The sequence below is a fragment of the Polyangiaceae bacterium genome, from assembly GCA_015075635.1.
Classification (GTDB): Bacteria; Myxococcota_A; Polyangia; order Polyangiales; family Polyangiaceae; genus JADJKB01.
The window spans coordinates 2,743,533-2,856,488 of sequence record JABTUA010000001.1 but is presented as its reverse complement, the minus strand read 5'-3'; the positions used below and the strand labels follow the sequence as shown (position 1 = coordinate 2,856,488).

Annotated in this window: 106 protein-coding genes, 2 tRNA genes and 3 pseudogenes (2 of these 111 running past the window's edge); 59 read left to right on the top strand and 52 right to left on the bottom strand. The window is 70.2% G+C overall.

Annotated features, from left to right (window positions below; all coding sequences use genetic code 11):
* The 3 genes in view from HS104_12910 to HS104_12900 are tightly spaced (each overlapping or abutting the next) and all read left to right on the top strand, a layout consistent with a single transcriptional unit that may run on beyond the window.
* A protein-coding gene (locus HS104_12910) for a glutamate-5-semialdehyde dehydrogenase (GenBank protein ID MBE7480867.1) crosses the window boundary here: on the top strand, positions 1 to 770 show its 3' portion. Its footprint begins 475 nt before the window's first position; only the last 770 of its 1,245 coding nucleotides appear in the window; its start codon lies off the left edge, out of view; it ends in the stop codon at positions 768 to 770.
* Positions 767 to 1,276: a ribosome silencing factor gene (gene rsfS, locus HS104_12905; protein ID MBE7480866.1), complete on the top strand. Its 510-nt coding sequence runs from the start codon at positions 767 to 769 to the stop codon at positions 1,274 to 1,276. The genes HS104_12910 and rsfS overlap by 4 nt, the downstream gene beginning before the upstream one ends.
* Positions 1,273 to 1,698 (top strand): 23S rRNA (pseudouridine(1915)-N(3))-methyltransferase RlmH, encoded by a 426-nt coding sequence (locus HS104_12900; protein ID MBE7480865.1) that lies wholly within the window; start codon positions 1,273 to 1,275, stop codon positions 1,696 to 1,698. Before rsfS ends, HS104_12900 begins: the two co-directional genes overlap by 4 nt.
* Before the next feature lie 5 nt (positions 1,699 to 1,703).
* Here HS104_12900 and HS104_12895 read toward each other — a convergent pair whose 3' ends face one another.
* Positions 1,704 to 2,015 carry a hypothetical protein gene (locus tag HS104_12895; GenBank protein MBE7480864.1) on the bottom strand — a complete coding sequence of 104 codons (312 nt, stop codon included), beginning with the start codon at positions 2,013 to 2,015 and terminating at the stop codon, positions 1,704 to 1,706.
* On the opposite strand from HS104_12895, the gene HS104_12890 reads away from it, so the two are divergent.
* On the top strand, positions 2,014 to 3,918 hold the full coding sequence (locus HS104_12890; protein MBE7480863.1) for an IgGFc-binding protein: 1,905 nt from the start codon (positions 2,014 to 2,016) through the stop codon (positions 3,916 to 3,918). The genes HS104_12895 and HS104_12890 overlap by 2 nt on opposite strands.
* A gap of 3 nt (positions 3,919 to 3,921) precedes the next feature.
* Here HS104_12890 and HS104_12885 read toward each other — a convergent pair.
* The 3 genes and pseudogenes from HS104_12885 to HS104_12875 form a co-directional block, all read right to left on the bottom strand.
* Positions 3,922 to 5,411 (bottom strand): annotated as a pseudogene (locus HS104_12885) (PQQ-dependent sugar dehydrogenase).
* 85 nt (positions 5,412 to 5,496) lie between these two features.
* Entirely contained in the window at positions 5,497 to 6,285 is a 789-nt protein-coding gene (gene tatC, locus HS104_12880; protein MBE7480862.1) for a twin-arginine translocase subunit TatC, read from the bottom strand.
* The gene (locus HS104_12875) at positions 6,282 to 6,752 is read right to left on the bottom strand and encodes a twin-arginine translocase TatA/TatE family subunit (protein ID MBE7480861.1); all 471 of its coding nucleotides are present in this window, start codon (positions 6,750 to 6,752) and stop codon (positions 6,282 to 6,284) included. The genes tatC and HS104_12875 overlap by 4 nt, the downstream gene beginning before the upstream one ends.
* A gap of 92 nt (positions 6,753 to 6,844) precedes the next feature.
* Between HS104_12875 and HS104_12870 the strand changes: the two genes are divergently transcribed.
* The 4 genes from HS104_12870 (at position 6,845) to HS104_12855 (ending at position 11,633) form a co-directional block, all read left to right on the top strand.
* Positions 6,845 to 8,134 carry an outer membrane protein transport protein gene (locus tag HS104_12870; GenBank protein MBE7480860.1) on the top strand — a complete coding sequence of 430 codons (1,290 nt, stop codon included), beginning with the start codon at positions 6,845 to 6,847 and terminating at the stop codon, positions 8,132 to 8,134.
* A 110-nt stretch (positions 8,135 to 8,244) separates the two neighbouring features.
* Positions 8,245 to 9,561 (top strand): outer membrane protein transport protein, encoded by a 1,317-nt coding sequence (locus tag HS104_12865; protein ID MBE7480859.1) that lies wholly within the window; start codon positions 8,245 to 8,247, stop codon positions 9,559 to 9,561.
* Positions 9,558 to 10,583 (top strand): hypothetical protein, encoded by a 1,026-nt coding sequence (locus tag HS104_12860; GenBank protein MBE7480858.1) that lies wholly within the window; start codon positions 9,558 to 9,560, stop codon positions 10,581 to 10,583. The genes HS104_12865 and HS104_12860 overlap by 4 nt, the downstream gene beginning before the upstream one ends.
* 33 nt (positions 10,584 to 10,616) lie before the next feature.
* On the top strand, positions 10,617 to 11,633 hold the full coding sequence (locus HS104_12855) for a PrsW family intramembrane metalloprotease (protein ID MBE7480857.1): 1,017 nt from the start codon (positions 10,617 to 10,619) through the stop codon (positions 11,631 to 11,633).
* Between the two features lie 17 nt (positions 11,634 to 11,650).
* Here the strand turns inward: HS104_12855 and HS104_12850 are convergent, their stop codons facing one another.
* The 9 genes from HS104_12850 to HS104_12810 all read right to left on the bottom strand — a co-directional run bounded on the left by HS104_12850 (position 11,651) and on the right by HS104_12810 (position 21,635).
* The gene (locus HS104_12850; protein ID MBE7480856.1) at positions 11,651 to 12,790 is read right to left on the bottom strand and encodes an acyl-CoA dehydrogenase family protein; all 1,140 of its coding nucleotides are present in this window, start codon (positions 12,788 to 12,790) and stop codon (positions 11,651 to 11,653) included.
* Between the two features lie 192 nt (positions 12,791 to 12,982).
* Positions 12,983 to 13,237, bottom strand: a complete 255-nt coding sequence (locus tag HS104_12845) for a hypothetical protein (protein ID MBE7480855.1) — start codon at positions 13,235 to 13,237, stop codon at positions 12,983 to 12,985.
* Positions 13,238 to 13,963, bottom strand: a complete 726-nt coding sequence (gene ccsA, locus HS104_12840; GenBank protein ID MBE7480854.1) for a cytochrome c biogenesis protein CcsA — start codon at positions 13,961 to 13,963, stop codon at positions 13,238 to 13,240.
* A gap of 308 nt (positions 13,964 to 14,271) precedes the next feature.
* Entirely contained in the window at positions 14,272 to 15,687 is a 1,416-nt protein-coding gene (locus HS104_12835; GenBank protein MBE7480853.1) for a TolC family protein, read from the bottom strand.
* A gap of 76 nt (positions 15,688 to 15,763) precedes the next feature.
* Positions 15,764 to 16,351 (bottom strand): tetratricopeptide repeat protein, encoded by a 588-nt coding sequence (locus HS104_12830; GenBank protein MBE7480852.1) that lies wholly within the window; start codon positions 16,349 to 16,351, stop codon positions 15,764 to 15,766.
* A gap of 46 nt (positions 16,352 to 16,397) precedes the next feature.
* On the bottom strand, positions 16,398 to 18,332 hold the full coding sequence (locus tag HS104_12825) for a DEAD/DEAH box helicase (protein ID MBE7480851.1): 1,935 nt from the start codon (positions 18,330 to 18,332) through the stop codon (positions 16,398 to 16,400).
* A gap of 92 nt (positions 18,333 to 18,424) precedes the next feature.
* A complete protein-coding gene (locus tag HS104_12820; protein ID MBE7480850.1) occupies positions 18,425 to 18,883 on the bottom strand; it encodes a hypothetical protein in 459 nt (152 codons plus the stop codon).
* Positions 18,880 to 19,881 (bottom strand): tetratricopeptide repeat protein, encoded by a 1,002-nt coding sequence (locus HS104_12815; protein MBE7480849.1) that lies wholly within the window; start codon positions 19,879 to 19,881, stop codon positions 18,880 to 18,882. Before HS104_12815 ends, HS104_12820 begins: the two co-directional genes overlap by 4 nt.
* Positions 19,882 to 19,931: 50 nt before the next feature.
* On the bottom strand, positions 19,932 to 21,635 hold the full coding sequence (locus HS104_12810; protein ID MBE7480848.1) for a L,D-transpeptidase family protein: 1,704 nt from the start codon (positions 21,633 to 21,635) through the stop codon (positions 19,932 to 19,934).
* Positions 21,636 to 21,785: 150 nt separating this feature from the next.
* On the opposite strand from HS104_12810, the gene HS104_12805 reads away from it, so the two are divergent.
* Positions 21,786 to 23,207 (top strand): hypothetical protein, encoded by a 1,422-nt coding sequence (locus tag HS104_12805; GenBank protein MBE7480847.1) that lies wholly within the window; start codon positions 21,786 to 21,788, stop codon positions 23,205 to 23,207.
* Positions 23,208 to 23,217: 10 nt separating this feature from the next.
* On the opposite strand, the gene HS104_12800 is transcribed toward HS104_12805, so the two are convergent.
* Positions 23,218 to 24,369, bottom strand: a complete 1,152-nt coding sequence (locus HS104_12800; GenBank protein ID MBE7480846.1) for a hypothetical protein — start codon at positions 24,367 to 24,369, stop codon at positions 23,218 to 23,220.
* A 53-nt stretch (positions 24,370 to 24,422) separates the two neighbouring features.
* Positions 24,423 to 24,821 carry an aspartate 1-decarboxylase gene (locus HS104_12795; GenBank protein MBE7480845.1) on the bottom strand — a complete coding sequence of 133 codons (399 nt, stop codon included), beginning with the start codon at positions 24,819 to 24,821 and terminating at the stop codon, positions 24,423 to 24,425.
* Positions 24,822 to 25,025: 204 nt separating this feature from the next.
* Between HS104_12795 and HS104_12790 the strand changes: the two genes are divergently transcribed.
* Positions 25,026 to 25,277, top strand: coding sequence for a hypothetical protein (locus tag HS104_12790; GenBank protein MBE7480844.1), 252 nt, complete (start codon positions 25,026 to 25,028; stop codon positions 25,275 to 25,277).
* Between the two features lie 187 nt (positions 25,278 to 25,464).
* Here the strand turns inward: HS104_12790 and HS104_12785 are convergent, their stop codons facing one another.
* The 10 genes from HS104_12785 to HS104_12740 form a co-directional block, all read right to left on the bottom strand.
* Positions 25,465 to 29,688, bottom strand: a complete 4,224-nt coding sequence (locus HS104_12785) for a hypothetical protein (protein ID MBE7480843.1) — start codon at positions 29,686 to 29,688, stop codon at positions 25,465 to 25,467.
* A gap of 143 nt (positions 29,689 to 29,831) precedes the next feature.
* Positions 29,832 to 30,881: a hypothetical protein gene (locus HS104_12780; protein MBE7480842.1), complete on the bottom strand. Its 1,050-nt coding sequence runs from the start codon at positions 30,879 to 30,881 to the stop codon at positions 29,832 to 29,834.
* A gap of 21 nt (positions 30,882 to 30,902) precedes the next feature.
* Positions 30,903 to 31,832 (bottom strand): sugar kinase, encoded by a 930-nt coding sequence (locus HS104_12775; protein ID MBE7480841.1) that lies wholly within the window; start codon positions 31,830 to 31,832, stop codon positions 30,903 to 30,905.
* Positions 31,829 to 32,692, bottom strand: coding sequence for an S-methyl-5'-thioadenosine phosphorylase (mtnP, locus tag HS104_12770; protein MBE7480840.1), 864 nt, complete (start codon positions 32,690 to 32,692; stop codon positions 31,829 to 31,831). Before mtnP ends, HS104_12775 begins: the two co-directional genes overlap by 4 nt.
* Before the next feature lie 244 nt (positions 32,693 to 32,936).
* Complete coding sequence (gene gmk / locus HS104_12765) at positions 32,937 to 33,575, bottom strand: guanylate kinase (GenBank protein ID MBE7480839.1); 639 nt, start codon at positions 33,573 to 33,575, stop codon at positions 32,937 to 32,939.
* Positions 33,565 to 34,437, bottom strand: coding sequence for a YicC family protein (locus HS104_12760; GenBank protein ID MBE7480838.1), 873 nt, complete (start codon positions 34,435 to 34,437; stop codon positions 33,565 to 33,567). The genes gmk and HS104_12760 overlap by 11 nt, the downstream gene beginning before the upstream one ends.
* The gene (locus HS104_12755) at positions 34,434 to 35,396 is read right to left on the bottom strand and encodes an SDR family oxidoreductase (protein MBE7480837.1); all 963 of its coding nucleotides are present in this window, start codon (positions 35,394 to 35,396) and stop codon (positions 34,434 to 34,436) included. Before HS104_12755 ends, HS104_12760 begins: the two co-directional genes overlap by 4 nt.
* 4 nt (positions 35,397 to 35,400) lie before the next feature.
* On the bottom strand, positions 35,401 to 35,910 hold the full coding sequence (locus HS104_12750) for a DUF507 family protein (GenBank protein MBE7480836.1): 510 nt from the start codon (positions 35,908 to 35,910) through the stop codon (positions 35,401 to 35,403).
* Positions 35,911 to 36,118: 208 nt separating this feature from the next.
* Positions 36,119 to 37,180, bottom strand: a complete 1,062-nt coding sequence (locus HS104_12745) for a TIGR04552 family protein (GenBank protein ID MBE7480835.1) — start codon at positions 37,178 to 37,180, stop codon at positions 36,119 to 36,121.
* A gap of 50 nt (positions 37,181 to 37,230) precedes the next feature.
* A complete protein-coding gene (locus tag HS104_12740) occupies positions 37,231 to 37,410 on the bottom strand; it encodes a hypothetical protein (GenBank protein MBE7480834.1) in 180 nt (59 codons plus the stop codon).
* Between the two features lie 273 nt (positions 37,411 to 37,683).
* Here HS104_12740 and HS104_12735 point away from each other — a divergent pair, with 273 nt between their 5' ends.
* From HS104_12735 to HS104_12720, 4 genes are all read left to right on the top strand, one after another.
* Positions 37,684 to 38,163, top strand: a complete 480-nt coding sequence (locus HS104_12735) for a hypothetical protein (GenBank protein MBE7480833.1) — start codon at positions 37,684 to 37,686, stop codon at positions 38,161 to 38,163.
* Complete coding sequence (locus HS104_12730; protein ID MBE7480832.1) at positions 38,160 to 38,924, top strand: SH3 domain-containing protein; 765 nt, start codon at positions 38,160 to 38,162, stop codon at positions 38,922 to 38,924. The genes HS104_12735 and HS104_12730 overlap by 4 nt, the downstream gene beginning before the upstream one ends.
* Positions 38,925 to 39,137: 213 nt before the next feature.
* Positions 39,138 to 39,365, top strand: a complete 228-nt coding sequence (locus tag HS104_12725; protein MBE7480831.1) for a DUF4266 domain-containing protein — start codon at positions 39,138 to 39,140, stop codon at positions 39,363 to 39,365.
* Complete coding sequence (locus HS104_12720; protein ID MBE7480830.1) at positions 39,365 to 40,618, top strand: DUF3570 domain-containing protein; 1,254 nt, start codon at positions 39,365 to 39,367, stop codon at positions 40,616 to 40,618. The genes HS104_12725 and HS104_12720 overlap by 1 nt, the downstream gene beginning before the upstream one ends.
* Before the next feature lie 121 nt (positions 40,619 to 40,739).
* Here HS104_12720 and HS104_12715 read toward each other — a convergent pair whose 3' ends face one another.
* The 6 genes from HS104_12715 to HS104_12690 form a co-directional block, all read right to left on the bottom strand.
* A complete protein-coding gene (locus HS104_12715; GenBank protein MBE7480829.1) occupies positions 40,740 to 41,132 on the bottom strand; it encodes a DUF559 domain-containing protein in 393 nt (130 codons plus the stop codon).
* Between the two features lie 423 nt (positions 41,133 to 41,555).
* Positions 41,556 to 42,917, bottom strand: coding sequence for a sigma 54-interacting transcriptional regulator (locus HS104_12710; protein MBE7480828.1), 1,362 nt, complete (start codon positions 42,915 to 42,917; stop codon positions 41,556 to 41,558).
* Positions 42,914 to 43,309: a hypothetical protein gene (locus HS104_12705; GenBank protein ID MBE7480827.1), complete on the bottom strand. Its 396-nt coding sequence runs from the start codon at positions 43,307 to 43,309 to the stop codon at positions 42,914 to 42,916. Before HS104_12705 ends, HS104_12710 begins: the two co-directional genes overlap by 4 nt.
* Positions 43,306 to 43,857, bottom strand: a complete 552-nt coding sequence (locus HS104_12700) for a cytochrome c (protein ID MBE7480826.1) — start codon at positions 43,855 to 43,857, stop codon at positions 43,306 to 43,308. The genes HS104_12705 and HS104_12700 overlap by 4 nt, the downstream gene beginning before the upstream one ends.
* Before the next feature lie 100 nt (positions 43,858 to 43,957).
* Positions 43,958 to 44,569 carry an OmpA family protein gene (locus HS104_12695; protein MBE7480825.1) on the bottom strand — a complete coding sequence of 204 codons (612 nt, stop codon included), beginning with the start codon at positions 44,567 to 44,569 and terminating at the stop codon, positions 43,958 to 43,960.
* Positions 44,570 to 44,790: 221 nt separating this feature from the next.
* Positions 44,791 to 45,939 carry a hypothetical protein gene (locus HS104_12690; GenBank protein MBE7480824.1) on the bottom strand — a complete coding sequence of 383 codons (1,149 nt, stop codon included), beginning with the start codon at positions 45,937 to 45,939 and terminating at the stop codon, positions 44,791 to 44,793.
* Positions 45,940 to 46,147: 208 nt separating this feature from the next.
* Here HS104_12690 and dnaE point away from each other — a divergent pair, with 208 nt between their 5' ends.
* The 23 genes and pseudogenes from dnaE (at position 46,148) to HS104_12575 (ending at position 62,633) form a co-directional block, all read left to right on the top strand.
* Positions 46,148 to 49,720, top strand: a complete 3,573-nt coding sequence (dnaE, locus tag HS104_12685; GenBank protein MBE7480823.1) for a DNA polymerase III subunit alpha — start codon at positions 46,148 to 46,150, stop codon at positions 49,718 to 49,720.
* Between the two features lie 155 nt (positions 49,721 to 49,875).
* The gene (locus tag HS104_12680) at positions 49,876 to 51,135 is read left to right on the top strand and encodes a DUF4388 domain-containing protein (GenBank protein ID MBE7480822.1); all 1,260 of its coding nucleotides are present in this window, start codon (positions 49,876 to 49,878) and stop codon (positions 51,133 to 51,135) included.
* Between the two features lie 73 nt (positions 51,136 to 51,208).
* Positions 51,209 to 51,868 (top strand): hypothetical protein, encoded by a 660-nt coding sequence (locus HS104_12675; protein MBE7480821.1) that lies wholly within the window; start codon positions 51,209 to 51,211, stop codon positions 51,866 to 51,868.
* Positions 51,869 to 51,966: 98 nt separating this feature from the next.
* Positions 51,967 to 52,191 (top strand): hypothetical protein, encoded by a 225-nt coding sequence (locus HS104_12670; protein ID MBE7480820.1) that lies wholly within the window; start codon positions 51,967 to 51,969, stop codon positions 52,189 to 52,191.
* 151 nt (positions 52,192 to 52,342) lie between these two features.
* On the top strand, positions 52,343 to 52,621 hold the full coding sequence (locus HS104_12665) for a hypothetical protein (protein ID MBE7480819.1): 279 nt from the start codon (positions 52,343 to 52,345) through the stop codon (positions 52,619 to 52,621).
* A 144-nt stretch (positions 52,622 to 52,765) separates the two neighbouring features.
* On the top strand, positions 52,766 to 53,386 hold the full coding sequence (locus HS104_12660; protein ID MBE7480818.1) for a hypothetical protein: 621 nt from the start codon (positions 52,766 to 52,768) through the stop codon (positions 53,384 to 53,386).
* A 56-nt stretch (positions 53,387 to 53,442) separates the two neighbouring features.
* Entirely contained in the window at positions 53,443 to 53,679 is a 237-nt protein-coding gene (locus tag HS104_12655) for a hypothetical protein (protein ID MBE7480817.1), read from the top strand.
* Positions 53,676 to 53,939, top strand: coding sequence for a hypothetical protein (locus HS104_12650; protein ID MBE7480816.1), 264 nt, complete (start codon positions 53,676 to 53,678; stop codon positions 53,937 to 53,939). Before HS104_12655 ends, HS104_12650 begins: the two co-directional genes overlap by 4 nt.
* The gene (locus HS104_12645) at positions 53,936 to 54,598 is read left to right on the top strand and encodes a hypothetical protein (protein ID MBE7480815.1); all 663 of its coding nucleotides are present in this window, start codon (positions 53,936 to 53,938) and stop codon (positions 54,596 to 54,598) included. Before HS104_12650 ends, HS104_12645 begins: the two co-directional genes overlap by 4 nt.
* 443 nt (positions 54,599 to 55,041) lie before the next feature.
* On the top strand, positions 55,042 to 55,581 hold the full coding sequence (locus HS104_12640) for a hypothetical protein (GenBank protein ID MBE7480814.1): 540 nt from the start codon (positions 55,042 to 55,044) through the stop codon (positions 55,579 to 55,581).
* Positions 55,582 to 55,815: 234 nt separating this feature from the next.
* Complete coding sequence (locus HS104_12635; GenBank protein MBE7480813.1) at positions 55,816 to 56,310, top strand: hypothetical protein; 495 nt, start codon at positions 55,816 to 55,818, stop codon at positions 56,308 to 56,310.
* On the top strand, positions 56,307 to 56,492 hold the full coding sequence (locus HS104_12630) for a hypothetical protein (protein ID MBE7480812.1): 186 nt from the start codon (positions 56,307 to 56,309) through the stop codon (positions 56,490 to 56,492). The genes HS104_12635 and HS104_12630 overlap by 4 nt, the downstream gene beginning before the upstream one ends.
* A complete protein-coding gene (locus tag HS104_12625) occupies positions 56,489 to 56,965 on the top strand; it encodes a hypothetical protein (protein MBE7480811.1) in 477 nt (158 codons plus the stop codon). The genes HS104_12630 and HS104_12625 overlap by 4 nt, the downstream gene beginning before the upstream one ends.
* Positions 56,962 to 57,207, top strand: a complete 246-nt coding sequence (locus tag HS104_12620; GenBank protein ID MBE7480810.1) for a hypothetical protein — start codon at positions 56,962 to 56,964, stop codon at positions 57,205 to 57,207. Before HS104_12625 ends, HS104_12620 begins: the two co-directional genes overlap by 4 nt.
* The gene (locus HS104_12615; GenBank protein MBE7480809.1) at positions 57,204 to 57,980 is read left to right on the top strand and encodes a hypothetical protein; all 777 of its coding nucleotides are present in this window, start codon (positions 57,204 to 57,206) and stop codon (positions 57,978 to 57,980) included. Before HS104_12620 ends, HS104_12615 begins: the two co-directional genes overlap by 4 nt.
* Entirely contained in the window at positions 57,977 to 58,411 is a 435-nt protein-coding gene (locus HS104_12610) for a hypothetical protein (protein MBE7480808.1), read from the top strand. Before HS104_12615 ends, HS104_12610 begins: the two co-directional genes overlap by 4 nt.
* Positions 58,408 to 58,794 carry a hypothetical protein gene (locus HS104_12605; GenBank protein MBE7480807.1) on the top strand — a complete coding sequence of 129 codons (387 nt, stop codon included), beginning with the start codon at positions 58,408 to 58,410 and terminating at the stop codon, positions 58,792 to 58,794. Before HS104_12610 ends, HS104_12605 begins: the two co-directional genes overlap by 4 nt.
* On the top strand, positions 58,791 to 59,330 hold the full coding sequence (locus HS104_12600; GenBank protein ID MBE7480806.1) for a hypothetical protein: 540 nt from the start codon (positions 58,791 to 58,793) through the stop codon (positions 59,328 to 59,330). Before HS104_12605 ends, HS104_12600 begins: the two co-directional genes overlap by 4 nt.
* Before the next feature lie 296 nt (positions 59,331 to 59,626).
* The gene (locus HS104_12595) at positions 59,627 to 60,019 is read left to right on the top strand and encodes a hypothetical protein (GenBank protein MBE7480805.1); all 393 of its coding nucleotides are present in this window, start codon (positions 59,627 to 59,629) and stop codon (positions 60,017 to 60,019) included.
* The gene (locus HS104_12590; protein MBE7480804.1) at positions 60,012 to 60,290 is read left to right on the top strand and encodes a hypothetical protein; all 279 of its coding nucleotides are present in this window, start codon (positions 60,012 to 60,014) and stop codon (positions 60,288 to 60,290) included. Before HS104_12595 ends, HS104_12590 begins: the two co-directional genes overlap by 8 nt.
* Entirely contained in the window at positions 60,283 to 60,807 is a 525-nt protein-coding gene (locus tag HS104_12585; protein ID MBE7480803.1) for a hypothetical protein, read from the top strand. Before HS104_12590 ends, HS104_12585 begins: the two co-directional genes overlap by 8 nt.
* Positions 60,808 to 60,817: 10 nt before the next feature.
* Positions 60,818 to 61,426 (top strand): hypothetical protein, encoded by a 609-nt coding sequence (locus HS104_12580; protein ID MBE7480802.1) that lies wholly within the window; start codon positions 60,818 to 60,820, stop codon positions 61,424 to 61,426.
* Positions 61,416 to 62,633, top strand: a pseudogene (locus HS104_12575) (tyrosine-type recombinase/integrase). The gene HS104_12580 and the pseudogene HS104_12575 overlap by 11 nt, the downstream one beginning before the upstream one ends.
* Positions 62,634 to 62,821: 188 nt before the next feature.
* Here HS104_12575 and HS104_12570 read toward each other — a convergent pair.
* Positions 62,822 to 62,896, bottom strand: a tRNA-Lys gene (locus HS104_12570).
* A gap of 126 nt (positions 62,897 to 63,022) precedes the next feature.
* Positions 63,023 to 65,434, bottom strand: coding sequence for a hypothetical protein (locus HS104_12565; GenBank protein MBE7480801.1), 2,412 nt, complete (start codon positions 65,432 to 65,434; stop codon positions 63,023 to 63,025).
* 241 nt (positions 65,435 to 65,675) lie between these two features.
* Between HS104_12565 and HS104_12560 the strand changes: the two genes are divergently transcribed.
* Complete coding sequence (locus HS104_12560) at positions 65,676 to 67,820, top strand: sulfatase (GenBank protein ID MBE7480800.1); 2,145 nt, start codon at positions 65,676 to 65,678, stop codon at positions 67,818 to 67,820.
* The gene (locus HS104_12555; GenBank protein ID MBE7480799.1) at positions 67,817 to 70,381 is read left to right on the top strand and encodes a sulfatase; all 2,565 of its coding nucleotides are present in this window, start codon (positions 67,817 to 67,819) and stop codon (positions 70,379 to 70,381) included. The genes HS104_12560 and HS104_12555 overlap by 4 nt, the downstream gene beginning before the upstream one ends.
* A gap of 165 nt (positions 70,382 to 70,546) precedes the next feature.
* Here HS104_12555 and HS104_12550 read toward each other — a convergent pair whose 3' ends face one another.
* From HS104_12550 to ccoN, 10 genes are all read right to left on the bottom strand, one after another.
* Entirely contained in the window at positions 70,547 to 71,956 is a 1,410-nt protein-coding gene (locus tag HS104_12550; GenBank protein ID MBE7480798.1) for a sigma-54-dependent Fis family transcriptional regulator, read from the bottom strand.
* A 129-nt stretch (positions 71,957 to 72,085) separates the two neighbouring features.
* Positions 72,086 to 72,448, bottom strand: coding sequence for a CBS domain-containing protein (locus HS104_12545; protein ID MBE7480797.1), 363 nt, complete (start codon positions 72,446 to 72,448; stop codon positions 72,086 to 72,088).
* A 68-nt stretch (positions 72,449 to 72,516) separates the two neighbouring features.
* Positions 72,517 to 72,660, bottom strand: a complete 144-nt coding sequence (gene ccoS, locus HS104_12540; protein ID MBE7480796.1) for a cbb3-type cytochrome oxidase assembly protein CcoS — start codon at positions 72,658 to 72,660, stop codon at positions 72,517 to 72,519.
* Entirely contained in the window at positions 72,657 to 75,110 is a 2,454-nt protein-coding gene (cadA, locus tag HS104_12535) for a cadmium-translocating P-type ATPase (GenBank protein ID MBE7480795.1), read from the bottom strand. Before cadA ends, ccoS begins: the two co-directional genes overlap by 4 nt.
* Positions 75,107 to 75,871, bottom strand: coding sequence for a sulfite exporter TauE/SafE family protein (locus HS104_12530; GenBank protein ID MBE7480794.1), 765 nt, complete (start codon positions 75,869 to 75,871; stop codon positions 75,107 to 75,109). Before HS104_12530 ends, cadA begins: the two co-directional genes overlap by 4 nt.
* The gene (locus HS104_12525; protein MBE7480793.1) at positions 75,868 to 76,377 is read right to left on the bottom strand and encodes a FixH family protein; all 510 of its coding nucleotides are present in this window, start codon (positions 76,375 to 76,377) and stop codon (positions 75,868 to 75,870) included. Before HS104_12525 ends, HS104_12530 begins: the two co-directional genes overlap by 4 nt.
* Positions 76,374 to 77,771, bottom strand: coding sequence for a cytochrome c oxidase accessory protein CcoG (gene ccoG / locus HS104_12520; protein ID MBE7480792.1), 1,398 nt, complete (start codon positions 77,769 to 77,771; stop codon positions 76,374 to 76,376). The genes HS104_12525 and ccoG overlap by 4 nt, the downstream gene beginning before the upstream one ends.
* Position 77,772: 1 nt before the next feature.
* On the bottom strand, positions 77,773 to 78,366 hold the full coding sequence (locus tag HS104_12515) for a c-type cytochrome (GenBank protein MBE7480791.1): 594 nt from the start codon (positions 78,364 to 78,366) through the stop codon (positions 77,773 to 77,775).
* Positions 78,366 to 78,566 carry a CcoQ/FixQ family Cbb3-type cytochrome c oxidase assembly chaperone gene (locus tag HS104_12510; protein MBE7480790.1) on the bottom strand — a complete coding sequence of 67 codons (201 nt, stop codon included), beginning with the start codon at positions 78,564 to 78,566 and terminating at the stop codon, positions 78,366 to 78,368. The genes HS104_12515 and HS104_12510 overlap by 1 nt, the downstream gene beginning before the upstream one ends.
* Entirely contained in the window at positions 78,563 to 80,773 is a 2,211-nt protein-coding gene (gene ccoN / locus HS104_12505; protein ID MBE7480789.1) for a cytochrome-c oxidase, cbb3-type subunit I, read from the bottom strand. The genes HS104_12510 and ccoN overlap by 4 nt, the downstream gene beginning before the upstream one ends.
* A gap of 187 nt (positions 80,774 to 80,960) precedes the next feature.
* Here ccoN and HS104_12500 point away from each other — a divergent pair, with 187 nt between their 5' ends.
* The 5 genes from HS104_12500 to HS104_12480 all read left to right on the top strand — a co-directional run bounded on the left by HS104_12500 (position 80,961) and on the right by HS104_12480 (position 87,901).
* A complete protein-coding gene (locus HS104_12500; GenBank protein MBE7480788.1) occupies positions 80,961 to 83,870 on the top strand; it encodes a cation-transporting P-type ATPase in 2,910 nt (969 codons plus the stop codon).
* Between the two features lie 125 nt (positions 83,871 to 83,995).
* The gene (locus HS104_12495; protein MBE7480787.1) at positions 83,996 to 84,661 is read left to right on the top strand and encodes a universal stress protein; all 666 of its coding nucleotides are present in this window, start codon (positions 83,996 to 83,998) and stop codon (positions 84,659 to 84,661) included.
* A 209-nt stretch (positions 84,662 to 84,870) separates the two neighbouring features.
* Positions 84,871 to 86,766 (top strand): GNAT family N-acetyltransferase, encoded by a 1,896-nt coding sequence (locus HS104_12490; protein MBE7480786.1) that lies wholly within the window; start codon positions 84,871 to 84,873, stop codon positions 86,764 to 86,766.
* A 58-nt stretch (positions 86,767 to 86,824) separates the two neighbouring features.
* Positions 86,825 to 87,274: a universal stress protein gene (locus HS104_12485; protein ID MBE7480785.1), complete on the top strand. Its 450-nt coding sequence runs from the start codon at positions 86,825 to 86,827 to the stop codon at positions 87,272 to 87,274.
* 9 nt (positions 87,275 to 87,283) lie between these two features.
* Positions 87,284 to 87,901, top strand: coding sequence for an AAA family ATPase (locus HS104_12480; protein MBE7480784.1), 618 nt, complete (start codon positions 87,284 to 87,286; stop codon positions 87,899 to 87,901).
* A 12-nt stretch (positions 87,902 to 87,913) separates the two neighbouring features.
* On the opposite strand, the gene HS104_12475 is transcribed toward HS104_12480, so the two are convergent.
* Positions 87,914 to 88,318, bottom strand: a complete 405-nt coding sequence (locus HS104_12475) for a hypothetical protein (GenBank protein ID MBE7480783.1) — start codon at positions 88,316 to 88,318, stop codon at positions 87,914 to 87,916.
* A gap of 201 nt (positions 88,319 to 88,519) precedes the next feature.
* Between HS104_12475 and HS104_12470 the strand changes: the two genes are divergently transcribed.
* From HS104_12470 to HS104_12460, 3 genes are read left to right on the top strand one after another with little or no spacing between them, the layout of a single operon-like run.
* Positions 88,520 to 88,993, top strand: coding sequence for an Hsp20/alpha crystallin family protein (locus HS104_12470; protein ID MBE7480782.1), 474 nt, complete (start codon positions 88,520 to 88,522; stop codon positions 88,991 to 88,993).
* Positions 88,990 to 89,388: a hypothetical protein gene (locus HS104_12465; GenBank protein MBE7480781.1), complete on the top strand. Its 399-nt coding sequence runs from the start codon at positions 88,990 to 88,992 to the stop codon at positions 89,386 to 89,388. The genes HS104_12470 and HS104_12465 overlap by 4 nt, the downstream gene beginning before the upstream one ends.
* Entirely contained in the window at positions 89,385 to 90,389 is a 1,005-nt protein-coding gene (locus HS104_12460) for a membrane dipeptidase (protein ID MBE7480780.1), read from the top strand. Before HS104_12465 ends, HS104_12460 begins: the two co-directional genes overlap by 4 nt.
* On the opposite strand, the gene HS104_12455 is transcribed toward HS104_12460, so the two are convergent.
* Positions 90,357 to 91,475, bottom strand: a complete 1,119-nt coding sequence (locus tag HS104_12455; GenBank protein ID MBE7480779.1) for a glycerate kinase — start codon at positions 91,473 to 91,475, stop codon at positions 90,357 to 90,359. The genes HS104_12460 and HS104_12455 overlap by 33 nt on opposite strands.
* 234 nt (positions 91,476 to 91,709) lie before the next feature.
* Between HS104_12455 and HS104_12450 the strand changes: the two genes are divergently transcribed.
* A complete protein-coding gene (locus HS104_12450; protein MBE7480778.1) occupies positions 91,710 to 92,906 on the top strand; it encodes a hypothetical protein in 1,197 nt (398 codons plus the stop codon).
* Positions 92,907 to 93,029: 123 nt separating this feature from the next.
* Here HS104_12450 and HS104_12445 read toward each other — a convergent pair whose 3' ends face one another.
* The 4 genes from HS104_12445 to HS104_12430 form a co-directional block, all read right to left on the bottom strand.
* On the bottom strand, positions 93,030 to 93,530 hold the full coding sequence (locus HS104_12445; protein ID MBE7480777.1) for an FxsA family protein: 501 nt from the start codon (positions 93,528 to 93,530) through the stop codon (positions 93,030 to 93,032).
* 140 nt (positions 93,531 to 93,670) lie between these two features.
* Entirely contained in the window at positions 93,671 to 94,576 is a 906-nt protein-coding gene (locus HS104_12440; protein MBE7480776.1) for an OmpA family protein, read from the bottom strand.
* Positions 94,577 to 94,783: 207 nt separating this feature from the next.
* On the bottom strand, positions 94,784 to 95,956 hold the full coding sequence (locus tag HS104_12435) for an AgmX/PglI C-terminal domain-containing protein (protein MBE7480775.1): 1,173 nt from the start codon (positions 95,954 to 95,956) through the stop codon (positions 94,784 to 94,786).
* Entirely contained in the window at positions 95,935 to 97,182 is a 1,248-nt protein-coding gene (locus tag HS104_12430; protein MBE7480774.1) for a VWA domain-containing protein, read from the bottom strand. Before HS104_12430 ends, HS104_12435 begins: the two co-directional genes overlap by 22 nt.
* A gap of 119 nt (positions 97,183 to 97,301) precedes the next feature.
* On the opposite strand from HS104_12430, the gene HS104_12425 reads away from it, so the two are divergent.
* Entirely contained in the window at positions 97,302 to 98,792 is a 1,491-nt protein-coding gene (locus HS104_12425; protein MBE7480773.1) for a hypothetical protein, read from the top strand.
* Here the strand turns inward: HS104_12425 and HS104_12420 are convergent.
* Positions 98,731 to 99,576, bottom strand: a complete 846-nt coding sequence (locus tag HS104_12420) for an EI24 domain-containing protein (protein ID MBE7480772.1) — start codon at positions 99,574 to 99,576, stop codon at positions 98,731 to 98,733. The two genes, HS104_12425 and HS104_12420, sit on opposite strands and share 62 nt — an antisense overlap.
* An 89-nt stretch (positions 99,577 to 99,665) precedes the next feature.
* Between HS104_12420 and HS104_12415 the strand changes: the two genes are divergently transcribed.
* From HS104_12415 to HS104_12390, 6 genes are all read left to right on the top strand, one after another.
* Entirely contained in the window at positions 99,666 to 101,606 is a 1,941-nt protein-coding gene (locus HS104_12415) for a serine/threonine protein kinase (protein MBE7480771.1), read from the top strand.
* 131 nt (positions 101,607 to 101,737) lie between these two features.
* Positions 101,738 to 103,639: a protein kinase gene (locus tag HS104_12410; protein ID MBE7480770.1), complete on the top strand. Its 1,902-nt coding sequence runs from the start codon at positions 101,738 to 101,740 to the stop codon at positions 103,637 to 103,639.
* Between the two features lie 64 nt (positions 103,640 to 103,703).
* On the top strand, positions 103,704 to 104,105 hold the full coding sequence (locus HS104_12405; GenBank protein MBE7480769.1) for a response regulator transcription factor: 402 nt from the start codon (positions 103,704 to 103,706) through the stop codon (positions 104,103 to 104,105).
* Positions 104,106 to 104,158: 53 nt separating this feature from the next.
* Complete coding sequence (locus HS104_12400) at positions 104,159 to 105,562, top strand: glutamine synthetase (GenBank protein MBE7480768.1); 1,404 nt, start codon at positions 104,159 to 104,161, stop codon at positions 105,560 to 105,562.
* Positions 105,562 to 106,698, top strand: coding sequence for an iron-containing alcohol dehydrogenase (locus HS104_12395; GenBank protein ID MBE7480767.1), 1,137 nt, complete (start codon positions 105,562 to 105,564; stop codon positions 106,696 to 106,698). Before HS104_12400 ends, HS104_12395 begins: the two co-directional genes overlap by 1 nt.
* Positions 106,699 to 106,786: 88 nt before the next feature.
* The gene (locus HS104_12390) at positions 106,787 to 107,113 is read left to right on the top strand and encodes a hypothetical protein (protein ID MBE7480766.1); all 327 of its coding nucleotides are present in this window, start codon (positions 106,787 to 106,789) and stop codon (positions 107,111 to 107,113) included.
* A gap of 3 nt (positions 107,114 to 107,116) precedes the next feature.
* On the opposite strand, the gene HS104_12385 is transcribed toward HS104_12390, so the two are convergent.
* The gene (locus HS104_12385; GenBank protein MBE7480765.1) at positions 107,117 to 107,383 is read right to left on the bottom strand and encodes a hypothetical protein; all 267 of its coding nucleotides are present in this window, start codon (positions 107,381 to 107,383) and stop codon (positions 107,117 to 107,119) included.
* 90 nt (positions 107,384 to 107,473) lie between these two features.
* Here HS104_12385 and HS104_12380 point away from each other — a divergent pair.
* The 4 genes and pseudogenes from HS104_12380 (at position 107,474) to HS104_12365 (ending at position 112,493) form a co-directional block, all read left to right on the top strand.
* A tRNA-Gly gene (locus HS104_12380) sits at positions 107,474 to 107,546 on the top strand.
* 23 nt (positions 107,547 to 107,569) lie between these two features.
* Entirely contained in the window at positions 107,570 to 109,483 is a 1,914-nt protein-coding gene (locus tag HS104_12375; GenBank protein ID MBE7480764.1) for an SUMF1/EgtB/PvdO family nonheme iron enzyme, read from the top strand.
* Between the two features lie 666 nt (positions 109,484 to 110,149).
* Positions 110,150 to 110,608 (top strand): annotated as a pseudogene (locus HS104_12370) (hypothetical protein).
* Positions 110,609 to 110,762: 154 nt separating this feature from the next.
* Positions 110,763 to 112,493 (top strand): OmpA family protein, encoded by a 1,731-nt coding sequence (locus HS104_12365; protein MBE7480763.1) that lies wholly within the window; start codon positions 110,763 to 110,765, stop codon positions 112,491 to 112,493.
* A 6-nt stretch (positions 112,494 to 112,499) separates the two neighbouring features.
* Here the strand turns inward: HS104_12365 and HS104_12360 are convergent, their stop codons facing one another.
* Positions 112,500 to 112,956: the end of a hypothetical protein gene (locus HS104_12360; protein MBE7480762.1), read on the bottom strand. The gene runs 779 nt beyond the window's last position; only the last 457 of its 1,236 coding nucleotides appear in the window; its start codon lies beyond the right edge, outside the window; it ends in the stop codon at positions 112,500 to 112,502.

Here is a 112,956-nt window from a genome sequence, read left to right as displayed (position 1 = left end):
TCATGCGCCGCGCCCTCCGGGAAAGAGACCTGCCGGAGGACGCCATCTGCCTGGTCCCCCCCGGCGACCGCGAGGAGATCAAGCAACTCGTCTCGCTGTCGGACCTCGTGGACCTGGCCATCCCGCGCGGCGGCGAGGGCTTGATCCGCTTCGTGGCCGACGTCGCCCGAGTGCCGGTGATCAAGCACTACAAGGGTGTGTGCCACCTGTTCCTGGACGAGAGCGCGGAGCTCGACATGGCGCTCGCCCTCACCGTGAACGGGAAGGTGCAGCGTCCCGGGGTGTGCAACGCGCTCGAGTGCCTGCTGGTGCACCAGCACGCGGCCGAGCGGCTGCTGCCACCCATCGCGGCCGCGCTCGTGCGCGAGGGCGTCGAGCTGCGCGGCTGCGAGCGTTCGCGCGCCCTCGTGCCGAGCCTGGGCCGGGCCACCGACGCCGACTGGGGAACGGAGTTTCTGGCGAAGATTTTGGCCATTCGCGTGGTCGACGACGTCGACGGCGCGCTCTTGCACGTGGAGCGCTACGGCTCGAACCACAGCGAGGCCATCTGCACCAACCGCCTCGACCACGCGGAGCGCTGGCTCGCCGAGGTGGACGCCAGCTGCGTGCTCGTGAACGCATCGACTCGATTCAACGACGGCGGCGAGCTGGGGCTCGGCGCCGAAATGGGGATCTCCACCTCGAAGCTGCACGCTTACGGGCCGATGGGCCTCGAGAGCCTGACCGCCGAGAAGTGGATTGTATTGGGTGAAGGACAGGTTCGCGCTTGAGCCAGAAGAAGACTCCGACCAAGAAGAAGCAGAGCCCGCACAAGAAGACGCGCGCGCGCACGCGTGCCCCGCTCCCCAAGCCCGAGCGCGGCAAGCCTGGGACGCGCTCCCACAAGGCGCCGCGCGTGCCCAGCGTTCCGCCGCCGTCACCTTCGGAGGGTGCGCGCAAGGTCGCGCTCTTGGCAGCGCAGGCTGGCCTCGACAAGAAGGCCGCGGGCATCGAAATCATCGACGTGACGGGCAAGGTGGACTACGCCGACTACCTGGTGCTGATGACCGGCCACAGCGACCGCCACGTCGCTGCCATCGCCGGCGGCGTGGACGAGATGCTGGGCAAGAACGGCTTCCCGGCCATCAGCATCGAAGGGTTGCCCGCCGCGCGCTGGGTCCTGATCGACTTCGTGGACGTGGTCGTGCACGTGTTCGAGGAGTCTGCCCGGACGCTCTACGACCTCGACGGGCTCTGGCTCGACGCGCGCCGCGTGCCCATGCCGGGCGACAGGTGAGGCTCGCCGTCATCGCCGTCGGCAAGCTCAAGGAGCCGGCCTTCCGCGCGCTCGCCGACGACTACCTGGGCCGCGTGCGCCGCTACGTGCGCGCCGACGAGATCGAGGTCAAGGACGCCGCCGCCCTCGGCCGAGCCGTGCCCGACGAAGCGCTCGTCGTCGCCCTGGAGGTCGGAGGCGAGCGCCTCACGAGCGAGGTCTTCGCCAAGAAGCTCGAGCAGTGGGGCAGCCGTGGCAAGGGCAGCGTGGCTTTCTTGATCGGCGGTGCCGACGGCATCCCGGCGGAGCTCTCCCGCGCGGCCGCGGTGCGCCTGAGCCTTTCCAGCATGACGCTGCCGCACCGACTGGCGCGCATCGTACTGCTGGAGCAGCTCTACCGCGGGCTCAGCATCCTGAGGGGGGAGCCGTACGCGCGGGAGTAGGCGGGCTACTTCGGCTGCGTGATGCAGATCCCGGACGTGCTCGTCCAGTTGGCGCAGGCGACCACGGCGTCGTCCTTGCTGGCGACGCTGGTGCCGCTGGGCTGCTCGACCTCCGGCGGCCCGGCGGGGCAGCCGCAGGCCGGCTGCGTGGCGCGCCAGGCGGCCTCGCAGACCTGGAGCGCGGCCAGGTGGCTCGACTCGACGCCGATGAGTGGAGCAACCCCGCGGACAGCGAGGCCGGCGTGAGCCGTGCCGCTGACGCCGAAGTGAGAAAAAGAACCACCCGTCGCCCAGCCCGCCGGACACCTGACGGGCATGGCACGACTGGCAATCGTTGGGATGACTCTGGCGGCGCTCGCGGGCGCGTGCTCGGCGGCCTCCGGGGGTGGGGGAGTCGGGGGCAGCGGGGCCGCGGGCGGTGGCGCGGGTGCTGGCGGCGGTGCCGCAGCGTCGGCGGGCTTCGGCGGCGGCTCCGGCGGTCTCGTGAACCTGGACGGAGGCCAGAGCGACGGCGGCGGCCAGGAGTGCCTGCCCTGTTCGGCGGACTACACCCAGGTCTTGAGCTGCGATGGCAGCGTCAAGGAGACCTGCCCCCAGAACCAGCTCTGCGGCATGGGTAAGTGCATGGACCCCTGCCAGGCCGCGACGGCGAACAAGACCAGCGTCGGCTGCGACTACTACGCCGTTACCATGAGCGCGATGGGTGGCGGCTTCGGCGGTTGCTTCGTGGCCTTCGTCGCCAACACCTGGCACGAGCCGGTGCACATCAAGGCGAGCTTCGGCGGCAGCGCCATCGACCTCGGCAAGCACGCGGCGCTGCCCAAGGGCACCGGACCGAGCATCAGCTACCAGCCCTACGACGTCGGGGCGGGGCTGCCGCCGGGCGAGGTCGCCATCCTGTTCTTGGCCAACGATCCGGTCGCGCACGGGACTTGGCAGGCGCCGGCGGCCTGTCCGATCCCGGCCGCCGTGGGCCTGGACGCGCACGTGCACTGGGGGCTCAACATCAGCACCGGCCGCGCGAAGGGCTTCCACCTCGAGACGGATCGGCCGGTCGTCGCCTACCAGATGCTGCCGTACAACGCGGCGTACTCCGCGACCACCGGCGCGTCGTTGCTCTTGCCGACCAGCGCCTGGGACAACAACTACGTCGCGGTGAACGCCTACGCGCAGGCGTTCTGGCAGGGCATGAGCATCCCTCCGTCCATGACCATCGTGGCCAAGGAGAACGACACCACGGTGACCATCCTGCCCAAGGCGGACATCAAGCAGGGCATGGACGTGCCGGCGATTCCCGCCAACACCGCCGGCAAGCTGCACCTGAACGCCGGCGAGACGCTGGAGATCATCCAGTCCGACGAGCTGACCGGGAGCCCCATCCAGTCCGACAAACCCATCGGGGTGTTCGCGGGGCACCTGGGACTGCGCCTGCCGACCGAGACCGACTACAGCGATCACTCCGAGCAGCAGATCCCGCCGGTGCGCGCCATGGGGCACGAATATGCCGTGGCGAGCTACCGCGATCGAGTGCCGGGCTTCGCGGAGAAGCGCAAGCACCGCTTCGTCGGCGCGGTGGACGGGACGGAGCTCAGCTTCGATCCGCCGATCCCCGGCGCGCCGCAGAAGCTCGGGCTCGGCACCGTCGCCGAGGTGGAGAGCGACACGCCGTTCGTGGTCAAGAGCCAGGACAAGGACCACCCGTTCCTGGTGTTCACCTACATGTCGAGCTCCGGGATGCTCTCGGATCAGGGCGCGCCGGCGGGCTACGGCGATCCGGACTTCCTGCGCCTGGTGGCCGGCCAGCAATACATGAACCGCTACGTGTTCTTCACCGACCCGACGTATCCCGAGACCAACCTGGTGGTGATTCGCCGGCGCGGCGCGAGCGGCTTCGCGAACGTGACCCTCGACTGTGCGGGTGTCATCGAAGGCTGGCAGGCGATCGGTTCGAGCGGCGACTACGAGTACACGCGCGTCGATCTGTCGCGCCACAAGTTCGAGGCGCAGGGCAGCTGCAACAACGGACGCCGGGAGATGACCTCGCCGGAGCCCTTCGGCCTCTACGTCTGGGGCTGGGGAACGCCGGAGACCCGCGCCGGGCAGTCGAACCCCTGCGATCTGACCCAGCCCGACAACACCTGCGACGTGAGCTACGCCTATCCGGCCGGGGAGAACGTCCGGCCGATCAACACCGTGGTCGTGATCCCGACCCCGAAGTGAAGCTCAGTTCGCGTCGATGCGCCGGACCTGGTTGCCGCTCAGCACGTAGAGCTCGCCGTTGTCGTCCTCGCCGAAGGACGACAGGCTCGACTGGGTGATGTTGAGCGCGACGTTGCCGGTGGCCGCGCCGTTCACCATGCGGAAGGCCCAGATGGTCCCCTGGCAATAGTCGCCGTACAGGTACCAGCCCTGGAGGCAGGGGATGGCGCTGCCGCGGTAGACGTAGCCACCGGTGACCGAGCAGCCCTGCGAGTGCGAGTACTCGCGGACGGGGAGCGTGAGGCCCGTCTGATTGCAGTTGGTCGCGTTGTAGCAGTGCGTGCCCTCCATGATGCTCCAGCCGTAGTTCTTCTTGCCGGTGCCCTTGGGCTCGAAGTCGATCTCCTCCCACTGGTTCTGACCGACGTCGCCGATGTAGAGATCCCCGAGCGTCCGGTCGAAGCTGAAGCGCCACGGATTGCGGAGGCCCCAGTCCCAGATCAGGCCCTGCTGGTTACCGGGCAGCGAGGCCGTGGGGTTGTCCGGGTTCAAGCGCAGGATCTTGCCGAGGTTCGTGCTCAGATCCTGGCCCGCTTTGAACGGATCGCCGCCGCCGCCGCCGTCGCCGATGCCGGCGTACAGGTAGCCGTCGGGACCGAACGCCAGCATGCCGCCGTTGTGGTTGCTGTTGGTGCTGTGGCCGATCTGCACGAGCTTCTGCACCTGCGCGGTGCCCGCCACGTCCGGGTTGCCGGTCGAGACCTTGTACTCCGCGATCACGATGTCGCCGACCGGGCTGGCGCTCTGGGTGTAGTAGAGGAAGAAGCGGCCGTTCGTGGCGTATTGCGGGTGAAAAGCCATGCCGAGCAGGCCGCGCTCGCCGCCGGACTGAACGCTCGAGGTGATGTCGAGGAACGGCGTGGTCACGTTGGTGCCGTTTTTGATGATGCGGATCTGTCCGGACTGCCGCACTACGAACAGACGGCTCTTGTCGCCGGGCGGCGAGGTGAGGAAGACCGCCGAGCCGCCGACGCTGGTCCCCACGTTGGTCAGCTTGAGCGCGGGCGGATTCGCGCCGCAGGTCGTGCCGCCGGTGCCGCCGGTGCCGCCGGTCGCGCCGCCCGTGCCGCCGGTTGCGCCGCCCGTGCCGCCGGTTGCGCCGCCCGTGCCACCGGTGCCCCCAGTTGCGCCGCCGGTGCCGCCGGTCGCGCCGCCTGCGCCGCCGGTCGCGCCACCGCTGCCAGCGGCCCCACCGCTCGCGCCGCCCGCGCCTGCGGTGCCGCCGCCGTCGCGCCCGCGCCCGCGGTGCCGCTGCTGCCACCGGTCGCGCCGCCCGCGCCGCCGCTCGCACCGCCGCTACCGCCGGCCGCGCTGCCGCCCGCGCCGCCGGTCGCGCCGCCGCTGCCGCCGCCACCGCCGGTGCCGCTCGAGCCACCGTCACCGTCGCTACCGCAGGCAACCGCGACCAAACACACCAGCACCGGAGTCAGAAAGACACGAAGCGACGCGCGCATGCAGAACCTCCCAAGGAAGGCCCGAGTATGACCCGGGCGGGCACATTCGCTCAATCCGCACCCGCCCGGACTGCCTCGGGCCCGCTCAACTCTCGGCTTTTTCGGCCCGATTGCGGCTGCGGTCGACGAGCCAGGCGATGCCGATGCTGAGCACGTAGAGCAGCACCAGGGGCACGGCCAGGAGGAACTGGCTGGTCACGTCGGGCGGGGTGATGATGGCCGCGATCACGAAGGCCAGCACGATGAAGTAGCGGAGGAACTTCAGCAGGTGCTTGTGGGTCACCACCCCCGCGATGCTCAGGAAGAAGATCAAGACCGGCAGCTCGAACACGGCGCCGAAAGCGATCAGCATGCGCGAGACGAACTCGATGTAGTCGCCGATCATCACCGTCGGCTTGACCTCGAAGCCCTCCGCGCCGACCGGTCCGCTGAAGCCGAGCAGGTACTGGAACGCCACCGGGAAGGCGACCTTCCAACCGAAGTAGCCGCCGCCGGCGAAGAGCAGACACGAGCTGACCACGAACGGGATCGCCAGCTTCTTCTCCCGCGAGTACAGGCCCGGCGCGACGAACGACCAGAGCTGGTAGAGGATGATCGGCAGCGACACGACCAGACCGCCGAGCAACGCGATCTTGATGTAGGCGACGAAGAGCGAGGCGGGGGCGGGGAAGTGGAGCGCGGCGTGGCCGCCGAGCTTGCCGGCGTTCCAGGCGTCGATGAACGGCTTGGTCAGCCAGCTGAGCAGCTGCTCGCGGTAGACCCAGCACACCACGCTGCCGATCAGGAACGCGAAGATCGCGCGCACCAGCCTCGAGCGGAGCTCCTCGAGGTGCTCCCAGAAGGTCATGGTGTGAGCCTCGGGATCCTCGCTCATTCGGGCTCGGGCTCCTCGGCCTCGGCGGAGGGTTCCGGTGCGGTGTGACTCGGCGCGTCGAGGGTGGCCGGCGGAGCGTCCGCTGCGGGTTCGTCCCAGAGGTCGTCGGCCAGCGCACCGCCGGCGTCCGGTCCCTCCGGCGGGTACTCCCGGGTGCGGTCGAGCTCCGCCGTGCGCGGGTAGGGGTCGTCGAGGGGCTCGGGCTCGGCTGCGGGGCTGCGCCCTCGGGCCAGCGCCGCCAAATCCCCCCGGATCAGGCTGCGCAGCTCCGAGATGCCGCCGTCGATGCCCTCCTGGCGCAGGATCTCGTCGATGCCCGTCTGGGCACGGACCTGGGTGGTCATGTGCCGGAGCTTGCGCGCCCACTCGCCCAGCGTGCGCAGCATGGAGGGCAGCTTCTGCGGGCCGACCACGAGCAGCGCGACGACCGCGATCAGGGCCACTTCGGACAGCGAGATGCCGAACACTCGCGCGAACGCTACTCCGTGACCCCGGGGCGGGCAACGGCGACAGCGGGGGTGACCGCGCTCGGGATTCCGCTCTATCGTGCCGCTTCGTGGTGCGAGCGGGCTTTGTCGTCTTCGGCTTCTGCCTCGGCGTGCTCTCGGCGGCCGGTTCCGCCCGGGCCTCGCCTGCGGAGCAGCTCGGCTTCGGTCCGCGCAGCCAGGCCATGGCCGGCGTCGGCACCGCCGTCGGGCGCGGCGTGGACACGACCTACGCGAACCCGGCGCTGCTCTCCAAGGAGCAGCGCAACGAGTTCACCTTCGGCTGGCAGAGCACGCGCTTCGATCTGTACGCCGATGGGCCCAACGCGCCTGGCGATCTGAACGAGGAGAGCTTGCACGGCACCACCATCGGCGTCGTCCTGCCCGTCCCGTTCGGCGGCTTCCTGGAAGATCGGGTCACGCTCGGCCTCGGTGTGTTCACGCCCAGCACGCTGATCGCGCGGGCGCGCCTGCTCTACCCGGAGCGCGCGCAGTTCCCGGTGCTCACCGATCGGGCTCAGACCTTGAACTTCGCGGCGGGCGGCGGGGTGGACATCGGCTACGGCATCCGGGGCGGCGCCGGCGCGCTGGCGCTCGCGGAGCTCGTCGGCACGGTGGTGGTGCGCACCGACTCCACCGGACGTGTCGGCACTGCCGTGGACGATCAACTGGTGGCGACCTACGCGCCGGTCGCCGGAGTGACCTGGGACTTCCTTCCGGACTTCACCGCCGGGCTGGTCTACCGCGGCACGCTGCGCGGCGATTTCGACGTGCTGGTGCAGGTCAACGACCTCGGCAGCCTCACCGTGCCGGACCTGAACATCACCGGCGTGGCGCAGTACGATCCGGCACAGCTGCAGCTCGAGGTCGGTCACCGAACCGGCCCCTGGACCCTCGCCGTCGCCGCGACCTACAAGCGCTGGGGCGCCTTCGACGGCTGGCAGCGCCCGACGGTGAGGTGCCCCGCCAGCCAGCCGGACTGCGCGGCGCTCACCCCCGAGCCGGTGGAGTTCCACGACACGGTGGTTCCGCGCATCGCCGCCGCCTACGCCTTCGAGCTCTCGCCGGACGCCAAGGCGGAGCTCCGCGCCGGCTACTTTTGGGAGCCGACGCCGGTGGGCGAGCAGACCGGCGCCGCGAACTACTTCGACAACGATCGCCACGCGGTCGGCGTCGGCTACGGCATCGAGCTGGCGGAGCCGCTCCCGCCCATCCGCTTGGACTTGGTCTATCAGCACCAGTTCCTGGCGCCGCGCACCCACGAGAAGAGCGCGGGTGTCCCGAGCGACAACCCCGGCTACCCGAAGGTGAAGACCGGCGGGCACGTCATGAGCACCGGCGTCGCGCTGGGGGTGAAGTTCTGATGACTTTCACCGCTCCGCCCGCCCACCCCCGCCGTAGTCCTCCCCGGGGGCAAGCCCCCGGGCCCCCAACGCCGACTCGCTGCGCTCGTCGCGGGCTCGCTCCGCTCGCCGTGGCCGTTCTCCTTGCGAGCGCGCAGGTCGCGGCGAGCCCCGCGGACACGTTCGGCCTCGGCTCGCGCTCGACCGCCATGGGCAGCGCCGTGTCGGCGGACGTGCGGGACTTCTCCGCGAACTACTACAACCCCTCGGGCCTGGCCCTCGCTCGCGGGCTCGACATCAGCGCCGGCTACTACTACGCGGACCATGCGCTCGAGATGAACGGCAAGGACAGCCAGGTCGATCCGGTGCGCGGCATCGTCGGCGGGCTGGTCGCGCCGGGCAGCTTCGGCTTTCTGCCGTTCGCGTTCGGGATCGCCACTTTCCTGCCGGACGATCGCTTGAGCCGCGCGCGCGCCAGCCGCCAGGAAGATCCGCGCTGGGTGATGTACGACAACCGCACGCAGCTGATCTTCATCTCGGCGAACCTGGCGATTCGGCCCTTCGACTGGCTCGCCATCGGCGGCGGCATGACCTGGCTCGCGGCGACCCGCGGCGCTTTCGGCATCAGCGGCACGGCCGTGCTGCCCGCCGGCAACAAGACCGAATACGACTCTCAGCTGCGCCACGAGGTGGACGCGGATCTGACCACGGAGCGTTATCCCGAGTTTGGCATCACCGTGCGCCCGCACGAGCGCCTGGACCTCGCCCTGGTCTACCGCCACCAAGCCACCATCGAGCTCGACGTGGACGCAGAGCTGACCGGCACCGTGGACGCTACGCTGATCAAGGTGCCCGCGCGCTACACGCTGGATTCGTACACGGTCAACGCCTACATCCCGCGCCAGCTGGTGCTCGGCGAGAGCTTCCGCCCGATCGACGAGCTGTCCTTGAACCTGGATCTGAAATGGGTGCAGTGGTCCGCGTTCAAGAGCCCGGTCAGCCGCTCCAGCACAACACTGGACGTGAACGTCCCGCCCGGGATCATCGAGCTCCCGCCGAACCCCAAGCCGACCAAGATCGAGGATCCGGCCTTCACGGATCGCATCGTGCCGGAGCTCGGCGTCGAGTACCGGCTCGCGGTCACCCCGGATCTGACCGTGCCGATCCGCGCTGGCTACATCTACGAGCGCTCGCCGGTGCCGGACCAGAGCGGTATCACCAACTACGTGGACACCGACCGGCACGTGCTGTCGTTCGGCACCGGGGTCGTCTTGCGCGAGCCCGGCGCGCTTCTGCCCGGCAACGTCCGCTTCGACGCGCACGCGCAGTGGTCGATCCTGCCGACCCGGATCACGCTCAAGGACAACCCTGCCGACTACGTCGGGGACTACCGCGCCCGCGGCAGCATCCTCAACGTGGGCGCCACCGTCTCGCTGGGGTTCGAATGACGCTCGAAAAGCCCACCATCCTGCTGTCCGTCCTGGTCTTGGGCTGCGGCACGCTCGCCACCGAGGCCGGCGACTCCGACGCCGAGCGCCCGAACGCGCTCGCCGGCCCGTTCCGACTGCTCGCAGCCGACGAGATCGACGGGCTCGACGCCCCGTACGTGCTGAAGAAGAAGTTCTCGGACTTCCGTCAGCCGACGGTCCTCGCCGACGATCCGGCGGTGGTGCTCGGAGCGACCACGCTGTACGCGCTGGCCACCGAGACCGGGAGCTCCGCCATCTACCGCTTCCTCGCGCCGGACGGACGCAGCTTCTCGGAGACGCCGGTGCCCGCCGCGCCGGTGCTCGTGGCCGACGCCACCTGGGAGGGCGCGAGCCTCGACGCACCGGAGGCGGCGCGCATCGGTGACGAGATCTGGCTCTACTACTCCGCCGAGGGCGGCATCGGCGCGGCTCGCTCGAGCGACGGCGTGAGCTTCACCAAGTTGGGCGCGGTGCTCAGCGCGGGCGGCGCGGCGTGGGAAGGCGGCCTCGCACCCCGCGCCCCCGGTTTCGTCGAGGTCGCAACCGGGGACTACCGGCTGTTCTACGAGGTGAACGGCCGCATCGGCGAGGCCCGCTCGAGCGACGGCCTCGTCTGGGAGCGCCTCGGCGACGCGCCGGTGCTCGAGCCCGCCGCCGACACGGTGGCTGACCCGCCCTTCGACGGCCTCGGGGTGGGCGATCCCGACGCGCTCACCGCGACGAGCGCCGAGGGCCGGCGCGTGACCCGGATCTACTACACGGGCAAGGGCAGCGACGGCTCGAGCGGCATCGGGCTCGCGGCGCGGTTCGAGAGCGAGGGACCGCTCACCCGGGCCCCGGCCCCGGCCTTCGCCAGCACCCGCCTGCCGTACGCCCCGGCCGTGTTGCCCCAGGGCTCGGTCACGCTCCTGTTCGTGACCCAGGGCGCGAGCCTGAACGACGAGTGGCCGGCCGTCGCCGCCGGGATCGCCCCGGCCACCCGGCGGATCCCCTTGGACTGACACCCGGCCCCGAAGATGCTCTAAGCTCGCGCCGTGATCATCGCGCTCTTCGTCGCCATCTTCCTGGTCTCGGTGTGCGTGTTCTTCTACGGCCTCGCCATCAAGGGCGTGGACCGCTACGAGCCCGAGCCGGTGTGGCTGCTGATCATGTGCTTCTTCTGGGGAGCGCTCGGAGCCACCTTCGGCTCGCTGATCTTCAACACCATCGGCGGGTCGGTGGTCTATTCGGCCATGGGCTCGTCGCAGGCCGCCTCGGGCATCACCGCGTCGTTCATCGCGCCGCCGGTCGAGGAGTCCTTCAAGGGGATCTTCCTCTTGGTGGTGTGGGCCGCCTCGGCGCTGTGGCTCAAGGAGCTCGACGGCGCGCTCGACGGAGCCATCTACGGCGGCGTGATCGGCCTCGGCTTCACGCTCACCGAGGACGTGCTCTACATCATGCGCGGCACCTCGCAGGGCGGCATGGCGGCCTTCACCGTGATCTTCTTCCTGCGCACCATCCTGGGCGGCCTCGGCCACGCCACCTTCACGGCGATGACCGGCGTGGGGGTCGGCATCGCGGCCGAGTCTCGCAACATGCTGGTGAAGGTCGTCGCGCCCATCGGTGGCTGGACGGCGGCCGTGGGCCTGCACTTCCTGCACAACTTCCTGGTCAGCTTCTTCGGCGGCGCCGGCGTGCTGTTGAAGCTCGCCGTCTTCTTCACCTTCGACATCCTGTTCTTCGTCCTGCTCTACATCCTGGCGTTCCGCGACCGCGCCATCGTTATCCGCAACCTGGTGGACGAAGTGGGCGTGATGCTCCACCCCAAGGAGTTCAAGACCAGCACCAGCGCGGCCCAGCTGGTGCCGCTCTGGAACGTCCTGACCTTGAAGGACAGTCCGCAGGGCTACGGGGCAGCTCGCAAGAAGCAGCTCGCCCTGTCCGAGCTCGCGTTCCTCAAGCACCGCCGCCGCCGCGGCGAGTCCGGCCAGGGCCTCGACCGCCGCGAGCACGAGCTCCGCGCGGAGATCCAGGCCGCCAACAATCGAGGCGTGTTCATCGGGAAGCGGTGACGGCGGCGTGACCTGAATCAGCGCGTGATCTGCCGGGCGATCACCAGGCGCTGCACCTGGCTCGTGCCCTCGTAGATCTGCAAGAGCTTGGCGTCGCGCATCAGCTTCTCGACGGGGTAGTCGCGGACGTAGCCGTTGCCGCCGAAGACCTGCACCGCGTCGGTGGCGGTCTGCATGGCGCGGTCGGCGCCGAAGACCTTGGCGAAGCTGGACACGATCGGGTCGCGCACGCCGTTGTCGAGGTTCCAGGCGGCCTTCTGGTAGAGCAGGCGGGTGGCCTCGATGCTGACGGCCATGTCGGCCAACATGGCCTGCACCATCTGGTGCTCGGCGATGGGCACCCCGAAGGTCTTCCGATCCTTGGCGTAGGTCACGCACTCGTCGAGGCAGCGCTGCATCAGGCCGGTGGCCAGGGCGGCGATGTCGGGGCGGGTCTGGTTGAAGGTCTCCATCGCCAGCTTGAAGCCGTCGCCCTCGGGGGCGAGCAGGTTCTGCTTGGGGACCTTGACGTCCTCGAGGTGGACGACGCAGGTGTTGCTGGCGCGCTGGCCGAGCTTGTCCTCGTGCTTGTCCACCTTCAGGCCGGGTGTGTCGCGATCGACGATGAAGGCGGCGATGCCCTTGTGGCGCTTCTCGGGGGAGCTGGTGGCGAAGATCACGAAGAAGCTGGCGAAGCCGGCGTTGGTGATCCATGCCTTCTGGCCGTTCAGCACGTAGTCGTCACCGTGCTGGGTGAACTTGGTGCGGATACCCGCGACGTCGCTGCCGGCCCCCGGCTCCGTGGTCGCGTAGGCGGCGAACACCGGCGCGTCCGTGAGCATGCCCAAGTACTTCTTCTTCTGGTCCTCGTTGCCGCCGAGCTTGATGGGCGTGAGCGCCAGGGAGTTCGCCAGCATGCTCGTGGTGATGCCGGTGCAGCCCCAGGCGAGCTGCTCGGTGACCAGCGTGTTCTCGAGCTCACCCATGCCGGCGCCGCCGTATTCGGTCGGCACGATCATGTTCACGAGCCCGAGCTCGTGGGCGGCCTCCATCACGTCGGTGGGGAAGCGGCTCTGGTGATCGCACTCGGCGGCGACGGGCGCGATGCGCTCGCGGGCGAAGCGCTTGGCGGTTTCGATCAGCGCCTTGTGCTCGTCGGATAGGCTGAAGTCGACCATGGCTGTCTCCTGCTCGCGCCTGCTCGGGGCTGCCGTCGGGCGGAGCGCCCGCGTCACTCCTTGGCGCGCTTCTTCATCTTCTCGTACTCCGCGCGCACCGCGCGGGCGCCGAGAACGTAGCCCAGGACGACGCCGAGGAGTATCACCCCGGGAATGTAGATCAGGTGGAAGACCGTCATCGGACTCGGAGGCTCAAGAGCCCTTGGCGGCGTCGTGGCGGTCGAGGGCCTTTTCCACGCTCTCGAGCCGGGCGGCCAGCTGCTGGCCACGGCGCCAGCCGATGAACAGGAAGCCCAGGAGCAGCGCCCACATCACCAAGTAGGCGGCGACCAGGAGCGTGCCGGCGCTGGCGGACTCCTTGGCGCCGCCCTCGACGGCCACGAACTCCGTCGAGCGGTCCTCCGGTCGCTGGGAGGTGGAAGGCTGTTGGTCTTTCGCTTGGTTCATTCAGGATCCTTCCGTGAGCCCGGCGGCGACGGCGCGCTCCTCGGCTCGGCCGACGCGTGCGCTCAGCACCAGCTGCCGCGCGCGCAGAATCAACAGCGCCGCGGCGAGCAGCGTCATCGCCAGAAAGCCCACACCCAGCGCCAGCTGCATGTCCGGGTGCTTGAGCCCGCCGCCACCCTGCGTGATCACCGTGGGGTGGTTGCCGCCCCATTTGCGCACCGAGTAGTGGATGATGGGCAGGTTCACGGTGCCGAGCACGCCGAGCGCGGCGGCGAACTTGCGCTCCGCCTCGCCGTCGCCGGCGAACGCGCGCAGCACCACCACCGCCACGTAGATCAGCACGGACAAGAGCGAGGTGGTGAGGCGAGGGTCCCAGACCCAGTACACGCCCCAGGCCTTCTTGGCCCAGAGCGGTCCGCTGGTCAGCACCATGAAGCCGAACACCACCGCGCACTCCGCGCCGGCCTGGGCCCAGGCGTTCCACTTGTCGCTGAGCGAGAGCAAGTAGGCGGCGCTCCCGACCAGGCAGACCACGCCGGACAGGTACATGGCGTAGGCGCTGGGCACGTGGAAGTAGAAGATCTTCTGCGCCAGGCCGCCGGCCTCGGGCTGCGCCAGCGGGGCCTTGAAGAACACGAAGCCGATCAGCCAGAAGAACACCGCCGCGGTGGCCGCCAGGAAGAACGGGAACAGGCCCAACGCGGGCTTCTTGGCGGGATCGGGCATCGGGCGGAATCTATACTGCCGAGGGGCGAAAAGGCGAGGGGTGAGGAGCGACTTCTGCGGATTTTTCCCGGGCAGTTCGCAGCTGGGGGTGTCCCTAGTTCGGTGTGCGACCGAGCGGCTCGATTCGCGCCGCTCGGCGGTCAGCCGAGCCCCGGAATCACTTGAACAGTCTGGTCATGATCAGATCTCGATCCGCCAATGAGGCGTGAGTGCGAAAACCGGCCGGGGCCGGCGCCGGCCGGTTCGACCGAACGGAAGCGTCGCGTGGCGTTTGCTGCCGCCAGCGGAGCGCGAATTGGGGACACCCGCTAGACGTCGCAGGTGGAGAGCGCGAGCAGCGCGGCGATCTGCGCTCGGATCAGCTCGAACTCCTTGACCGCCAGGTCCAGCTCCGCGCTGCGCAGGCGCCGGTCGGCGTCGATCAAGTCGAAGCTGTTGCCGTGTCCCGAGACGAAGGCGATCCGTGCCAGCCGCGCGCTCTCGGTGGCGAGCTGCCGGCTCTTGCCGGCCACGGCCAGGTTCTGCTTGGCCACCTCGACGGCGCGCTGGGCCTGCTGGCCCTCGACCCGCGCCAGGCGCTTGGACTGGGTGACCTGCTCCTCGGCGATCCGGCGCTGGGCCTGGTTCGCGGTGCGAGTGCCGTACCGCAGGCCGCCGTCGTAGAGCTGCCAGGTCAGAAGGCCCCCGATGGTCCAGGTGACGTGCTCCTGGTTCGCCGTCGCGCGATCGTTCGAGGTCCAGCCCAGGTTCGACACGAAGTCCACCGTGGGCACGAAGGAGTAGTCGGTGCTCTTGACGTTGCGCTCCGCCACTTCGAGGCGAGCGCGTGCCGCGCGCACGTCTGCGCGAGTGTCCGGATCGGAGACCGGCCGGCACACCGAGCGAGCGTCGCTGGCCAGGGCGTCCACGCGGATCGCGGGGACCACGCCGTAGGGGTCGCTCGAGCCGAGGGCGATGCCGAGGGCCTCCCGGGCTCGGAGCACGCCCTCGTCGGCTTGCACCACTTGCGAGCGGGTCAGCGTGACCTCCTGCTCCGCGCGCAGCACGTCCACGGCGCTGGCCGCGCCGAGCTTGGCGCGGCGCTGGTTCAGATCCAGGGTCGAGAGCGAGCCCTTGAGCGAGACGCGGCTGATCTCCGCGACGCGCTCCGCCGTGACCACGCTGACGATGGCGCTCGCGGTCTGCGCCAGCACCAGGCGCTGCCGGTCGCTGTGGCTCAGGCGGGCGGCGCCCTTGTTACGCTTGGCCGTACCGTGGTCGTACCAGGCTTGGGGCGCGAAGACCGGCACGCGCAAGGCCAGGCCCGCGTTCCAGGTCGTGTTCGGGTCGGGGATCGTGCCTCGGGTCAGCCCCGCGGAGCCGAAGCTGAACCCGTCGCCCATCAGCAGGTGCCGCGTCACGCTGCCGGTGCCGGTCAGCGTGGGCAGCGCGCGGGACAAGGCCTGGCGCTCCTGGCCGTCCGCCAGGTCCATCTGCGCGGCGGAGAGCGCGAGCTCCGAGCTCTGGGAGCGCGCGAGCCGCAGCGCTTCCTGCCAGGAACGCAGCACGTTCTTGGCAGACGGGACCGGCTTCAGCATCGGGTCGTCGATCTCCGGCAGCTTGGGCTCGAGCGGCGCCTCGGGCGCGGGCTCGGCCGGCTTGGGCTCGGCAGCCGGCTGGGCTTGGGCGGTGGCAGCAGCGAGGGTCAGGAGCAGGCAGGAGCGGCGGAGGGCGCGGGAGAGCATGGCCCACCGGATAGTGAGCATTTGGCCTGGCGCAAAGGGCCCGGGCGTCGTTTGCGCTGGTCCGGCCGTCCGGCGCTCAGTCGGCTGCGCTCATCCAGCGTTCGACCAGGGCGAGCGCCTCGGATCGGCCGCCGGGGAGGTGCTCCGCGAGGGAGGCCAGGGCTTCGGCTCGCCGGCCCAGCCGGCACAGGGCGTGGGCATGCGAGGCCCGGATTTCGACGTCGTCGGGCGCCGCGCGGAGGGCGATGGAAAGGTAGTGCAGACCCCGCTCGGGCCGGCCGAGGCCCACGTCGAGGAGGTGCCCCAAGTTGTGGGTCGCGATCGGACAGCGCGGGTCGTGCGCGAGGGCGCTCCGGTAGGCGCGGGCGGCGGCGCGGTAGTGTCCGAGCATGCTGAGCGCCACGCCCAGCGTGCGCCAGAGCTCCGCGTCGTCCACGTGAGCGAGCACCTCCCGGGCGAGGCGGGCCGCGCGCCACGGCTTCTTCTCGACCAGGAGCTTGCTGAGCTCGCGCATTCCGAACAGCGCTGCGTCGGAGCCGGTTGGCGCGTGGCCGACGAGCTTCTCCAGCATCGGAATCAGCTCTCGCGGGGGGTAGCCGTGCTCGAGCGCCCACCCGACGTCGTGCAGGAGACTCTCGGCGTTGGCTCGACGATCACGCTGCATGCGAGGGCTGCTTCAACGCCCGAGGCTAGCACAAGCGCTCGCGGCTTCACGTGCGCGGGCGTGCGATTTCGGCAGCCGCGGTGCGCCCTGCAATGCTCGCGCCATTGAGCACTTGCAGGACTCGTTCCAACAGCTCCTTGCGCGTGCCGACGAACGCATGCCGGTGGCGCACGCGCACGTAGTCGGTGGCGTCGGCCGGGAGCCCGCCGCCTTCGAGCACGGCGTGAAAATCTGCTGGCGTCGCGCCGTCGCGCCGGCCAACATTGACGAAAATCTCGGACAGCGCCTCGTCGCGGCGGAGCTCCTCCGTCTCCGCGCTGCCGCCGGTGTCGGCTGCTCTTCCCGGATCCGTGTCGGGCTGTTTGTCCGCGGCTGCGGGGGTCGGCTCGGCGGACTCCACGGAGTAGCGGAACGGCTCGTGATCCTGATCGCGGTCGCGATCGCGGCTTCGGACGCGCCGGCCGCCGCGCTCGTCGAAGCGCGGGCGTTCGGGTCGGTCGGGGCGCTCCGATCGCTCCGCGCGTTCGGCTGGCGGGCGCGCCGGCGCTGGCGGTACCGGCGGTCGGGCCAGCGGTGCGGGCGCGGCCTCGCGCGGCGGGGGCTCCGGGCTCGGGCGTTTGGGAGCGCGGGCGCGTCGCGCCGCGGTGGCTTCGTCCTCGGCATCCGGTCGTGCACCGAGGTGGTCGCGCAAGAGCCCGGCGACGATGCGCTCGGCGTTCTCGTGCGACAGCAGCCGACGCGCCAGCGCCAGATCCTCCGGGTGCGGTGACTTGTCGCCGAAAGCCGCCACGAACAGGTTGACGAGGTCCGCCTCGGCGCGCGTCTTGAGCTCGCGGGCGCTCGGCAGCATCTTCTCGATGGGCCGGAGCTTGTAGGTCAGTCGCAGCAGATAGAGGTGACCCACGTCGCTCGGCGTCACCAGCGAGACCGCGGTGCCCATCTTGCCGGCGCGGCCGGTGCGGCCGGTGCGGTGCACGTATTGCTCCGCCGACTCCGGGAAGTCGAAGTTGATGACGTGAGTCAGGTGCGAGATGTCGATGCCGCGTGCCGCTACGTCCGTGGCCACCAAGAAGCGCAGGTTGCCGCTGCGGGTGGCCGCCATGACCTTCTCGCGGTCGGACTGGCCGAGATCGGCGTTGAGCCAATCCGCGGCAAAACCTTGCTGTTCCAGCGCGCCCGCGACGCGCTTGGTCTCGTCCTTCGTGTTGCAGAACACGATGGCGCTCTCCGGATCGTCGATCTCGATGATCTGCAAGAGCTCGGCGATCTTGTCGCCGAAGCTCAGGTAGACGAAGTGCTGGATCTCCAGCGCCCCGATGTGATCGCCGCTCAGCGTCAGGAACTCGGGGCTCTTGAGCCGCTCCTTCGCCATGCGCGTGATGTCTGGCGGCAACGTGGCGCTGAAGAGCAGCGTCTGACGCGTGTCCGGCAGGTACGAGAGGATCTCGTTGATCTGTGGCAAGAAGCCCATGCTCAGCATCTCGTCGGACTCGTCGAGCACCAGGGCGCGGACCGAGGCAGCAGAGAAGGTGCCGCGGCGCAGATGATCCAGCACCCGCCCGGGCGTGCCGATCACGACCTGCGCGCCCGCGCGGATCTGTTCGACCTGCCGGGGCATGGGCGCTCCGCCGTAGATGGCGGCGGTGGCGACTCCACGGTATTTCGCCAGCGCTTCCACCTCGCGGGTCACCTGCAGGGCCAGCTCGCGGGTTGGGCACAGCACCAGGACCTGCACCGCCGGCGTCTGACGGCGTACCAGCGCGTCCACGATGGGCATGCCGAACGCGGCGGTCTTGCCGGTGCCGGTGCGGGCCTGGACGACCAGGTCCTTGCCCCGCGAGGCCAGCTCGAAGACGGCGCGCTGGACAGGAGTCGGGTGGGTGTAGCCGAGGTCGTCCACGGCACGCCGGAGCTCGCTCGAGAGCGGCAGGATGTCGAACGTGGGCGGTGGCTCGGAGGGCTCGGGGGTTTCGCTGGACATTGTGCGGGAGGAGAGGGGGCCGGTCGGGCGGGAGCTTACTCCGGGGGCCGGCCTCGATGGGGACAATTCCGGCGCGGATTTCCCCGTTGTTTTCAGCGCGTGCCGAGCTGTCGCTCCAGCGACGCGACCTCTCGGCGGCGGCGTGCCAGGTCCACGGCTTCGTAGCGCGTGGCGTGCTCCTCGGCGAAGCGCAGCCGGTCGACCTCACGCAGGGCCCTCTCGCCCACCGCGTCGCCCCGACAGGTCACTCCGAGCGCGTCCCGTCCGTCCCACTCCGGACCGAGCGCCGCGCGAAAGCGCGTCACCGCCGCGCGCTCGCCGCCGGTCTCGGCGTCCGCGGACTGCCGCGCGCGTCGCACCGCGCCGATGAGCGCGAGCACCCCGGGCCGACAGCTCGCGGTCGCGGCCGTCCCGGCCGGGAAGAACGTCTGGCGGATGATCTGAGAGGTCCAGGTCAGAGTGATGCCGGAGACCAGGAGCGCGAACACGACCAGGGCGGAGCGCCGTCCGATGCGCTCGGCGCGCGACTCGCGCTTCACCGGGTCGCTCAATTCAACCCTCGATCCTCATCGGGCGCCGGCCCGGCTTCCAGGAACGACAGGGTGATCTCCCGCTCCAGCGCCGCGGCGATCTCTTCTTCGACCAGCTCGATGGTTCCCGCCAGGCGTTCGACGTTGCGCTGGTAGACGAAGACCCGCGCTCGGGGCGCCTCGGCCGGGCTCTCGCCGGCGACACCATCGAGCAGGAGCAGCGCCCGGGGGTCCACGCCGTCCACGACGACCTCGACCCCGGGCACGTCGGACACGAACACCTCGCCCTCGACCAGAAACGCCTGAAGCTCCGGACGCAGGCTCGCCACTGCCGCCTTGGCGGCGGCCTCGAAGGTCTCGCGGCTCACGCTCCAGGGCGGCGGAGGCACCTCCAGGTCGAGCTCCCGCGAGCGCAAGAACGCCGCGGTCGCTCCCATGGCGTCCCCGTGCTCGTCCCGGATCAGACCCAGGTAGTACCAGGCCTCCGCGTGCTTCGGCTGGTCCTTCAAGACGGAGTCGATGAGCGGCGAAGCGCGGTCCACTTCGCCGACCTCGTAGAGGGCGCGCGCCACCAGGAAGGTGTGGTTGGGGTTCTCGAAGGGCCCGTCCGGGAAGCGCCGGGAGACCGCCTTGGCCGAGTCGAAATCGCCCTTGGCGAGCAGGGCGTCGAACCAGAGCAGCAAGGCGTCGACGACTTCGTCGTCGTTCTCGGCCAGCTCCAGCGCCTGCTCGCACATGTCGATGGCGCCGTCGAAATCACCGAGCGGGTGGATGTAGACCTCCGCGGCGTTCAGCATCGCCTCGAGGTAGGTGTCGTCCAGCGAGATCGCGGTGCGATAGTGCTCGATCGCGTCGTCGAACTCGCCCTGCAGCGCCGCGACGTAGCCGAGCAGGTTGTGGGCCTCGGGTGACTGGCCGTCGATCTCCAGGGCGCGGCGCGCGCTCTGCTCCGCCCCGTGCGCGTCACCGCGCTGCACGAGATCCCAGCCGCGATCGAGGTGTGCCGAGAACTGGTCCATGGCCCGCTCGCTTGATGGCCTCGCGGGTGCGGCAAGTCAAGTCGGAGCCCCTACTCGTGCACGACTATCAGGCTGCCGGGGCGGTCGGCGGAGGACCAGGCCCCGTGCCAGCCGGGCGGCAGCGGCGGGTCGGTGTTCATGAACACCCACTTCGCGTCGAGGGGAGCGAGGTTCACGCACCCGTGGCTCATCTGGATGCCGAAGTTCTTGTGCCAGAACGCGCCATGCAGCGCGTAAGAGGCGTGGAAGTAGAGCACGTACGGCACGTCCTCGATGCTGTAGGGCAGGTCGCCGGCGGCCGAACCGTCGCCGTCCATGGTCGTGGTGACGTGCTTCTCGCGGACGCGCCACTGGCCCGTGGGAGTGGAGTGGTCCTTCTCCTTGATGGTGCTCTTCTTGCCGCTCGAGATCAGCGTCGCGTAGACAGGTCGCTCGCCCTGGTAGACGACCAGCGTCTGCTCGCTCAGGTTGACGTCCACCCAGCGCTCGTTGGGCCCGAGGTCCTTGGGCGGCGGGCCCGGACGCGTGACGCGGATGTGGATGTTCTTCAGCCAGGTGCCCTCGCGGGTCTCGCTGTAGCGGAACCCGCCGACCTCCTCTTCGCGACCGGTGAGCTGGACGGCCGTGAAGACCTCGACCGCCTTCGCGGGCTTCACCTTCTTGGTGTCCAGATCGATCTCGAAGCTGGGCGCGGTCTTGCGCCCGCCGTAGACCCAACCCACGGGCAGCTTGCTGCTCTGGCCGTCGAGCTCGAGTCCCTTGAACTTGGCGCCGGCCGTCTGCCAGAAGCGATCCGCGGGGGCGATCAGACCTTTGGTCGACTTGTACCAGGTGCGGCCGTTCCAGCTGAAGGTCTTGTCCACGGCGATGTAGAAGCCGGTGACCATGCGCTGGGCCAGGATGTCGTCGGAGTCTTCCTTCAGCTTGTCGAGCGTCAGCTCGTGCAGCTTGTCCTTCGCGTCGTCGCGCTGCCACCACGGCGAAGTGTCCACCCCGGCATCGGCTGCCGGTGCTGCGCCGCCGTCCTGATCGGAGAGCGCGGGATCCGGTGCCAGCGACGCGGCCCGGGTCTCGGTGTCGTCGTCCTTCTTCTCTTCGGCCTCGGCCTCACGGGCCTTCTCCTCGCGCTCCTTGGCTTCCTTCGCGCGCTTGGCCTTCGCCTCCGCCAGGTAGGGCTCGTACTTGTGCATCTGCTCGCGCGAGGGCACGGAGCGGTAGAGCGGCGTGCCGTTCTTGGCGTTGCGCGCATACGGGTAAGGCAGGACCTCGCTCAGATCCGGCTGCTTCACTGCGAACTTCACCTGCGGGTGACTGAGCTCGGTGGTGCCCAGGTTGGCGCACATCCAGCCGCCGCTCACCACCTCGTACCAGCCGGAGCTGCAGCTCTTGCCGGGGACGGGCTTGTCCTTCACGGCGACCTTGCCGCCGTTGCGCACGTAACCGAGCTTGGCCTTCTGATCGAAGTCGCGAGTCGGGTACACCGCAGCCGCCGGCGCGGTGACCACCAGCCAGGGGCCGGGGTGCTCCGCCGGTGGGCTCGCACCCGCGTCGGGTACGGCCGCCTGGGCGCCGCTCGTCGCCGGGGCAGGTCCTGGCTTCGGGGTCAGCTCGTCGGGGAGGGTCGGCGTGCCGATTACGCCCGGCGAGCCGGTCGCCCCGGGAGCGGCGCCGGACGAGTCACCGGGCGGCGCTTCGCGCTGACAGCCCAGGAGGGCCACCCAGGAGAGGGCGATGAGGGTGGAGAGTCGGCGCATGGGTCGCTCGGGCCCGTGGGGGCTTAGTATCCTTTCGAGGCCTGTCCAGCCACTTTCTGGGCGGCTTCCTCCAGGCTGGAATGCGAGGGGCGTGCCAGGCGTGATCCGCGGGGTTCGCCCGTCGAACCCGTGAAGGCTATCTTGCAGCACGTGGCGAGCCGGACCGAGTGGCGTGGGCAGCGGGACACGACTCGTGGCCGCCTGTACCGGCTGCTCGCCCTCTCCGCGCTGTTGCACGCGCCGTTCACGCCCATCATGGCGCTCCTCGGTCTGGTGGGGCTGCTCCTGAACAAGCCCGGGGAGGAGCCGCCCCCGGCGGACCCCGTCAACGCCATCCCGGTCGATCTGGTCGCGGACGACCGGCCGAAGGAGCCCGCGCCGGCGCCCACCGAGGAGCCGGCGGAGCCCGCCGGGGAGAAGCCCGAGCGCGACCCCTTCGACGACCTCGAGAAAGACGACGGCGAGCCCCGCGAGCCGGTGGCGCGGGACGCCGGGGCGCCGCGTCCCGACGCGGGCCCCGCCGACGCCGGGCCGAGCATCGGCGATCCGGTGGCGATGGCGGGCGTGGCCGGCAAGGTGGTCGACTCGAACGCCAACGTACGCGTGCTGATCTTCGCCGACCGGATGCGAAACCACCCGCTCGGCGTGCGCGTCGGCACGCTGCTCGGGGCCGCGGCGCAGTGGCAGGACTTCTTCGGGCCGACCGGGCTCGACCCGATCAAGGACGTCGATCGCATCCTGATCGCGGGGCCGCAGCTCCGGAACTCGTCCGAGGTGGTGGCGGTGGTGCGCGTGAACGTGCCCCACGATCGGCTGCACAAGGCGGTCGACGCGTTGGTGCAGCGCGACGGACAGGGCAGCTGGCTCGACGCCGGCGTGCCGGCGGCGCGCACCCAAGCCGATCGCGCGGAGCGCCTGCTGGTACTGCCGGCGCCGCAGATCCTCGTGGTGGCGCCGCCCAGCGCCGAGAAGCACGCGCTCTCACTGGGCGCGAACCTGAAGTTTCCGAACCCCAAGGGCAACGAGGCGCTCACGACCTACGTGGTGACGCCGTGGCGGGCGTTCGTCGGCATTCCCTTCGAGATCCCCAAGAGCCTCAAGTGGGTGCGCATGAAGATCGTGGCCACTGCCGACGGCGGGGCGACGGCGGAGCTGGTCGCGGAGGACGAGTCGGCGGAGAGCGCGGCGAAACACGCCGAGGAGCTGACTGCTTCGATCAACAAGGTGACCCAGCTCAAGCTGCCGAGCGTGAGCATCGGAGGGCTCTCCCTCGGAGGCTCGGTGAGCTTGCTCGAGCCGGTCACGTTCAAGGCGGTCGGCAAGGAGATCCACGGCACCGTGGTGGCGACGCCCAAGCAGCTCGGGCGCCTGCTCGAAGCGGTCGCCGGCTACGCCAAGCAGCTCCAGGAGGAAGCGGAGAAGAAGCGCGCGGCGAAGGCGGCCGCCGCCGACGCCGGAACGGGCGACGCCGAAGCCGGCGCGGCGGCGAGCGACGCGGGCCCGGCGAAGCAGCCCGATGCCGCGGCGAAGCCAGAGGAGCCCTTGGGCGCAGCGGACGCAGGCCCGGGTTGAGGCGGCGCGCTCAGCCCTTCGAGCGCTCGGCGAGCGCCGCGAGCATCGCGTCGGCCCGCGCGGGATCCAGCGCGCCCACGCAGACGCGGCGACCCTTCTTGGGCTCGACGACCAGACGGCAGCGACCGCGCGCGTTGTCCGAGAGCACCGTGAGCCCGTAGTCGATGGCGAGGCCGAGGGCGACGATCAAGACACCCATGCTCAGGAGCTGCAGCGAGCCGCCCGGCACCCGCGCGCCGTCCACGAGCAGGCCCATGCCGACGTAGCTGCCCAGGGTCAGCGCGATGAGGCCCAGGTACAGGCCCAGGCGCGGATAGCGCACCTCGCGGGTGACGCGGGCCAGGTTCGCCAGCGGGATCAGCGTCTCGCGCTTCCTGAGCACGCGGCCGAGCAACTCCGTCCGATGGCTGAGCTCGAGCCCGCGATCGCTCAGCCGGACCTCGGCGGGCTGCTTGAAGGCGAGCCCGAGCTTGCCGAGCACGCGCGCGCCTCGCGAGACGAGCAAGAGTCCGGTCAGCGCCAAGAGCGTGGTCGCGACGGGACCGCGGGGCGCCGGCGAGAGCTCGCCCTCCAGGCGCGGCGCTCCAGCGCTCGTGCCGCCGCCGGTCAGGGCGCGCACCAGCGGGTCCCGGCTGGTCGCTGCCAGCTCGGAGACCAGGGCGCGGGCGCGCTCGCTGCTCGACGCGCACAGCGCTGCGAGGGCGGCGGTCGCGGTGGCGGGGTCGTCGGCGCGCGAGGGCTCGGCGAGCGAGGCGACGGCACGCCAGAAGGCGCCGAGCCGCTCCGGCTCGAGCACGGCGTCCACGCAGACCAGCGGGTTCACCCGCGTGTGGGCGGCGAGCCAAGCGAGCTCGCGGGCGCGGGCGAGCTCCGTCTCCGGCGCGCTCGGGAAGTCACCCGCTGCCGAGAGCCCGAGCAGCACCGCGATCAGCACCGCTTCGGTCTCCGAATCCACGCCGCGCTCGAAGATCGCCCCGAGGTTGCCGAAGGGCGTCTCCGCCTTCTCGCGATCGACGACCACCTCCGACTTGGGGAAGCTCGCGTCGGCCCGCCCGACGGCGGCGTCGCGCGCGGAGCGCATCGCGGCTTCGAGCTCCGGCAGCGTCGCGAGGCCGCGGAGCTCCGTCGCGAGGGAGCGGGGGTCGGGCGGGGCCGCGGGCATGCCGGTGCTTCCGATATCCGAACGCCCGGAAAACCGCCAGCCATTCGGTTCGGTCAGGCCAGCGCGCGGGGAGGCAGGGGGCCGGGTCGCTCCGGCGACCCGTCCGCCAAGCGGCGATTCTGCGCGTCCACGCGGATCACCTGGGGTACGTGGGCCCGGGCCTCTTCCCGGGTCATGTCGGCGAAGGTGGCCAGGATCACCAGGTCCCCGGGGCGGCACAGGTGGGCGGCGGCGCCGTTGATGCAGACCACCCCCGAGTCTCGGGCGCCCTCGATGGCGTAGGTGGTCAGGCGGGTGCCCCGGGTCACGTTCCAGACGTGGATGGCCTCGTGCGGCAGGATGTCCGCCGCCTCCATCAGCCCGACGTCGATGGTCACGCTGCCCTCGTAGTCCAGATCCGCGTGGGTGACCGTGGCGCGGTGGATCTTCGACTTGAACACGCTGAGCTTCATGGCTGGCCTTTGGGCCGCGGCATGGAGGCCCGCGAGCGCGTGGGTCCACCTGCCTGGCTCGCCGAATCTACGGGGGCCTGCGCGGCCGCGCAAGCCGAGGCCGCGCGGGAACTTGGCCCTCCCGCGTCGACCCCGTTACGGGTCTGGTGCGCGCCAGAAATGCCCGAGGCAGGGCAGGGCGCAGAGCCTTTCCGGGAGACCACGATGAGTGCCAAAGCCGAGATGCTCGAGACGTTGAGGACGATGCTTCGGGACGTGTTCCGCCTGCGCAACGACGGGGTCACCTACGCCCGGCTCGCGCGCGCCCACGGCTACGTGGACGGCTACATGCGCGCGCTGCTCGAGTCGAATGTTTGCGAGAAGGGTGAGCTCTTGGCGCTGGTCGCCGAGGAGCGCGCCCGCGTGGACGGACCGGCGACGGCCGAGGTGTCGAGCGCCGCGATCGCCGCCGCCTGAGCAGGCTTCAGGCTCGAGGCCAGGCTTCAGCCTTCAGAGCCAGGAGCACAGGGGGTGAGGCCAGAGGCCCCCAGGCACGAGGGGTCAGGCGCCATGGAGCCCCTGCGCGTTGGTCGCGCGGCCTAGTCGGGCCCTCTTCAGGGACTTCCAAGGGTCGTCATTGCACAAAAATCTCCGGGACGACTGCCTACGGCTTCACGATGGCGATGTCGCCTTCGGTCCGCGGCTTCGCGCGCCGCCACCAGGTCATGACCTCGCCGGTGGGCAGCACCTTGTTGAAGCCGCCGGCGAAGTCGCTGACGTTCAGATCCTTCTTGGTCCAGGTGTGCGTTCCGCCGGACGCAGTGCCGGTGGCCCAGCGGGCCTTGCCGCGGGTGGCGTCCTGGTAGGCGATGACCACGTCGCCGTTGGCCGCGACGGCGATGGACGAGTCCGCGCCGACCACGGCTTGCCCGCCCGGGACCACGCCGTCGTCCACCACTTCCGGCGTTCCCACGGTCGTGCCGCCGGTGATCTTCGTGTAGATGACCGTCTCGTCGAAGCCGTTCACGTAGGACACGTGCCAGTCGCCGGCCGCGTCCACGAACAAGCTGGCGCCGATGCCCACGTCACCGGTGTCGATGGGCCCATTGGCGTCCGTGCCTTGGCCGGCCACCAGCGTCGCCGGTTGCCAGGAGCCGCCCTCCTGGCGCGCGGCCATCAGGTTGCCGTGGATGCGATCGTAGAACACCAGGCCGAGCCCGCTCTTGGTCTCCGCGAGGGAGACGTAGAGCCCGGCGGCCTCCGGGAACGCGTCCGGGTAGGTCTTCGCGAAGATCTTCTGGCAGCTCTTGGTGCCCGCGGTGTCGAAGCACTTCTCGTCGGTGCCGCACTTCGCCGTGCAGCCCGTGGTGGTGGGCTCGCACTTGAGCGTGTCGGCGCGGCACTCGCCGCTGGCGCACAGGAAGGCCCGGCAGGGTGTGCTCTCGTCGGTGTAGACGTCGGTGAAGGTCCAGTCCGAAGCCGCCGCGGGCGACGCGCTCGAGGCCGTGGCGACGCGCACGCCGCTCTTCGCCGCGCCGTTCGCTCCGGGCTCCATGAATAGGTACGCGACGACCGCCTTGCCGCCGACCAGGAGCAGCTTGGCGTAGCGCCCGATGTCGCTGCTCGCCTTCTGCTGCACCTGGTGCATCGCCCACTTCTTGCCGTCGTAGCTCGCGAACTTCAGCGCGCGGTTCTTGGCGTCGAAGTACGCGACGCGTGGCTGGCCGTCCGAGAGCGCGATGCTGGTCCAGAGGCCCACGTCGTCCCCGGGTTCGGTCAGACCGGCGCGGAAGCCCTCCTGGTCGTTGTAGTAGGGATCGGGCGGACCGCCGGGGTCGCCGGGCTCGAGGTCGGGATCGACGCTGGGCAAGCCGTCCACGCTCTGCCAGTCGACCTTCGTACCGTCCCACTTGCCGACCACCAGATCGCCCCAGACGTACTGCGCGCTGCCGTTCTCGACGGAGGTGCCGTAGCCGAGGTCGTTGTAGCCGGCGACCCAGACGCTGCCGTCGCTGCCGACGGCGGCGGACGCGTAAGCGCCGACCAGCCCGGGTTCCAGCAGCTCGCAGCTGTCGAGACCCGGGCAATTGTCCTTGGGCTGCGGCTTGGTCTTGGCGGTCTCGCTGTCGTCGCTGCACGAGCAGCCCGACCAAGACGACGCCAGGGCCATCAGCGCGAAGCTGCCGAGCACCCGCCCGCGGCGCGCGGGGCGACGGGCGGGGGCGGGCCGGCGCGAGCGGCGCAGGAACATGCCGAGGCCCAGCCCGAACGCGCCGAGCAGAGCGTGCCAGCCGGCGAGGCCGCCGCTCGACGCGCCGGTCACCGTGCAGTTGCAGCCGCTGCCGGCTCCGCCGAGCGAGGCGTCTTCTTTGCCGTTGATCAGGTTGTGCTGCTTCTGGGCGACGTTGCCTTCCTCGTCCACCGCCTCGACGCGCAGCTTCGCCGCGCCGTCGACCGGCAGCGACGCGAGCGCGTCGGCGGTCGTCCACTCGCCGAAGGCGTCGTCGTCGAGCGCCCAGCGCACCTTCACGTTCGGCCGCTCCGAGACGACGTCCTTGATCTCGAGCCCGAGCGCGCCGTTCTTGACGCGCTTGGCGAAGCTCACCTCCGGCGGGGTCTTGTCGATGCGCACCTCGACCACCGCCGGCGTCCGGTCCATGGACGCCGGCTGGCCCACGATGCGGGAGCGCACCTCGACCTTGTGCTTCATCTGGATCGAGAGCTCCGGCGCCCGGATCTTCACCGCGCGGTCGTAGGTCCACGGGTGCCAGAGCCCGCCGTTCAGGCGGTACTGCCACTCGATCAAACGCGTGCCGTCGTCCCGGTTCGAGCCGAGCCGGAGCTCGATCTCGGGCACGTTGTCCGCGCGGAGGGTCGGCAGTGACAGGCCCTCGGCGAGCACGCGCTTGTCGGCGACCTCGGCGCTGGTGTCCGCATCGAGGTCGGGCAGCAGGTTGCCGGGCGTCGCTGGCGCCACCGAGAAGCCCGCGAACAGCGCCAGGTAGCGGTCGGTGCCCTTCTCGAGCTTGGTCAGGCCGGGGCTGCCCTGGCCCTGCACGCTGGGCGGGATGTTCAGGGCCAGTCCGAACTGCGACAGCTGGCTCGAGACGTCGATGGGGTTGATGGCGCCGCCGAGCGCCGTGCCGATCTGGCTCGCCACGATGTCCGCGAGGCTCTTGGCCGCCTGCTTCTCGTCCTCGCGCAAGAGCGAGTTCTTGAGGATCGGATTGGTCACGGAGACCTTGTCCAGCACCGGGGCCAGGCCCTCGGCGGTCACGTCCAGGTTCACCGGGGCGGTGATGTCGAAGCCGGCGGTGAAGGCGCGGATGAAGCGGTCGCTCGACCAGACGTAGAAGTCGATCTCGAGCTTGTTCATCGTGACCTTGAGCAGCGGGTCCGCCGCCAGATCGGTGCCCTTGCCGACCACCACCGAGGGCGGCTCCTGCGGGCGCAGCACCAGGGCGAGCGGGGCCGGGGCCTTCTGGCGCGCCAGATCCTTGAAGCTCGGGATGAGCAGGCCGATGGTGTCCGAGTTCAGGAGCGAGCCCAGCGTGCTCGAGCCGATGCCCAGGCAGAGCGCGCCGCTGTTGTAGACCGCGCCGAGCGCGTAGTTCATGTAGCGCTCGTTGACCGCGACGCCGAAGTGCGGCCCGGGGCCGGACCAGTTCGGGATGCCGTTGTCCATGAGCTTGCTCGCGTCCTGAAGCTCGTCCGGGATCGGGATGTTCGTCGGCTTGGTCAGGTTGGCGATGGGCACGCACTGCGTGATGGGCTTCGGCTCGGCGCCGCCCATCATGCCCACGCTCATGCCGCCGCCGACCGGGTTCAGATCGCCCCAGGCGAAGCCCGAGCCGTCGTCCCGCGCGCCCTCGCCGCCGAGCGCCGCCAGGAAGTCGAAGCCACCCTTGGTCCCGGGCGAGAGGCTGGAGAGGGCGGACGAGAGGTTGATGTTGCCGTCGATGCCCAGCGCGACGCCCACGCACTCGGCCGACGTGTTCGGGCACTGGCCGCTGCCGTTCGGGGTGCAATAGCGGCACACGCCATCGGCGTCCGGGTAGGAGCCGGCGGGGCAGGTGACGCCGGCGGCGGGGTCCTGCTTGGTGCAGAGCTGGTCCTCCAGGGTCTCGGTCAGCGTGCCGGTGATTCCGCCGAGCAGGCTGTTGATCAGCAGGGGCTTGACCAGGTTGATGATGGTGTCGTCGAAGCCGGAGCCGCAGAACTTGATGCTGCTGCCGATGGTGCCGTTGTCGATCTCGAGCTTGAGGATCTTGACCTTGGTGTAGCCCTGTCGCGAGCCGTGCGCCGGGTCCTTGTCCACCTCGAGCGAGATGTCGACGTTGACGGGGATGTCGGCGTACTCCTTCGGGTTGCACACGCCGCCCTTGGTCAGTACGACCTCGCTGTTCACCCAGCCGAGCAGCCCGGAGCCCTTGATCGGGACCTTCTGCATCCGCACGGCCAGCGTTCCACCAACCTTGATGTTGTGCGGCGCGGCGGTGCCGATGGTGAGCTTGGCCTTCGAGAGATCCGCCTCCGCGACGCACTCGGGGGGATTCGAGGCCGGGTTCGAGCCGTTCGGGCAGATCTTCACTTTTCCGATCACCGCGTCCGCATCCGACGTCGGGATGTCGAAGGTCACCACGCCAGCGTTGACCTGACCCTGCCCGCCGAGCAGCGACGGGGCAAGCCCGCCGATGTTCTGTGCGATGAACTCGAGTCCGGTCTTGGTGACCCGGACACTGGTCGAGTTGTCGATGCGGCTCTCCTTCGGGAAGCCGCCGGGCAGCGGGGTTATCCCGCAGCCCGAGCAACCCGAGCAGCTGCCGGCACAGCCGGCGAAGGTCACCAAGAAGACGACGAACAAGAAGTGCTTCAACCAGCGCGGCATAAGGCTCTCCCGGCGCGGCTCCCGGCCGCTCGCGGCGCCCCAAAGCGGACGACCCGTGGAGTCTAGCTCGGATTCGAGCCTGCTGAGGCCAGGTTTCGCTGAACCGCGCAGCGCGTTATCTCACAAGGTGCGCCAGCTTCGCCCTAGCAGCCGCCCTTGGCGCCGTCGTAGATCCCGTTGACCTTGATGGCCTGGGCGGCGAAGTCGATGACCAGCTTCCAGGAGTCCTGACAGCCGCCGGCGCTGTTCGTGGTGGAGCACCAGTCGCCCTTGGGCAGGGCGCCGGTGTCGGTGAAGCCCGTGCTGGTCTTGCAGTCCGAGGCCGTGCCCTTCCACTTCTTCGGATCGCCGGTCAGGACCACGCACAGCGTCTGCCCGAGCGAGACCACCATGACCTTGTCGGCCTCTTCGACCGTGATGTAGCCCTCGTAGCTGCCGCCGGCCTCCCAGGCGAACATGCCGTCCCCGGTGGGCTGGCACGACAGGCCCTTGTCCAGGTTCTCCGGCGCATAGCGCCCGACGCAGTTCTTGTCGGCGCTGAGCTTGGCCTTGAAGGTCATCTGGTGGAGCGGGACCAGGACCGCGCTCTCGGCGTCGGCCTTGTCCTCGAGGTAGATCGGCATGACGAAGCTGTCGAAGGTGGCCTGGAGCTCACCCGCGCTCTCGGTGTAGGGCGTGGAGTATTGCTTCACCTGGAGCCCGGAGGTGGGGTCGGTGAACTCGGCCCAGCAGGTGCCGTCGAGCGCGCCGCCGACCAGCGCCTGCGGCACGCCGCCGCCCAGGGTCAGCTCCTTCTTCCCGGTGTCGATCTGCATCAAGAAGTTGAACTGGCCCTTGCCGTTCAGGTTGCAGTCCGGCTCGAAGAGCGTGCTCTTCTCGGTGATGATCGAATCCTGCACGAACGGCGCGGCGAGCGGCGCGGGGCTCTCCACCTGGTGCGAGGTCATGCGCAGCTGCGTGACGGCGTCGCCGGAGAAGTCGGCCTTGGCCAGGCAGGCGTTGCCCGCGCCGTCCGGCCCGGAGGCGTAGCAGGCCGCGTTCGTCGGCGTGCACGCGCTCGAGCCGCCGCCGGTGCCGCCGCCGCCGCTCCCGCCCGACGAGCTGCTGCCGCTGTCGTCGTCTCCCCCGCAGCCGCCCAGCGCAATGCTCCCCAACACCGCCGCGGCGGCCCAGCCCAGCCATCCCGTTCGCATGGGCGATCTCTACCAGATTTTTCAGTGCCCGAAATGCACCAGCGTCCTGAGCTCCTCGAGCCGGCGTCCCACCTGGTCCTTGTCCAGGGCTTCGAGCCGAGCCGTGCCCACCCCTTCCACGCAGAAGGAGGCGACCGTGGCGGCGACCATCAGGGCCTTGCGCAGCGCCGAGCGGTCCAGGTTGCCTTCACGAGACAGGTAACCCATCAGCGCTCCGGCGAAGGTGTCGCCCGCTCCGGTGGGGTCGATCTCCTCCTCCAGGGGGTAGGCGGGGGCGAAGAAGATGCCGTGATCGTCGAAGAGCATCGCGCCGTACTCGCCGCGCTTCACCACCAAGCGCTTCGGGCCCATGGCGCGCACGCGAGCGGCGGCGCGCTTGATGTTGTGCTCCTCGGCCAGCTGGCGGAGCTCCTCGTCGTTGATCACCAGCGTGTCGATCTTCTTCAGCATCTCGAGGAGCGTGGGGCGCTCACCGCTGATCCAGAAGTTCATGGTGTCCGCTGCGACCAGCTTCGGGCTCGAGACCTGCGTGAGCACCTCGAGCTGCAGGCTCGGGTGGATGTTGCCGAGCATGAGGTAGGGGCTCGCGCGGAAGGCTGCGGGGAGCTTCGGGCGGAAGTCCGCGAACACGTTGAGCTGGGTGTCGAGGGTGGTGCGGCTGGCCAGGTTCGCGGAGTAGCGGCCCGCCCAGCGGAAGGTCTTGCCGGCCGCGCGCTCGATGCCGGAGGTGTCGACGCCCCGGGAGTCGAGGGACTCGACCGCTTTGTCCGGAAAGTCGTCGCCGACCACCGCCACCACCCGGACCGGGGCGAAGAGCGCGGCGGAGAGCGCGGCGTAGGTCGCCGAGCCGCCGATCACGTCCTTGGCGTTGGTCGTGGGCAGCTCGAGATCGTCGAAGGCCATCGACCCGACGATGAGGATCGGGTCGGTAGAACGCGTAGCGTGGATCATGATCCCAGGTGTTTCTTCAGAAGGAAGCCCAAGCGGTCTCGGACGTCCGGTCCGATCGCGGCTGGGGGAGTGAGGATGGCGTGGGCGAGGGCGTTCGCCGCCGGGCTCCCCGTCGGGTCCGGCAATGCCTTGGCGAGCTCGAGCACCGTGCGCTGAGCCAGGTCGGCGTTGGCCTTGAGCACCGCCACCACCGCGCTCACGTTCACGTCCTCTTCGGACTCGTGCCAACAGTCGTAGTCGGTGGCCAGCGCCAGGGTGGCGTAGGGCAACTCGGCCTCGCGAGCCAGCTTCGCCTCCGGCATCGCGGTCATGCCGATGACGCTCACGCCCCAGCTGCGGTAGATCAGGCTCTCGGCGCGGGTGGAGAACTGCGGGCCTTCCATGCACACGTAGGTTCCGCCGACGTGCACCGTGCCGCCGGCACGCCGCGCGGCCACGACCAGCGCCTTCGACAGCTCCGGGCACACCGGGTCGCCGAACGCCACGTGGGCCGCGACGTCGTCGTCGAAGAAGGTGCTCACCCGGCGTTTGGTCAGGTCGACGTACTGATCCACGATCACGACGTGGCCCGGTACGATCTCTTCCTTCATGGAGCCGACTGCCGAGAGCGAGACGACGTGGGTCGCGCCGAGCAGCTTCAGCGCCGCGATGTTCGCGCGGTAGTTGATCTTGTGGGGCGGCGTCCTGTGACCGCGGCCGTGACGCGGCAAGAACAAGAGCTCCGCGTCGCCGTGGCGTCCGCGCACGATCGTGTCGCTGGGGGTGCCGAAGGGCGTGTCGAGGTGGTGCTCGTCCACCACGGACACGCCGGGGATCTCGTAGATCCCACTGCCGCCGATCACGCCGAGAACGTGCTTCATCGGACCGGGGCCGTACCACGGGCCGCGCTCGCGCGGCAACGGGACTCGACCTCGGCAGTCTTGCCATGATCAGGTCACGATCATCGGGAGCGGCCAAGACCCACGGAAACCACCGGCGAGGCCGGCGGATGCGCTTCGTCCGTGGGAAGAGTCGCGACTCTCTCCCAGGAGACGCTGCGCGGTAGCATCGACGAGACACGCGGGCCGGCTTCGCTGGTTCGACCGGCCAAGATCCCACAGACCCTCAGCCCGTCTGCTTGGGCCCGAGCGCACGTCCCTCGCCGAGCAGCGCTTCCGCCCTGCGCGCCATGCGCTGGCGCCGGCACTCCTCCGCCCGGAAGATGCCCACCAGGTTCAGCGTGGCCTCCTCCAGGTCCTCGTTGACCAAGAGGTAGTCGAAGAAGCCGTAGTGGTCGATCTCCTCGCGCGCCACCCGGAAACGGCGCTGCACGGTCTCTTCGTCTTCGGTCGCACGCCCGCGCAGGCGCCGCTCGAGCACGGCCATGCTCGGCGGCAGGATGAAGACGCTGACTGCCTCGGCGTGCACGCTCTTGATCTGGCGCGCCCCCTGGTGGTCGATGTCGAAGATGAGCCCGCGCGAGCCCCGCGCGCTCTCGACCTCGCGGCGACTGGTCCCGTACAGGTTCCCGTGGACTTCGGCCCACTCCAGGAACTCGTCCAGCTGGATCAGGCGCTCGAAGGTCTCGCGGCTGACGAAGTGGTACTCGCGCCCGTCCTCCTCGTTCGGGCGGCGTTGGCGGGTGGTGTGCGAAATCGAGAAGCGCAGGTTCGGGACGCGCTCCCGGAGCCGGGTGGTGAGCGTGGTCTTCCCCGCGCCGGACGGCGAGGAGATGATGATCAGCAGCGGACCCTCACTCGACATTCTGGACCTGCTCCCGCATGCGCTCGAGCTCGCTCTTGAGCTGCACCACCTGGTGCGCGACCGCGCTGTCCTGGCACTTGGACCCGATGGTGTTCACCTCGCGCCCCATCTCTTGTAGCAAGAAGTCGAGGCGGCGCCCCACCGGCTCGGCGCTGGCGAAGAGCGCGTCGATCTGGTCGGCGTGGCTCTCGAGTCGGACCAGCTCCTCCGTCACGTCGCTCTTGTCGGCCAAGATCGCCAGCTCCGCCTCCAGCCGACCGGCCTCGACCGCCACCCCGGCGTCCGCGAGCAGGCGCCCGACCCGGGACCGCAGCCGGGAGTGCCCCGCCTGCATCAGCTCCGGGCCGCGCTCGCGCACGGCGGCGGTGAGGGCGCGGACCGCGCCCAGGCGCTCCGAGAGCTCCCGGCCCAGGGACTCGCCCTCCCGAACACGCATTTGGTCGAGGGCGCCGAGCGCCGCCTGAAACGCTTGGCCGAGCGCCGCCCGCAGCGTCTCCGGCTCGACGCCGGCGGTGCTGCCGGTGAGCTCGGGCAGCGCCAGCACCGCCGTCAGCGGGAGCTCCGTGCCCGGACACAGCTCGTCCCGGAGCTCGGAGAGCGCGCGGTAGGCCGCGCGCACTTTCTCGGGCTGCACTCGAGGCGGGGGCAGGGCGGCGCCTTCGAGCCGCACCCCGATGTCGTAGCGGCCTCGCGAGAGCTTCTCGCGCGCCAGCTGCTCGACGTAGAACGTCTGCTCCCCGATCTCGACGGGCAGGCGCACGCGCACGTCGAGGAAGCGGTGGTTCAGCGAGCGAATCTCGAAGCACACCCGACCGTCGCCGAGCGGTGCCCCGCCGACGCCGAAGCCGGTCATGCTCCTCATGCGGCGCCCCGCGACGCGGCCAAGGCCTTCAAGTACTCCGCCGTCCGCGGCAGGCCGTCCTCCCAGCGCACGAGGGGCTCGTAGCCGATGAGCTCCTTGGCCCGGCTGACGTCGGCGAGGGAGTGGCGGACGTCTCCGGCGCGCGGCGCGACGTGGGCGACCTTGGGCGGGGCGCCGAGCACGCGCCCGATCTCGACGATCAGCGCGTTCAGCGAGACGCGCCGGCTGCCGGCGACGTTGATCACCTCGCCGGCGAGCTTCCTCTCGGCGGTGGCGGCCAAGAGGTTCGCCTTCACCGCGTTGTCCACGTAGCAGAAGTCACGCGTCTGCTCGCCGTCACCGTAGACCGTGAGCTCCTGGCCGTGGATGGCCGCCCAGAAGAAGCGCGGGATGGCCGCGGCGTAGGCGCCGTCGGGGCGCTGGTTCGGCCCGAACACGTTGAAGTAGCGCAGGTTCACCGTCTCGATGCCGTAGAGGGAGGCGAACACCTTCATGTAGAGCTCGTCGGCGACCTTGGTCACGGCGTAGGGCGAGAGCGGTGCGGTCGGCATGTCCTCGCGCTTGGGCAAGGTCGGCGTGTCGCCGTAGGCCGCGGACGAGGCGGCGAACACCACTCGGCGCACGCCCGCGTGTCGAGCGGCGTCCAACACGGTGACCGTGCCGTTGGTGTTCACGGAGTCGCTCTGCACCGGCGACTCGATGCTGCGCGGCACGGAGCCGAGGGCGGCCTCGTGGAAGATCACCTCGACGCCGTTCGCCGCGCGGCTCATCGCCTCCGCGTCTCGGATGTCGGCGGTCAGGCACTCGACCCGCGAGTCGCCGTACAGCTCGCCGAGGTTCTCCCAGTATCCGGTGGACAGGTCGTCCACCACGCGCACGCGCTCCCCGGCCTGGACCAGCGCTCGAACCAGGTTCGAGCCGATGAAACCCGCGCCGCCGGTCACCAGGTAGAGCGCCATCGGTCTAGAGCCCCTTGCGGCGCTTCATGTCCTCCATCATGCGCCGGTATTCGACCTCCCACAGCGCGCTGCCTTCTTCGACGTGCTTGAGCTGCGCGCGCACTTCCTTCTGCAAGTCCTCCTCTTCGCCCAGCTGGCGGCGCAGCGGCTCGCGCATCCGGCGCCGGAGCTCGTAGTCCTCGGCGAAGACCTCCTCGACGTTGTTCGAGTGCATCAGCATCTCGAGCAGCTGATCGAGCAGGTAGTCGATGGCCTCGTCCCCCAGCTTCAGCTTGCGCTGGTCGGCGACGAGCCGCTTGATCTTGCCGAGGTCCGTCGGCGGAAGGTTGCGCGCGGCCAGCATGTCCTTGGCCTTCTCGCTCACCTCGTGCTCGTCTCGGACGTACTGGTTCAGCACCGCCTCGATGTCGAGCTGCATCTCCTTCGGGGACTCGGTCTCGACGGAGCCGTCCTTGGTCAGCAGGCTGACCATCTCCGCGGCAATTTGAGGGACTCGGGCGGCGTGAATGCGCATGGCGGCCGAGTCGTAGCCGCACGCCGCCGGGAAAACAACGAGAGATCCTGGCCTCGACTTGGGCAGTCGTGGGACGATGCGAGGCCGGCGGAGCCCTCCTCGGGGCGAGCAGGAGTCGCCCGTATTCCACCGGTCGTGCTGGCCGGGCGACCTCGAAGAAATCAGCAGCTACCGGGACCCCCCGGGCGCGAAAGCGCGCGACACGAGCCTAGCCCCGGCGCTTCGGGTCCCGCGCCGGGCGTGCTCCGAGCCGCAAGCGGCGCATCACCGCCGCGCGCTGGCGGAGCTTGTAGGCGTCGTGGCTGGCCTCGCCGGCCTCGTTCATCGCCTCCGTCTCGGCGTCGAGCAGCTGGAACTCGCACAGCATGTAGACCACCGGTCCCAGATTCTCGCAGCCGGCGGGGGCGAGCTCCATCAAGTGCTGGGGGACGCGCAGCGGCACGTCCGCCACGAAGTGGATGACCCGGTAAGTCCGTGCGCTGAAGCGGTTGTCGCCGGGGGTCAGCTGGTCGTCGATCTTGCCCTGGAAGCGCTCCACCATCTGGCTCAGGTGAGGCACCGCCTCGCAGAAGCTCCGGAAGTGGAAGATCGTGTTCGTGCTCTGGTCCGGGACCACGTAGTTGAACGGAAACAGGCGCTCCGACAGGTAGTTGAGCACCGGCAGGAGGTGCTCCCGGGTCCGTGTCACGATTCGGAAGCGGAGCTTGTCGTAGAGGGCCGCCGAGGTCGCCTCCGGTTTGGACAGGAGCTTGGTGTAGGTCGAGTCGAGGTTCTTCCGGCCACCGACGAACTCGGTGATGGGGAAGCCCTCGCTCAGCATGGTGCCCACCACCCGGTAGACCTTCTCCTCCACGAAGTGGAACAGGTCACGGTCGCTGATCGGTAGGCGGAAGAGCAGCTCGCGCCCGGCCATGTGGTTGATGATGTGTACCGTCTTCAGGATGGTGCAGGCGCACATCTGGCGGTGGCCCTTGCCGGAGGCCAAGAGCAGGAGGTCTTCCAGCGACGCCCGCTCGACCGGCTTCGGGATCGCGAAGGCGAACATGCGGCGCAGGTAGCTGACCGCCTCGTTCCTGACGTGATCGAGGTAGGCGCGATCGGTCGCGGGATCGAGCTCGTGGTTTCTGACGAACTGGTCCGCCGCTTCGCGGGTCTCGAGGTTCAGTCGATGCCAATCGATGACCGAGTCACCGCGCAAGATCACTCGCAGCGCCTCGACGTCGTGGAGCGTGAGCTCCTGGAGGGTCTTGAGGCGAGGGGATCCAGACAGCGAGGGGCGCTCGCCGGACTCGGGTGCGCTCTCGTTTTCCGAGCTCTGCTTCAGGGTCCAGGCTGCTGGGTGACGGCACGGCCCACTGCGGGCCGCCTGAGCCCGAGAGTGCCGAAGAAAATCCCCAGCGTCAGCCCTAGAACGGCGAGCTGGGCGCCCATCACGCCGGTGCCGAGCAAGAGCACCAGAGGAACCAGGGCGACCAGGTACAGGATTGGAGATTTGACCATCAGCAGCATGTTGGAGCGTCCAGCGAAATCCCCCGGGGAAACCGGGCCTGATGGCCCAGCTCAGGTGCGCGAATGGCTCGAGTGCTCAAGAGGTAGGATACGGTAAGAGCGTGTAGGTGATCCTGCCACTCAGATGGCCGACGGGGCAAACTGTTAGCGGCGCCCGCCGAGGGGCTCAACCCCAATTCGTCAGCTCCACTTATTTAGGTAGGAGCTTCGCGCACCGCTCCGGAAGCTGTCACCAGGGGCCCGCGTTTGTTAGCTTCCCCTCCCGTGAAGCTGATGGTGCCTCGGTTCTTCGGCATGGCGCTGCTGCTTCCGCTCGCGGGTTGCACGACGGTCGAGCCCGGGCAGGACTTCAACATCGCCGACGTCGTGTACGACGAGAACTTCTACTACTGCCGCATCGAGCCGATGCTGTTCCAGCAGAAGTGCGGCCCGGGCGACCCTGCCCTGGGAGATGGCACGGGCAGCTGCCACTTCAACGTCACGAGCTATCGGCTCACCAGCTACACGCCGCTCTTGGGCGACCCGGACGGGTGCGGTGGAACGCTCGTGCCGCCGACGGCGCCCACACCCGAGGCCAAGACGAACTACAGCGCTTCGCAGGCCAAGATGCAGCTCGACCCCAAGCTCGCTCCGCTCTTGAACCGCCCCATCGGCGAAGCCGCGCACCCGCGGAAGATCTTCGAATCCAACAGTCCGCCGGCGGACCTGATCCGCGAATGGGCGACCAAGTTCTCCACGCAATGAGGCTCCTCTCGTCCCTGCTTCTCGCCGTGTCGCTGTTGGGTGCGGCAGTCCCCGTCCGCGCGGCGGAGGACGATGAGGACATCGACGCGTTCGCCAAGGTGGTGACGGCCGAGGCGGAGCTGCGCTCGGGCCCCGGGGTCTCACACCGCGTGATCTACGTAGCGTCGCGCGGTGAGACCTTCCTGATCGAGGGTCGCGAGAGCTCTGGCTACTGGCTCAAGGTGGTGCTGCCGGACGGCCGAGTCGCCTACGTGCTCGGCGACATGGTGGAGGCGGTCGCCGCGGGCCCCGACGCGCCGGAGGGGGCCGTCAAGCCGGGTTTCTTTGCGCCCCCGGCCCTGCAGACCGCACGCGGCGGCTTCGCGATGATGGCCGGTCTGTTCGACAGGGACGGCTACGTGGAGCTCCGGCCGGCGCTGGTATTGGCCCCGGCCATCGCCATCGAGCCCTACGTCGGGCTCGCGCTGCAGCAGGACTCGCGACGCTTCGTCTACGGCATCGGCAGCACCCTGGTGCTGATGCCGGATTGGGCCATCGCCCCCTTCGTTCACGTGGGCGGCGGCGGCATGCACGAGAAGCCCAACGACGAGTTCGTGCGCAGCGAGGCCGACTTCTTCCACGCGCGGGCCGGCGGCGGCTTCTTGATTTCGTTGCGCTGGCGCATCCTGATCCGCGCCGAAGCCAACAACACCATCCTGTTCACCGAGGATTCGTACAAGAACGTGCAGACCTACTATGGGGGGCTCGGGACCTACTTCTGAGCCAAGGACGGACGCATGAAGAAGTCTCTTCTAGCCTCGACTCACGCACCCTTGGTAGCCGGAAGTCCCGCTGCGATGCCGTTTTCACACCGTCGTCGACAGACCCCGACCTGCCAAAAATGGGCGAGTCATCCTCTGTGCGATCCAGGCATCCACCGGCCCCGCCGGTTGTATCCGTGGGTCTTCGCCACTCCTGCCGATCGTGATCTGCTCATGGCAAGACTGCACAAGTCGAGTCTGGCACTCGGGCTCCTGGCGCTCGTCGCCCTCTCGACTGCCTGCGCCACCGTGCGCCCGGAGCAGCGCTCGATCCTCGCCGATCCGGTCATGCAGTTCGAGAGCGAGTCGCCGGAGGAGGCGCAGCTTCAGCACGTGCTCGAGAACAGGGAAGGGTCCTTCGGCGGGGGCTCGGTCAAGGGGGGCGGCTGCGGCTGTAACTGATGCGCCTTCGCCGATCTCTCCCCGCTCGCTCGCTCTTCGGCACGCTCGCCGCGCTGTCGGTGTGCGGGCTCGCGCCCGAGGCCAGCGCGCAGGTGGTCGAGGTCGACCTGAACGGCGCCGCTTTCCACGAGCCCAGCGAGAAGAGCGCGATGACGGTCTACAATCCCGGCGCCACGCTGACCGTCCTGCCCTGGGACTGGCTGAGCGTGGGCGTGCACTGGGAGGCGGACATCGTGACCGGCGCCAGCGAGCCGGTGAAGGCGGGCCCGCTGGCCAGCCCGGACGTCATCTCGCAGGCGTCGGTCACCGACACCCGCCACCTGGTCTCGCCCAGCTTCACCCTCAGCCGCAAGAACACCTCCCTCACCGCCTCGTACACCTATGCCGCCGAGTCCGACTACCAGTCGCACTCTCTCGCGGTCATCGCCGGCACGGAGTTCCTCCAGCGCAACACCCGGCTCGAGCTGTCCTACGCGCGCGGCTTCGACAAGGTGTGCAACGTCGCCTTCCCACGCAATCGCGATCCTTCGGTGCGCGCCCCGCTCGACAGCTCCACCGGCTGCTTCACCGCGGACGCCAACCGGCAGTCCCTTCAGATCGACCTCGACACCTTCGGCGCAGCCTGGACGCAGTCGTGGACGCCGGTCTTCACCACCCAGGCCATGCTTTCGTTCGGGCTCCAGAACGGGTTCTTGGGTAATCCGTACCGCGGCGTGGTGATCGGCGCGTCCGGTCAGGTCGCCCAGGAGCACCACCCGGAGAACCGCGCGCGGTTCGCCGGGGCCCTCAAGGCGAAGTACTTCCTGCGCGGCCTCGACATGATGGTGGGTGGCTCCTTCCGCGGTTACCGCGACACCTGGGACATCCAGAGCCAGACCTACGAGATCGAGGCCGAGCGCTACATGCTGCCGTGGCTCCGCCTGGCGGCGAAGGCGCGCTTCTACAACCAGACCGGCGCGCTCTTCTGGAGCGACGACTACACCGGCGGCGAGCCGACCTACGGGCCGCGCGGCCAGTACTGGTCCGGCGACCGCGAGCTCTCGCCGCTCAAGAGCTACCTCCTCGGCGGGCGAGTGCTGGCCAGCTGGAAGGGCACGCGGGACAAGCGCCTGGCGGGCATGCTCTTGGACTTCGCGGCCGGCGCGAGCCTGGACGTGATCCAGACCGACCTCGAGGACTTCACGCTGGCGGGCAAGGAGCCCGACGACACGACGGCGTTCGTGCTGGGCTTGTCGATCCACGGCGGCTTCTGAGCGCCCTTCCCGCAGCCTGGCGGGGAGAAGAGGTGCGCCACGAACGCCACGACGCCACGAACGCCACGAAGAAGAAGAAGAAGAAGAAGCAATCTTTGTCTCAGAGGCAGAGGCGCAGGCCTCAGCCGACGAGCGCTTGCCGCACCTGCAGGAGCGCTTCCGGCAGGGCGCCCAGCACGAGCTGTGCGTCGAGCCGGAGCACGCGGTAGCCGAGGCGCCGGAGCGCCCGTTCCCGCCGCGCGTCGGCGGCGACTCGCCTGCAGTGGTAGCCCCCGTCCACCTCGATGACGAGCCTCGCCGAGGGCACGACGAAGTCCGCGATGTAGTTCCCGAGCACCACCTGACGGCGGACCTCGACGCCGAGCTTCTTGGCCCGCAGCGCCTGCCAGAGGGCGGCCTCCGACTGGGTCAGGCGTGCGCTCCGGGCTGCATCGAACCCCGCCGTAACCGACTTGCCCCCATCGACCTGTCCTACCCGCCGGCAGTAGGACGAAGCGCTCGGGTCTGACACCATAGTCTCTTCTTCTTCTTCTCGTGGCGTCGTGGCGTTCGTGGCGTCGTGGCGCAAAACTCACGGCCAGAACGTCACCAGAAGCGGCGGGCTCTCGGGCGCCAGCCGAAGCGCCCAGGTCTGACCCCAAAGCCTCTTCTTCTTTCGTTGCGTCGTTGCGTCGTTGCGTCGTTGCGCAACATCTCTGGTGGCGCCGGGGCTAGGGGGTGTCCCTAGTTCGGTGTGCGACCGAGCGGCTCGATTCGCGCCGCTCGGCGGTCAGCCGAGCCCCGGAATCACTTGGACAGTCTGGTCATGATCAGATCTCGATCCGCCAATGAGGCGTGAGTGCGAAGACCGGCCGGGGCCGGCGCCGGCCGTTTCGACCAAACGGAAGCGTCGCGTGGCGCTTGCTGCCGCCAGCGGAGCGCGAATTAGGGACACCCCCTAGCCCCTGAGGCCGTGCTTGCGCGCCAGATCGTACAGGTGCTTGCGGTCCATCTTGGCTTCGCGCGCCGCTGCGGAGATGTTGCCCGCGTGGCGTTCCAAGAGCCACGCCACGAAGCTCTTCTCGAACTCCGTCTCGTAGCGGGCCTTCACGTCGCGGTAGCTCTCCCCGGCCGCGAACGCAAAGGCCTGGGGACCGCCCTGCCGGTGCGGCGCGCTGACGGGGAGATCGACCAGGCGCAGGTCCTTCTCGCCGCTCGCGGTCGCGATGTAGATGGCGCGATCGAGCACGTTGCGGAGCTCTCGGACGTTGCCCGGCCAGTCGTGGGCCGAGAGGGCAGCCACCGTGTCCTTGGTCAGCCGCACCTCCGCGGCGTTCGGGTCGCGCTTCTTGGCGATCTCCAGGAAGTGCCCGACCAGCATCGGGATGTCCTCGCGCCGCTGGCGCAGCGCCGGCACGTGGATGGGCACCACCGCCAAGCGGAAGTAGAGGTCTTCGCGGAACTTCCCGCGCTCGACCTCGTCCTTGAGGTTCCGCTTGGTCGCCGCCACGATGCGAGCGTTCGCTTTCATCGTCTTGTTGCCGCCGACGCGGCGGAACTCGCCGTTCTCCAGCACGCGCAGGAGCTTCGGCTGCACGTCGAGGGGGAGCTCGCCGACCTCGTCCAGGAACACCGTGCCCTTGCCGGCGGTCTCGAAGGCGCCCTGTCGCGTCGCGACGGCGCCGGTGAAGGCCCCTCGCTCGTGACCGAACAGCTCGCTCTCGATCAGGTTGTAGCTGACCGCGCCGCAGTCCACGACCACGAACGGCTCGCTCGCGCGCCGGCTCTTCTGGTGGATGCTGCGCGCCAGGACGTCCTTGCCGGTGCCGGTCTCGCCCTCGAGCAGGACCGGCGCGTCGGTGGGCGCGATGTGCTCGAGCACGCCGAACAGCGAGCGCATGGCCAGGCTCGGACCGAGCGCCTCGCCGAACTCGCTCGACTCGCTGGGCAGGATGTGGGCGCGATTGGGCTCGCTGCGCAGGATCACGTCCACGTCGCCGACGGTGAGCGTGGCGCCTGGCTCGATGGTCGCCTCGCGCACGATGGTGCGCCCGACGCGAGTGTGGTTGGTCGAGCCGAGATCCGCGACCGAGATCCCGGTCGGGCTGCGTCGGAGCTCGCAGTGGTGGCGAGACACCGTGTCGTCCGGCAAGACCAGGTCGTTGTCGGTGGCCTTGCCGATGCGCACCAGCTCCCCCACGGCCAAGCGCTGCCCGCGGGCCTTTCCCGTGACCACCACCAGCACCAGCTCGTCGGGCGGGCCCTCGCGAGGGCCCGCCGCGCGGGTCGCCAGATCAGGGGGCGCGACCGGGTCTCTCATGGGGTGTCTTCGAGCGGCAGGACGGTCTCGTGGCCGTCGAGGTTAACGCGACGGACGTAGCTTGTCTCTCTCACGCCGCCGTCCGCCGTCGCCCGCTCCACGTCGAGCGAGACGACGTAGCGGCCGTTCGGGAGCGAGACGCTGTGACGCACGCTCTCGGTCGGCGCCGAGGTGTAGCTCAGCGTCGCCCCGCTCCGCGGCTCCACCTCGCCCTCGCGCGTGTAGCTCACCGTCAAGCGGCGCACCGGCGCCCCGACGCGGAACACCAGCACCTGCTCTTGGGGCAGCGACGGCAGGAGCAAGGCCGCCGCCGCGCCCAAGCCGAGCAGCAGCAGGGCCCGCGGTCCGAAGCGGCGCCAGAGCGGAGGGCTCGCCGCTCCCGTCTCGCTCATGGCTTCGCGCCGGCGTCAGCGGCGGGCGGCGCGGGCTTGGCAGCGTCGGGGGCGCGCGGCGCTGCCGCGGCGTCGGTCGCACCCGACGCGTCCGCGGGAGCGCCGGCGTCGCCGGCGGGCGGCGCGTCGACGCGCTTGGCGTTGAGCAGACGCACCAGCTTCACGAGCTGCTGTACCGTCGCGGGCGGCAGCTGGAACTTCGGCATCTGTCCCTTGCCCTGGGTGATGCTGGCGGCGATCTGCTCGTCGCTGGCGCTCTCCTGCCACGCCGGATCGGTCAGGTTGCGCGCCTTGACGGGAATGCCCTTCGGCCCGTCGCCGCGCCCGATCACGCCGTGGCACGGCACGCAGTTGGCGCGCCAGGCGGCGAGCGCGACCTCGTCGATGCCCATCACGCCGGTCTGCCCGCCGTCTGTCATGTCGGTCTGCGCGACGTTGGGGTTCTCGGTGTGATCGTGATCGGTGGCGCGCCACTCCCGCGTATCGGACGGGGTCTGGCTACAGGCGGCCGCGAGGAGGGCCAGGGACGCGAGCAGAGGTCGAAGCATGCGCTTGCCCCCCAATAGCACGCGGGCCGGGGCGCTTGGGAGCGCTCCGGCCCGGATTTCGGCTCGCAGGCGGCCCGCGGCCGCCCCGAGTCGTGCGATCTCACATGTCGAAGACCTTGCCGCCGGCGGTCGGGTCCATGCCCAGGTAGGGCTTGCCCTTGAGCTCGGCGATCTTGAACTCCGTGCGGCGGTTCTGCGCGCGGCCTTCTTCCTTGCTGTTGTCGGCGATGGGCTTCTTCTCGCCGAAGCCCACGGCGATCAAGCGCTCCTTGGCCACGCCCTTGTCCACCAGCCACTTCTTGATGGTGAGCGCGCGCTCACCCGACAGCTTCTCGTTGTCCGCAGGCTGACCGACGTTGTCGGTGTGGCCCTCGACGCGCAGCTTGGTCACCTGCGGGTTCTCGTCGAGGAAGATTTTGAGCTGCTCCAGCACGACCTCGCTGCCGGCGCCTTCCTTCAACGTCGCCTTTTTGGTGTCGAAGACGATGTTGCCCGGGATCTGCACGCTGTCGCCCTTCACCGTCGCGTTGCTCTTTTTCGGCGCGGGCGCGGGCTCGGTGGTCGGAGCCGGAGTGGGGGCCGGTGCCGGTGTGGCCGCGGGCGGAGGCTGGGGCGGGTTCTCGGCCTCGGCACCAGTGCGCGTGGTCACCGTGCAGCCCGCGAGATACGCCAGACCCACGAACGTCAGCATGAAAGAAGTGTTTCGCAGCATGTTCTCCTCCGTCGGCCGTCGCGCCAAGCGGCGCGCCGTATTCCTCGGCCCTTGGGCCGCAAGCGGTAGTCCAATTCACCAGGTGATGGCAAGGCCGCCCTCGTGGGCCCGCGCGCTCTGATGGACGGGCGAGCCCCTGGGCCTGTTCAAGATACGGCCCACAAACGCCGAAGCCCCCCGGGTTTTCGGGGGGCATCGGGCGATTTTTCGGCTGCGAGAGCTCAGCCGGGGTTGGCGCAGGGGTCCGGCGGGGCCTCGGCCGGCGGGGCCACGCCGCCCAGCTGGACCGCGAGCCCTTCGAAGCCCAGGCCGACGCTGATGCCGTCGCAGAGCTTCGACGAGTCGCCGTTCGTGCCGTCGGCCATGATGTCGCTGGCGGCGCGGATCTGCTGGGCGATGCTCTCGAAGGTCTGCCCTTCGCACAGCGTCGGGTCGAAGCCACCGGCCACCTTCTTGAGCTCGTTGATCAGCTGCTCCGTGGGGATGACGCCGGCGATGATGCCCTTGGTGGCCTTCGCGCCCGCGCCCGCACCCGCCAGGTTGGCAGTGATCTGCGAGTTGGTGATGTTGAGCGCCAGGTTGAAGCCCTGGATGCTCACGGTCAGGTTCAGATCACCCTTAGAGCCGCTGACCCAGGTGCCACCCGCGACGTAGGAGTCCGGGAACGAGACCTTGGGGCTGTCGATGTTGCCACCGTTCAAGAGCTCCGGCAGGACCGGCCACTTGTCGGTGCCGTCCCACTTCGGCGCCGAGCAGTTCGGCTCCGTCGGCGTCGCCGCGCAGTCGGGCACCATCGAGTCGAACTTCGCGCCACCGTAGAGGCCGGTGGCGATGCCGGTCTGCTCCGCCTTGTCCTCGAGCTTCGCCATCTTCAGCATGATGGTGAAATCACCGGAGGCGAGCGACTCGCTGATGGTGCTCGACGGGTTCGCCGCCAGCGACGCGATGATCTTCACCAGGTTCGAGCCGAAGGAGTTGTCGATGCCGTCCGTACCGTCGGTCTGCACGCTCGACTTGGTCGCACCCTCTTGGTACTTGCAGTGGTTGGTGCCGTTCTTGGTCGAGACGATGCCGTCGATGTTGAAGCCGATCTCGCGCCAGGCGTTCGGATCGGGGTTGCCCGAGAAGTCCGTGTCGCCCAGGAAGAGCTTGTTCATCGCGATCACGGTGTCTTCAGCGCCGGCAGCCGGGGCGCCGCTGCCCTTGGCCGGAGGCTGACGTCCGGTCTCGACGGGGTCGGGGCCGCCGGAGCCGCCGCCGGTACCGCCAGTGCTGCTCGAACCGCCGCTGTCGTCGCCACCGCAGGCGAACGCGGAGAGCGAACCGATCAGGCCAACTGCAAGAAGCGTAAGGTGTCGACGTCGAAGCATGCGATGATCCTCCTGGTAGCTGTGGGCAGGCCTCGACGGTCGGCTAGCTGACCGACCCGGGGTGAAGCCGCACCCTCGGCCCGGGGCATCCTAGCGGGAAAGCCTCTCATTGCAAGCCCGAGGCAGCGTTGCCTCGATGTGGTGAAGTGTAGGCGGACCCATCCCGGCCAAGCGGCGCGCGGGTGGTGGTAGGACAGCCCTCTCGCGCATGGCCGCCGACTTCGTTCACCTGCACGTCCACACGCAGTTCTCGTTCCTCGTCAGCACGGTGAAGCTCGATGCGCTGGTCAAGCAGACCGCCGCGCTCGGCATGAAGGCGGTGGCGCTGACCGATCATGCCAACATGTTCGGCGCCATCCGGCACTACACGAAGTGCCGCGCCGCAGGTCTGCTGCCCATCCTGGGCGCCGAGCTCAACGTCGCGCGGCCCGACGGCAAGGGCGTGGTGGACCACCTGGTGGTCCTCGCCGCCAGCAACGAGGGCTACTCGAACCTGGTGCGGCTGGTCTCCCACTGTCACGTCAAGTCCGCCTCCGACTGGTCGCCGAGCGTGACCCTCGAGGACGTGGCGGCGCACGCCAAGGGGCTGGTGGGCCTCTCCGGATGCCTCGGCGGGGTGGCGGCGCAGCGCATCCTGGAGCAGGGACCCGACCACGGCGAGAAGGTGCTGGTCGAGCTGCGCGACGTGTTCGAGCCCGGCGCCTGCTTCGTCGAGCTCCAGGACCACGGCTTCCCCGAGCAGCGCGTGGTGAACCGCGTGCTCGTGGACGCGGCCAAGCGGCTCGCGCTGCCGGTGGTCGCGACCAACGACGTGCACTTTCTGGAGCGCGGGGACGGTGAAGCGCACCTCTACCTGGACTGCATCCGGCAGAACCGCGTGGTGGCGCAGGAGCGCGCCGGCCACCACGGCAGCTTCGAGATGTTCTTGAAGAGCCCGGACGAGATGGCGGAGACCTTCCGCGAGCTGCCCGAGGCCATCACGAACACGCTCCGCATCGCGGAGATGTGCGCAGGCGTGAAGCTCAGGCTGGGCGAGCCGATGCTGCCCAAGTTCCCCGTGCCGGAGGGCTACGACATCGAGGGCTACTTCCGCCACGTCTCCCGCGAGGGGCTCGAGAAGCGCTTCGCGCAGTTTCGCGCGCTCGGCGCGCCGGTGGACGAGGCCGCCTATCGGGCCCGCCTCGAGCTCGAGCTCGACGTGATCGCGAGCATGAAGTACCCGGGCTACTTCCTGATCGTGTGGGACTTCATCCGCGAGGCCAAGGCGCGCGGCATCCCGGTGGGTCCCGGCCGCGGCTCCGGCGCTGGATCCATCGTGGCCTACGCCCTCGGCATCACCGAGATCGATCCCATCCCGTACAACCTGCTGTTCGAGCGCTTCCTGAACCCGGAGCGCGTGAGCATGCCCGACTTCGACGTCGACTTCTGCATGTCGCGGCGCGACGAGGTCATCGCGTACGTCGCGGACAAATACGGCAAAGACAGCGTCGGACAGATCGCGACCTACCAGAACCTGAAGGCGCGCAGCGTGATCAAGGACGTGGCGCGCGCCATGGGCATTCCCGCTCAGGATGCCCAGCGCATCGCCAGCCTGGTTCCGGATCTGGGGCAGGGCAAGACGGCCACGGTTGAGCAGGCCCTCGAGATGGAGCCCAAGCTCGAGCAGCTGGTCGGGGCCGATCCGCAGGTGGCGGAGCTCTTGACGCAGGCCAAGAAGCTCGAGGGGCTGACGCGCCACGCGGGCATGCACGCCGCCGGCGTCGTGATCAGCGACGGACCGCTGGACGACCACGTGCCGTGCTTCCTCAGCGACTCGAGCATCGTCACGCAGTACGACAAGGACGACGTCGAGGCCGCGGGCCTGGTGAAGTTCGACTTCTTGGGGCTGAAGACGCTGACGGTGATCGACATCGCCGAGCGCCTGGTCAACGCCCGCCCGGACCGCAAGGATCAGCCGCTCTCGCTCGCGCTGGTGCCGCTCGACGACCGCGAGACCTACCAGCTCATCTCCAGCGGCGACACCACCGGCGTGTTCCAGCTCGAGTCGAGCGGCATGCAGAACCAGATCCTGCGTCCGCTCAAGCCGGACTGCTTCGAAGACATCATCGCCGCCGTCGCGCTCTACCGGCCGGGACCGCTCGGCACCGGCATGATCGACGACTTCATCGGCGGCAAGCACGGGCGCAAGCCCATTCGCAAGCTGCACCCCTTGGTGGACGGCGTGCTCGCGCCGACCTACGGCGTGCCGGTCTACCAGGAGCAGGTGATGCAGATCGCCCAGCGCCTGGCCGGCTATTCGCTCGGGGGCGCCGACCTGCTCCGCCGCGCGATGGGCAAGAAAAAGGCGGAGGAGATGGCCAAGCAACAGGCCGCGTTCCTCGAGGGCGCCAAGAACAACGGCGTCAGCGAGGAGCAGGCGCTGGCCATCTTCCGCGAGGTGGAGGGGTTCGCCTCCTACGGCTTCAACAAGAGCCACTCGGCGGCCTACGCCCTGGTCACCTACCAGACCGCGTACCTGAAGGCGCACTACCCCACGGAGTTCTTTGCCGCGCTCCTGACCGCGGACAAGGACAAGATCGACAAGGTCGTGCGCACCATCGCGGAGGCGCGGGCGTGGGGTGTCAGCGTCCTGCCGCCGGACATCAACGCCAGCGCCCTCGATTTCAGCGTCGTCTACCAGTTCCCGGAAGGGCGCGGTCCGGCGCGGGGGCCGGGCAAGCTGCGCGACCGGCTCGGCCCGCAGATCCGCTTCGGCCTCGGCGCGGTGCGCGGGTTGGGGCAGGCGGCGCTCGAGACCGTCTTCGAAGCCCGCGACGCCGGGGGGCCGTTTCGAGATCTGTTCGACTTCGCCGCCCGCGTGGACGCCAAGCGCCTGAACAAGGGCGTGCTCGAGGCGCTGGTGCAGTGCGGCGCCTTCGACAGCGTGCTCGGGCCGAAGGGAGTGACCCGCGGCCGCGCCTACGCGGCCATCGACCGGGCGCTGGAGCGCTCGCGCAGCTCGAGCCGCGACCGCGAGCGCGGCCAGACCACCCTGTTCGGCATGTTCGACGCGGTGAGCGAGAAGCGCGAAGGCGAGCAGACGACCAGCACCGACGAGTACCCGACCGTCATCGAGTGGGACCGCCTCGAGGCCCTGCGTCGCGAGAAGGCCGCGCTCGGCTGCTACGTGTCCGGCCATCCGCTCCTGCGCTACGGCAACAAGCTCTCGCGTCTCGGCGCCATCGCCAGCGTGAAGGTCGCCGCCGAGGCCGCCTGGAGCATGGCCAGCGTCGCCGGCATGGTCGAGGGCTGGCAGGAGAAGCTCTTCAAGGGCGGGGCAGGGGGCAAGGCGGCGTTCTTCGAGGTCGAGGACATGTACGGGCGCGTCAAGGCCAAGCTGCGCGGCGACCGTATCGACACCTACGCGCCCATCCTGACCTCGGGCGAGCCCGTCCTGGTGACCGGCAAGGTGAGCTTCCCCATGAGCGACGACGCCACGGATGAAGAGAAGGAGCCGACCCTGCTGGTGGACTCCGCCGAGCCGCTCTCGGACGCGGTGCTCAAAGCCACGCGCTCGCTGTCGATCCGGTTGGCAGCCGAGCGGACCGCCAAGAGCCAGCTCGAGGCGCTGCGCGACCTCTTGCGCGAGTCCCCCGGGTCTTGCCCGGTCGAGCTGGTGCTGGAGCTGCCCGGCGGAGCCGAGGCCGTGCTGGCCCTGGACGGCACCCGCGTCACGCCGAGCGACCTGGTCCTATCCGGACTCGAGCGGATGTTCGGCACGACGGTGGCGGAGCTGCGCTAGGGGCCTGGCCGTCCGGCGGACGCGGGCGGACGCTTCAGGTCACCGCGTTTGGGGCCGGGGCCCCAAACGCCACGTGTGCGGCCCCAATCGCCGACGAGTTCGTCCTCTCCGCTTTCTGTCAAAGCCGCTGGCGGAGCTGATATCCTTCGAATTCCATGAAGGACGCCCGGGCCGAGCTGGTGCGCATCGACGCCTCGGGCGTGGCGCACCCGATCGGCATTACGGCCAGCCAGCGCATGCGCGCCCGGGAGGGCGCGTTCCGGCTCTTGCCGTCGCCGCGCCACGTGGTCTTGATGCGCCTGACCGGCGAGGACGGCAAGCGGGACCGCGAAGACGGCGCCATCGTCCGTCTGGCCGGCGAGATTACCGCGTCCGGCGAGGTCACCGACGTGCTCGCGATGGTCGCGCAGGCCAACTGGCGTGGAGAGCTCGTGGTGCTCGACGCGGAGCACACGCGCTCGATCTTGTTCGAGCAGGGCAACATCGTGGGCGTGCAGACCACCTGCGACGATGAGCGGCTCGGCAGCGTGCTCTACCGCTACGGCGCCATCACCGCCGACCAGCGCCAGACCATCGTGGACAAGATGAAGGGCGGCGCGCGCTTCGGCGAAGCGGCGTCGCAGGCGGGCCTGGTGTCCAGCGAGAAGCTCTACAACTACATGGGCAAGCAGATCGAGGAGGTGGTGTTCGCGACGCTGACGGTCAGCGACGGCACGTTCTTCTTCCTGGACGGCTTCGATGCGGCGCGGCTCATGTCCCAGCACATGGTCAGCGCCGGCGCTCTGCTCATGGATGCAGTGACGCGCATCGACGAGATGAACTATTTCCGGCAGAAGATCCCGACTGCGCAGTACGTGCCGGTGAAGCTCGAGAACACGACGCAGCCGCCGGAAGAGCTCCGCGAGACCCTCGGCGGCGTCGACGGCAAGAGCAGCGTCGAGGAGATCGGACGCAAGACCGGCAAGGGCGAGTTCGTCACCGCCAAGCGCCTGTACGCGCTGGTTCAGAGCAAGCACGTCGCCATCCACCCGCCGCGGGCGGAAGGCGGTCCGGTCGGTCTGGTCTCGGCTGCAAACAGCGCGCTCCTGGTCATCCACCGCTACGCGGATCAGGCAGGGAAAGGCCAGGCGCTGCGCGAGAGCCTGGCCTCGTTCGCCGTCGGCGCCGGCGTCTACGACATCCTGTTCCGTGGGGCCGGTCCGAACGGCGAGGGCGTGCTCGAGCCCAAGGCGGTCGCGGACAACTCCGTGTTGGTCGCGTTCGGCTCCGATCCGGAGAACATGCTCAAGCAAATGCTGCACGAATACGTGAGCTTCGCCCTGTTCAGCGCGGGCACCGCCCTCGGCAGCGAGAAGGAAAATGAGCTGAAGCGCGAGGTCGGCGCCGTGCTCGGCAAGCTCCGCCCGCAGGGTTGACGCGCCGGGCTTGCCAGGCGCGACGATCGAGCTAGTCTCGGCGCGCTTTGCTTCGTCTTCGCGGAGGTTGATCATGAAGTTCGTCGTCTGGTCGGGGCTCGGGTTCTTCTTCACGTCGGTGGTGGTCGCTTGCAGCTCCGGTGCCGGTGGCGGCGGCGCAGCGCCCTGCGACGATGCGGGCCTCTGCCAGGCTCCGTTGGTCTGCCAAGCTGGGTACTGCGTCATGCCGGAGGCGAGCGCTGGAGGCGGTCCCAGCGGCGGCATGGGCGGCATGCCGAGCGGCGGCATGGGTGGCATGTCGAGCGGCGGCACGGGCGGCATGCCGAGCGGCGGCATGGGTGGTATGCCCAGCGGCGGCGGCGGCGGTCCCAGCGGTGGCGGCTCGGGCGGCATCCCGCCCGGCGGCGGCGGCGGCCCCAGCGGCGGTACCGGAGGCGGCAGCGCGAACTGCACCTCGAGCACGCAGGGCGCCACCTGCAACGACGTCTGGGACACGACCACCGCGTGCGGGACCTGCATCGTGAGCAAGTGCTGCTCGCAGACCAACGCCTGCTTCGCGACCAAGGAGTGCTCGGGCTTCTTCGAGTGCATCATCGACAACTGCGCCACGGCGACGGACATCCAGACCTGTGCGTCGCAGTACTGTTCGGACTGCGCCACGACGCAGTCCATCAACCTGTTCAACGCAGTGAACACCTGCGTGGACCAGATGTGCGGCACCGAGTGCGCGTGAACCCGAGGCCCGTGAACGGCCGGACACGGCCGTTCTCGGAGCGCAGCGAAATCCCGACGAATCCTCACTTGGCCGGCGCCTTGCTAGGCGCCGGGCTCATGAGACCACTCGTCCTTTGCCTGGGCGGCCTTGCCCTCTTCGTCGGCGCCTGCGGCTCCCGCGCGCAGCCCGCCCAGGGTCCCGACCCCGAATACTCCGACCAGGAGGAGTACGCGAACACGCCGACCGCAGGGCCCGGCTCCGAGTCCAGCAGCGGCTACTACGGCGCCGGCTCGAGCGGAACGCCGGAGCACAGACCGGCGCAGCCGAGCGCGCGGCCGTGATTGCCCCGTAGGCAGTGGGTCGACAGGGATTCGAACCCTGGACCGACGGATTAAAAAGCGGGACCAGTCCTGCAATCCGTCTGCGCTCTCCGAGAAAGACGCTGCGCCGTGCACCGCTCAAGTGCCTCCAAGCGCCTCCAACACCCCCTCCGTGGGGCAAGCTGTGGGGCAAGACGTCATCGCGCGCGAGGCATGGGATCGAGCGCTCGGCGTCGCGCTCGAGGCCACCGCCGACGAGCTCGCGGCCGCTCTGCCCGCGGATGCGGTCGAGCGGGCGCTGGCTAACGCGCTGGCGAACGCGCGCGCCTCGGGTGACCTCCGCGCCGAGGCCGAGCTCGCGAACGCGCTGCACGCCCGCCAGAGGGCCCGAGCGGAGACCGTGGACCTTGCGGCCGAACGCGCCCGGCGCGCCGGGAAGGGGCGGCCGTGACCGAGCTCATCATGCTCGCCGCCGGGCTCGCGCTCGGCGCTGCGTTGATCTGGCAGTCCGTCCGGGTGGAGTAGCGGCGAGAACGGCGCTAGAACAAACCGGCCGGCGCACGCTGCTACCCGTGCCCGGCCGGAAGGGACGATCGTGACGTCCGACAAGAAGCTACAGCGCCCCCAAGCGAACGGCAACGTTGACCCTTGGCTCGTCGCGGCCGCGAACGCCGGCTTGACGCCGACGGGCACGGCGCAACTCGCGCTGAGCAGGGCGCTTGTCGCCTGGCATCGCGCTGCGCTCAACGGTGATCAGATGGCGCGCGCGATCGAGGTGGCGTTGGCCGGAATTGACCAAGCGGTGCTGAGGGGCGACATCGAGGCGCTGGACGCGAAGGGCGGGCCCGTGCGTTGGGCCCGACGCTACCTCGGCGAGCACGTCGGGCTTCACCCCTACGTCACGCGCGCCGAGCTCGCGCGGCGCTTCGTCGCGCGAGCTGCAGCGGCCTTGGAAGACCACCGGGCCGAACTGGACACCGAAACTGTATCCAAGGCGGTCGCCCTCGAGCTCGGCATGCTTCTCTGGCAGGGAGTCGGGGCCGGCCTCGTGCCGAAGTGCGGCGATCAGGTCGAAACCTTCCTGCGGATTGCCGAGGCGATCCGGGCGGCGGCGAAGCGCCGCCTGGACGGCAAAGGCCTCGCCGTCGCAGCGCTGAAGGGTTGGGGGCTGACCGGAATCCAGGCGCGCTCGCTCCTGCAGGACAAGGACGTCTGACTACTTCGGCGCCGATCTAGTCAGACCCTGGACCCGGGCGTTGCTCCGCCAGCATCTTGGCGTCGATGTTGCGCCGACTCCCGAACCCGGATCTTCGCGAACGAGCTCGCCAGCTGATCGACGAACGCGGCGCCGATCGTGCCGCGAAAACCCTGGGAATCGGCCGTGAGAGTGCGATGCGGCTGGCCGCGGGACTTCGCGTCCGACGCGGCACGATCGCCCTGGCGGAGAGGGCGCTCGAGCGCCTCGAGGTCTCGCCGGCCGAACAACTGGACCCCGAGGAGCTACCGTGAGCCGCGGCACCCGCACCGCGCCGACGGCGCCGGTCGCGCCCCTGCTCGTCGGGCCCGACAACGCGGTCGCCGCGCTCGGGTGCTCGTGGCGCGAGGCTCTCGCCCTCGCTCGCTCGGTCGGCGTGCCGGTGGTCGAGGTCGGCGAGCGTCGTCTCATCCCGGCGCGCCAGCTCGCCGAGGCCCTCGAGCGCGGCGCGGCGGAGCCCGAGCTCGACCCCGAGGCCGCGGTGCTCGCGCGCCTCGGCAGGGGGCGTCGATGATCGCTCGCCCCGCCCCGGTTGACGCGCTCCCAGCCCGCCCCCCTGCCGTCGACGCGCTCCCGATCGACGACGGCGAGCAGCGTGCGCACGAGCTCCGCGCCCGCATCCTCGCGGCTCCCGAGAAGGCAGGTTTCCCGACGTGGCCGCACGCCCGGGTGGGCGCCCCCGAGATGCGCCATCCGCTGCTGCTGGCGTTCGTCGCGCGCTGGAGCGAAGGCGGCGCGGTCCTGACCGGACCGACCGGCATCGGGAAGTCCACGGCGCTCGTTGCGCTCGCGAACAGGCTCGCCGCGGATGCGGCGGCGCTGGCGGACTCGCCGGCGTGGAAGCAACTGCGCGCGTGGCGAATGCTGCGTCGCGCCCGCTACCTCACGGCCGCCGAGCTCGTGCGCGCGGTGAAGGGACACCGGCTCGGCGCCGGCACCGCCGACGCGCTCGAGCACGCCTTCGGCGCGTCCTGGCTCGTGATCGACGACTTGGGCCACGAGGCCGGCGGAAGCGAGCCGCTCATCACGGAGATCGTCGACCGGCGGTATCGCGACCGGCGGCCCACGCATGCGGCGACGGGGCTCACCCTGGCCGAGCTCGCTGCGCGCTACGGCACGGGCACGACCCGAAAGTTCTGGGAGCCCCGGGGCATGGTCGTGGAGGCGTGGTGAGCGAGCGGCCGTTCACCCTCGAGGTCATGTGGGCCGCGGCTCGGAGCGACTTGCCCGAGCAGCTGAAGCACGTGATCCACGTCCTGGCGCTCCACGCGAACGCGGAGACCGGCGTCGCATGGTACGGCCAGGCCGAGCTTGCGAGCGCGGTCGGCTGCTCGCCTCGCGAGCTACGGGAGCGGCTCCGGGACATCGAGGCCGCGGCGTCGCCGGCAGGGCTCGAGGTTCGCGTGCGTGGCCGGCCGGGAGCACCGTGGCAGGCGCGGATCGTTCGGTCGCCCGTGCGGCTCGAGCGATCGGCCCGAGGTCGGGAAGGGGGCGGGCGGACCTCGGACACGTGGCGCCTCGTGCTCGCGGAAACCGGAAGGGCTCTGCCGCTTTCAAAGCGGAACGGCTCTGCCGCTTTCGACGTCGAAACCGGCACACATCTTCCGCTTTGCTTCGTGACCAAACCGGAAGAGATCGGGGGGGCAAACCGGAACGACTCTGCAGGCGAAAGCGGAACACCTCTTCCGAGGATCGTCGGAGGATCGTCGGAGAGATCGTCGGAGAGTTCCGCGCGCTGCGCTGCGCCGGCACCGAAGCCGAAGAAGGCGCCGAAGAAGAAGACGCCGAAGCACGAGCACACCGAGCAGCAGCGGGCCGCCCATGGCGCCGTCGTCGAGGCGTATGCCCTCGCGTTCGAGCAAGCCACGGGTTCGAAGCTCAAGACCTTCGACGGCGCCGACGGCGCGGCCGTGTACCGCCTGCTCGAGGCATCCGGCTGGGACGTCGAGACCGCCACGCGCACGGTGCGGAATGCCGTGCTCTCGGACTTCGGAGGCACGACGAGCATCAAGGCGATCGCGACCGACCCGAAGCGCTTCGCCCTCCTGCGCCGTCGCGACGCCAAGCCCGGCTGGAAGCCCCAGAGCGGAGGCTCCGTGGACCTCGAGCGCGGCCGCGAGAATGCGCGGCGCCTGCTCGCCGGAGGCGCGTCATGATGGCCAGCTCGAGACACCTCCTTAGGGCACCCCTACCCGGCTCAGAGGGCCGGACTGGGCTCATGCTCGAGGAGCCCGCGCGCATCGAGAAGCTCCTCGCCTACGCGCTGACGTGGGGCCGTTTTTACCCCCTCCCGGGTGGGCCCCAGACCTACAAAGAGGCCGCCTCTCACCCGGTTTGCGCCGTTTTTCCGCCGCCATTTGGCAGCCAAACGAGCGGAAGGGGCTGGATTCATGCCGCGTAAGCTGAATCCCTCGCTCGTTCGCGAGATCAAGAAGCTCAAGGCGCGCAACGCGACGCACGAGGAGATCGCCGAGAAAACCGGCGTGTCGCGCGGGACCGTGTCCAACGCGCTCCGCCAAGTGAAGCCAGCCAAGCCAGCCGCGTCGACCAAGGGCGCGCCGGCTGCGCCCTCGTCGCCAGAGCCCTCGGCGCCCCTGCCCGTCGAGCCCATGACGCCCGAGGGGCTCCTGCTAGAGCTGCAGCGCGAGCTCGCCGACCTCCGGCGGGACGCGGAGCAGGCTCGCAAGAACGGGGACGACGCAGGCCTCTCCCGGACTCAGCGGCTCCGCAGCGCCCTGCTCTGCCTGGCGACACGGATTCAACGCTCGCTGCCGATCGCCGACGACATGGTGCTCGTGTCGCGAGACGCGCTGGAGCAGGCCGCAGCGAGCGCCCGCGCGAAGATCCTCGAGCGCATGCGTCGCTCGGCGAGAGGGGGCGCATGAGCCGACCCGCGACCGCTGCCGAGCTCGACGGCTTCCGCGCCGTGCTGGACACGCTCCTCGCCGAAGCGTGGCTCGCGGCCCTGCGCGGCCGTCCCGACGTCGCCGCGCTTTTCCTCGAGGCCTCGGCGCCGGGCCTGGCGCTGCTCGCCGGCGTCGCTCGACGAACCGGAGGCCCGTCGTGAGCGCCTCGACCAGCCGGGTCTTCTCGTCCGTGACGCTCGCGAGCGGGGTCGTGCGCATGATCGGCGCCATGGCGTGGCCCGGCGAAACGCCGAGCGTGAGCGTCACGCGGTACGACGGCGGCCGCCGCATCGGGCGCACGGCCTTCTACGTTGGACCCGCGGTCGACGCCCTGGTCGAGGCATTGCGCCGCGCCGGCGAGTCGCGGTTCAGCGGGAGAGAGGTAGTAGCCCTCTTGCCGCACGGGAGCGAGCTGGAGCTCGAGATCTCCGTCGAGCGCTCGCACAGCCGCGGCGCGGTCGTGACGTTCGTCCGTGTCCGCCGCCATGACCGCGAGCGCGTGGGCAACGCCACGGTCATCTCCGGCTCAGAGCGCTCATCCCTTGGCCACGCCTGCAGGTGGGCACGCGAAGCGGCCGCGCAGCGCCAAGAGGACGATGACGTCGAGCGCTTCCCGGGCACGGAGGCGCCATGAGCGGGCCGCTCGGCAATCCGCGATGGGGCGAGCTCATCGGGCGCACCACGCCCTCGAGCGAAGAGCTCCGGATCCTGCTCTGCGTGTACGCGCAGGAGCGGCTCGGGTTCGTGCTCGAGTGCGGTGCCGAGCTCGCCCTCGTGTTCGCGGTCATCGTGGCCGAGCGCGAGGCCGAGATCGTTGAGCTCGCGCGACAACATCACCGCGGCAGCGCCGCACAGCAGCAGAAGGACCTTTCATGAAAGCCAGCATGATCCCGACGGAGAACGAATTGCGCACACAGGCGGTCGAGGCGCGCCTGCGTCGAGAGCACGACGAGAGCGCCGAGAAGAACGCGCGGCTACGGCTCGAGCGGCTCGAGCAGCTCGAGGCCGATGCGAAGCAGGTGCGGGGGCCGCGGCGCGAGCTGATCTTGCCCGTGGTGTCGGAGCTGGTCGCCAAGGCCCGCGCCGACTTCAAGCGCTACGACGTCGCCGCGAAGGCGCTCGACCGCGCCGAGGCCGAGTGCCGGAAGGCCGCGAGCGCTGTCGACGTCGCGCACTCGCGCCGCGCCGAGGGAACCATCGACGCTCGCGAGGCGCTCGAGCGCCAGAATGCTTGCGTCGTCGCTGAGGCCGCCGAGGCGTGCCGCTTCCGGGAGTTCGCGGAGGCCAGGCGCGCGGCGAGACTGCCCGTGGTCGACGTGCCCACCGAAGCCCGGAGAGCCGAAGATTCGACGCGGGCTCTCGCGGTGGACTTCGTCGAACACGGCGCGGACTTCTCGCACGACTACCACCGGCCCTCGCCCGACGTCCGCGGGCTCGCCTACCTCGAGGGACGCCGGGCGCCGGCGATCGTGGCGTGGTTCTCGATCTTCGAGCTCCGCGAGCTCGCCGGCCTCGAGGACAGGTGCAAGGCGCGCGACAAGCAGCGGACGAGCGCCGACCTCGAGCAGCTCTTCGCCGTCCGGTGGGGTGAATTCGAGCGCATCGAAGCCCTGCCGCCGGCGCAGCGCGAGCGAGAGCGCACGCCATGATCCGCAAACGAACGCCTTCCGAGGTCCGCGCGGCGCTGCTCGCGCGCGGCATCGCGGTCGGCGCCTCAACTGAGATCGTTCTCGAGCAGCCCAGAAAGGAAACGAACACCATGATTCGCAAGCACGGCCTCACGGGGCTGGACCCCAAGCAGGCACAGAAGGCCCTGGACGGGATCGACAAGATCCTCGCGCAACTCTTCACCGGCTACGATCCCGAAAAGGATCGCAGCGACGCCATCCACGCCTGCGAGGGCGCGGTCGGTGGGGGCGACGGTGCCGAGGCGGAGGAGCCACCGACGGCACCGACGGCCATTGCACGGCTCTCGCAGCGCGAGCTGGACATGTGCAGGAAGTACGGCGTCAAGCCCGCAGACTACGCGCGGAATCGAGACGCGATTCGCGCGAAGAGCCCGTCGGGGCGTCGCGCGTGACTTGCCGTCACGGCTTCCACCCCGGCCGGTGCCTGGCGCCCGCGTGTGAGAACGCGCCGGCGCCGGGCGCGAAGCCTCGCCCCGCCCTGCGTCGCGGCGTCCGCGAGGTCGCCGGCACCCGCCTGGAGGTCCGGGACGTGCCGGACGTGCGCCGCGGCGTGCGCGACGACGTGGACACCGCGGCAGGGACGAAGCTCGAGCACCTGTCCCGCGACGAGGCCGCGGCCGCCCGAAGGCTCATCGGGAACCTGCAGGGCGCCGAGGCCGCGCGCGCTCTCGGGCTTCACTCGCCCGTGACCATGTACCGGGCGCTGGCGCTGCAGCCGATCCATCCGCTGACCGCCGCAGTCGTGCGCGCTCGCTTGAAGGCTGGGAGATCATGACCGTCATCGATACCGCAACCTCGCTCGCCGCAGTTGACGCCGCGCTCGCCGGACTCGCCGGCGTGAACGCGGAGCTCGGGCAGAAGATCCGCGACGAGCTCGCGAAGCTCGGGGCGCAGCTGTCCGCCCACTGGACGTCGGAGATCGACGACGCGAAGGGTGCATGGATCGCGGCCGCAACCGCGGTCGCAGCCCAGGCGCTCGAGGCGGCTGACTACGCCTACGGCGAAGCCGGCCAGCCGGCGCCGCCGGCGCTGACGTTCAACCCGTACGACTCGACCGCGATCACGCAGAGGCTCACCGCCGCGGCCGCGCTCGTGGCTGGCAACGTGTTCCTGGTCGGCGCGCTGGGCAAGCACCGCTCGGCCTTCCAGTCCGCCTTCGCTGGCGCCCGCGTCGAGGCCGCATCGGACTATGTCACGGGGCCGCGCGACCACATCGAGCGGCTCTCTTGGTCGACGTCGCCTGCGCAGGTGGAGCGCGCCGCGTACGTCCAGATCCAACGGGCAACCGCATGGCTCGCGCTCATCGCCTGAAGTTGGCAAGCGCCAGCCCCGGCGACGTCGTCGGCTCGGGGCAACTCGCGAGCGGTCCGCCTCGTGGCAGGGCCCGCCATGCCCGGGCGGGGCAGGTCTCCGACGTCGACCAGGTCGAGGACACTCGACGCCGTCGACGGCTGGCCGCGCGGCGCCCGCGCGCGTCACGAACGCGGACGTTTCGCGCCCCGGAGCTCGGGCGGTTTCCATCGACGGGGCTCCGGCGTAGGCTGGAATTGAAAAGGCCCCGCGGCGTGCAACCGCCCGGAGCCCCGACTCACAGGAGGTTAGATCCCATGAGCACGAAGAGTGTAGCGAACGAAGCGGGCGGAAAGAAGCGCGGGCAGGCACGTGCCAACCCCACCGATCGGCAGTCCCGGGAGTGGCTCGCCGTCGAGGTCGCGGACGGGATCGGCGAAGTCCGCGCCGAGCTCCGGGACGCCTTCGAGGCCTTGACCCTGGCGAGCTCGGAAGGCTGCGCCGAGAGCCACGACGGCCACGCCAACCTGGCTCTCGCCCTGGTCCGGGCCGAGAGCATGCTCAACGCCATCGAGCGCACAGCGCGCGCGGAGCTCGCGGACGCCGCCCTCGGCGCTCGCCCAGCGGGCGCCTGGCGCGCGCAGGGCCTAGCGCGGCCGGAAGTGGACGCGAACGAGCGCGCCGCCGGCGAGGAGCACGCCCATGGCTGACCTCTGCAAAGACCTCGAGGCCGTCGAGGCCGAGCTCCGCGAGCAGTGGAACGAAACGCGCCGGCGTTGGGGCGAGGTCTTCATCGCCGTCCACGCCGCACGCCAGGCGAACAGCGTCGGCGACGACGCCGAAGCCGTGCGCCGTCTCCTGGCGGCCGAGCGCGCCTACGTCGTCGCGACCCTCGGCACCGCGGACGCGCCCCTCGAGCCGTGCGATCTGCTCTTCCAGGTCGCGGAGGCCGCGGAGCAGGTAGGGGCTGACCGTGGCTGACGCGGGCGAACGGGCGACCGCGCTCCACGAAGCGGCACATGCCGTCGCCGACGAGCGATTGGACTTCGGGTGCGCCGAAGTCAGCATCGAGCCAAGGCCCGGCACACTCGGGCGCGCCTCGCATGTGTATGAGGACGGGACCGACGATGACCTGATTCTTGCCCTTCTCGTGGGGTACGCCGCCGCAGTGCGCGGTGGAGAAGACCCCGCAGACGCGAAGGAAGGGGCGAACGAGGACCTCGAGCGCGCATCCGAGATCCTGGCGCGGAGCGGCCGAACCGACCTCGGCACGCACCTGGCGAGAGCCGAGGCGTTCGTTCGCGACAACTGGCCCGCGATCGAGCGCGTCGCTGCCGAGCTGCTCGAGTGGTGCACGATCGGAGGTCAGGAGCTGCAGGTCGTGCTCGACGTCGCAGACGGCAACGCGACGGACGAAGATCTCGCCCGCTACCGATTGATGAGCCGCAGGGTCGGGCGGCTACCCGAAGGGCGCCCCAACGGAGGCGAGCATGCTTGACGCGTCTGTCGTGGTCGCGCTGATTGGCGCCGCGGTCTCGGTTTTCGGCGCTATCGCCGGCTGGTGGATTGCGGTCGACGTCGGGAAGCAGCTCGAGACGAAGAAGGCCGAGCTCGCGAAGGACGTCGCCGCGAACGCCACGGCTTTGCAGCTAGCGTCTCAGCGTCAGCTCGAGGTGTTCAAGCTCGCTGCCGAGTCGGCGGAAACCGCCATGCGCTGCTTGCGCGACTGGGAGGCTTCGCTCGAGCGTGACGTGACCGCCGTCGACTCCCGCAGGTGGGACGACGCCGAGAGCATGTCGGAGCGCGCCGAAAGCCATCGGCAGACCGCACAGCGCACAGGGCTCTTCCTGCCGCCGGACCTAGACGCGCCCTATGAGACTGCCTGGCTTCGGCTCAAGGCCGCCGCGGGTTCCGTGGGAAGGCACTTCTGCCTCTCTCAGCAGAACGCGCCGCCAGGGAATGACCTTCGCGAGTTCTTGGCCGAGGCCATCCGCGACCGCACGAATGACCTTCGTCTCGCGCGCGAAGCGGTCGAGGCTTTCGGGGTAGCCACGCGGGAGTGGAAAGCGAAGGAATGGGGGAGCGTGAAGGGAGGCAACGGTGGCGATGGCAAGTGAACGAAAGTCGATCACCGGCGAGCTCCGCTTCGCGGGGAAGCGCTGGACGCTTCGCCTTCGGGTCGCTGGCGTGCGTCGCACGTTCGCGCTCGAGACGTGCCGGGATCCGAACCGGCGCGACCAGGCCGAGACGCGTGCGGCCTTCGTGGCGGCGCTGGTCGAGGCCTTCGAGCAGGCATCGAAGCTCGAGGACCCGGACGCCGAGAAGCTGCTCGGCATGGCCTGCGCGGACCCGGACGGCATGCTGCCGGCGATCCGGAAGGTGGCGGAGGACCTGGTCGGCGGGAAGCTGCCCGCCATGGGCTCGGAGCCGCGGTGCACGACGTTCCGCGAGCTCGCCGAGCAGTGGACGAGCGGCAGACTCCACGCCGAGTGGCCCGACCACGTGAAGCCGAAGGACTCGACCGACGACGCCTCGCGCTTCCGCTACCTGAACGAGCTCGACGTCGGCGGCGTGAAGCTTGGCGACGTGCCCCTCGACCGCTTCACGCTCGACCACGCCGAGCGCGCCATGCGCCAGCTCCCCGAGACCGCGACGCGCCCGGCAACCCGCCGGCACTACGGGCAGGGGATCTATCGGCTGCTCTCGCTGGCCGTGTACCCGTGCCGCCTCATCGCCGCGAACCCGTTGCCTCGTGGCTTCCTGCCCAAGCAGGGCAAGCCGCCGGCCTTCGCGTTCCTGTACCCGGCCGAGGACGCCGCTCTCCTGGCGTGCGCGGCGACGCCGCTGGTGCGCCGGATGCTCTACGGCGTCCTCGCACGCGAGGGCCTGCGCCTGAGCGAGGCCGTGGCGCTCCGCTGGCGCGACGTCGACCTCGAGCGAGGCGTCCTCACGCTCGACGCGAACAAGACCAACGACCCGCGCGCATGGGCCCTCGGGGAGGACGTCGTCCGCGCGCTCGTGTGCTGGTCGAAACGCTCGGGCCTGACCGCCGGCGAGCTCGCGGGCGAGCCGGTCTTCGCCGAGAGCAGCGTGCCCGTGGAGATCGACGGGCTCGCCGAGCTGTTCCGCGAGCGGGACTTGCGCGCCGCCGGCGTGGACCGCCACGAGCTCTTCGCCAAGACCGCGCAGCGGCGGCCCGTGAGGGTTCATGACCTCCGGGCGACGTTCATCACGCTGGCGCTCGCGGCCGGGAGGTCCGAGACGTGGGTGGCAGACCGCACGGGGCACCGCTCGAGCCAGATGATCAACCGGTACCGGCGGGCCGCTCGTGGCGCGTCGGAGCTCGGCCTCGGGTGGCTGAAGCCCCTCGACCAAGCTGTGCCCGAGCTCGCCCAGGAGGTCGACGCGGGGCAGGTCCCGGCGCGGGCCGCGCCCCGGCCGAGGCGCGCTCCGAAGCCCCGCCGAGGGCTGTTCCGTGGGGCAGGATTGCCCCACGGCTGCCCCACAGGAGGTGGGTCGACTGGGACTCGAACCCAGGACCGACGGATTAAAAATCCGCAGCTCTAACCAGGCTGAGCTATCGACCCGGAGCCCGGCCGAGGCCGGGGGCGCTCTGTCTACCTCGAACCTGCCCGTTCGGCCACAGAGAAGGCGCCACAAAACACCGCGGGCTCCGAGCTTGGCTCGGAGCCCGCCGTGGACCCGAAGGTCGGTCAGTAGGAGGTTTGCAGGGTGTAGGTGCCGGTGCCGCTCGCGGCGCTGCTGGTCACGACGATGGTGTAGATGCCGGGGCTCGTGGCCGGAACGTTGTAGGTCAGCGTCGCGACGTTGCCCGACGCCGGGACAGCCGAGGCGACGGCGCTCGTGCAGGCCCCCGCGCGCGTCAGGTAGATGCGCGGCGTCCAGGCCGAGCCGCCGGTGCGGGTGACGGTGACGTTGATGGTCTCGCCCGGCTCGAGGTACGTCTCGAAGTCGTCGTGGAACCGCGTGGTGAGGATGTCGCCGATGCGGTCGCCAATGGCAAGAGACTCGCCGACGGTTCCGCCGAGCGGCCAGATCACGTGCGCATCACCATTCCCGCCGGCGGGCGCCGTGCCGGTGAAGCAGGACTCACCGACGTTGCCCTGGACGATGTTGAAGCTGTACGCCGTGCCGAGGTAGGTGGTGGAGTTGGCCCCTGCCCAGAACGCGTACACGCCCGCAGCAGTCGGAGTGTAGACGAGCCGCGCGCCGCCGTTCAGGATGCCCGACGTGGCGGGTGTCCCGATGGCGGTCGTGCAGGAGCCTGCCGCCGCCTTGTAGATGCGATCGACCACGCCCGCCGAGCCGCCTTGCAGAATCGTGTAGGTCGTTCCTGCTGCGAGGTAGGTCTCGATATCGTCCCCGATGTAGCCTGCCGGCATCGGCGACACCGTTCCGGCGGTGCTCATCGAATCCACGACTCTCATGCCGTGTGGCCAGAGGCGGAAGGAGTCGATGCCACAGCTGGTACCGACGGCGCCAGGAACGACGTCGAGGCGGTAGTAGCCCTGCTGGTTGGCAGCGGCGGTGGTCGCGGAGGCGACGTAGTAGCCGGCGGTGGCGTTGCTGATCACGCGGGTCGCGAGGTGCGCGCCGGCCGGGTTGCCCTGGCTGACTGCGAAGGAGGTCAGCGTGCCCGCGGTGCAGGAGTTCGGCCCGTTCACGTACAGGCGCGGCACGACGGCGGAGTCGTAGGCCTTCGTCTCGAAGATGGTGAAGGTCTGGCCCGCCGTCGCGGAGATCTCGTGGTCCTCCCAGTAGTAGTTCGCTCCCATGGGGCCGCCGGTGTTCTTGTCCGCGGTGGAGAAGATCCCCAAGAAGTAGTCCGGCAACGTGGTGGCCGAATAGGTCTTGTAGCCGCACAGCGTGCCGGCCGAGGTGTCCTTGCCGTCGCAGTTCTCGTCGATGCTGTTGCCCGGGATCTCGGTCGCGTCGGGGTTGATGGCCTTGTTCTTGTCGTTGCAGTCCTGGTTGTTGTCGGCCCTGCCCGTCGTGACTTTGCACAGGTACTGCACGGTGCCCGCGCTGTCGCCGAAACCGTCACCGTCGGCGTCGACGTAGGTTGCGATTGAACCCTCGTCGATGCCGTTGACGCAGTTGTTGTCGATTCCGTCGCAGAGCTCGATGGCCTGGGGATTGATGGTCTTGTCGTTGTCCTTGCAGTCGAACACCGGGCTCGCGGCGACGTAGCCCGTGGGCTGCGCGCAGGCCGTCTGGGTGGCGCTCTGGTTGCCGTAGCCGTCGCCGTCGCTGTCCTGGTACCAAGTCTGGCTGCCCGGGTCCGGCGTGGCGGCGTTGCAGTCGTTGTCCTTGCTGTCGCAGATCTCCGGGTTGCCCGGGAACATCGCCTTGTCGTTGTCGTTGCAGTCGCCGCCCTGGGCGACCCAGGTCGTGCCGGGGGGCGTGCAGGCCTTGGTCGCGGTGCCCGCGCCGTACCCGTCGCCATCGACGTCGTTGTAGTAGTCGTTCTTCGTCACGCCGTCGTCCACGCCGTTGGCGCAGTCGTTGTCCTTGCCGTCGCAGACCTCGGTGTTGCCCGGGTACACCGCGCCGTCCTTGTCGTCGCAGTCGCCCTTCGCCGAGGCGTAGCCCGTCGGCGCCGTGCAGGCGGTCTTGTTGGACGTCGCGTTGTCGACGCCGTAGTTGTCGCCGTCGCCGTCGACGTAGAACGTGCTGGTCACGCCCTCGTCGATCTGGGTATCGCAGTTGTCGTCGATTCCGTTGCAGGTCTCGGTCGCGCCGGGGTTGACATCCTTGTTGGTGTCGTCGCAGTCCTTGGTCGAGTCGTAGCCGTCACCGTCGGCGTCCGTGCCGGTGCCGCCGCCGGTGCCGCCGCCCGCGATGCCGCCGGTGCCGCCTCCGGTGCCACCGCCTCCGGTGTTCCCGACGCCACCAGTGCCGCCGCCGCCCGTGTTGCCGACACCGCCGCCGCCGGTGTTGCCGACGCCGCCGGTGCCACCCCCGCCCGTCCCGCCCTTTGCTCCGACGTTGCCGGTGCCGCCTCCACCGGAGCTGCTGGTGCCGTCATCGCCACCGCACGCCAGCACGGACATGCCGAGCGCCAGCGCGGAGTACGAGATCAATCTGCGAGTCGAGCGTTTCATAGAGATGCCTCCCGGTAAGGACCCGCCGAGCCGATGCGGACGGCGGGACAGGGGGCGGACCCTAGGTCTGCTGGGTCGGGCAGGCAATCAGGGATTTGTTGCCTCAATAAGGTGTGTAGTTACATGAGCCTAGCAGCCTCAATGGAGCGGGCGGAGTGTCCGCAGGTGTACGGATATGGGTCATCTCCGAAACGCCGGGCAAGCGGCCTCCGCGCGATCTGCTATTCCCGGGCGAGGCAGGATGCCGGCATCGGACGAACGCGCTCCGCTCGAGCCGGCGGCTCCGCCGAGCCTGCTCCGCCGCTTCTTCCGGCCAACCCTCGCGGGCGCCGGGTACCTCGCGCTGCTGTCGCTGCTGTCGCTGGCGAGCACGCTTGCCGACGAGCGAGTCCAGGGCGTGAGCGCGCCGGTCGTGCGGCGGCTGATCGCCACGCGCTTTCGGGGCGAGGTGCTGGATGCGTCGCTCTTGGCGCTCTCGACTGCAATCGTGCTCGGCCTCGCGCTCGGCGCCTCCGCGGGCCTGTTGCTGTCGCTCCGCGATCGCCTGGCGGGGCGGCCCGTTCGAGCCGCTCCACGCTTGGCCTGGCCCTCGCTCGGCGTGGTCGCGGTGACCCACGCGCTGCTCTGGGCGTTCGACCTCGCCAGTCACCCGCAAGCCTACGCGCCGAGCCTCTACGGCGGCGGGGGCGTGCGCGCGCTGCTGCAGATCGCCGTCTGCGACGTGCTCGGTCCCACGGGCGTGGTCGCGGTCGCTGCTCTTGCGGGCCTCGGGTTCTTCGCCGCGCCTGCGCTGCGGGAGCTTCGCGAGCGGCGCTCGCGGCTTTGGGCCGCCGGCGGAGGAGCGGCCGTGCTGGTCCTGCTCTTGGGGCTCTCGCCGGAGCTCCCGGGAGGGCTAGGGGTGCGCGCGGCGCGCGCTGCCGGCGCCCGACCGAACGTGCTGATGATCGCGGCCGACTCGCTGCGCGCCGACCGGCTCGAGCCTCGGGTGGCGCCGGAGCTGTCTCGGCTCGCCCAGAAGGGCACGCTGTTCGAGCGGGCCTACGTCAGCTTGCCGCGGACTTTCCCCTCCTGGATGTCGATCCTGAGCGGCAAGGATCCACACCACCACGGCATCCGCCACATGTTCCCGCGGCGGGAGCCGCGCTCGCTCGACGTGGGCAGCATCCCGCGCCGCTTCGCCGCCGCGGGCTACCACACGGCGGTCGTCAGCGACTTCGCCGGCGACATCTTCCGGCGCTGCGACTTCGGGTTCGGTCGAGCGGTGACCCCGACGTTCAACGTGCGCGAGCTGGTTCGCGAGACCATCGTCGGCGGGCAGAGCCCGATCCTGCCGCTGCTCCGCTCGCGGCCGGCGCGGCGCCTGTTGCCCACGCTGCGCGAGCTGCACGACACCACCGATGCCCGCGCGCTCTCGGCGGACGCGCTCGCGGAGATCGACGCGGCGGGCGGCAAGCCGTTCTTCGTGGTGGCGTTCTACTCGACCACGCACTTCCCTTATTCGGCGCCGGCGCCCCATTGGTCGCGTTTCCTGGACCGGAGCTACCGCGGCCCGTACCGCTACGGAAAGTCCCCGGCCATCTTCGCGGAGCACCAGCCGGGTGAGGCGGACGTGAAGGCGGTGCGCGCGCTGTACGACGGGGCGGTCTCCGCGGTGGACGAGGCTGCGGCGAGCTTGCTCGCGGGCCTCGCTCGCCGCGGGCTCTCCGAGAGCACCATCGTGGTGGTCACCGCCGATCACGGCGAGTGCTTGTACGAGCCCGGCCGCGGGCAGGGGCACGGCGACCACCTGTTCGGCGACGAGGCCTCGCGGGTTCCGCTGCTGGTGGTCGATCCTCGGCGCCGCGGTGGGCACCGCATAGCGAGCGTCGTGCGCTCGGTGGACATCGCCCCGAGCCTGTGCGAGCTCGCGGCGGTCGAGTGCGACGCCGACATGGACGGCCGCTCGCTGGTCCCCGCGCTCGAGGGCAAGGAGCTCCCGCGGCGCTCGGCCTTCGCCGAGACCGGCATCTGGTTCACGCGCCAGATCCCCGACGTGCCGCCGTCGTTGAGGTTGCCCTATCCGGATCTGACCGAGGTCGTCGAGGTGGACAGCGGCGCTGGCGGGGAGCTCGTGGCGCGGGCCGACTTGGAGCCCCTGCTGGTCACCGCCAAGCACCGCATGGTGCGCGATCAGCGCTTCAAGCTGGTGTACGCGCCGACGCGCAGCGGCGTTCGCTGGCTCTTGTACGACACCGAGGTCGATCCGCTCGAGACGCGCGACGTCGCCCGGGAGCACCCGGACGTGGTCGAGCGCCTGTCGCGGGAGCTCTGGCAGTGGATGCTGCTCGACCGCGGCATGCAGCGCGAGGGGGACATGCTGGTCCCCCGGGGGGAGGCCGCGCGGTGAGCTGGAAGGAACGCGCCGCGCAGCTCGCGGTGGTGGCCCTCGCGATTGGTTCGGTGGCGGCCATCGGCAAGCTCGCCGATCCGGTGCACGCCGACGCGCCGCCGCTCTCCCCGAGGCCCGCGCCGAGGCCGCCGCCGGAGCCCGTGCACGGCAGCGCTCCCGGAGTCGCCATTCGACTCGTCGATCGGCTCCCGAGCGCCGTCGTGGACGCGCCGGAGCTCGCAGAGGTGGACAAGGAGCTGGCCTACTGGCGCCGCATGCGTTCGCCCTACTCCGCGCCGAGCGGCGAGGTCGGCCGCGCCGTCCAGCAAGTGTCGCTGGTTCGCAGCGCGGGTAAGCAGACCAAGCAGGCGCTCGGCAAGACGGTCTGGATCCCCGATCCCAAGGTCTGGAACATGACCGAGGGAACCTTCGATCAGCGCGAGGCCATCTTGGCGCCCCCGCCGGCGACGCTGCGCTTCCCGTCGCTGCCGATCCCGGCCGGCGCGGTGCTGGAGGTCGCGCCGGCCATCGCGGGGCAGGGGATGGGAGGGGTCGATTTCGAGGTTGCGGTGCGGGTGCCCGGCGGCGAGCGCGTCGTGCTCGGCAAGAGGTTCGTCGCGGGCGGGCACACGGGGTCGTTCGCGGACTGGCACCTGTCGCTGGAGGAGTACGCCGGCAAGAGCCTGGAGCTCGAGCTCACCACGCGAGCGCGGGTCAAGGGGGTCGAGCCGGCGGCGGCCTACTGGGGGACACCCAACGTGCTCGGCGCGAGCGCGAGCGAGCTGCCGTTCAACGTGCTCTTCATCGTCGTGGACTCGCTCCGCGGCGACGCGCTCTCGTCCGCTCACGACGACGAGACCGACGCCAAGATGGCCGCGGCGAAGCCGCCGCCGCTCGAGGCGTGGCTGCCGCGCCTGCCCGAGGTGGCGCCGCGGATCGACGCGCTGGCGAAGCAGGGCGTGCACTTCGTCCGGGCGTACTCGGGCGGCACCTGGACGCGGCCGGGGACCCTGGCGATGCTGGCGGGCACGCTGTCGAGCGACCTGGGACTCTCGGCTCTGCCGCTCGTGCCGGCGCCGGCGGACGTGCGCGCGCTCTACGCGAAGCGCCCGCCGTTCTTGCCGCTCTTGCTCCGCCCGCGGGGCGCGCTCTGCCGCGCCATCGTCAACAACTTCTACATGGTCGGCTACTCCGGCGTCGGAGTGGACATGGGCTTCGAAGGCCTGATCGACCATCGCTACAACCGCGACGACACCGCCGAGATCGTGCGCGACACCATGCGCCTGTTGGAGCAGCACCGCGCGCGTCGCTTCTTCTTCTTCGTCAACCTGAACTCGCCGCACTCGCCCTACCAGCCGCCGCCCGCCGCCAAGGCGGCCATCCCGCGCCCGCCGCGAGGGCCCGAGGACCGCATGCTGCGGAGCTATCTGGCGGAGATCCACAAAGACGACGCCGCCGTCGGCGAGCTGTTGGCCAAGCTCGACGAGCTGGGGCTCAGCGAGGACACGCTGGTGCTGCTCACCGCCGATCACGGCGAGACGCTGAGCCGCGAGCACGAGGCGATCCCGGACGGGGTCGACGGCGGTCCGCGCATCGGGGGACGCTTCCACCACCTTTCGTCGCTCTACGACGAGACCGCGCACGTGCCGCTGATCCTGCGCCTGCCGAAGAAGCTGCCGGCGGGCCTGCGCGTGAAGGACCCGGTCTCGAGCATCGACATCGTGCCCACGCTGCTCGAGCTCGCCGGCATCGATGCGCCGAGCTCGCTGCGCGGCTCCTCGCTCCTGCACATGGTGCGGGGCAAGCCCGATCCCGAGCGGCCCATCGTTGTCGAGGGTCGAGGCGCGCACTCGATCCGCGTCGGCCGCTGGCGCTTGGTGATCCGCGATCCGGCGTATCGTCACGTGCGCGTCAAGGGCCGCCGCAAGTCACGTCCGCTCGAGCTCCACGACCTGGAGAGCGATCCCGGGGAACGCGTCGAGGTGACGAAGCAGCACCCGGAGGTGGTGGCGCGGCTGCTCGAGGCGGACCGCAAGCGGAGCGCGCAGTCTGCGGCGGCCTCCACCACCAAGCCTCCGAAGTATCACTTGTACTTCGCGGGTGGCAGCGGGTTGCATCGGCTGAAGGGGCGCATCCGCGCGCTCGGGGCCGACGGCGGACCGGCGACGGTCGTTGCTCTGGGCAACGAGCTGGCGGAAGGCGCGCTGCGCTCCGAGGCGGGGAGGGTGGAGCTCGACCTATCGCTCGTGCCGGAAGGCGTGTTGGCGTTCGAGCTCGCCGTGGATCCCCCGAACGCCGAGCTCGAGTGGGAGCTCCGCTTGGACGACGCGCCCTGGCCAGCCGAGAAGATCTTCGCCGGCTCGTTCGGCCTCGAGGCCAAGATGCTCGCGACCGGCGTGCGCGGCGAGAGCGCGCGGCGCAGCGTGGCGGGCGCGACGCTGCCCTTCATCGACGCGGCGGCGGACGTGGGCCTGTACGTGATCCGCGACACAGGACCGCGCGAGCTGGAGCTCGCTCAGGGCGACGCCGCGAAGGCCGAAGCGATGGGCCTGATGAAGGCCTGGGGCTACGTGCGCTGAGCGCGTCGAGAGCGGCCCGCGTGCGCCGCGCCGAGAAGCGGCGACGCACGCGAGGCCAGACGAACGAGGCTGTCCCCCTTCCGTCCGGGTCGAGCATCCACGGCTTGGGGGGGGCTTTCAACCCCCGCCGGACTGGGGCGGATCCAGCGGAAAAACGCCTGCCGATCAGCGCGGGTGCAGGTGGTCGGCCTTGTCGGTCTTGCGCACCGCCGGCACTGCGCTCTTCGGCGCCGCGCCGTACTCGTGCAGCTTGTACTGGATCTTGCGCACGCTGATGCCCAGCACCTCGGCCGCCTTGCTGGTCGAGCCGCCGTGGGCCTCGAGGGTGGTCAAGATGGCGTGCCGCTCGATGTCCGCCATCGACGAGCCCGGAATGGTCGGGACGGGGCTCTCGCCTTCCACCGAGCCGAGCTCCGCCGGCAGGTGGTGCAGCTCGATGGTGGGACCGTCGGCCAGCACCACCGCGCGTTCGACGACGTTCTCGAGCTCGCGCACGTTGCCGGGCCAGCCATACGCGACGATCTGGGCCAGCGCGGCGTCGCTGAAGCGCTCCACGCGCTTCTCGTTCTCGCGCCCGAAGCGCTCGAGGAAGTGCGCGGCCAGGGCTGCGACGTCGCTCTTGCGGCGGCGGAGCGGGGGGAGGTGCACGTTGATGACGTTGAGCCGGTAGTACAGGTCTTCGCGGAAGCGGCCGTCGGCGACCAGCACCTTCAGATCGCGGTTGGTGGCCGCGATCAGGCGAACATCGACGGTGAGGGTCTGGTTGCCACCCACGCGCTCGAACTGGCGTTCCTGCAACACGCGCAACAGCTTGACCTGCGTGGAGGGCGTGATGTCGCCGATCTCGTCGAGGAACAGCGTGCCGCCGTTGGCCTGCTCGAAACGTCCCTCGCGACGACGGTCCGCGCCGGTGTACGCGCCACGCTCGTGACCGAAGAGCTCGCTCTCGAGCAGCGTCTCGGCCAGGGCCGCGCAGTGCAGCCGGACGAAGGGTCCGTCCTTGCGCGGCGAGCGATGGTGGATGGCTGCGGCGACGAGCTCCTTGCCCGTGCCGGACTCGCCCGTCAGGAGCACGGTGGCGCGGCTCGGCGCGACCTGCGCGACGGACTTGAACACCTCCTGCATCTCGGGCGAGTTGCCGATGATGTTGTCGAAGCGGTAGCGCTCGGAGAGCTGGCTCCGGAGCTCGTGGGTCTCCCGACGCAGGCGCGTGCGCTCGAGCGCGCGGTCGATCACCAGCACCAGCTCGTCGGTGTTGAGCGGCTTGGTCAGGTAGTCGCTGGCGCCTTCACGCATGGCGCTGACGGCCGTCTCCACCGCGCCGAACGCGGTCATGAGCACCACCGGCAGCTCCGCCGCGTGCTGGCGCAGCTTGCGCAAGAGCTCGACCCCGTCCATGCCCGGCATCTTCAGATCGCTCAGCACCAGATCGGGGGAGAACTCCTCGGCCCGGGCCAGGCCCTTGAAGCCGTCGGCCGCGGTCTCGACCTGATAGCCTTCCTCCTTCAGGATCTCGGCTAGCGCGGTCCTGGCGTTGGGTTCGTCGTCGACGACAAGAATGCGTCCCTTGCTCATGGCTCTCTCCGTTCGTGCGCAACCTTTGCAGGACTCGTGCCTGGGCAATTTCCCGACAATTCCAGCACAGGACCGGGGCGATTGCGCGAAAATTGCGTCTGGCCTCCGGGCGACGCCGAATTTGCGTCGTCAGTCGATCGCGTCGGCAAGAGCCCGCAGCGCATCGACGGTGGTGAACACCCCGACCACCTTCTTGCCGTCCACGACGATGGCGGAGCCCAGCTTTCTCTCCGCCATTTCGAGCACGACGTCCTTGAGCAACGCCGTCGGGGCGACCACGTAGGGCTCGGAGGTCATCGCCTCTTCGACGCGCACGGTCTCCGGATCCACGTCCTTCAGCGTCTCCACCAGGTGCAAATCTCGCACGGTGACCATCCCGGCCAGCTGCCCGCCGTGCAGCACCGGCAGGTGCCGGATGTTGTGGTCGCGCATCAGCGCGTGCGCCTTGGTGAGCGACTGCTCGGAGCCGATGGTGTGGGGAGATTCCGTCATGTAGTCGCGGATCGTGAGCAGCTTTTTGGTCATGGCAGGGCTCGCTTCTGTGACGCCGGCCCGCGGGCTCAGTCGTCGTCATCGTGGAGGACGCGGACGGCGGGAGTGTCCAGGTCGTCGAACTGCCCGCGCCGCGCGGCCCACAGGAATGCAAACACCGCGCCGCTGACCAGAATCAGTGCCAGAGGCAAGACCACGAATAGAGCGCTCACGTCGCCTCCGGGAAAGTCTTGGACCGGTAAGAGCTCGTCACCACCGTCAGCGAGGAGACCGGCATCAATATTGCGGCGATCCACGGGGCGATGGCCCCGACCACCGCGAGGGTCGCGCAGATCAAGTTGTAGCCCAGCGACAGCAGCATGTTGCGACGGATCACGCCTAGCGTGCGCCGGCCGCCCTCGAACAGCTCAACCACTGGGCCCACGCCGGGTCGGGTGGTGAACACGTCGGCGGCGCCCAGGCTGGCCTCGGCACCCCCGTGCACCGCGATGCCGACGTGGGCTCGGGCCAGCGCCGCGGCATCGTTCACGCCATCGCCCACCATGACCACGCGCCGCCGTGCCGCCTCGCGCTCGATGACCGCGAGCTTGTCCTCCGGGGAGGCTCCACCCTGCACGAACGTGAGATCGATGCCCAGACGCGCGGCGACACTCTGGGCGACTTGCGGCTGATCGCCGCTCAAGATCGCGACCTCGTGCCCGAGCGCCCGCAGGCGTTCGAGGCTCGCCCGCGCGTCGGCGCGCAGCGGATCGACGAAGCAGGCGAGGGCGCAGGCGACGCCGCCTGCGGCGATCAGCACCGGAGTCTCACCGGCCTCGGCGGCACGAAGTGCCTGCTGCTCGAGCTCGATGGGGACTTCGGCTCGGGAGCGCACGAAGGCGAGAGACCCCACGGCGACGCGCTGCCCCTCCACGCTGGCTTCGACGCCGCCACCGGGCGTCTGGGCGAAGCCTTCCACGGGCAAATCACAGGCGGGCAACGCCCGCTGGAACGCCAGCGCGATGGGGTGAGCGGAGCGGCTCTCCAGGGCGACCACCGCGCGCTGAAGCGTGGGATCACCTTCCCAGCGCCCGAGCTCCAGCCGACCTTCGGTGAGCGTGCCGGTCTTGTCGAACACCACCAGCGAGGGCGTGGCGAGGCGCTCGAGGGCGTCGCCGCCCTTGACCAGAATGCCGCGGCGGGCGGCCTTGCCGATGGCGGCGCTGACCGCCAGCGGCGTCGCCAAGCCGAGCGCGCAGGGACAGGTCACGACCAGGAGCGCGATGGCATTCTCGATGGCGCGCTCGGGATCCACGCGCCACCACCCGAGCAGCGTGAGCGCCGCGAGGCCGAGGGCCCCGACCACGAAGCGGCCCGCCGCCTTGTCCGCCAAGAGCGCGATGGGCGCACGCCGGGTGGCCGCTTCACCCACGCTCCGGAGCAGCTTGCCCACGCGCGTGGCCTGGCCGGTCTTCTCGGCGCGCATGCGGATCGCGCCGCTCACGTTGACGGTGCCGGCGTGGACGCGGCTCTCGGGACCGATGTCCTCGGGGCGCGACTCGCCGGTCAGGAGCGATGCGTCCACCGACGAGTGACCCTCGACCACGGCGCCGTCGGCGGGGAAGCTCTCGCCGGCGCGCACCTCGAGCAGCGCGCCCTCGGCGACGGACTCGATGGGGACCTCGCGCGTCTCGCCGTCTTCGACCAGCCGCGCGCTCGAGGGCGCCAGCGAATACAAGAGGTCTGCCGCGTTCTGCGCCGCGTGCTGCCGCTTGCGCTGCAGCCAGCGGCCGACCAGGAGCAGGAACACCACCGCCGCGACCGAGTCGAAGTAGATCTCGCCGCGCTCTCGCAGCACGCTCACCGCGCCCCAGACGAAGCCGGCCAGGATGCCGATGCTCACCGGCAGGTCCATGTGCGGCGTCCGGGTACGCAGCGCAGCCCAGGCGCCGCGGTAGAACTCGCCCGCTGACCAGGCCACCGCGGGCGTGACCACCACGAGGCTGGCCCAGCGGAAGAACTGCTGGTAGTCCGCGTCCATGCCCTGGAACGCGCCGGCGTAGAGCGCGACCGCGAGCAACATCACGTTGCCGAACACCGCGCCCGCGACCGCCATGCGCGCGAGCAGGGCGCGATCCTCGACGCGGCGGAGCTCGGCGGTGTCCGCGCTCTGGCGCGGGTGCGGCGGGTAGCCGAGCTGGGCCAGCCCCCTGGCCACGGCGGAGAGGCGCAGCTGGTCCGGCGGCCAAGTGACGCGCACGGTGGACCGCCCGAGATCGACGCTGGCCGCCACGACTCCCGGCACCAGACGGCCGAGCTTCTCGACCAGCCACACGCAGGCGGGGCAGTGCAGGTTCTCGAGGTAGAGCTCCACCTCCGAGAGACCCGGTCCCGCGGGCCGGCAGTACACGGACAGGAACGCCGGGTCGTCGAGCTCGGCGTAGCTCTTGTCGCTGGTCGCGGCGCGGCGACCTTCGAGGCCGACCTCGGCGCGCTCGGTGTAATAGCGCTCGAGGCCCGCGCCGTGGATCACGGCGTACACCGTGCGGCAGCCGTCGCAGCAGAACTGGGTCGCCGCCTCCGCCGCCACCAGCGCTGGAGGAACGGGCAACCCGCAGTGGCCACACGCGACTTCGCTCCCGGCGCGTGCCGGAGCGAAGGCAGCGAGGGCCGCTTGCGTCATCGCGCCGCCGCCTTCTTGGCGTGGCACGGCGGCTCGGCAGGGAGCTCAGCCGCGGAGAGCACGCCGCGCGCGTCGCGGAGCGCGAGCGCCGGCGCGTTGATGCGGCCGAACAGACCCGCGATGCCAATCGCGAGCAGCGCGATGGCGCTCAGCACCGGGACGTGCTGGCGCAGGCGCTCGGACAGCCGCTGCACCCCGACGCCGAGGCCCAAGAGGAGCGGCACCGTGCCGCTCCAGAACGCGGCCATGACCAGCGCGCCGGCGGCGGCGCTGCCGGTGCCGGCGGCGGCCACCGCGAACGCCCACAGCCAGCCGCAGGGCAGGAGCGTGGACGAGAGCCCCACGAGGAGCGCGCGCGTCAGCGGCGGGCGCTCGCGCACCCGGCCGAGGACGGACAGCGCGAGCGAGCGCAGTCGGGTCGGCGCACGCAGCCAGCTCACCGCCACGCCGGCGTGCTCGAGCAAGAGCGCGAGCGCCCAGGCGATCATCAGCGTACCGGCAGCGAAGGCCGCCACGCGCCCGACGCCGGCGGCGCGCCCGGCGAGATCCGCAGCGCTGCCGATGCCGCCGGCGAGGGCGCCGAGCCCCACGTAGGTCGCGAGCCGTCCCAGGTGGTAGGCCGCGTGAGACGCCCCGCGCGCCGCGCCGCGCGTGCGGTCGTTGCCGGCGTAGAACGCGGTGAAAGGGCCGCACATGCCGGCGCAGTGCAGGCTTCCGACCAGGCTCGCCCCGACGATGGGCAGCAGCAGCGAGAGGTTCACGACGCACCTCCGGCGCGGACTTCCTGGCGCACGGTCTCGGTGAAGCGCCTTCCCCGAGCCTCCACGCTGAAGCGGAACTCCCAGAGTCCGGACTGGGTGAGCGCGACGCCGCCGCGGTAGCTCTGGTCCTCGGCGCCCTCGAGCCGAGTGGAGACCACCCGCGACGCGCGGGCGTTCGCGAAGGCTTCCAGCGCCACGGCGGCGCCTTGGATCGGCGCGCCGCGGGCGTCCTTCACCCGGGCCACGACTCGGAGCTCCTTGCCGTGCGGCTCGGTCGAGAGCTCGACCTTCCAGCCCAGGCGGGCGTTCTCGGCGGCCTGCGCCCGAGCTTCGTCCCAGGCCACGGCCTTCTTGTAGTAGTCCTTCTCGACGGCGAAGGACGGATCGTCGGTGGCGATCAGCGCGAGGCTGCCGAGGCCGAGCACCATGGCCACGATGAAGACCACGGGCATGAGCGACCAGAAGCGCCCGCCACGAGTCAATTTCTCGACCTTCGTTGCAGTCATGAGCCACCTCCGGCCGACGGTTCCCTTGGTCCGAGCAGCTTGTACGAGACCTCTTTCTGGAAGCCCGATTCGTCCGTGATCTGAAAGCGCACCGGCCGCTGCCCGTCGTGGAAGCTCTCGCGCGGCGCGATCACGAACACGCTCGTGGACTCGTGGCTGCCGGCGCGCACCGGCAGCGGGTTCTCCGGCGCGATCAGCTTGGCGTCCGGCGCGTCCAGGATGAGGATCTGGTAGCGCTGCTTGTTGCTGGTGCGATTCTCGATCTTGACGCGGATCTGGTTCTGAATGCCGTCGGGCTGCTCCACGAAGGGCGCGCCGATGCCCCGGAGGATGGTCACGTCCGCGCCGCCGATGCGGGAGGCGACGACCAAGAGCGCCGTCACGAACCCGGCCAGCACCACCGGGTAGATCAGCACGCGCGGCCTGAGGTAGCGCGGGCGCTTGCGGGTCTCCATCGCCTCCTGCGAGCTGTAGCGGATGAGCCCGCGGGGCTTGCCGATGCGGTCCATGATGGAGTCGCAGGCGTCCACGCACTGCGTGCAGGCGATGCACTCGAGCTGGAGTCCCTCGCGGATGTCGATGCCGGTGGGGCAGGTGACGACGCAGGCGTTGCAGTCGATGCAGTCGCCGGAGCCCGGCTTCGGCTTGCCCTTGCTGCGCGGCTCGCCGCGGGCGCCGTCGTAGGCCACGACCAGCGAGCGCTTGTCGAGCAGCACCGACTGGAGCCGCGCGTAGGGGCAAGCGACGGTGCACATTTGCTCGCGGAACCAGGCGAAGTCGAGCATCACCAGGCCCGCGGTGACGGCCATCACCAAGAACCCCGTCGGGTGCTCGAGCGGAGACTGCGTGACCCAGCGCGAGAGCCGCTCCACCCCGACGAAATAGGCCAAGAACACGTTGGCCACGAGCACGCTGAGCAGGGCGAACACCAGGTTCTTGGCGATCCGCCGGAGGCTCGGGCCCTTCCGTTTGTCGAGCGCGATCTGCTTCGCCCGGTCGCCCTCGAACAGGCGCTCGATGGGCCGGAACAGGAACTCCATGTACACGGTCTGCGGGCACGCCCAGCCGCACCAGCCTCGGCCGAGCAGCGCGGTGAGCCAGATGATCAGCACGAAGATGCTGAGCAGGAGCAGCATCAAGAGCACGCCGTCGGTGGCCAGGAAGGTGCCGCCGAGCAGGTGGAACTGCCGCGCAGGGACGTCGAGCAGCATCACTGGCTTGCCGTTCATCTTCACGAACGGCAGTGCCACGAAGAGCGCGATCAGGCCCCAGCCCGTCATCAGGCGCGCTCTCCAGTAGCGGCCCGGGTGGACCTTCGGATGGATGAGCCGCCGCGTGCCGTCCGCGTTCAGGGTGGGCAGCACGCGTTCGGGCGCGGGCAGGGGGCCGGACATGTCAGTTGCCCGTCACTTCCTTCCCCTCGGGTGCCTTGCCGGTCTCCATCTTCCCGCGCAGCGTGCCGACGTAGGCGACGACCTGGGTCAGCTCGGCGGGGGTGAGCTGCTTCTCCCAGGCCGGCATGCCCTTGGCGGCGACGCCCTCGGAGACGACCTTGTGGATGTCCAGCAGCTTGCCCTCGCCGTGGACCCAGTGTTTGTCGGTGAGGTTCGGGCCGACCAGGCCCTGGCCCTTGTCCGCGTGACAGGCCGCGCAGCGCAGCGCGTACACGGCCTTGCCCGCCGCGACCGTGGTCGCGTCGTTCATGGCCTTCCCCAGCGAGTCCTCCGTCTGGGTCACGGCCTTGGGCGCGCTCGCGCCCGCCGCCTTCACCTCGGCGTCATAGCTGGCGATGACGCCCGGGACGCTGCCGGTCACGTGGTAGACCACGTAGTAGACCGCGGCCCAGACGGTGCTGCCCCAGAAGATCCAAACCCACCAGCGTGGCAGCGGGTTGTCGTACTCCTGGATCCCGTCGTACTCGTGATCCATGAGCATCTCTTCGTCGCTCTTCGGAGCGGCGGGGCTCGGCTTCTCGCTAGCTTCGGACATCAGCCGTTCTCCTTCAGGTCCCGCGGCTCTTGCGGGTTTTCATCGTCCAGGGGCATCCGGCCGGCCCGCTCCCAGTGAGCGCCCAGGTCGCGCCGGTAGACGTGGAAGACCACGGCCACGAACACGGCGAAGAAGATCACCAGCGAGATCTCGGCGTACGCCGCCAGGCCCATCGAGCTCATCACGTCGGACAGCTTCATCGCGCGCTCCCTTCGCCGAGCTGGGCCTGCTTCTGGGCGTCGCCGCCCGCGGGCTGCTTCTTGATGTCGGTGCCCAGGCGCTGGAGGTAGGCGGTGAGGGCCACGATCTTCTTGCCCTCGAGCCCGGCCGGCCCGCCTTGCGTCTGGATCTCGCCTGCGATCTGCTTGGCCTGCTCCCGCGCCTGGGCCTCGGCCTTGTTCACGGAGTCGCCGTAGGGCACGCCGAGCATGGCCATCACGTCCACGCGCGCCTGGATGCCCGCGAAGTCCGTGTCGTCCTTCAAGAGCCACGGGTAGGGCGGCATGATCGACTGCGGCGTGGTCGAGCGCGGGTCTTCCATGTGGCGGACGTGCCAGAGGTGCGGGTACTTGCCGCCGACGCGGTGCAGATCGGGCCCGATGCGCCGCGAGCCCCACTGGAACGGGTGGTCGTAGACGAACTCGCCCGGCTTGCTGTACTCGCCGTAGCGCTCCGTCTCGGCGCGGATCGGCCGCACCATCTGCGAGTGGCAGTTGTAGCAGCCCTCGGCCAGGTAGACGTCGCGGCCGGCGAGCTCGAGGGGCGTGTAGGGCGTGACGCTGGCGATGGTCGGCACGTTCGAGCGGATCAGGAAGGTCGGGATCATCTCGAACAGCGAGGCGACGATCACCGCGAGCCCGGTCAGGATGGAGAACTTGAGCGCCTTGCGCTCCCAGGCGCGGTGGAAATCCGCGCGCACCAGGTAGCTCAAGAGGCCCTGCGCCGCCGGTTTGCCTTCGGGCTCCTTGAATTCGCCGAGGGCCGGCGCCTCGTGCTCGGGCTCCTCGTATTTTGCCGGGCGTGCCTTCCAGGTCATCAGCACGTTGACCAGGCAGAGGGTGGCGCCCACCACGAACAGCGTGCCGCCGGCGACGCGCACCCAGTACATCGGGATGAGCCGCATCACGGTCTCGACGAAGTCCGGGTAGGCCAGGCGCCCGGTCTCGTCGAAGGCCCGCCACATCAGGCCCTGCGTCACGCCCGCAGCGTAGATGGGCACGATGTAGAGCAGGATGCCCAGCGTCCCGAGCCAGAAGTGCAGGTTCGCCAGCTTCTTGCTCCAGAGCTCGGTCTGGAAGAGCCTCGGCGCCAGCCAGTAGGCCATGCCGAAGGTCATCATGCCGTTCCAGCCCAGCGCGCCGGAGTGCACGTGGGCGATGGTCCAGTCGGTGTAGTGCGAGAGGGCGTTGACGCTCTTGATGCTGAGCATCGGCCCCTCGAAGGTGCTCATGCCGTAGAAGGTGATACCCACCACGAAGAACTTGAGCACCGGCTCCTCGGCGACCTTGTTCCAGGCGCCGCGCAGGGTCATGAGCCCGTTGATCATGCCGCCCCAGGACGGCATCCAGAGCATGACCGAGAAGATCATCCCCAGGGTGGAGGCCCACTCCGGCAGCGCGGTGTAGTGCAGGTGGTGCGGGCCCGCCCAGATGTAGATGAAGACCAACGACCAGAAGTGCAGGATCGACAGCCGGTAGGAGAACACCGGCCGGTTCGCCGCCTTCGGCATGAAGTAGTACATCAGGCCCAAGAACGGCGTGGTCAGGAAGAACGCGACCGCGTTGTGGCCGTACCACCACTGCATGAATGCGTCCTGCACGCCGGCGTAGATCGAGTAGCTGCGGGTCGCCGAGGCGGGGATGGCCAGGCTGTTGAAGATGTGCAGGACCGCGACCGTGATGATGGTCGCGATGTAGAACCAGATGGCGACGTAGATGTGGCGCTCGCGGCGCTTGGCCACGGTGCCGAAGAAGTTCACGGCGAAGACCACCCAGACCACCGCGATGGCCAGATCGATGGGCCACTCGAGCTCGGCGTACTCCTTGCCGGAGGTGATGCCGAGCGGCAGCGTGAGCGCCGCCGCCACGATGATCAGCTGCCAGCCCCAGAAGTGGACCCGCGACAGCGCGTCGCTCCACATGCGCGCCTTGAGCAGGCGCTGCGACGAGTAGTAGACCGCCGCGAACACCGCGTTGCCCGCGAAGGCGAAGATGGCGGCGTTCGTGTGCAGCGGCCGGAGGCGGCCGAAGGTGAGGAACGGCAGGCCGAAGCTCAGGCTCGGCATCACCAGGATCAGCGCGACGTAGAGACCCGCCAGGGTCCCGACGACGCCCCAGATCAAGGTGGCGACGGTGAACTTGCGGACGATGTCGTCGTCGTACCGGAACTTCTCGAGGGCAGAGGTCATCGCGGGCCCGCGAAAGCACGATTCGTGCCCCGGTCGAATCTGTTCCCTGCGGGAACATCGCGCGATTTCCGCGACTTCACCGTCTTGGCGGGCGTACGGCCGGAACGCGCGTCCCGTTCTTGCAGGATCGCAGAGAGTGCCTCCGCGTACCGCGCCGACTAACAGCGTAGGGAGCCCGCCGCCGCCGGTGCCGCCCGCGCAAGCGGTGCGCCCTGGCAGCGCTGCGACGCAGCCCCTGCGCTCTTTGGAGGCGGGCAAGGGGGAGCCCCTCTCGGTCGGTCGCCGTGCCCATTCGGAACAATCTGCCGCCTCGGCGTGGATCGCCGAGCCCCCGGAGGAGGTCGCCGCGCGGCTCGGCTCGGATCTCGCGTCCGGGCTCTCGAGCGAGGAAGCGCGGCGCCGCCTGGCCCGCGATGGGCCCAACGAGCTGGCGGAGAAGCCGCCGCCGTCCCCGCTCGTGCTCTTCCTCGGTCAGTTCGCCGACGTGACGGTGCTCGCGTTGATCGCGGCGGCCCTGGTCGCGGTCGCGCTCGGCTGGAAGGAGCGAGAGTCCGCGTCATTTCTGCACCGCTTCGGCGACGCGATCGCCATCGGCATCATCGTCGTGCTCAACGCGCTGGTCGGGTTCGCGCAGCAGCGCAAGGCGGAGCGGGCGCTCAGAGCGCTCCGCGCCCTCGGCGCCCCGGTGGCCAAGGTGCTGCGGGGCGGCACGGTGGAGCGGGTTCCCGCGCACACGCTGGTGGTCGGCGACGTGATCGAGCTCGGGGAGGGCGATCGCGTCCCCGCCGACGGGCGCCTGACCGAGACCAGTGACGCCGTGGTGGACGAGTCCGCGCTGACCGGCGAGTCCGTCCCGGTGGACAAGCTCGAGGTGGGGCTGCTCGACCCGACCACACCGCTGGCGGAGCGCGCGAACATGGTGTTCTACGGCACGCACGTCGCGCGCGGGCGCGCCCGGGCGCTGGTCGTCGCGACCGGAATGCGCACCGAGCTCGGGCAGATCGCCGAGCTGCTCGGGGGCGTCGCCGCGGAGGACACGCCGCTTCAGAAGAGCCTGCACCGCTTCGGCACCAAGGTCGTGATCGCCTCTGCGCTGCTCGGCTTGCTCGTGTTCGCGGTCGGTGCGGTGCGCCTGGAGGCGCCCATCGGGTTCCTCTTGCTCACCGGCGTCAGCCTGGCGGTGGCCGCGATTCCGGAGGGCCTGCCGGCCGTCACCACCATCGTGCTCGCGCTGGGCGTGCAGCGCATGGCCAAGCAGAACGCGCTCATTCGCCGGCTGTCGGCCGTCGAGACGCTGGGCTCTGCCGACGTCATCTGCACCGACAAGACCGGGACGCTCACGCAGAACCGCATGGTGGTGCGGCGCGCCGAGGTCGGGCGCCGCAGCCTGGAGGTCGAGCACTCCGGGCAGACGACGTTCTTCGCGGAGCTGGGCGGGCGCCGCGTGGAGCCCGACTTTTCGGGGGCGGATCCGCTGGCGGAGCTGGTGCTCTCGTGCATCGCGGCGCCGGCGGCCCGGGTGGCCGAGGACGGCAGCGTGCGCGGCGATCCGACCGACGCCGCCTTGCTCCGGATCTGGCTCGCTCACGGCGCTGAGCTCGCCGCCGCCGGCCGCCAGCTCGAGAGCCTGCGCGTCGTCCCCTTCGACCGCGAGCGCAAGATGGCGACCGTCGTGACCAGCAGCGAGCGCGGAGTCGTGAGCTACTCCCACGGAGCGCCCGAGGCCGTGCTGGGGCGCGCGAGCCACGTGCTGGGCGCGCGCGGCGAAGAGCTCCCAATCGGCCCGAGCGAAGCCGCGGAGCTCTCCCGCCGGGTCGAGGAGTGGGCGTCGCTCGGGCTCAGGGTCATCGCCGTGGCCCGCGCCAAGACCGGTGCCGTCTCCCTCGAGGAGGCGACGCGGCTCGAGCGCGACGCGCTGCTCGAGAAGATCGAGCGCGACATGGTGCTGGTGGGCCTGCTCGGGATCGCGGATCCGCCGCGGCCGGAGGTGTCGCTGGCGCTCGCCAAGGCCCGGGACGCCGGCGTTCGCACCATCATGATCACCGGCGACCATCCGCTGACCGGCGAGGCCATCGCGCGCGAGCTCGGGATCCTGAACGCCCAAGAAGGCGAGGTGATCACGGGCCCGGAGATCGACACGCTGAGCGCCGCAGAGCTCGGGGAGCGGATCGAGCGCATCCGGGTTGTGGCCCGCGCCACCGCGGCCAACAAGCTGCGCCTGATCGAGGCGCTGCGCGCCCGCGGGCACGTGGTGGCGATGACCGGCGACGGGGTGAACGACGCCCCGGCGATCAAGGCCGCCGACATCGGCGTGGCCATGGGGCGAGGCGGCACGGACGTCACGCGCGAGGCCGCTGACATGGTCCTCCTGGACGACAACTACGCGACCATCGTCGGCGCCATCGAGCAGGGCCGAGTCGTCTACGACAACATCAAGCGCTTCATCGTGTTCCTGTTCTCGGTGAACGCGGGGCTGGTGCTGGCGGTGCTGGCGGCGGCAGCGGTGGGGTGGCCCCCGATCCTGACCCCGACGCAGATCCTCTGGATCAACTTGATCACCAACGGCTTGCCCGCGTTGGCGCTGGGCATGGAGCCGGTGCACCTGGATCCGATGAAGCGCGCGCCGCGGGCGAAGGGCGAAGGCCTGATCTCGCCCGGGGAGCTCGCCTGGCTGCTCTCCTACGGAGTCTTCATGGCGGTGCTCGGCGTGGCCACCTTCGCGTACTTCCACCCGCCCGTGCTGGGCGCCTCCGGCGAGACGCTGGCCCTGGCGCGCAGCGCCACCTTCACGGTGCTCGCCATCGCGCCCTTGTTCCACGCGCTGAACGCGCGCTCGCGTCGCGACTCGGTGTTCACGCTCGGCCTGTTCTCCAACGCTCGCCTGCTCAGCGCGTTCGCCATCGCGCTCGGGCTGCAGGCGGTGGCGCTGTACGTGCCAGCCTTGGGCGGGGTCTTCTCGACCACGCCGCTGCCGCCCGCCACGCTCGCCGCTGCCCTCGGCGCTTGCGCGCTGACCTGGGTGGTGGGCGAGGCGGAGAAGGCGATTCGACGGGCTTTTCGTGCTCAGCCGCAACCCTTGCGTCCTGCCGCCGAGTGACGCACGGATTGCGCAACACGCCGGGCAACTCACTTGCAATTCCCGGCGAACCCGCTGGCACGCCCACTGCACATCGAACTGGTTGACGCCGCCGCGAGAAACGGGGGCCTTCGAGGAGAACTCACATGACCACGCCCAAGAAGCCCTACCTAGTCGTCGTCGGAATCGATTTCGCGCCGAGCGGAAACACCGCGCTGGAGCGCGCCTTCGAGCTGGCGAGCGCCGAGGAGAACGGCGAAGTGCACGTCATCTACGTCGCGCGCGGCTATGGGCCGCTCGTCCACCTGGACACAGGTGCGGAAATCGTGACCGCGACCATGGACGAAGCCAGCCAGAAGCTGAAGGCCTACGTCGAGGAGAAGCTCGCCAAGTTCGTCGAGAAGCGGGCCGCCCAGGAGCTCGGGACGTTCTCGCGCGCCGTCACGCACATCCGCCTCGATGCGCCGGCGGAAGAAATCGCGCAGCTGGCCTCCGACCTCGAGGCCTCCCTGGTCGTGGTCGGCACGCACGGCCGGCGCGGGGTGCGGCGGCTCCTGCTCGGCTCGGTCGCCGAAGGTGTCGTGCGTCTGGCGCCCTGCGCGGTGCTGGTCGTACGTCCGCCGGAGGGCGGGCCGGTCGCGCAGATCGAGCCGCCCTGCCCGGACTGCGTGCGCGTGCGCGCGGAGACCAAGGGCGAGGATCTGTGGTGCCCGCGTCACCACGAGCACCACGGACGGCGCCATGTGTACCACTACGTCGGGCGCATGACCGGGGCGCGCGAGCGCCTGCCAGGCCTGGGTGGGGAGGATTGAAATCGGGCTCTGATCTTGCCTTGACCATCGCGCACACCTCGCTCGCGACCCCCTTCCACCTCCAGAAAACCGCCAAGACGCCAAGCTCGCCAAGTTCGCCAAGCCAGAAGTTTCTGAATCTCCGATTTCTGAGCTCGTCAGCTGTCCTGGCGAACTTGGCGTTCCTGCTGGCGTCTTGGCGGTTCTCTCCCGATCCCTGACGGCCCCCCATGACCACCGACTGGAAGACTCGCTACGCCGACAAGATCTCCTCCCCCCAGGCCGCGGTGAAGCTCATCCACCGCGGGCGGCGCATCTTGATCGGCTCCGGGGCCGCCGAGCCCACTAGCCTCGTCGAGGCGCTGGTCAGCCATGGCGATCACCTGGCGGACAACGAAATCGTCCACCTCCTGACCTTGGGCCCCGCGCCCTACGTCGCGCCGGGGCTCGAGCACCGCTTCCGCCATACCGCGTTCTTCATCGGGCAGAACGTGCGCGCGGCGGTGCAAGAAGGCCGCGCCGACTTCATGCCGGTGTTCCTGTCGGAGATCCCCAGCCTGATCCGCACGCGGCGCGTGCGCATCGACGTCGTGCTGGTGCAGGTGTCGCCGCCGGACGAGCACGGCTACGTGAGCCTCGGCGTCTCGGTGGACATCGTGCGCGCGGCGGTGGACTCGGCGGATCTGGTGATCGCCGAGGTGAACCCGAACATGCCGCGCGCGCTCGGGGACTCGTTCGTGCACGTGTCGCGCATCGAGAAGCTGGTGCCGGTGGACCGCCCGCTCTACGAGCTCGAGCCCGAGCCGCTCGACGATGTGTGCCGCGCCATCGGGCGCCACGTGGCCAGCCTGATCCCGGACGGCGCCACGCTCCAGACCGGGATCGGTCGCATCCCGCACGCGGTGATCGAGGCCCTCCGGACTCGCCACGACCTGGGCGTCCACACCGAGATGCTCTCCGACAGCATCGTGGATCTGGTCGAGGCCGGGGTGATCACCGGCAAGAAGAAGACGCTCTTGCCGGGCAAGATCGTCACTTCGTTCGTGATGGGCAGCAAGCGCCTGTACGACTGGGTGCACGACAACCCCGCGGTGGAGCTCCGCCCCAGCGAGTTCACCAACGACCCGTTCGTGATCGCGCGCCACGACAACATGATCGCCATCAACAGCGCGCTGGCCGTGGATCTGACCGGTCAGGTCGCGGCCGACACGCTGATGGGGCGCTTCTTCAGCGGCATCGGCGGGCAGGTGGACTTCATCCGCGGCGCGGCCCGGAGCCGCGGAGGCAAGCCCATCATCGCGCTGCCTTCCACTGCCAAGGAAGGCAAGGCGAGCCGGATCCAGGCGGGCCTGGAGGAGGGTGCCGGCATCGTCACCAGTCGCGGCGACGTGCACTACATCGCCACCGAGTTCGGAGTCGCCGACCTCTGGGGCAAGAGCATCCGCGAGCGCGCCACGGCGCTGACGGAGATCGCGCACCCCGACTTCCGCGCGGAGCTCTTGAACGCGGCAAAGGCCCGCAAGTACGTGTTCGTGGATCAGACGGTGTCGCGCGCTCGCTACCCCTGGGAGGAAGAGAGCGAGGTCGAGCTCGCCGGCAAGCGCCTCAGGGTCCGGCCGGTGCGCGCGGCGGATCTGGAGACGCTCCAGGACATGTTCTACCGGCTCTCCGGCGAGTCCACCTACCTGCGCTTCTTGCAGCACAAGAAGAGCCACCCTTACGAAGAGATGCTCGATCTGGTGAACCTGGACTACACCAGCAACATGGCCCTGGTGGTCTGCGACGAGACCGGGCCGGCGCCGGACATCCTGGCCATGGCGCGCTACGACGTGGATCCGGCCACCGGCTTCGCCGACATCGCCTTCGTGGTCCGGGACGAGTGGCAGGGCAAGGGTCTCGGCACGCTGCTCATGCGGCGCATGGCCGAGATCGGCCGCGAGCGCGGCCTCGCCGGCTTCACCGCCACGGTCCACTCGACCAACGCCAAGATGCTCGGCGTCTTCCACAAGAGCGGCCTGAAGGTACGCACGACCCTCGACAGCGGGGTGTACTCGGTGAAGATGCGCTACCCCGAGCCCGAGGCCCCCGAGGCCGACCTGGCGCCCATTTCCCGACGCCGAGCGTGACGGCCTCGACGAGCCCGGCGCGCGTTGGCATGATTCGCGGAAGTCAGAGGTAAGTTCAGTGAGGCGCATTCTAGTCCCCGTCGACTACTCCGAGCCCAGCCGGGCCGTGCTCAAGTTCGCCTCCGAGATCGCGCGCCACCTGGGCGGCGAGCTCACGGTGGTACACGTCTGGGAGTGCATGCCCCACGCGCCGCCGGATCTCACGGTCAAGGGCAAGGACGGCAAGCTCAGGAAGCTCGCCGACGTGATCCGCGAGAACGCCGAGACCGAGATGCAGCAGTTCCTCGCCCAGACCGAGCTGCCCAAGGGCCTGCCGGTGAAGAGCCGGGTCGAGAGCGGCGACGCCGCCAAGTGCATCCTCGGGGATCTGGACTCGGGTGAGTTCGATCTGTTGGTCATGGGCACCCACGGCCGCGGGGGCGTGAAGCACCTGGTCTTGGGCAGCGTCGCCGAGAAGATCGTGCGTTCCTCCAAGGTCCCGGTGATCACCGTGCCGGCCCGAGGCTGAGCTCTTGCGATGAACCACCCGCTGCCGAAGAGCCCCAGCTTCCGGCTCGTGGTCACCGGCGGCCCGGGCGGCGGCAAGACCACGGCCATCGACCTGTTCCGCCGCGAGCTCGGCGCGCGCGTGGTGGTGGTGCCGGAGAGTGCCACCATCATGTTCACCGGCGGGTTTCCCCGCGTGGACGACGCCGACGCGCGGCGCTCGGCGCAGACAGCCATCTACCACGTGCAGCGAAACCTCGAGGACGTGCAGAGCGCGCTGCACCCGGAGCGCGTGCTGCTCTGCGATCGGGGCACGGTGGACGGTGCAGCCTACTGGCCGGGCACCCCGGACGACTTCTTCGTCGCGATGGGCACGAGCTTCGAGGCGGAGCTCGGGCGCTACGACGCAGTGGTGTTCTTCCAGAGCGCCGCGGTCGGCGGGCTCAGCATCGAGGGCGGCAACCCGGCGCGGACCGAGTCCGACGCGGAGGCCCTGGCGCTCGACAAGGAGCTCAGGGCTCTGTGGTCGAAGCACCCGCGCTTCTTCCTGGTGCCCCACCGCGCGAGCTTCTTCGAGAAGATCAGCATGGGCCTGGCGATCTTGCAGAGCATCGTGGCCACGCTGGACGCGACCCGAAGCGGGGAGTGAAGCAGGGGTCGATCAGCGCCAGAGCGGCTCGCCCGAGCCGGGCTCCCGGAGCTCCACGGTCTTGCCACCCTTCTTGACGCGCGTGGCGTAGATCACCACGCCGCTGCGTTTTGCGACGCGCGAGCCCTCGACGCTCACGCGCTCGGAAGGGGCAAAGGTGAGGCCGTGCCGGTCGAGGTACCAGTCCGGCGCCAGGTCGATCACCACCGCGCCCTCGGCGCCGGGCTGGACGCGGAGCTGGACGCCGGAGGCCAGCCGGTCGCTCGGCGCGATGCGATCGACCCCGAGCACCTCACCCTCGATGGCGGCGGCGGAGTGGGCGGGCTCGGCGGCACGCTGGGCGGGGAAGCTCGGCGGCCCCGGTGGTCCGCACGCGCCGGCGAGCGACAGGACGATCAGCAATCGAAGCGCGCGCATGCTGGTCTCGGGTGCATCGCGCGTGCCCGGGCAAATCTCCGCTGGACGCGCGGCTCCGGCGCGCAACGCCTGCCGTAGCGCTGAGCAAACACGCAGGCTTTGCCGCGAAACGTAGGCCAATGTCGCCGAATTCCGGCCATGTGGGCTGGAACGCGCCTTGCTCCCTTCACTCCTGGCCAGTCGAGCCAAGGAGTGACAGCCATGGCAAACATCGCAGTTCACAAGGAACCTCAGGCCAAATCGACGCGCCCGGAGCGGGAGTGGGATCCATTCCGCACCATGCGTGACGTGTTGCGCTGGGATCCCTTCGGTGAAATTGCTCCTCGCTGGTTCGGGGAGGATCTGGGTTTCAACGCAGCCTTCGAGGTCAAGGAGAGCAAGGACGCCTTCGTGTTCAAGGCCGATCTGCCCGGGATCAGGGCCGAGGATCTGGACGTCAAGCTGACCCAGAACCGGCTGACCGTCTCCGGCAAGCGCGAGGCCGAGAAGTCCGAGAAGGGCGACACCTTCTACACCTTCGAGCGCTCCTACGGCAGCTTCGTGCGGTCGTTCACCCTGCCCGAGGGCGTGGACGGCGAGAAGGTCGAGGCCGACCTCAAGGACGGCGTCTTGACCTTGAAGGTGCCGAAGAAGCCCGAAGCGCAGCCGAAGCAGATCAACGTCAAGAGCAAGTGAGCAAGCAGATGCACGTCTGGCACCTCGAGCAGGACACGCCTCGGCGCCCGGAGCGCGTCGGCTCGGGGGAGCCAGTCGTGGTGTGCGTGGGCACCTGGCCGGTCGCGCCGGGTCAGAGCGTGTGGACGACCTTCCAGGTCAGAGAGCGTACGGGCCGGCGCTGGCAGGACACGCGCAAGGCGCGCTGGGTGCGAAACGACGGTCCGAACAGCTACTGGGAGATCGCCCTCGGCCGCTTCGAGCGCGGCGACGAGGTCGAGTACGCGGTCTTCGGTGAGGACGCCGCGGGGCTCGTGGTGGCGACGCGACACTTCGTCATCCAGGTCGAAGGAGAGCCGGCTCCCGCGAGCGAACGCGGCGGGCAGCCGGCGCGGCAGGCGGCGGCGCACGCATGACCCGGGCGGTCCTGCTCCCGCTCGCTGCCCTCTGCCTGTCTCTCCTGCCGCTGCCCGTCGCCGGCGCACCCGTCGCCGAGCGGCCGCTACCGGTCGTCGATCTGAACGTTCACCTGCCGTACCAGCTGGTGGCGCAAGGCCGCTCGCTGACCCACGCCTCGGGCCAGGCGGACGCGCCGCGGCTGCGCCGGGGCGGGGTGATCGGGGTCGTCTTGCCGCTCGTGGGAGGCGAGCGTCGAGCGCGTCCAGAGCCCGCGTATCACACGCTCTATCGCGCGCTCTGGGCGGGCCCCGAGCTGCGCATTCCGGGTTGCCGCCGCCCCGGACCGGGCATTCGGACCTGGCTCGCCCTCGAAGGCGGAGCGACCTTGGCGGCGGCGCCGACCAGCGCCGGGCTCTGGGCCACGCGCGGCGTGCGCCTGTTCGGTCTGGTCCACGATCGCGACGGCGAGCTCGCGACCAGCGCGATGACGCCGCCCCCCGTGCTCACCGGGCTCACCCCGCTCGGCAGGGAAGTGACGCGCAAGGTGTACGCCGCGGGCGGCGTCGTGGACGTGTCCCACGCCTCCGAGATGACGCTCCGGGACGTGCTCGAGATCGCTCGCGAGACCGGCGCGCCGGTGGTGGCGTCCCACGCCAACGCGCGGGCGCTGGCCGAGCACCCGCGGAACCTCACGGACTCCCAGCTCGCCGACATCGGGCGGAGCGGCGGTGTGGTCGGCATCAGCTTCCACCGGCGCCTTCTGGCCCGAGGTCGCGAGGCGGAGCTGTCGCACGTGGTCGCGCACATCCGGCACGTGGCCAAAGTGGCGGGCATCGACGCGGTGGCGATCGGCTCGGGATTCGAGGGCGGGATCACGCCGCCGCACGCGCTCTTGAATGCGACGCGCTTTCCGCGCCTCGGCCAAGCGCTCGCGGACTCCGGCATGCCGAGGCACGAGGTGCGCAAGGTGCTCGCGGGCAACGCGCTACGCGTGCTCTGTCCGTCGAAGGCGCGCTGACAGCGCGAGCACGCGCTCCACCGCGCCCGCGAGCAGCTCGCCGGCGCGCGCCACACTCTCCGCCTCGGTCATCGGGCCGTCGGCCAGCGGGAAGGCCGCGATCAAGCCGTGCTCGGCGAGCAGCGCGGCTTCGACGGCGACGCGGCCGGCGAACGCGATCACCGGGACGCCCGCGCGCTGGCAGCGCTCCCCGAGCCGGCAGACCAGCTTGCCTTGCAGCGTCTGCGCGTCCAGACAGCCTTCGGCCGTGAGCACCAGCTCCGCGTCCCGCAGGCGGCGCTCGAGCTCGACGGCGTCGAGCACGAAGTCCGCGCCCGGCGCGAGCCGCGCGCCGGCGAACGCCGCGAGGCCGAAGCCGAGCCCCCCTGCCGCGCCGGCGCCCGGTGTGTCCGCGGCGAAGCCCGCCAGCTCTGCGAGGCGTGCGAGCGCGCGGTCGAGCGCCCGCGCTTCGTCCGCGCTCGCGCCTTTCTGCGCTGCGAACAGCAGCGACGCGCCGGTCGGTCCAGTGAGCGGGCTCGACACGTCGCACAGCGCGACGACCTCGACCTTCGCCAGGCGCGGATCCACGCTGCCGCGCTCGAGGCGCGTGACGCGGTCGAGGTCCCGCGCGGTCACGGGGCAGGGCGCTCCCACCAGCTCGAGACCCAGCGCTTGCAGCGCGCCGGCGCCGCCGTCGTTGGTCGCGCTGCCACCGAGCGCGATCAGCACGCGCTCCACGCCCGCGTCCAGCGCCGCGCGGATCAGCTGGCCCACGCCGTAGCTCGACGCCGAGAGCACGTCCCGGTGAGCGCTGAGCCGGGCGAGCCCGATGGCTTCGGCGCTCTCGACGAGCGCGGTGCGTCCGCCTTCGAGCAGTCCGAGGCGCGCGACGACCTCGTGGCCGAGCGCGCCCTTCACCCGGGCCGAGCGGAGCTCGCCGCCCCAGGCAGCGAGCAGCGCCTCCAAGCTGCCCTCGCCGCCGTCGGCGAGGGGAAGCACCCCGATCACGCTCCCGCCGGCGCGCTCGACGCCCCGCGCCATCGCCTCCGCCGCGGCCTTCGCGGTCAGGCTGCCCTTCAGCTTGTCCGGCGCGACGAGCACTCGCATCTGGGCAATCATCGCGGTTTTTGGCCACGCGGGGGGAAGTTCGGCGGCCGCGGGAATAGACGGCCCACAGCCACCGTCGAACGAGCGGCGTGCGGTCCGGCGCGCGGGGTCTCGGCTGTTCGAGAATCCACCGCAAGCGGGTTGCGCGACCCGGTTCGCGAAGTAAGGCTTGGTGGGTTCGGCCGGCCGTGCTAAGCGGTCCGCCGCTGGTTTGTCTAGGAGGCTCGGGACGCCATGAAACGATATATTCCTTGGTTGGGTTTGGGTTTGTTGGCCGCTGCATTCGGCGGTTCGACGTTCGCGTGTAGCAGTGACAGCGGCGGCGGCAGCGGCGGCAGCGGCGCGACCGCGAGCGGCGGCGTCGGCGGCGGGCCGGTCGGCGGCGCTGGCGGCGCAGTCGGCGGCGCTGGCGGCTCGGGCGCCACGGGCGGCGGCGGCACCGGCGGCGGGACGGCCACCAAGCTCGGCGCGAAGTGCACCAAGGACGCAGAGTGCGGCGCTGGCCTCACCTGCTTGCTCGCCAGCGGCACCGACTTGGACGGCGAGGGAGCGCCGAAGGGGCTCTGCACCGCGGAGTGCTCGGCCGATCCGAGCGTTTGCGGACAGTTCGCCTCCAACGCGATCTGCCTGAACTACGACACCGGCAAGGGCTACTGCCTCGAGGGCTGCAGCTTCGGCCCGTCCGGCCTGCAGGCCTTCGACTCCAAGAAGTGCCACGGGCGCCCGGAGATGGCCTGTAGCGGCCTGCTCGGCTCGACCGCGGGCGGCGACTGCGGCCCGCCGAACTACGACTGCCCGACGGGCGAGGCCTGCGGCAACGACAACAAGTGCCATCCGATCATCCCCGCCTGCGTGCCGCGCTGCAACGCGGACGCGGACTGCGGCACCGGCCTGAAGTGCAACCCGCAGTCGGGCCTCTGCACCGCGGGCGCGCTGACCGGCAAGAAGCTCGGTGAGGCGTGCACGGTGAACGAAGACGCGGGCACCTCGGACTGCGAGGGCGTCTGCATCAACTTCGGAGACGACCTCCGAAGCTGCGGCTCCGCCTGCACCATCGGCGCCAACCCGTCCTGCGGCTGGAGCGGCAGCGGCCCCGCGCCGTCGTTCTGCATGTACGCCACCAGCGTGGTCGCGGACAACGGCGGACCCGGACTGGGTGATCTCGGTCTCTGCATCCAGTTCTGCGACTGCAACGCGGATTGCAAGACGCCGGGCCTGGTCTGCAGCGACTTCGGCACCAGCGCGGATGCGACCAGCATCAAGAACTACCTCAAGCGCAAGGGTGCGTGCTTCAACCCGAAGAACTCGCAAGACGGCGCCATCAACCCGGGCATCCCGAGCTGCGGCACGGACGCGGGCACGGGCGGCACGGGCGGCACGGGCGGCACGGGCGGCACGGGTGGCACCACCAGCGACGCCAGCACCGACTGACCGAGCTCCCGAGCTCCGACCAACGCCCACTCGGCTCTTGCCGGGTGGGCGTTGTCGTATTTGGGGGACTCAGTCCTCGGTGGCAGCCGGCGCGGCCCGCGATACCGCGGCGGTCACGGCGACTCAGTCGCCCTTCGGCTGCGTCAGCTCCGGCGCCTCGCCGACGCTCTCGCCGGTCGTGTCCACCACGTCGCCTCCGGGGGCGCCGCCCGCTGCATCGATGGAGCCGAAGCCGCTCGTCACGACGTGGATCCGACCGCTCGCGATGCGGCGATCGACGGCCGCTCGCACCAGCCGGGCGACGAGCCGGCGCGTCGGCGGGATCAGAAACGACAGACCGACCACATCGGTGAGGACCCCCGGCGCCATCAAGAGCGCACCGCCGGCGATCACGAGCACTCCGTCGATGATGCCCTGCTCCGGCGTGCGTAGCTCCGCCAGAGCGCGCGCCCAGGCGCGCCACACGCGCAAGCCCTCCCGCTTGGCGAGCCACGCGCCCAGGGCGCCCGTGCCCACCGTGAGCGCGACCGTGGGCCAGAAGCCGATCAGGCCGCCGACCCGGAGGAGCAGCACGAGGTCCACGAAGGGCAGGACCACGAACAATGCGAACAGCAGCCAGCCCACACCCGACTAGCTACCACGTCGCCCCTGTCAGCTCTTGCTGCCCCCGCAGAATCAGGCGCCACGGCGCCACAGCACAAAAAGAAAACGGGCGCGGTGCCGGAGCGCCGCGCCCGTCTCGAGCCGAAGCCCGAAGCGTCGAGCTACTTCTTCTCGGCAGCCGGCTTCGCGAGCTTCTTCTCTCCAGCGGCCGCCGGCTTGGCCTCTTCGGCCTTGGGAGCGGCCTCCTTCTTGGCCTCCCACGGCTTGGCCGGGAGGGCCTTCGGCTTGACGCCGGCCTTTTCCGCAGCTTCGCAGCCGCGCGTCTGGTCCGTGGCCTTGCCGCCGCGCCACAGGATCTTGAACTCGACGCGACGGTTCTTCTCCATCGCCTCGGGCGTCTCGCCCGTGTCCACCAGGCAGTAGAAGCCGTAGCCCTGCGAGAACAGGCGCTCCTTCTCGACGCCGCGGGTCACGAGCTCCTTGGAGACCGAGTCCACGCGCTTCTGGGTGAGCGTCTTGTTGAAGCCGGCGTCGCCCTCCTTCGAGGCGTGGCCGCCGACCTCGACCAGCTGCAGGTCGGGGTTCTTCTTCAGCACGTCCGCGACCGCGTCCAAGATCGGCTTGGACTCGTCCTCGATGCCGGCGGAGCCCTTCTTGAACTGGATCTTCTGGCTGATCTTCACTTCGGATCCGACCAGCATGACCAGCGGCTTCTTGTCCGGGCAGCCGTCGTCGTCCTCGAACTCGTTCTTGGTCTCCGGCTCGTTCGGGCACTTGTCAGCAGCGCCCATCACCCCGTCGCCGTCCGGATCCTGGTTCGGGCAGCCGTCCTTGGGGTCCGGCGGCTGGCCGTCTTCCTTCTCGGCGGGGCACTTGTCGTCCGCGTTGGCGATGCCGTCGCCATCGTCATCCGGAGGGGTCGCCGGGGGCGGCGGAGGAGGAGCATTTCCAGCCTCCATCGAGCCGCTCATGCTCGCTTCAGCCGTGCAGCCCATGAACGCGCCGGCGCTGAGCGCCAGCAGCACCACCGCGGACGCCGTAACCGACGTGTTTCGCAAAGTACGCATCTTCAAGAAACCCTCCTTCAGGTCCAACCAAACTCTGCCGTGAGCAGCCCTCGTATTGGCGGGCTACGGTCACAGCGGGCGGGACCTTCCCACACTGGGACGGCCCGGCCAAGCGCCAAAAGCGCGCTTGTCGCAGCAGACGCCCGAGCGCCTCATTTCGGCTCGCGCTCCCGCGCGATCAGCCAAATCTACGAATCAATGGGTTTTTCAGGGCGTGGCAGCGGGAGGCCGGTCGGGCTCACGTCCCAGGCGCAGGGCAATTTCGAAGCCGGGTCCCCCGCCGACAGGCAGTCGGGTTTCTTTGAGCCGCCCGAGCACGCAGGCGACCACTTCGGGGTCCGGGAACCGGCTCTCGCTCTGGCGGGCTGCCGTCACCCGCCCGCGGGCGTCGCGCTGCACGTGCGCTTGGATACGGCCCCAAAGTCCAGGGTCCCGTGCGAGCCCCTGCGCGTAGCAGCTCGTGAAGGCCTCGCGCTCGACCTCCAGGGCCTTCTCCAGGGCTTCGCCGTCGAGCGGGCCGGCCAGGGCAGGGTCGGCCGGCGACGGCGGGAGCGACGGCAAGGGCGCGTCTCCCGGCCAGACCTGCACGGATAGCTCGACCTGGATTCGCCGGGGCGGCGGCAGCAGCGGGAGCTCGCGGGTCTCGGCGAGCAGGCACTCGACCACCTCGGCGGAATCGAGCTTGGTCCGGAGCAGGCGCGGGCGGCCGACGCGACCGCGGGCGTCCACGGCGAAGCTGAGCACCGTTTCGCCGCCCTTCTGTTTGCCCTGCTGCTGCACCGCGCGCTCGAAGCACAGGCGGTAGGGCCAGTAGCCATGCTTTCTGGAGCGAGCCAGCAGGCTGGTCTCGCTGAGCACCACGGCGGGTTTGCCAGTGCGGCGATCGACCGGCGCGGCCTTGGGCAGCTTGCCGGACACCACCCGCGCCTCGACCTTGACCCGCGTGCCCGGGTGGTAGCTCGGTCGGTTCGAAAGGAAGTCCGGATCGGACGTTCCGCCGAGGTTCCAGCGCGCCAGGAGCTCGTCGTGGGCGCCGGCGGCGACCTCGCCCTTCGGGCGTGGCCGAGCCCAGGCCAGGTATGGGCGCTCGATCAGCAACACCGGGACAGGTCGAGCCGAGAGCTCGGCGTCACTCGCGTCGGCGGCGTCGCCGGCGAGCGCGTCGGCCGGCGACGCGTCTTCGACCGGCTCGGCGTCCGCCTGGGCGTCGGCCTTCGGTAGAGGTGCGTGCGCCGAGGCGTCGAGTCGCGGCGGCTCCGGGACGGCGCTCGAGGGCGCCGCCGAGCAGGCGTGGAGGCACATCACGCCGAGCGTACCGGCGAATAGCGCGCCGAAGCGGCGCCCGGGTGTGCTCTCGATCAGCGGATGTCCTGAAGGCACCCGAGGTCGAGCTCGATCTTGGCGTTCGGCTTCTTGGCGTCGTCGCAGGCCGTGCCGCACAAGAAGATCTTCGCCTTGTCCGGGCTGAACTGCCAACCGTTCGCCTGGTCACAGGTCGTGGACGAGTCCTGGGTCACCGCGTTGCCCGTGACCGTCACCTTGACGTCGTTGGTGTTGATCTTCTTGCCGGGCGGCGGCTTCGGCACGTTGATCTCGCACGAGAGCACGGTGCCGCTGATCTGCGCCAGCGCGGCCTGCAAGTCGGTGCTGAAATTCGCGCTCTTGGTCATGTCGAAGTGGCAGTCGCCGACGTCGGCGGGCGTGGCGTTGTGCGTGCAGGTCGAGCTCTTGGCGGTGCCGCCTTCGTAGGCGATCTGCGAGAGCAGCGCCCGGCCGTTCTCGCTACCCGGCACACCGATGACGAAGGTGCGGATGTTGAGCTGGTTGTACGCCGTGGGCACGTCCGTGGAGAGCAGCTTGCCGAGCTCGGCGGGGGCGCAGCTCTCGAAGCCGTCGGTGAGCAAGACGACGAACAGGTTGCCCGTCAGGGTGCCCGCCTTGAGCAACTCGTAGAGGTGCGCGTAGGAGAGGATGGTCGCGCCGGCGAGCGGCGTCTTGCCCTTCGGGACCACGCCGCTCAGGAAGGTCTTCAGCGCGGTGACCTGCGTCGCGTCCAGGTTGGCGATGGGCACGTCGGGCGTCTGCGTCACGTTGCAGTCGCTGGCGGGGCGCGGGAACACGACCGTGCCCGCGCTGGTGTTGCCCGCGAGTGCCAGGTCGTCGATGGCCTGCTGGAGCGCGGTCTGGGTCAGCGCCCACTTGGTCGGCTTGGTGGTGTCGATGGGCTTGGGGAAGGCCTCGCACTGCGTCGAGGGCTGGCCGTCCGACGGCAGGTTGCAGTCCATGCTGCCGCTGCGGTCGATGACCAGGAACAAGTTCGCGGGCACGAGCGTGCTCTCGACCACGGTCGTGGCGCAGGCGTCGCCGGAGGAGCCGCCGGCGCCACCCCCGCCGCCGATGGCGAGGCCTCCAGTGCCGCCGCCGCCGCCGCCGAACGCCAGACCACCGCTGCCGGAGCCGCTGCCGCCGCCGGTCCCGCTGCCGTTGGCGGAGCCGCCGCCTCCGGCCGTGCCGCCGCCTCCGTCGTCGGAGCCGCAGCCTCCGAACCAGAGGGCCAAGGCCATGGAAGCGACGAGCGCGTGCTTGGAAAGGTGGCGGAGGTGCACTTCAGGGCTCCTTGTGGAGGCGGGTGGGCTCACGAAAGCGTAACACGCTTTTCGGAACGGTTGCTCGGAAGGCCGTCCCGGGCGAAAGTCCGAGGCCGCTTCGAGGAGGAGAGTGTGGGATGACCGACGCCACGACCGAAGGTGGGTTCGAGCACGTCCAGGGCTTCGTGCCCGGCGAGATTTCGGGGGCGCTGGGCCTCGGGCCCCTCGAGCAGCAGTACGAAGAGCTGTTCGCCGAGGTGCTGGCGGACGGCATCATCACCGCCGAAGAGCGCCAGCGCCTGGAGAAGGCTGCGGACAACATGGGCCTCGACCGCGGGCGCCTGTTGCGCCTGGAGCAGGCCATCATGGCGGCCTACGAGACCCACCACAAGGTGCGGGTCGTCGAGCACTACGAGGAGCCCGCGCCCTCGCTCGCCCCGATCAAGGTCGAGGCCGCCGGCGACGCGGGACGCGCGCTCCTGCTGAAGCGCATCGAGCAGCTCGAGGGGCGGGTCCGCGAGCTCGAAGACGAGCTGCGCCGCGCGCAGGCTGCCATCAACGTGGAGGTCGATCTGACGGATCTCGAGACGTCGGTTGAGGACGCGAGTGAGGACCCCGAAGACGCCTGGCGCCGAGTGCGCCGCGATCCGCTGAACGGCCCGGCGATTCGCCAGCTCTATCGCATCTACGGGGCGCGCAGCGAGCTCGACAAGCAGTGGTGCGCCGCCCAAGCGCTGGTCGCGACCGGGCAGGCCAACGACACCGAGCGCCAGCTCTTCGAGAAGCACCGCTCCCAGACCCTGATCGCGCCGCGGGCCGGCGTCGCGCCGCAGACCTGGTACGAGTGCGTCTTCCACCCCGAGGAGGAGGTGCTGACCGGACAAATCTTCGGCGTGATCGCGCCCGCCGTGTTGCTCGGACGCGTCACGGCCCTGCGCCGCGAGGGCAAGCTTCCGATGCCCAAGCCCGAGCTCAAGCAGGACCCTGCGAAGGCCACGGTGACGGCGGTCCGTGCGCTGCCGTGGGGTGCTGCGATTCTGAGCTTGCCGGTGCCGTCCATCTACTTGGAGAAAGATCGCGACGCCGGCTACGAGCACATCCCCGGCGTGCCTCCTTCGACGTTCATCGGCAAGCGCGTGCTCAGCGGTCGCACGCAGCTCGAACACGCGTTCTTGGTCGGGCGTCACCTCTCCGGATACCGACAGGAGCACTTCGTGCGCACGCTGTTCTCCGCGGTTCCGGATCTGGAAGATCTGTTCCTGGCAGCGCTCACCATCGGCAACCCGGGTCTGCCCATCGCCGAGGACATGAAGAGGCGCGTGGCTCCCATCGCCGCAGCGATCGAGCCGGTGCTGGAGGCGCAGCACAAGGACGCTTTGCGCGGGTTCTTCCTGCGTTTCGTCGAGGAGGGCGGGCGCACCAACCTGCAGCGCTGGTCGAGCGCCGCCGAGAAGACGTCGGCGCGCGCGGGGCTCGCGCTCTGCAACGACCTGCCCACGGCCTGCGGCCTGCTCGAGGCCGAGGAAGGGAAGCTCGGCGAGCTTCAGCGCGACCTGGTCGCCTTCGTCACGAGCGATCGCTACTTCCAGCTGCGGCGTCGGCTGGGGATAGCAGTCGATCTGAGCTGAGCGCTCGGCGAGGCACTCCGGGCAAGAGGTTCGGGTCGCTGTCGAGGATGCGCCACACCAGGCGCGTCGCGGCGGCGACCCCCACCGGCAACAGCAACACGCCGAAGCACGGGATCCAGAACAGGATCGCGAACGCGAGACCGAAGCCCAGCGCTGCGGCCTTGTAGGCGAGCACCATCCCTAGGCGGTCGCGCATGCGCACGCCGCGCAGCGTGAGCGGGTAGTCGAAGAGGTTCCACGAGAGCGAGAGCGCCGAGACCAAGAGCTTCAGCGGCACCGTCACGAACACCGCCGGAGCGAACAGGAGCTCGGCTACCCAGAGCAGGGCGAGGATGGGGACCGCGAAGAGCGCCGCGAAGGCCTGCGCGCGCGCGCCGCACCAGATCTCCACGAGGAAGCCGAGCGGGGCGCGGTCGGGTGCCCCGAGCTCCCGCTCGGCGAGCCCGACGATGTGCTCCAGCGCGGGGCTGGAGAGGGGCGGCGTCAGCGCGAGCGCGACGAGCAGGCCGAGGATGGCGCCCAGCACGGAGCCGAGCCAGGTGAGCGCGCTGGCCGCCGCCTTGCCGTACCAGCTGGTGGCTGCGCCGAGCCAGCCGTCGACCAGTGCGTTCACGCCGCTGATCGCTGCCCAGCCCAGGCCGAGCGCCAGCACCACCAGCACCAGGGCCGGCACCCACGCGAAGGGCCAGCTCTTCGGGGTTCGGACCAGGAACGCGGCGCCGGCGAAGATGGACGAAAACCCCGCTCGAAAGCCGGGGCGCTCGGGGCTCGGGGCAGCTTGCACCGAAGCCGACTCTAACCACCCCGCGGCCCTCTGCCTGCAAAAACTCCGGACTCGGTGCCGGCGCGGGCTCGCGCTATGGTGGGTCGATCATGGCCAAGGACCTGTTCGGAATCGTGGGTACCGCCATCGCGGGCACCTACGAGGTCGAAGCAGTCGTGGCCGAAGGCGGCTTCGCCATCGTCTATCGGGCGCACCACGCCGGCTTCGGCGCCAAGGTCGCGCTCAAGTGCCTCAAGCTGTCCCGTAAGGTCGGGCCGGAGCGGCAGGCGGAGTTCCTCGCACAGTTCAAGGCGGAGGCCGCGCTCCTGTTCCAGCTCTCGTCGAGCATCCCGACCGTGGTGCGTCCGCTGCACATCGACGCCATCACCACCAAGGACGGCACCTTCGTTCCCTACATGGTGCTCGAGTGGCTCGAAGGGGAGACGCTCGCGGCCATCATCCACCACCGCGCCGCCGACCAAATGCCCCCGCCGCCGCTGAAGAAGCTGGTGCGGCTGCTCGGGCCGGTGGCGCAGGCGTTGGCGCGCGCGCACGACTTCACCGCGGCAGACGGGACGGCGGTGTCGATCGTGCACCAGGACGTGAAGCCCGAGAACATCTTCGTGGCCAACGTCGCCGGAGAGCAAGTGGTGAAGATCCTGGATTTCGGCGTCGCCAAGGCCCAGAGCGTCGCGAGCCAGGTCGCCGGCTCGAGCGGCGCCGAGCGCAGCGGCGTGCACTCGTTCACTCCGGCCTACGCGGCGCCCGAGCAGTGGGCTCCGGACAAATACGGCGAGACCGGCCCGTGGACGGACGTCTGGGGTCTGGCGCTGACGCTGGTGGAGGCCATGGCGGGACGGCTGATCATCGACGGCGACGTGGCGACGATGATGAACATCGCCCTCGACCCGGTCGCGCGCCCCACGCCGCTCGAGAACGGAGTCGAGGTGTCGCCCGAGGTCGAGGCGGTGTTCGAGCGCGCGCTGGCGTTGAGCCCCAAAAACCGCCAGGCGGACGTCGGGCAGTTCTGGGACGAGCTCTTGATCGCGCTCGGCATGAAAGAGGGCCACCGCGACGCGCGGCGCGAGGCTGGCGCGCAGCTGCGCGAAGAACGCGTCGAGGTCCCGAAGGCGAAGGCTCCGTCGCAGCCGAAGGCCGGCGCGGCGCTGGCGCGCGTCAAGCTCAAGCAGGCAGCGGCGCCGAAGGCCCCGCTGGCCTTGCCGAAGCATCGCCTGACCATCGACGACCCCTTCGAGCTCGACGATCCGCCGTCGCCTTTCGGCGGCCTTCCGGTCGCGGCCCCGGCCCCGCCGCGCCGAGAGCGGCCGGCGCCGAAGCCCTCGCTCGAGCTCAAGCTCCCATCCGAGCCTCCCGGCCCCGGGCTCGAGGCGGCGATCCCCTCGGTCCCGCCACCGGCGGCGCCGTCGAGCCTCGAGGCTGCGATCCCGTCGATGATGCCCGGCGCGCCCGCAGTCCCGCCGCGGGCGCCGGCGCCAGTTCCCGCGGCCCCTCCGAGTCACGACTTCGAGCTGGAGGTGCCGGTCGCTCCTCGCGCGCCCGCACATCGCCCCGATCCGGTCCTCAATCGCAACGCGCTCGACGTGGACGCCGCCGTGCCGTCCGATCGGCCGGCTCCGAGCGAGCTCGAGGCCTCCCTGCGCCCCGGGCCCGCGGCGCCCGCGATGTACGGCGCGGAGCTCGAGCTCGGTGGGGCACCCGCGCTGAAAGTCGATCTGCGTTCCGAGCTTCCGCCCCGACCCGGCGCGATGTCGCCTCGGGCGCCGCCGGCTCGGCCCGCGCCGGTTCGCGCGGCGCGCGACCTCGACCTCGCGCCCGCAGCGCCGAAGCGTCGGGTGAACCTGCTCGCGATTGGCAGCGGGATGATAGTCGCGGCCATCGGCATCGGACTCGGCGATCGCGCGTTGCGCAACGAGGATGGCTCGTCGGCGCTGGCGCTCGGGCCGGTGAGCCCCATGGTGGTGGCTGGGCTGCTGTTTGCGTTGGGCGTCGGGCTGCTCATTTACCAATTCCTGCCCCACGATGATCGCTGATCTCCGCAGCAATTCGCGTAGTGCCTCCGGTCCGCTCGGCAGCGCTGGGCAAAGGAGGCTGGCCAGCGCCCCAAATTTGCTACTCTGCCAAGGGCTGGTGGGGCGATCTCCGGCCCGCTGCGCGAGGGACAATGGCTGAGGACGTCTTCGGAATCTTGGGCACCGTAGTCGCCGGTGCCTACAAGATCGAAGCGGTGGTGGCGGAAGGGGGCTTCGGCGTGGTGTATCGCGCCTACCACTCCGGGTTCCGCGCGCCGGTCGCGGTCAAGTGCCTGAAGGTCCCGCAGCAGCTCTCGAGCGAGCAGGAGGCGCAGTTTCTGGAGCAGTTCCGCGCCGAGGCCGAGCTGCTGTTCCGGCTGAGCGCGAGCATCCCGACCGTCGTCCGCCCCCTGCACGTCGACGCCATCACGCTCCCGGACGGTCGGTTCGTGCCCTTCATGGCCCTGGAGTGGCTCGAAGGGGAGACGCTGGACGCCATCGCCCAGCGCCGCAAGGCGGAGGGGCTGCCGCCCATTCCGCTGAAGAAGCTCGTGCGGATGCTCACCCCGGTGGCCCGGGCGCTGGAGCGCGCGCACAACTTTCAAGGAATGAACGGGCCGATCTCCATCGTTCACCGGGATCTCAAGCCCGAGAACATCTTCGTCGCCAACGTGGCCGGTGAAGAGCTGATGAAGATCCTCGACTTCGGCATCGGCAAGGCCAAGAGCATGGCCAGCCAGGTCGCCGGCAGAGCCAGCCAGTCCGAGAGCGCCTTCAGCTCGTTCACGCCCGCCTACGGCGCGCCCGAGCAGTGGGTCCCCAAGCGCTTCGGCCAAACGGGACCGTGGACCGACGTCTGGGGTCTGGCGCTGACCATGGTCGAGGTCATGGCCGGCAGGGCCATCATCGACGGCGACCACGCCGGGATGATGGGGACTGCGCTCGACCCGAATCGACGGCCCACGCCGCGGAACGAAGGGCTCGACGTGCCCGAGGCGGTCGAAGCCGTGTTTCGGCGTGCGCTCGCCGTGGATCCGCGCGAGCGCCACGCCGACGCCGGCGCCTTCTGGAACGAGCTCACGGCCGCCCTTGGGATGCGGCAAGAAGGGCGCGATCCCAACGCGTCTTCCCGCGACTCTCGGGCCGACGGCGGCGTGATCCCACGCGTGGAGACGATCGAAGCGGCAGCCGGCCCGCGGGCTCGGGTGGCCAGCGGCGCGCGAAAAGTGAGCGCGGCGACCCTCCCAGCGCAGTCCGCTGTCGCGGCGGGCGTGTACCCCGATCTCATGCCGTCCTCCGAGCCGCCGATGAGCGGGCCGATGGCGGTGCCGGATCTCGAGCTCGGCCACATCCCCGACTTGCCCCAGTCCGGGTCGAATCGGCCGAAGGTCGCCAAGAAGTCCGAGCGACCTCCCGCCTACGCACGGGCGCTCGATTTCGACGACTCACCGTCTCAGGTCAGCACTCTCGGGCTCGAGGTCGATCTGCCGGAAGGCGAGCGGCCGTCACTCAGGGTGCCCGGGCCCGCCGGCGCGGGCAGCCGTCCCGACTGGCCCGCGGTCACCGGTAGCCGTCCGGATTGGCCGATCCCCGACAGCCAGGGCACTCACGACGTCGAGGCTCGGCGACGCGTCAGCTCCGCAGCCATGCCCGCGGTGACAGCGCCCGCGCGTCCTTCGAGCGGCGCCTACCCCGCGCAGCCGGGCAGTCTCCCGCCAGCGAGCGCGTCTCAGAGCATCCGTCCCGTCTCCGGTTTGCCGGCCGCGACCGCGAGCGTGCGTCCCGGGGCGAGCGGCCCGGGCTACCCGCTGCCGAACCTGCCGCCGTTGCCCGGTTTCCAGGAACCAGAGCCGTCGCTCCTGCGCCGTGTGCTCCCGGGCGCGGTCCTGGTGTTCATGAGCATCCTCGTGACCCTCGGGGACCAGTGGTACGCGGCGTCCTCCGGCGAGGTCTTCAGCTTGGGCCCGGTGCGGGCGACCTGGATCGCGGGCCTGGCGATGCTGGGGGGCGTGGTGTGGATCGCGATCCGGCTGATCCCCAGCAATCGTTCGTGATGTGCCGGCGCTTGGCGCCTGCCGCCCGCGTGAGCTAGTCTCCACCCCGAGAGAGGGGAGCAGAGTGGCACAGGCAGGCATCCAGCCGGTCGCGGCTGTCGAGCACAACCGGCGCATCCTGATCTGCGATGACGAAGCGCGGCTCGCCGAGCTGACCGCGGGCCTGTTGCGCCACTTCGGGTTCGTGGCCGAGGCCGTTGCGGACGGGGAGCGCGCCATCGCGATCGCAAGCGGCGAGCCCGGCTTCGACCTGCTGATCTTGGATCTGACTCTCCCCGGCGTGAGCTCGGCGGAGGTGATCCGGCGGATCCGCGGGCGGAGGACCCGTGTCGTGCTCACCAGCGGCTACTCCCGAGAAGACGTTCCTCCTGCGCTGCTTCGTGAGCCGAACGTCGTCGCCTACCTGGCCAAGCCGTATCCCGTGGAGCGGCTGGTGGAGACGGTGCGCGAAGCGCTCGCGGACTGATTCTCCGAGTCCACAATTGCGACCGCTGGTCGCCTCCGGTATTGCCGGTGCGCATGGCCAAGAAGCAGCGAGCGAAGCGGGGGGCGCCGCGCCGCGCCGAGAGCAGGAGCCCGGGTGAGGCGGACCTGGTTTCCGACCTCGCACGCCAAGGCATCACGCGCGCCAAGATTGGCGGCTTCGATCTGGACGGGGTGCTGCGCGGGAAATACGTCTCGCTCGACAAGCTGAAGTCGGCCCTGAGCAAGGGCTTCGGGTTCTGTGACGTCATCTTCGGTTGGGACGTGGCCGACGCCCTGTACGACAACGCGCGCGTCACCGGCTGGCACACGGGTTACCCCGACGCTCACGCCGTTCTCGACCCGAGCACGCTCCGGGTCGTGCCGTGGGAGCCGGGAGTCGTCGCGTTGCTCTGCGATTTCAGGGACGCCGAGGGCGGCCCCCATCCCGCCTGCCCGCGCTCGCTGCTCAAACGCGTGATCGCGCGCGCGGAGCGGCTGGGGTTCACCGCGAAGTTCGGCGCCGAGTTCGAGTTCTACTTCTTCCAGGAGACGCGCGACACGCTCCACGCGAAGGGCTTCCAAAAGCTGACGCCCCTGGACCCCGGCATGTTCGGCTACAGCTGGGTGCGCGCGGGGCAGGACTCCGAGCTCATGCGCGACCTGATGGAGGGCCTCGCGGCCTTCGACGTCGAGATCGAGGGACTGCACACCGAGACCGGCCCAGGGGTGTACGAGGCGGCGATTCGCTACGATGACGCGCTCCGGGCCGCGGACAAGGCGGCGCTGTTCAAGACCGCGGTGAAGCAGATCGCCCACCGGCACGGCATCAGCGTCACCTTCATGGCGAAGTGGAACGCGGCGCTGCCCGGGTCGAGCGGGCACCTGCACCAGACGCTGTGGAAGAACGGCAAGAACGCCTTCTTCGACGCCCGCGCGTCGCGAAACATCTCGGCGACCATGCGCCAGTACATCGCCGGGCAGATGGCGCTGATGCGCGAGCTCACGGCGCTCTACTCGCCGACCGTCAACAGCTACAAGCGCTACGTGCCCGGCGTCTGGGCGCCGCTCACGCCCAGCTGGGCAGCCGACAACCGGACCTCGGCCATCCGACTCATCGATCTCGGCAACGAGACCTCGCAGCGCATCGAGTACCGGCAGACGGCCGCGGACATCAACCCCCACGTGGCGATGGCCGCCTGCCTCGGCGCGGGCCTTTGGGGAATCGAGAAGGGGCTGGCGCTGCCTCCCGAGTCGACCGGGGACGCGAGCGCCGCGGGAGAGCGCCTGCCGGCGACGCTCGCCGAGGCGACCGAGCTCCTCGGCAAGAGCAAGGCCGCCCGCGCGCTGTTCGGCGCCGAGTTCGTCGACCATTACGCGCGCACCCGCGACTGGGAAGTGCGCTGTTTCGAGCGAGCCGTCACCGATTGGGAGCTCGCGCGCTATTTCGAGGTGATTTGATGACGACCATTTGGAGCTTTCCGACGAAGATCGTGTTCGGTGCCGGCGAGGCCGGCCGCGTGGGCGAGGAGGCGAAGCTCGCGGGCATGACCCGTCCCTTGCTCGTCACGGACGCGGCCGTTGCCGCCGCCGGCCTCTCCGCCGGGCTGGAGCGGGCCCTCGCTGCGGCGGGCCTCGCGGTGGCCGTCTTCTCCGGCGTTGAGCCGAATCCCACGGAGGCGAACGTCGAGGCCGGTGCCAAGGCCTACGCCGACCATCGCGCCGACGGCATCGTCGCCATCGGCGGCGGTTCGCCGCTCGACTGCGCCAAGCTGATCGCGGTGCGCGCGCGGACCAGCCGACCTTGGGAGGAGCTGGACGACGCCATCGACGGTGGCGTGAACATCCCGCGCGACGTGCCGCCGGTGATCGCGCTGCCGACCACCGCCGGCACCGGCAGCGAGGTGGGACGCTCCGGCGTGCTCACGGTCGCCTCGAGCAACAGGAAGACGGTGATCTTCGCGCCCCAGCTCCTGCCTCGCTGCGCCATTTTGGACCCCGAGCTGACGCGCCGGCTTCCGGCAAAGGTGACCGCCGCCACCGGCTTCGACGCGCTCACCCACTGCGTCGAGGCCTACTTGGCCCTGGGCGACCACCCCATGGCGGATGCGATCGCCTTGGCCGGCGTGGATCTGGTGACGAAGAACATCGAGACCGCGGTGACGAACGGTGACGATCTGGACGCGCGCGGCGGCATGATGAAGGCGGCCATGATGGGCGCGGTGTCGTTCCAGAAGGGGCTCGGGGCGTGCCATTCGCTGGCGCACCCGCTGTCGAGCGAGCTCGGCATGCACCACGGCCTGGCCAACGCGCTGTGCCTGCCGGCGGTGCTGCGCTTCAACGAGGAAGCAGCGCTCGAACGCGTGCTCCATCTGTCGCTGCTCCTGGGCGGCGAGGCCGAGCTCGGTGGAGCTGCCGCCGCAGTGCGCGCGCTCCGAGCGCGCATCGGGCTGCCGAACGGTCTGGCGGCGGAAGGCGTGAAGCCGGAGGTGCTGGGACGCCTGGCGGACAAGGCTTTCGAGGACGCCTGCCACCGCTCGAACCCGCGCCCGTGCACGCGCAGCGATCTGCTCGCGCTCTACCAAGCGTCGATGTGAGCGCCACAAACTTTTCCATTCGGCGTCGAGTGTGCGAGCACCGAGCGGGCAGGAAAGGGGGCGTGCCGCTCGGCGCGCCAGCACACCCATGCGAAAACACCAGCGTCCCGCGCCTCGTCCCGCAGAGACCGACCTCCTGGCGCGTGCGCGCCGCCACCGGCGCCGCGGTGAGCACCGGCGCGCGATGCTGGTGATGCGCGAGGCCTGCTACCGAGTCCTCGACGATGCGCGGCTCTGGACGCTCTACGCGGTCGCCTGCGTGCGGGCCGGCCGGCGCGACGAGGCGGTGAGCGCGCTCAAGCAGGCGGTGTGGCTCCGCGAGCGCGACCGCCACGTCGACAAGGCGCGCGTCACGCTGGCGCTCCTCGCAGGGCTCTTGGCCGGCGACGACGCCTTCAGGGTCGCGGCTGCCTAGCCGTCAGGCGCTCTGTGCGAGGTCCGCGCGTTCGCTCCAGACCAGGCCGCTGGTCTCGAAGGAGCGGAGCGTGTTGCGGCCGCACATGGGGCAGGCCCAGCCCAGCTGGAAGCGCTCAGAAGCCGGGTGGATGCTGTGGGCCGGGGCGATCCGGGTCTTGCCGCGGCCGAGATCCGTGGCCCAGCCCCGGTGGACGTGCTTGTTCTCGTCGAGCTCCGCGGACAAGCGTGCCTGGCATTCACAAGCGGAATGAACGGTAGCGAGCTTCACGCCGCGAAGAAGTAATTGGCGCGGGCGGGTGGGTCAAGGGCGGTCCGGGCTTTGCGGGCGGCGGGGCAGGCGCTATGCTCGGGGCACTTCGCGGGAATAGCTCAGCTGGTAGAGCACAAGCTTCCCAAGCTTGGGGTCGCGGGTTCGAATCCCGTTTCCCGCTCGAAGAAAATCCGAGGTCGAAGGGTGGTGCTGGAACCGACGCGCTTTCAGCTTGGGCTCGTCGTGGTGCTGACGGCCTCGTTCTGGGTTGGCGCATGCTCGGATGATGGGAGCAGCGGCGGCAGCTCGGGCAGCGGCGGCAGCTCGGGCAGCGGCGGCAGCTCGGGCAGCGGCGGCAGCTCGGGCAGCGGCGGCAGCTCGGGCAGCGGCGGCAGCTCGGGAGGCAGCTCAGGCAGCGGCGGCAGCTCAGGAGGCAGCTCAGGCAGCGGCGGCGTCTCAGGCAGCGGCGGCAGCGCGGGCGGCGGTGGGAGCGGCGGCAGCGCGGGCGGCGGTGGGAGCGGCGGCAGCGCGGGCGGCGAGCCGGATGCGGGCGACGCGTCCGACGGTCAGCCTGGCGATGCGTCCGACGCGGCGCCCGATACCAGCGCGGATGCGCCCGATGCGCCGAGCGATGCGCCGCCGCAGGACGCGGACGCGGCAGAAGCTCCCGCGGACTCCAGCGACGCTGCGCCCCTCTGCAGCCCGGGCGCGAAGCAGTGCAACGGCGACACCCTCGAGACCTGCAACCCGAGCGGGAGCGCGTGGGAGGTCACACAGAGCTGCGGGCTGGGCAAGTGCAGCTCGGCGCTCCTCTCGTGCGTCGCGTGCACCTCCGCCGCAGACTGCGCCGCGCCGTCGAATCCTTGCTTCGCGGCGAGCTGTACGGCGCAGGGCAGCTGCGGCACCACGGCTCTGCCGGCCGGGACCGCCTGCGGGACCGGCGGCGTGTGCAACGGCGCCGGCAGCTGCGGGGTCTGCGTCCCGGGCGCGGCGAAATGCAGCGGAACGACCCGAGAGGTGTGCGGGGCGGACGGGCAATGGTTCCTCGCGACGGTGTGCTCCTACGTCTGTCTGAACGGGGCGTGCAGCGGGGTCTGCGTCCCCGGCGCGAAGCGCTGCAGCGCCAATCAACCGGAGTCGTGTGACGCCAGCGGGCAGTGGAAGCCCGCGGCGAGCTGCAGCGGCTCGACGCCGAGCTGCCACGACGGACTGTGCGAGCCGGCCACGCCAGCGAGTTGTGCTGCGCTCCCCGGACAGTGCGGTCCGAACAAGTCCGGCTACTGTTGCGCATCGAACGCGATCGGCGGCGGCAGCTTCCTCAGGGGGTACGACGCCGTCAGCTACACGGACTCGGGGTACCCGGCCACGGTCTCCGACTTCCGTCTCGACGCCTACGAGGTCACGGTCGCGCGCTTCCGCGCCTTCGTGAAGGCAGGCAAGGGCACTCAGGCGAGCCCTCCGGCGGCGGGCGCGGGTCAGCACCCGAACATCGCCGGCAGTGGTTGGCAGGCCAGCTGGAACAGCAAGCTCGCCGCGAGCACTGCCGCCCTGGAGACGGCGCTCGCCTGCAACCCGAGCTACGCGACCTATGGCGATCAACCCGGACCGGACGATGCGCGGCCCGTGAACTGCGTCACCTGGTACGACGCCTTCGCGTTTTGCGCTTGGGACGGCGCGCGCCTCCCGACCGAAGCGGAGTGGAACTTCGCTTCGGCGGGCGGCACGGAGCAGCGCGTGTTCCCTTGGTCGTCTCCGCCCACCGCCACGACCGTCGACGCGACCTACGCGAGCTACTACCTCGACGGGGTGAGCCAGTGCTTCGGCGACGGCGTCGCGGGCTGCTCGCGGGAAGACCTCCTGCCCGTGGGCTCGCTCTCGAAGGGAGCCGGTCGCTATGGAAGCATGGAGCTCTCGGGCAACGTGTGGGAGTGGGTCCTCGACACGTATTCGAACCCGTACCCGCTGCCCTGCGTGAACTGCTACGCCACGGCCGGCTCCGGCCGCACCATGCGCGGCGGCTCGTTCTTCGGTAATCCCGCGACGATACTGAGCTCGGCGAGGAGTTTTGCGACACCGGAGTCCCGGCTCTTCAGCGTCGGAGTCCGCTGCGCAAGGTAGGCCGACCAGGGTTGACATCCCGACCGGATGCGGGAAACGATGTTCGTTTCGAGGAGTCGGGTCATGAACGCCAAACGGATCGCGTCGCGTTGGGTATCGGTGTTTGCGCTGAGCGCTGCGGTCGTGCCGGGCTGCGCTGGGGAGGAGCCGGCGGCACCCGTCGAGCCCACGACCGCCGTCGCGAGCACGTCGCTCGTCACTGGCAAGTGCCAGATGATGACATACCAGAACGCCTGCGACCCCGACGACAACGGTCCGCTGACCGAGTGCCAGGGCGTCTGCGACATCGATTCCGACGGGAAGATGCAGTGTTTTCCCATCAGCCAGCTGGGCCTGCCCAACATCAACGGCAGGCTCTGCGGCGACGACACCTTTTGTACCTCGAGCTGCTCCGGGACGCAGTGCGTGAGCGGGGCCGCCCCCGACGGCACCGCCTGCCGCCCGAGCAACGTGCACGACAAGTGCGCGGGCCAGTGCATCAGCGGGACCTGCCAGCAGATCCCGCCGGGGCAGCGCTGCGACTACGGGCGCCAGGGTCAGAACTGCACCTTCCAGACCTGCGACTCGATCCTGGCGACCAAGTGCGAGGACTCGAACCTGCAGCAAGGTGTGAAGTGCGGGACGGGGACGTGTAGCGGAGCGGGGACCTGCGGTCCGGCACCGGACGGCGGTACGGGCGGCAGCGGCGGCACCGGTGGTACGGGCGGCGCTGCTGGCAGCGGTGGCGCTGGCACCGGCGGCACGGGCACCGGCGGCACGGGCACCGGCGGCACGGGCACCGGCGGCACGGGCACCGGCGGCACGGGCACTGGCGGCACGGGCACTGGCGGCACAGGCACTGGTGGCACAGGCACTGGCGGCGTCGCGGGCAGCGGTGGAACCGGCACCGGCGGCTCCGGCGGTGTCGCAGGCGGCGGCGCGGGTGGTGTCGCAGGCAGCGGCGGCACGGGTGGCCTCGCCGGCAGCGGTGGCACGGGTGGCCTCGCGGGCGGTGGTGGCGCGGGCGGCAGCGGCACGGGCGGCTCAGCGGGCATCAGCGGCACCGGCGGCAGCGGCACGGGCGGCGCGGCCGGCAGCAGCGGCTCCGGTGGCACCGGCCTGGACGGCGTCGTCGAGGGCGGCGGCTGCGACTGCAGCGTCCCGGCTCGCAAGGGACCGCCGGGCGCGCTGCTCTCGGCGCTCTTGGGTCTCACCCTGATCGTCGGCCGGCGTCGCTCGAGACGCTGAGCGCTTCTCCTTTGGCTCCTCTCCTCGACTCCTCTTCCCGGTGGGTGCTCCAATGTTCCAACGCTTCGTGCGCTCTTGTGTGTTCGCGACCGTGACCTTCGCTGCGGCGGTGGCCGCCGCCCAACCCAAGGCGGATGGGTTCGCCTTGAATCGCTACGAGCCGTCGGACCGCGGCAGCGACTGGTTCGCCAACGAGTCCCTCGATCTGCGCGGACACCTGCGCGGGGCTGCGGGCCTGGTGATCGACTACGGCTACAAGCCGCTGGTCATCTACGATCTCGACGGCGACGAGCGCTCCGCCATCGTGGAGCACCAGCTCCATGGCCACGTGGGCGGCGCCATCGTGCTCAGCGACATGTTCCGCATTGGCCTGAACCTGCCTGTCGCGATTTGGCAGGCCGGCGACGGGGGGCGTACCGCGACGCAGACCTTCGAGTCCGAGAACGCCACCACCATCGGCGATCTGCGTCTGGGTGGGAACGTGCGCCTGTTCGGCAACTACGGCGACGCCGTCACTCTGGCGGGCGGGCTGTGGCTCTACGCGCCCACGGGATCACAGGACTCGTTCACCGGTGACGGCAGCGTGCGCGCTCACCCGATGATTCTGGCAGCGGGCGACGTCGACATGTTCACCTACTCCGCGCGTTTGGGCGTGAACGTGCGCGGCAACAGCGACGACTTCGCGGGCAGCCCAATGGGGACGGAGGTGGCCTTCGCCGCTGCCGCCGGCCTGCGGCTGGCGGAGAAGAAGCTGACGGTCGGCCCGGAGATCTTCGGCTCGACCGTGATCACCGACTCGGATGCGTTCTTCAAGCGGCGGACCTCGCCCTTCGAGCTGGTGTTCGGCGGCCACTACCAGGCGGCCAAGCAGGTCAAGGTCGGGGCCGGCGTCGGCCCGGGGATGACCCGCGCCTTCGGCACTCCGCAGCTGCGCGTCCTCGCCAGCGTGGAGTGGACCGAGCCCCTGCCGGAGAAGGCTGCGCCGGCTGCGCCGTCGGATCGCGACAAGGACACGATCCTCGACCCGGAGGACGCTTGCCCCGATGTACCCGGCGTGCGCACCGACGATCCGAAGACCAACGGCTGTCCGCCGCCTTCCGATCGCGACGGCGACGGGATCCTCGACGCCGACGACGCCTGCCCGGACGAGCCCGGGGTGAAGACCGACGATCCGAAGACCAACGGCTGTCCGCCGCCAGCCGATCGCGACAAGGACACCATCATCGATCCGGAAGATGCGTGCCCGGACGAGCCGGGCGTCAGGACGGACGATCCGAAGACCAACGGCTGCCCGGCACCGAAGGACACGGACGGCGACGGCATCCTCGATCCGGTCGACGCTTGCCCGGAGGTCCCGGGCCCGGCCAACGAGGATCCGAAGAAGCACGGCTGCCCGGTCGCGCGGGTCGAGAAGGGGCAAATCCGCATCCTCGAGCAGGTGCAGTTCGCCTACAACAGCGACCGTATCCTGAAGGCGAGCGACTACATTCTCGAGGCGGTACAGAAGGTCCTCAGCGACAACCCGCAGATCAGGCTGATCGAAGTCCAGGGGCACACCGACAACAAGGGCGGCGACCAATACAACTTGAACCTGTCGAAGCGCCGCGCGGCGTCGGTGATGAAGTGGCTGACCGCCAAGGGCATCGACAAGAAGCGGATGAAGTCGCAGGGCTTCGGCAAGAAGAACCCCATCGACACCAATGACACCGAGGACGGGCGCGCCAACAATCGTCGCGTGGAGTTCCACATCCTCGAGCAGGACGCGCCGGCCGCCGAGAAGTGAGCCGGCTCAGCCCCGAGCGCGGCGGCGGGCGACGGCCCAGACGAGCGCGACGCCCAACCAGAGCGGCGCGCTCGCGTCGCCCGGGCGGGGCTTCAGGCGGCACGCACAGCCACCGCTGACGTCGTCTTCGTCACCGCTGGCGGGATTGCCCGGGCCGCCTCCGGCGCTTGGCGCTCCTCCGCTCGTGGCCGCCCCAGCTCCGCCCGCGAACCCTCCGAGCGCGCCTGCCCCGGCTGACCCCGCGCTGCCGGCGGCGCCGCCGACGGTTGGGCCTCCGCCTCCGCTCGGCGCGCCGCCGCCTCCGCCGCCAGCGGGCGCGCCACCGCTGCCACTGCCGCCTGCGCCGCCGGTCCCCGTCGAGAAGCAGCTCGAGGTGTGGACGCTGCGCTTGTTGCCGCAGTCGGTCGGCGATGCGCAGCTCGGCTCCGGCAGATCCGGCGGCGAGCCGGTGCCGCCGACGTCC

Excerpts from the sequence above, each read along its gene's own strand:
- HS104_12810 (MBE7480848.1), bottom strand. The coding sequence starts at position 21,635 with ATGCGCCGACTCTCCACCCTCATCGCCCTCTCCTGGGTGGCCCTCCTG.
- HS104_12600 (MBE7480806.1), top strand. The coding sequence starts at position 58,791 with ATGACCGTCATCGATACCGCAACCTCGCTCGCCGCAGTTGACGCCGCG.
- HS104_12780 (MBE7480842.1), bottom strand. The coding sequence starts at position 30,881 with ATGCGAACGGGATGGCTGGGCTGGGCCGCCGCGGCGGTGTTGGGGAGC.
- HS104_12700 (MBE7480826.1), bottom strand. The coding sequence starts at position 43,857 with ATGCTTCGACCTCTGCTCGCGTCCCTGGCCCTCCTCGCGGCCGCCTGT.
- HS104_12610 (MBE7480808.1), top strand. The coding sequence starts at position 57,977 with ATGATCCGCAAACGAACGCCTTCCGAGGTCCGCGCGGCGCTGCTCGCG.
- HS104_12710 (MBE7480828.1), bottom strand. The coding sequence starts at position 42,917 with ATGAGAGACCCGGTCGCGCCCCCTGATCTGGCGACCCGCGCGGCGGGC.
- HS104_12845 (MBE7480855.1), bottom strand. The coding sequence starts at position 13,237 with ATGAACCAAGCGAAAGACCAACAGCCTTCCACCTCCCAGCGACCGGAG.
- HS104_12365 (MBE7480763.1), top strand. The coding sequence starts at position 110,763 with ATGTTCCAACGCTTCGTGCGCTCTTGTGTGTTCGCGACCGTGACCTTC.
- HS104_12510 (MBE7480790.1), bottom strand. The coding sequence starts at position 78,566 with ATGAAGCTGTCCGACGTGATGAGCTCGATGGGCCTGGCGGCGTACGCC.
- ccoG (MBE7480792.1), bottom strand. The coding sequence starts at position 77,771 with ATGTCCGGCCCCCTGCCCGCGCCCGAACGCGTGCTGCCCACCCTGAAC.
- mtnP (MBE7480840.1), bottom strand. The coding sequence starts at position 32,692 with ATGAAGCACGTTCTCGGCGTGATCGGCGGCAGTGGGATCTACGAGATC.
- HS104_12680 (MBE7480822.1), top strand. The coding sequence starts at position 49,876 with ATGAAGGACGCCCGGGCCGAGCTGGTGCGCATCGACGCCTCGGGCGTG.
- HS104_12595 (MBE7480805.1), top strand. The coding sequence starts at position 59,627 with ATGAGCACGAAGAGTGTAGCGAACGAAGCGGGCGGAAAGAAGCGCGGG.
- HS104_12425 (MBE7480773.1), top strand. The coding sequence starts at position 97,302 with ATGACCGACGCCACGACCGAAGGTGGGTTCGAGCACGTCCAGGGCTTC.
- HS104_12645 (MBE7480815.1), top strand. The coding sequence starts at position 53,936 with ATGATCGCTCGCCCCGCCCCGGTTGACGCGCTCCCAGCCCGCCCCCCT.
- HS104_12415 (MBE7480771.1), top strand. The coding sequence starts at position 99,666 with ATGGCCAAGGACCTGTTCGGAATCGTGGGTACCGCCATCGCGGGCACC.
- HS104_12635 (MBE7480813.1), top strand. The coding sequence starts at position 55,816 with ATGCCGCGTAAGCTGAATCCCTCGCTCGTTCGCGAGATCAAGAAGCTC.
- HS104_12690 (MBE7480824.1), bottom strand. The coding sequence starts at position 45,939 with ATGCTTCGACGTCGACACCTTACGCTTCTTGCAGTTGGCCTGATCGGT.
- HS104_12800 (MBE7480846.1), bottom strand. The coding sequence starts at position 24,369 with ATGCCCGCGGCCCCGCCCGACCCCCGCTCCCTCGCGACGGAGCTCCGC.
- HS104_12720 (MBE7480830.1), top strand. The coding sequence starts at position 39,365 with ATGCGCCTTCGCCGATCTCTCCCCGCTCGCTCGCTCTTCGGCACGCTC.
- HS104_12495 (MBE7480787.1), top strand. The coding sequence starts at position 83,996 with ATGACCACGCCCAAGAAGCCCTACCTAGTCGTCGTCGGAATCGATTTC.
- HS104_12455 (MBE7480779.1), bottom strand. The coding sequence starts at position 91,475 with ATGCGAGTGCTCGTCGCGCCGGACAAGCTGAAGGGCAGCCTGACCGCG.
- HS104_12825 (MBE7480851.1), bottom strand. The coding sequence starts at position 18,332 with ATGTCCAGCGAAACCCCCGAGCCCTCCGAGCCACCGCCCACGTTCGAC.
- ccsA (MBE7480854.1), bottom strand. The coding sequence starts at position 13,963 with ATGCCCGATCCCGCCAAGAAGCCCGCGTTGGGCCTGTTCCCGTTCTTC.
- HS104_12395 (MBE7480767.1), top strand. The coding sequence starts at position 105,562 with ATGACGACCATTTGGAGCTTTCCGACGAAGATCGTGTTCGGTGCCGGC.
- HS104_12895 (MBE7480864.1), bottom strand. The coding sequence starts at position 2,015 with ATGCCCGTCAGGTGTCCGGCGGGCTGGGCGACGGGTGGTTCTTTTTCT.
- gmk (MBE7480839.1), bottom strand. The coding sequence starts at position 33,575 with ATGTCGAGTGAGGGTCCGCTGCTGATCATCATCTCCTCGCCGTCCGGC.
- HS104_12760 (MBE7480838.1), bottom strand. The coding sequence starts at position 34,437 with ATGAGGAGCATGACCGGCTTCGGCGTCGGCGGGGCACCGCTCGGCGAC.
- HS104_12670 (MBE7480820.1), top strand. The coding sequence starts at position 51,967 with ATGAGACCACTCGTCCTTTGCCTGGGCGGCCTTGCCCTCTTCGTCGGC.
- HS104_12675 (MBE7480821.1), top strand. The coding sequence starts at position 51,209 with ATGAAGTTCGTCGTCTGGTCGGGGCTCGGGTTCTTCTTCACGTCGGTG.
- HS104_12730 (MBE7480832.1), top strand. The coding sequence starts at position 38,160 with ATGAGGCTCCTCTCGTCCCTGCTTCTCGCCGTGTCGCTGTTGGGTGCG.
- HS104_12450 (MBE7480778.1), top strand. The coding sequence starts at position 91,710 with ATGAAACGATATATTCCTTGGTTGGGTTTGGGTTTGTTGGCCGCTGCA.
- HS104_12440 (MBE7480776.1), bottom strand. The coding sequence starts at position 94,576 with ATGCGTACTTTGCGAAACACGTCGGTTACGGCGTCCGCGGTGGTGCTG.
- HS104_12515 (MBE7480791.1), bottom strand. The coding sequence starts at position 78,366 with ATGTCCGAAGCTAGCGAGAAGCCGAGCCCCGCCGCTCCGAAGAGCGAC.
- HS104_12410 (MBE7480770.1), top strand. The coding sequence starts at position 101,738 with ATGGCTGAGGACGTCTTCGGAATCTTGGGCACCGTAGTCGCCGGTGCC.
- HS104_12750 (MBE7480836.1), bottom strand. The coding sequence starts at position 35,910 with ATGCGCATTCACGCCGCCCGAGTCCCTCAAATTGCCGCGGAGATGGTC.
- HS104_12615 (MBE7480809.1), top strand. The coding sequence starts at position 57,204 with ATGAAAGCCAGCATGATCCCGACGGAGAACGAATTGCGCACACAGGCG.
- HS104_12550 (MBE7480798.1), bottom strand. The coding sequence starts at position 71,956 with ATGAGCAAGGGACGCATTCTTGTCGTCGACGACGAACCCAACGCCAGG.
- HS104_12475 (MBE7480783.1), bottom strand. The coding sequence starts at position 88,318 with ATGCGCGCGCTTCGATTGCTGATCGTCCTGTCGCTCGCCGGCGCGTGC.
- HS104_12785 (MBE7480843.1), bottom strand. The coding sequence starts at position 29,688 with ATGCCGCGCTGGTTGAAGCACTTCTTGTTCGTCGTCTTCTTGGTGACC.
- HS104_12525 (MBE7480793.1), bottom strand. The coding sequence starts at position 76,377 with ATGACTGCAACGAAGGTCGAGAAATTGACTCGTGGCGGGCGCTTCTGG.
- HS104_12390 (MBE7480766.1), top strand. The coding sequence starts at position 106,787 with ATGCGAAAACACCAGCGTCCCGCGCCTCGTCCCGCAGAGACCGACCTC.
- HS104_12705 (MBE7480827.1), bottom strand. The coding sequence starts at position 43,309 with ATGAGCGAGACGGGAGCGGCGAGCCCTCCGCTCTGGCGCCGCTTCGGA.
- HS104_12775 (MBE7480841.1), bottom strand. The coding sequence starts at position 31,832 with ATGATCCACGCTACGCGTTCTACCGACCCGATCCTCATCGTCGGGTCG.
- HS104_12545 (MBE7480797.1), bottom strand. The coding sequence starts at position 72,448 with ATGACGGAATCTCCCCACACCATCGGCTCCGAGCAGTCGCTCACCAAG.
- HS104_12850 (MBE7480856.1), bottom strand. The coding sequence starts at position 12,790 with ATGGTCGACTTCAGCCTATCCGACGAGCACAAGGCGCTGATCGAAACC.
- HS104_12790 (MBE7480844.1), top strand. The coding sequence starts at position 25,026 with ATGAGTGCCAAAGCCGAGATGCTCGAGACGTTGAGGACGATGCTTCGG.
- HS104_12565 (MBE7480801.1), bottom strand. The coding sequence starts at position 65,434 with ATGAAACGCTCGACTCGCAGATTGATCTCGTACTCCGCGCTGGCGCTC.
- HS104_12590 (MBE7480804.1), top strand. The coding sequence starts at position 60,012 with ATGGCTGACCTCTGCAAAGACCTCGAGGCCGTCGAGGCCGAGCTCCGC.
- HS104_12715 (MBE7480829.1), bottom strand. The coding sequence starts at position 41,132 with ATGGTGTCAGACCCGAGCGCTTCGTCCTACTGCCGGCGGGTAGGACAG.
- HS104_12630 (MBE7480812.1), top strand. The coding sequence starts at position 56,307 with ATGAGCCGACCCGCGACCGCTGCCGAGCTCGACGGCTTCCGCGCCGTG.
- HS104_12830 (MBE7480852.1), bottom strand. The coding sequence starts at position 16,351 with ATGCAGCGTGATCGTCGAGCCAACGCCGAGAGTCTCCTGCACGACGTC.
- ccoN (MBE7480789.1), bottom strand. The coding sequence starts at position 80,773 with ATGACCTCTGCCCTCGAGAAGTTCCGGTACGACGACGACATCGTCCGC.
- HS104_12490 (MBE7480786.1), top strand. The coding sequence starts at position 84,871 with ATGACCACCGACTGGAAGACTCGCTACGCCGACAAGATCTCCTCCCCC.
- HS104_12795 (MBE7480845.1), bottom strand. The coding sequence starts at position 24,821 with ATGAAGCTCAGCGTGTTCAAGTCGAAGATCCACCGCGCCACGGTCACC.
- HS104_12740 (MBE7480834.1), bottom strand. The coding sequence starts at position 37,410 with ATGGTCAAATCTCCAATCCTGTACCTGGTCGCCCTGGTTCCTCTGGTG.
- HS104_12470 (MBE7480782.1), top strand. The coding sequence starts at position 88,520 with ATGGCAAACATCGCAGTTCACAAGGAACCTCAGGCCAAATCGACGCGC.
- HS104_12480 (MBE7480784.1), top strand. The coding sequence starts at position 87,284 with ATGAACCACCCGCTGCCGAAGAGCCCCAGCTTCCGGCTCGTGGTCACC.
- HS104_12725 (MBE7480831.1), top strand. The coding sequence starts at position 39,138 with ATGGCAAGACTGCACAAGTCGAGTCTGGCACTCGGGCTCCTGGCGCTC.
- HS104_12460 (MBE7480780.1), top strand. The coding sequence starts at position 89,385 with ATGACCCGGGCGGTCCTGCTCCCGCTCGCTGCCCTCTGCCTGTCTCTC.
- HS104_12560 (MBE7480800.1), top strand. The coding sequence starts at position 65,676 with ATGCCGGCATCGGACGAACGCGCTCCGCTCGAGCCGGCGGCTCCGCCG.
- cadA (MBE7480795.1), bottom strand. The coding sequence starts at position 75,110 with ATGACGCAAGCGGCCCTCGCTGCCTTCGCTCCGGCACGCGCCGGGAGC.
- HS104_12400 (MBE7480768.1), top strand. The coding sequence starts at position 104,159 with ATGGCCAAGAAGCAGCGAGCGAAGCGGGGGGCGCCGCGCCGCGCCGAG.
- tatC (MBE7480862.1), bottom strand. The coding sequence starts at position 6,285 with ATGAGCGAGGATCCCGAGGCTCACACCATGACCTTCTGGGAGCACCTC.
- HS104_12815 (MBE7480849.1), bottom strand. The coding sequence starts at position 19,881 with ATGGACCAGTTCTCGGCACACCTCGATCGCGGCTGGGATCTCGTGCAG.
- dnaE (MBE7480823.1), top strand. The coding sequence starts at position 46,148 with ATGGCCGCCGACTTCGTTCACCTGCACGTCCACACGCAGTTCTCGTTC.
- HS104_12835 (MBE7480853.1), bottom strand. The coding sequence starts at position 15,687 with ATGCTCTCCCGCGCCCTCCGCCGCTCCTGCCTGCTCCTGACCCTCGCT.
- HS104_12890 (MBE7480863.1), top strand. The coding sequence starts at position 2,014 with ATGGCACGACTGGCAATCGTTGGGATGACTCTGGCGGCGCTCGCGGGC.
- HS104_12695 (MBE7480825.1), bottom strand. The coding sequence starts at position 44,569 with ATGCTGCGAAACACTTCTTTCATGCTGACGTTCGTGGGTCTGGCGTAT.
- HS104_12860 (MBE7480858.1), top strand. The coding sequence starts at position 9,558 with ATGACGCTCGAAAAGCCCACCATCCTGCTGTCCGTCCTGGTCTTGGGC.
- HS104_12620 (MBE7480810.1), top strand. The coding sequence starts at position 56,962 with ATGAGCGGGCCGCTCGGCAATCCGCGATGGGGCGAGCTCATCGGGCGC.
- HS104_12755 (MBE7480837.1), bottom strand. The coding sequence starts at position 35,396 with ATGGCGCTCTACCTGGTGACCGGCGGCGCGGGTTTCATCGGCTCGAAC.